The sequence below is a fragment of the Methylobacterium sp. J-072 genome, from assembly GCF_022829425.1.
GTDB lineage: Bacteria > Pseudomonadota > Alphaproteobacteria > Rhizobiales > Beijerinckiaceae > Methylobacterium.
This window is the reverse complement of record NZ_JAKSYK010000223.1, coordinates 1-99271: the sequence shown is the minus strand read 5'-3', so window position 1 is coordinate 99271 and position 99271 is coordinate 1. Positions and strand designations below refer to the sequence as shown.

General features: G+C 68.4%; 95 protein-coding genes, 1 tRNA gene and 3 pseudogenes. 29 read left to right on the top strand and 70 right to left on the bottom strand.

What is annotated here, in order from left to right; translation table 11 throughout:
* Positions 1 to 59: 59 nt before the first annotated feature.
* Positions 60 to 209: a hypothetical protein gene (locus tag MKK67_RS30195; protein WP_243972455.1), complete on the bottom strand. Its 150-nt coding sequence runs from the start codon at positions 207 to 209 to the stop codon at positions 60 to 62.
* Between the two features lie 371 nt (positions 210 to 580).
* On the opposite strand from MKK67_RS30195, the gene mnmG reads away from it, so the two are divergent.
* Genes mnmG through MKK67_RS30175 form a run of 4 tightly spaced genes read left to right on the top strand, consistent with a single transcriptional unit; the run spans position 581 to position 4972 of the window.
* On the top strand, positions 581 to 2470 hold the full coding sequence (gene mnmG, locus MKK67_RS30190) for a tRNA uridine-5-carboxymethylaminomethyl(34) synthesis enzyme MnmG (protein ID WP_243972453.1): 1890 nt from the start codon (positions 581 to 583) through the stop codon (positions 2468 to 2470).
* Positions 2467 to 3102, top strand: coding sequence for a 16S rRNA (guanine(527)-N(7))-methyltransferase RsmG (gene rsmG / locus MKK67_RS30185; protein ID WP_243972451.1), 636 nt, complete (start codon positions 2467 to 2469; stop codon positions 3100 to 3102). The genes mnmG and rsmG overlap by 4 nt, the downstream gene beginning before the upstream one ends.
* Complete coding sequence (locus tag MKK67_RS30180; protein ID WP_243972449.1) at positions 3099 to 3992, top strand: ParA family protein; 894 nt, start codon at positions 3099 to 3101, stop codon at positions 3990 to 3992. The genes rsmG and MKK67_RS30180 overlap by 4 nt, the downstream gene beginning before the upstream one ends.
* A gap of 59 nt (positions 3993 to 4051) precedes the next feature.
* Complete coding sequence (locus tag MKK67_RS30175) at positions 4052 to 4972, top strand: ParB/RepB/Spo0J family partition protein (RefSeq protein WP_243972447.1); 921 nt, start codon at positions 4052 to 4054, stop codon at positions 4970 to 4972.
* A 231-nt stretch (positions 4973 to 5203) separates the two neighbouring features.
* Here the strand turns inward: MKK67_RS30175 and holA are convergent, their stop codons facing one another.
* The 5 genes from holA to MKK67_RS30150 all read right to left on the bottom strand — a co-directional run bounded on the left by holA (position 5204) and on the right by MKK67_RS30150 (position 11219).
* Entirely contained in the window at positions 5204 to 6247 is a 1044-nt protein-coding gene (gene holA, locus MKK67_RS30170) for a DNA polymerase III subunit delta (RefSeq protein WP_243972445.1), read from the bottom strand.
* A 7-nt stretch (positions 6248 to 6254) separates the two neighbouring features.
* Positions 6255 to 6800: an LPS assembly lipoprotein LptE gene (gene lptE / locus MKK67_RS30165; RefSeq protein ID WP_243972460.1), complete on the bottom strand. Its 546-nt coding sequence runs from the start codon at positions 6798 to 6800 to the stop codon at positions 6255 to 6257.
* Between the two features lie 121 nt (positions 6801 to 6921).
* Positions 6922 to 7875 (bottom strand): AEC family transporter, encoded by a 954-nt coding sequence (locus tag MKK67_RS30160; protein WP_243972443.1) that lies wholly within the window; start codon positions 7873 to 7875, stop codon positions 6922 to 6924.
* Between the two features lie 108 nt (positions 7876 to 7983).
* Positions 7984 to 10224, bottom strand: a complete 2241-nt coding sequence (locus MKK67_RS30155; RefSeq protein ID WP_243972441.1) for a TonB-dependent siderophore receptor — start codon at positions 10222 to 10224, stop codon at positions 7984 to 7986.
* A gap of 128 nt (positions 10225 to 10352) precedes the next feature.
* The gene (locus MKK67_RS30150; protein ID WP_243972439.1) at positions 10353 to 11219 is read right to left on the bottom strand and encodes an acid phosphatase; all 867 of its coding nucleotides are present in this window, start codon (positions 11217 to 11219) and stop codon (positions 10353 to 10355) included.
* A 205-nt stretch (positions 11220 to 11424) separates the two neighbouring features.
* Here MKK67_RS30150 and MKK67_RS30145 point away from each other — a divergent pair, with 205 nt between their 5' ends.
* Both MKK67_RS30145 and MKK67_RS30140 read left to right on the top strand, forming a co-directional pair.
* On the top strand, positions 11425 to 11988 hold the full coding sequence (locus MKK67_RS30145; protein ID WP_243972438.1) for a hypothetical protein: 564 nt from the start codon (positions 11425 to 11427) through the stop codon (positions 11986 to 11988).
* Positions 11985 to 12428: a hypothetical protein gene (locus tag MKK67_RS30140; RefSeq protein ID WP_243972437.1), complete on the top strand. Its 444-nt coding sequence runs from the start codon at positions 11985 to 11987 to the stop codon at positions 12426 to 12428. The genes MKK67_RS30145 and MKK67_RS30140 overlap by 4 nt, the downstream gene beginning before the upstream one ends.
* Positions 12429 to 12494: 66 nt before the next feature.
* Here MKK67_RS30140 and MKK67_RS30135 read toward each other — a convergent pair whose 3' ends face one another.
* The 4 genes from MKK67_RS30135 to MKK67_RS30120 all read right to left on the bottom strand — a co-directional run bounded on the left by MKK67_RS30135 (position 12495) and on the right by MKK67_RS30120 (position 15572).
* Entirely contained in the window at positions 12495 to 13352 is an 858-nt protein-coding gene (locus tag MKK67_RS30135; RefSeq protein WP_243972436.1) for an alpha/beta fold hydrolase, read from the bottom strand.
* Positions 13353 to 13377: 25 nt separating this feature from the next.
* Positions 13378 to 14223: a 2,3,4,5-tetrahydropyridine-2,6-dicarboxylate N-succinyltransferase gene (dapD, locus tag MKK67_RS30130; protein ID WP_243972435.1), complete on the bottom strand. Its 846-nt coding sequence runs from the start codon at positions 14221 to 14223 to the stop codon at positions 13378 to 13380.
* An 84-nt stretch (positions 14224 to 14307) separates the two neighbouring features.
* The gene (locus MKK67_RS30125) at positions 14308 to 14757 is read right to left on the bottom strand and encodes a cyclic nucleotide-binding domain-containing protein (RefSeq protein WP_243972434.1); all 450 of its coding nucleotides are present in this window, start codon (positions 14755 to 14757) and stop codon (positions 14308 to 14310) included.
* Positions 14758 to 14885: 128 nt separating this feature from the next.
* The gene (locus MKK67_RS30120; protein ID WP_243972433.1) at positions 14886 to 15572 is read right to left on the bottom strand and encodes a response regulator transcription factor; all 687 of its coding nucleotides are present in this window, start codon (positions 15570 to 15572) and stop codon (positions 14886 to 14888) included.
* Between the two features lie 411 nt (positions 15573 to 15983).
* On the opposite strand from MKK67_RS30120, the gene MKK67_RS30115 reads away from it, so the two are divergent.
* On the top strand, positions 15984 to 16511 hold the full coding sequence (locus MKK67_RS30115; RefSeq protein WP_243972431.1) for a L,D-transpeptidase: 528 nt from the start codon (positions 15984 to 15986) through the stop codon (positions 16509 to 16511).
* Between the two features lie 9 nt (positions 16512 to 16520).
* On the opposite strand, the gene MKK67_RS32820 is transcribed toward MKK67_RS30115, so the two are convergent.
* From MKK67_RS32820 to MKK67_RS30100, 3 genes are all read right to left on the bottom strand, one after another.
* Positions 16521 to 16808 (bottom strand): helix-turn-helix domain-containing protein, encoded by a 288-nt coding sequence (locus MKK67_RS32820; RefSeq protein WP_243972430.1) that lies wholly within the window; start codon positions 16806 to 16808, stop codon positions 16521 to 16523.
* Positions 16805 to 17203, bottom strand: a complete 399-nt coding sequence (locus MKK67_RS30105; RefSeq protein ID WP_243972429.1) for a type II toxin-antitoxin system RelE/ParE family toxin — start codon at positions 17201 to 17203, stop codon at positions 16805 to 16807. The genes MKK67_RS32820 and MKK67_RS30105 overlap by 4 nt, the downstream gene beginning before the upstream one ends.
* Before the next feature lie 108 nt (positions 17204 to 17311).
* Positions 17312 to 18064: a YggS family pyridoxal phosphate-dependent enzyme gene (locus MKK67_RS30100; RefSeq protein WP_243972428.1), complete on the bottom strand. Its 753-nt coding sequence runs from the start codon at positions 18062 to 18064 to the stop codon at positions 17312 to 17314.
* Between the two features lie 422 nt (positions 18065 to 18486).
* On the opposite strand from MKK67_RS30100, the gene leuS reads away from it, so the two are divergent.
* A complete protein-coding gene (gene leuS, locus MKK67_RS30095; protein ID WP_243972427.1) occupies positions 18487 to 21069 on the top strand; it encodes a leucine--tRNA ligase in 2583 nt (860 codons plus the stop codon).
* Positions 21070 to 21261: 192 nt separating this feature from the next.
* Here leuS and MKK67_RS30090 read toward each other — a convergent pair whose 3' ends face one another.
* The 3 genes from MKK67_RS30090 to MKK67_RS30080 are packed head-to-tail and all read right to left on the bottom strand — an operon-like array spanning position 21262 to position 23809.
* Positions 21262 to 22047, bottom strand: coding sequence for an ABC transporter substrate-binding protein (locus MKK67_RS30090; RefSeq protein WP_243972425.1), 786 nt, complete (start codon positions 22045 to 22047; stop codon positions 21262 to 21264).
* Between the two features lie 56 nt (positions 22048 to 22103).
* A complete protein-coding gene (locus tag MKK67_RS30085) occupies positions 22104 to 22859 on the bottom strand; it encodes a TerC family protein (RefSeq protein WP_243972424.1) in 756 nt (251 codons plus the stop codon).
* Positions 22856 to 23809 carry a lipid kinase gene (locus MKK67_RS30080; protein ID WP_243972423.1) on the bottom strand — a complete coding sequence of 318 codons (954 nt, stop codon included), beginning with the start codon at positions 23807 to 23809 and terminating at the stop codon, positions 22856 to 22858. The genes MKK67_RS30085 and MKK67_RS30080 overlap by 4 nt, the downstream gene beginning before the upstream one ends.
* A gap of 278 nt (positions 23810 to 24087) precedes the next feature.
* Between MKK67_RS30080 and MKK67_RS30075 the strand changes: the two genes are divergently transcribed.
* The 3 genes from MKK67_RS30075 (at position 24088) to MKK67_RS30065 (ending at position 27401) form a co-directional block, all read left to right on the top strand.
* Complete coding sequence (locus MKK67_RS30075) at positions 24088 to 24948, top strand: hypothetical protein (RefSeq protein ID WP_243972422.1); 861 nt, start codon at positions 24088 to 24090, stop codon at positions 24946 to 24948.
* A gap of 42 nt (positions 24949 to 24990) precedes the next feature.
* A complete protein-coding gene (locus tag MKK67_RS30070; RefSeq protein ID WP_243972461.1) occupies positions 24991 to 26241 on the top strand; it encodes a thermonuclease family protein in 1251 nt (416 codons plus the stop codon).
* A 119-nt stretch (positions 26242 to 26360) separates the two neighbouring features.
* Positions 26361 to 27401: an aldose epimerase family protein gene (locus MKK67_RS30065; RefSeq protein ID WP_243972421.1), complete on the top strand. Its 1041-nt coding sequence runs from the start codon at positions 26361 to 26363 to the stop codon at positions 27399 to 27401.
* Here MKK67_RS30065 and MKK67_RS30060 read toward each other — a convergent pair.
* Both MKK67_RS30060 and MKK67_RS30055 read right to left on the bottom strand, forming a co-directional pair.
* On the bottom strand, positions 27373 to 28752 hold the full coding sequence (locus MKK67_RS30060) for an MFS transporter (RefSeq protein WP_243972420.1): 1380 nt from the start codon (positions 28750 to 28752) through the stop codon (positions 27373 to 27375). The genes MKK67_RS30065 and MKK67_RS30060 overlap by 29 nt on opposite strands.
* A gap of 83 nt (positions 28753 to 28835) precedes the next feature.
* Positions 28836 to 29267 (bottom strand): nuclear transport factor 2 family protein, encoded by a 432-nt coding sequence (locus MKK67_RS30055; protein WP_243972419.1) that lies wholly within the window; start codon positions 29265 to 29267, stop codon positions 28836 to 28838.
* A gap of 125 nt (positions 29268 to 29392) precedes the next feature.
* Between MKK67_RS30055 and MKK67_RS30050 the strand changes: the two genes are divergently transcribed.
* A complete protein-coding gene (locus MKK67_RS30050; RefSeq protein ID WP_243972418.1) occupies positions 29393 to 30085 on the top strand; it encodes an ArsR/SmtB family transcription factor in 693 nt (230 codons plus the stop codon).
* Positions 30086 to 30097: 12 nt separating this feature from the next.
* Here the strand turns inward: MKK67_RS30050 and MKK67_RS30045 are convergent, their stop codons facing one another.
* From MKK67_RS30045 to MKK67_RS30020, 6 genes are all read right to left on the bottom strand, one after another.
* Positions 30098 to 30856, bottom strand: coding sequence for an NADH dehydrogenase ubiquinone Fe-S protein 4 (locus MKK67_RS30045; RefSeq protein ID WP_243972417.1), 759 nt, complete (start codon positions 30854 to 30856; stop codon positions 30098 to 30100).
* Between the two features lie 70 nt (positions 30857 to 30926).
* On the bottom strand, positions 30927 to 31280 hold the full coding sequence (locus MKK67_RS30040; protein WP_243972415.1) for a hypothetical protein: 354 nt from the start codon (positions 31278 to 31280) through the stop codon (positions 30927 to 30929).
* A gap of 16 nt (positions 31281 to 31296) precedes the next feature.
* Positions 31297 to 31713, bottom strand: a complete 417-nt coding sequence (locus tag MKK67_RS30035; RefSeq protein WP_243972413.1) for a hypothetical protein — start codon at positions 31711 to 31713, stop codon at positions 31297 to 31299.
* A 127-nt stretch (positions 31714 to 31840) separates the two neighbouring features.
* Positions 31841 to 32383: an Hsp20/alpha crystallin family protein gene (locus tag MKK67_RS30030; protein WP_243972411.1), complete on the bottom strand. Its 543-nt coding sequence runs from the start codon at positions 32381 to 32383 to the stop codon at positions 31841 to 31843.
* A 151-nt stretch (positions 32384 to 32534) separates the two neighbouring features.
* Positions 32535 to 33059 carry an Hsp20 family protein gene (locus MKK67_RS30025; protein ID WP_243972409.1) on the bottom strand — a complete coding sequence of 175 codons (525 nt, stop codon included), beginning with the start codon at positions 33057 to 33059 and terminating at the stop codon, positions 32535 to 32537.
* 459 nt (positions 33060 to 33518) lie between these two features.
* A complete protein-coding gene (locus MKK67_RS30020; RefSeq protein ID WP_243972406.1) occupies positions 33519 to 36188 on the bottom strand; it encodes a DNA translocase FtsK in 2670 nt (889 codons plus the stop codon).
* 159 nt (positions 36189 to 36347) lie between these two features.
* Between MKK67_RS30020 and mtnA the strand changes: the two genes are divergently transcribed.
* Genes mtnA through MKK67_RS30000 form a run of 4 tightly spaced genes read left to right on the top strand, consistent with a single transcriptional unit; the run spans position 36348 to position 38264 of the window.
* Positions 36348 to 37448 carry an S-methyl-5-thioribose-1-phosphate isomerase gene (mtnA, locus tag MKK67_RS30015; RefSeq protein ID WP_243972404.1) on the top strand — a complete coding sequence of 367 codons (1101 nt, stop codon included), beginning with the start codon at positions 36348 to 36350 and terminating at the stop codon, positions 37446 to 37448.
* Positions 37449 to 37502: 54 nt separating this feature from the next.
* Positions 37503 to 37730: a hypothetical protein gene (locus tag MKK67_RS30010; protein WP_243972403.1), complete on the top strand. Its 228-nt coding sequence runs from the start codon at positions 37503 to 37505 to the stop codon at positions 37728 to 37730.
* Positions 37727 to 38017: a type II toxin-antitoxin system RelE/ParE family toxin gene (locus MKK67_RS30005; protein ID WP_243972401.1), complete on the top strand. Its 291-nt coding sequence runs from the start codon at positions 37727 to 37729 to the stop codon at positions 38015 to 38017. The genes MKK67_RS30010 and MKK67_RS30005 overlap by 4 nt, the downstream gene beginning before the upstream one ends.
* Positions 38010 to 38264 (top strand): hypothetical protein, encoded by a 255-nt coding sequence (locus tag MKK67_RS30000; protein WP_243972399.1) that lies wholly within the window; start codon positions 38010 to 38012, stop codon positions 38262 to 38264. Before MKK67_RS30005 ends, MKK67_RS30000 begins: the two co-directional genes overlap by 8 nt.
* Before the next feature lie 91 nt (positions 38265 to 38355).
* On the opposite strand, the gene MKK67_RS29995 is transcribed toward MKK67_RS30000, so the two are convergent.
* The 6 genes from MKK67_RS29995 to MKK67_RS29970 all read right to left on the bottom strand — a co-directional run bounded on the left by MKK67_RS29995 (position 38356) and on the right by MKK67_RS29970 (position 43006).
* Entirely contained in the window at positions 38356 to 39345 is a 990-nt protein-coding gene (locus MKK67_RS29995) for a MaoC/PaaZ C-terminal domain-containing protein (protein ID WP_243972397.1), read from the bottom strand.
* Between the two features lie 33 nt (positions 39346 to 39378).
* A complete protein-coding gene (gene ychF, locus MKK67_RS29990) occupies positions 39379 to 40476 on the bottom strand; it encodes a redox-regulated ATPase YchF (protein WP_243972395.1) in 1098 nt (365 codons plus the stop codon).
* Between the two features lie 4 nt (positions 40477 to 40480).
* On the bottom strand, positions 40481 to 40927 hold the full coding sequence (locus tag MKK67_RS29985; RefSeq protein WP_243972386.1) for a PIN domain-containing protein: 447 nt from the start codon (positions 40925 to 40927) through the stop codon (positions 40481 to 40483).
* On the bottom strand, positions 40920 to 41150 hold the full coding sequence (locus tag MKK67_RS29980) for a hypothetical protein (RefSeq protein WP_147907930.1): 231 nt from the start codon (positions 41148 to 41150) through the stop codon (positions 40920 to 40922). Before MKK67_RS29980 ends, MKK67_RS29985 begins: the two co-directional genes overlap by 8 nt.
* Positions 41151 to 41191: 41 nt before the next feature.
* On the bottom strand, positions 41192 to 41800 hold the full coding sequence (pth, locus tag MKK67_RS29975; protein ID WP_243972385.1) for an aminoacyl-tRNA hydrolase: 609 nt from the start codon (positions 41798 to 41800) through the stop codon (positions 41192 to 41194).
* A gap of 156 nt (positions 41801 to 41956) precedes the next feature.
* The gene (locus MKK67_RS29970) at positions 41957 to 43006 is read right to left on the bottom strand and encodes a serine hydrolase domain-containing protein (RefSeq protein ID WP_243972384.1); all 1050 of its coding nucleotides are present in this window, start codon (positions 43004 to 43006) and stop codon (positions 41957 to 41959) included.
* Between the two features lie 359 nt (positions 43007 to 43365).
* On the opposite strand from MKK67_RS29970, the gene MKK67_RS29965 reads away from it, so the two are divergent.
* The gene (locus MKK67_RS29965) at positions 43366 to 43596 is read left to right on the top strand and encodes a hypothetical protein (RefSeq protein WP_243972383.1); all 231 of its coding nucleotides are present in this window, start codon (positions 43366 to 43368) and stop codon (positions 43594 to 43596) included.
* Between the two features lie 42 nt (positions 43597 to 43638).
* Here MKK67_RS29965 and MKK67_RS29960 read toward each other — a convergent pair whose 3' ends face one another.
* On the bottom strand, positions 43639 to 45810 hold the full coding sequence (locus MKK67_RS29960) for an FUSC family protein (RefSeq protein WP_243972382.1): 2172 nt from the start codon (positions 45808 to 45810) through the stop codon (positions 43639 to 43641).
* Positions 45811 to 46004: 194 nt separating this feature from the next.
* On the opposite strand from MKK67_RS29960, the gene MKK67_RS29955 reads away from it, so the two are divergent.
* Positions 46005 to 46081: transfer RNA gene (locus MKK67_RS29955), tRNA-Arg, on the top strand.
* 174 nt (positions 46082 to 46255) lie between these two features.
* On the opposite strand, the gene MKK67_RS29950 is transcribed toward MKK67_RS29955, so the two are convergent.
* The 9 genes and pseudogenes from MKK67_RS29950 to MKK67_RS29910 all read right to left on the bottom strand — a co-directional run bounded on the left by MKK67_RS29950 (position 46256) and on the right by MKK67_RS29910 (position 54845).
* Positions 46256 to 46816, bottom strand: coding sequence for a metallophosphoesterase family protein (locus MKK67_RS29950; RefSeq protein WP_243959399.1), 561 nt, complete (start codon positions 46814 to 46816; stop codon positions 46256 to 46258).
* A 105-nt stretch (positions 46817 to 46921) separates the two neighbouring features.
* Positions 46922 to 47692 (bottom strand): 3'-5' exonuclease, encoded by a 771-nt coding sequence (locus MKK67_RS29945; RefSeq protein WP_243972381.1) that lies wholly within the window; start codon positions 47690 to 47692, stop codon positions 46922 to 46924.
* A 132-nt stretch (positions 47693 to 47824) separates the two neighbouring features.
* Positions 47825 to 48142 carry a DUF6634 family protein gene (locus MKK67_RS29940; protein WP_147910753.1) on the bottom strand — a complete coding sequence of 106 codons (318 nt, stop codon included), beginning with the start codon at positions 48140 to 48142 and terminating at the stop codon, positions 47825 to 47827.
* Between the two features lie 84 nt (positions 48143 to 48226).
* Entirely contained in the window at positions 48227 to 50392 is a 2166-nt protein-coding gene (locus MKK67_RS29935; protein ID WP_147910754.1) for an AAA family ATPase, read from the bottom strand.
* The gene (locus MKK67_RS29930; protein ID WP_243972380.1) at positions 50389 to 51324 is read right to left on the bottom strand and encodes a metallophosphoesterase; all 936 of its coding nucleotides are present in this window, start codon (positions 51322 to 51324) and stop codon (positions 50389 to 50391) included. The genes MKK67_RS29935 and MKK67_RS29930 overlap by 4 nt, the downstream gene beginning before the upstream one ends.
* A gap of 96 nt (positions 51325 to 51420) precedes the next feature.
* A complete protein-coding gene (locus MKK67_RS29925; protein ID WP_147910755.1) occupies positions 51421 to 52521 on the bottom strand; it encodes a hypothetical protein in 1101 nt (366 codons plus the stop codon).
* A gap of 204 nt (positions 52522 to 52725) precedes the next feature.
* Positions 52726 to 53040: a hypothetical protein gene (locus MKK67_RS29920; protein WP_147910756.1), complete on the bottom strand. Its 315-nt coding sequence runs from the start codon at positions 53038 to 53040 to the stop codon at positions 52726 to 52728.
* A 590-nt stretch (positions 53041 to 53630) separates the two neighbouring features.
* A pseudogene (locus MKK67_RS29915) lies at positions 53631 to 53877 on the bottom strand (IS5/IS1182 family transposase); the annotation flags it as partial.
* A 284-nt stretch (positions 53878 to 54161) separates the two neighbouring features.
* On the bottom strand, positions 54162 to 54845 hold the full coding sequence (locus MKK67_RS29910; RefSeq protein WP_243972374.1) for a GntR family transcriptional regulator: 684 nt from the start codon (positions 54843 to 54845) through the stop codon (positions 54162 to 54164).
* Positions 54846 to 54945: 100 nt separating this feature from the next.
* Here MKK67_RS29910 and MKK67_RS29905 point away from each other — a divergent pair, with 100 nt between their 5' ends.
* From MKK67_RS29905 to MKK67_RS29895, 3 genes are read left to right on the top strand one after another with little or no spacing between them, the layout of a single operon-like run.
* Complete coding sequence (locus tag MKK67_RS29905; RefSeq protein ID WP_243972373.1) at positions 54946 to 58320, top strand: molybdopterin-dependent oxidoreductase; 3375 nt, start codon at positions 54946 to 54948, stop codon at positions 58318 to 58320.
* Between the two features lie 16 nt (positions 58321 to 58336).
* On the top strand, positions 58337 to 59797 hold the full coding sequence (locus tag MKK67_RS29900; protein ID WP_147907758.1) for a short-chain fatty acid transporter: 1461 nt from the start codon (positions 58337 to 58339) through the stop codon (positions 59795 to 59797).
* Between the two features lie 49 nt (positions 59798 to 59846).
* Positions 59847 to 60782: an ornithine cyclodeaminase family protein gene (locus tag MKK67_RS29895; protein WP_243959409.1), complete on the top strand. Its 936-nt coding sequence runs from the start codon at positions 59847 to 59849 to the stop codon at positions 60780 to 60782.
* Between the two features lie 3 nt (positions 60783 to 60785).
* Here MKK67_RS29895 and MKK67_RS29890 read toward each other — a convergent pair whose 3' ends face one another.
* Positions 60786 to 61247, bottom strand: a complete 462-nt coding sequence (locus tag MKK67_RS29890; protein WP_243959473.1) for an Lrp/AsnC ligand binding domain-containing protein — start codon at positions 61245 to 61247, stop codon at positions 60786 to 60788.
* On the opposite strand from MKK67_RS29890, the gene putA reads away from it, so the two are divergent.
* Positions 61186 to 65076 (top strand): trifunctional transcriptional regulator/proline dehydrogenase/L-glutamate gamma-semialdehyde dehydrogenase, encoded by a 3891-nt coding sequence (gene putA, locus MKK67_RS29885; protein WP_313899051.1) that lies wholly within the window; start codon positions 61186 to 61188, stop codon positions 65074 to 65076. The genes MKK67_RS29890 and putA overlap by 62 nt on opposite strands.
* Before the next feature lie 511 nt (positions 65077 to 65587).
* Positions 65588 to 65695: pseudogene (locus MKK67_RS33010) on the top strand (IS481 family transposase); the annotation flags it as partial.
* 28 nt (positions 65696 to 65723) lie between these two features.
* On the opposite strand, the gene MKK67_RS29880 reads toward MKK67_RS33010, so the two are convergent.
* From MKK67_RS29880 to MKK67_RS29865, 4 genes are all read right to left on the bottom strand, one after another.
* Positions 65724 to 66815 (bottom strand): G1 family glutamic endopeptidase, encoded by a 1092-nt coding sequence (locus MKK67_RS29880; RefSeq protein WP_243959412.1) that lies wholly within the window; start codon positions 66813 to 66815, stop codon positions 65724 to 65726.
* A complete protein-coding gene (locus MKK67_RS29875) occupies positions 66812 to 67786 on the bottom strand; it encodes a phosphatase PAP2 family protein (RefSeq protein ID WP_147907762.1) in 975 nt (324 codons plus the stop codon). The genes MKK67_RS29880 and MKK67_RS29875 overlap by 4 nt, the downstream gene beginning before the upstream one ends.
* A gap of 22 nt (positions 67787 to 67808) precedes the next feature.
* Complete coding sequence (locus MKK67_RS29870) at positions 67809 to 69626, bottom strand: adenylate/guanylate cyclase domain-containing protein (RefSeq protein ID WP_243959414.1); 1818 nt, start codon at positions 69624 to 69626, stop codon at positions 67809 to 67811.
* A 648-nt stretch (positions 69627 to 70274) separates the two neighbouring features.
* On the bottom strand, positions 70275 to 70979 hold the full coding sequence (locus tag MKK67_RS29865; RefSeq protein ID WP_147907764.1) for a Crp/Fnr family transcriptional regulator: 705 nt from the start codon (positions 70977 to 70979) through the stop codon (positions 70275 to 70277).
* Between the two features lie 493 nt (positions 70980 to 71472).
* On the opposite strand from MKK67_RS29865, the gene MKK67_RS29860 reads away from it, so the two are divergent.
* Positions 71473 to 72183 (top strand): helix-turn-helix transcriptional regulator, encoded by a 711-nt coding sequence (locus MKK67_RS29860; RefSeq protein ID WP_243959416.1) that lies wholly within the window; start codon positions 71473 to 71475, stop codon positions 72181 to 72183.
* 838 nt (positions 72184 to 73021) lie between these two features.
* On the opposite strand, the gene MKK67_RS29855 is transcribed toward MKK67_RS29860, so the two are convergent.
* Complete coding sequence (locus MKK67_RS29855) at positions 73022 to 73456, bottom strand: helix-turn-helix domain-containing protein (RefSeq protein WP_147907765.1); 435 nt, start codon at positions 73454 to 73456, stop codon at positions 73022 to 73024.
* 102 nt (positions 73457 to 73558) lie between these two features.
* On the opposite strand from MKK67_RS29855, the gene MKK67_RS29850 reads away from it, so the two are divergent.
* Positions 73559 to 74329: an SDR family oxidoreductase gene (locus MKK67_RS29850; protein WP_147907766.1), complete on the top strand. Its 771-nt coding sequence runs from the start codon at positions 73559 to 73561 to the stop codon at positions 74327 to 74329.
* A gap of 303 nt (positions 74330 to 74632) precedes the next feature.
* Here MKK67_RS29850 and MKK67_RS29845 read toward each other — a convergent pair whose 3' ends face one another.
* Complete coding sequence (locus MKK67_RS29845) at positions 74633 to 74845, bottom strand: hypothetical protein (protein WP_243959418.1); 213 nt, start codon at positions 74843 to 74845, stop codon at positions 74633 to 74635.
* 133 nt (positions 74846 to 74978) lie between these two features.
* Between MKK67_RS29845 and MKK67_RS29840 the strand changes: the two genes are divergently transcribed.
* Positions 74979 to 75524: a PAS domain-containing protein gene (locus tag MKK67_RS29840; protein ID WP_187193493.1), complete on the top strand. Its 546-nt coding sequence runs from the start codon at positions 74979 to 74981 to the stop codon at positions 75522 to 75524.
* 967 nt (positions 75525 to 76491) lie between these two features.
* On the top strand, positions 76492 to 76797 hold the full coding sequence (locus MKK67_RS29835; RefSeq protein WP_147907769.1) for a hypothetical protein: 306 nt from the start codon (positions 76492 to 76494) through the stop codon (positions 76795 to 76797).
* 12 nt (positions 76798 to 76809) lie between these two features.
* Here MKK67_RS29835 and MKK67_RS29830 read toward each other — a convergent pair whose 3' ends face one another.
* A complete protein-coding gene (locus MKK67_RS29830) occupies positions 76810 to 76968 on the bottom strand; it encodes a DUF3606 domain-containing protein (protein ID WP_147907770.1) in 159 nt (52 codons plus the stop codon).
* A 690-nt stretch (positions 76969 to 77658) separates the two neighbouring features.
* The gene (locus MKK67_RS29825) at positions 77659 to 78717 is read right to left on the bottom strand and encodes a CorA family divalent cation transporter (RefSeq protein ID WP_243972365.1); all 1059 of its coding nucleotides are present in this window, start codon (positions 78715 to 78717) and stop codon (positions 77659 to 77661) included.
* Positions 78718 to 78954: 237 nt separating this feature from the next.
* Between MKK67_RS29825 and MKK67_RS29820 the strand changes: the two genes are divergently transcribed.
* Positions 78955 to 80421 (top strand): carbohydrate porin, encoded by a 1467-nt coding sequence (locus tag MKK67_RS29820; RefSeq protein ID WP_243959475.1) that lies wholly within the window; start codon positions 78955 to 78957, stop codon positions 80419 to 80421.
* Positions 80422 to 80511: 90 nt separating this feature from the next.
* Here MKK67_RS29820 and MKK67_RS29815 read toward each other — a convergent pair whose 3' ends face one another.
* The 21 genes and pseudogenes from MKK67_RS29815 to MKK67_RS29715 all read right to left on the bottom strand — a co-directional run bounded on the left by MKK67_RS29815 (position 80512) and on the right by MKK67_RS29715 (position 98141).
* Positions 80512 to 82326, bottom strand: coding sequence for a cation:proton antiporter (locus tag MKK67_RS29815; protein ID WP_243972363.1), 1815 nt, complete (start codon positions 82324 to 82326; stop codon positions 80512 to 80514).
* A 126-nt stretch (positions 82327 to 82452) separates the two neighbouring features.
* On the bottom strand, positions 82453 to 85116 hold the full coding sequence (locus MKK67_RS29810) for an MHYT domain-containing protein (RefSeq protein ID WP_243972361.1): 2664 nt from the start codon (positions 85114 to 85116) through the stop codon (positions 82453 to 82455).
* Between the two features lie 156 nt (positions 85117 to 85272).
* The gene (locus tag MKK67_RS29805; protein ID WP_147907774.1) at positions 85273 to 85464 is read right to left on the bottom strand and encodes a hypothetical protein; all 192 of its coding nucleotides are present in this window, start codon (positions 85462 to 85464) and stop codon (positions 85273 to 85275) included.
* Positions 85465 to 85557: 93 nt separating this feature from the next.
* Positions 85558 to 86432: pseudogene (locus tag MKK67_RS29800) on the bottom strand (transglutaminase-like domain-containing protein).
* A 94-nt stretch (positions 86433 to 86526) separates the two neighbouring features.
* A complete protein-coding gene (locus MKK67_RS29795; protein ID WP_210249190.1) occupies positions 86527 to 87303 on the bottom strand; it encodes a hypothetical protein in 777 nt (258 codons plus the stop codon).
* Positions 87300 to 88286, bottom strand: a complete 987-nt coding sequence (locus MKK67_RS29790) for a mechanosensitive ion channel family protein (RefSeq protein WP_243924399.1) — start codon at positions 88284 to 88286, stop codon at positions 87300 to 87302. Before MKK67_RS29790 ends, MKK67_RS29795 begins: the two co-directional genes overlap by 4 nt.
* 46 nt (positions 88287 to 88332) lie before the next feature.
* Positions 88333 to 89505, bottom strand: a complete 1173-nt coding sequence (locus tag MKK67_RS29785) for a chromosome partitioning protein ParA (protein WP_147907777.1) — start codon at positions 89503 to 89505, stop codon at positions 88333 to 88335.
* A 31-nt stretch (positions 89506 to 89536) separates the two neighbouring features.
* Positions 89537 to 89848: a hypothetical protein gene (locus tag MKK67_RS29780; RefSeq protein WP_147907778.1), complete on the bottom strand. Its 312-nt coding sequence runs from the start codon at positions 89846 to 89848 to the stop codon at positions 89537 to 89539.
* Positions 89849 to 89872: 24 nt separating this feature from the next.
* Positions 89873 to 90643: an aquaporin Z gene (aqpZ, locus tag MKK67_RS29775; protein ID WP_147907779.1), complete on the bottom strand. Its 771-nt coding sequence runs from the start codon at positions 90641 to 90643 to the stop codon at positions 89873 to 89875.
* Complete coding sequence (locus MKK67_RS29770) at positions 90643 to 90999, bottom strand: DUF3618 domain-containing protein (RefSeq protein ID WP_147907780.1); 357 nt, start codon at positions 90997 to 90999, stop codon at positions 90643 to 90645. Before MKK67_RS29770 ends, aqpZ begins: the two co-directional genes overlap by 1 nt.
* Positions 90989 to 91402, bottom strand: a complete 414-nt coding sequence (locus MKK67_RS29765; protein WP_243959425.1) for a phage holin family protein — start codon at positions 91400 to 91402, stop codon at positions 90989 to 90991. Before MKK67_RS29765 ends, MKK67_RS29770 begins: the two co-directional genes overlap by 11 nt.
* Positions 91399 to 91848 (bottom strand): hypothetical protein, encoded by a 450-nt coding sequence (locus MKK67_RS29760; RefSeq protein ID WP_147907782.1) that lies wholly within the window; start codon positions 91846 to 91848, stop codon positions 91399 to 91401. Before MKK67_RS29760 ends, MKK67_RS29765 begins: the two co-directional genes overlap by 4 nt.
* Positions 91849 to 91893: 45 nt before the next feature.
* Complete coding sequence (locus MKK67_RS29755) at positions 91894 to 92256, bottom strand: CsbD family protein (RefSeq protein WP_147907783.1); 363 nt, start codon at positions 92254 to 92256, stop codon at positions 91894 to 91896.
* Between the two features lie 63 nt (positions 92257 to 92319).
* Positions 92320 to 92511: a hypothetical protein gene (locus tag MKK67_RS29750; RefSeq protein ID WP_147907784.1), complete on the bottom strand. Its 192-nt coding sequence runs from the start codon at positions 92509 to 92511 to the stop codon at positions 92320 to 92322.
* A gap of 114 nt (positions 92512 to 92625) precedes the next feature.
* Positions 92626 to 93072, bottom strand: coding sequence for a YidB family protein (locus MKK67_RS29745; protein WP_243972358.1), 447 nt, complete (start codon positions 93070 to 93072; stop codon positions 92626 to 92628).
* 387 nt (positions 93073 to 93459) lie between these two features.
* A complete protein-coding gene (locus MKK67_RS29740) occupies positions 93460 to 94350 on the bottom strand; it encodes a YsnF/AvaK domain-containing protein (RefSeq protein ID WP_147907787.1) in 891 nt (296 codons plus the stop codon).
* Positions 94347 to 94844 (bottom strand): YsnF/AvaK domain-containing protein, encoded by a 498-nt coding sequence (locus tag MKK67_RS29735; RefSeq protein WP_243972356.1) that lies wholly within the window; start codon positions 94842 to 94844, stop codon positions 94347 to 94349. The genes MKK67_RS29740 and MKK67_RS29735 overlap by 4 nt, the downstream gene beginning before the upstream one ends.
* Before the next feature lie 2 nt (positions 94845 to 94846).
* Positions 94847 to 95803 (bottom strand): PhnA-like protein, encoded by a 957-nt coding sequence (locus MKK67_RS29730; RefSeq protein ID WP_409568461.1) that lies wholly within the window; start codon positions 95801 to 95803, stop codon positions 94847 to 94849.
* Between the two features lie 73 nt (positions 95804 to 95876).
* A complete protein-coding gene (locus MKK67_RS29725; protein ID WP_092045733.1) occupies positions 95877 to 96137 on the bottom strand; it encodes a GlsB/YeaQ/YmgE family stress response membrane protein in 261 nt (86 codons plus the stop codon).
* Between the two features lie 255 nt (positions 96138 to 96392).
* On the bottom strand, positions 96393 to 96590 hold the full coding sequence (locus MKK67_RS29720; protein ID WP_243959428.1) for a hypothetical protein: 198 nt from the start codon (positions 96588 to 96590) through the stop codon (positions 96393 to 96395).
* A gap of 105 nt (positions 96591 to 96695) precedes the next feature.
* Entirely contained in the window at positions 96696 to 98141 is a 1446-nt protein-coding gene (locus MKK67_RS29715) for a helix-turn-helix transcriptional regulator (RefSeq protein ID WP_243972457.1), read from the bottom strand.
* A gap of 303 nt (positions 98142 to 98444) precedes the next feature.
* On the opposite strand from MKK67_RS29715, the gene MKK67_RS29710 reads away from it, so the two are divergent.
* Positions 98445 to 99271, top strand: an 827-nt coding sequence (locus MKK67_RS29710; protein WP_243972354.1) for an AI-2E family transporter, incomplete at its 3' end; no start/stop codon positions are given.

Sequence of the window (99271 nt, the reverse complement as noted above, 5' to 3'; positions counted from 1 at the left end):
GCACCTCAGGATGAGGGCGAGGACGGAATATCTCCTCCGGTCTGAAGCGCCGTGGGCGCCTACGACCGGCTGAGAAACATCCCGGTCAGCAGCAGCCCGAAGGCCGCCAGGCCGAACAAGCCTTCCTTGCGCTGCGTGGGGTCGAAGAAATGGGCGGCGGCGCCCGCCGCGCAGCAGGCGACGCCCAGGCCGATCGTCAACGCGGACATGGCAATCCCTCCTCATCGCGCGTCGCCCTCGACGCTGCGAAACAGTCCCATTCCCGGGGCCTGCCGGACGCCGTTGTCCGTTCAGGATTTCGTTTGTATTCGGATGCTGGCACGACCGGCGAAAACGATCAAGACGCGAATGATGTCTTGAAGTCCCCAGAGAACCGATCGCGATGTCTGCGCCAGTCCTCGAGTCGGGCCGCGATGACTGTCCGATCGAAGGTGAGGACTGTAGTCATTGCGCTGGCGCGCGAGGCGCCCGGTCATCGGCGGTATCAGGCCACGACAGGAAAGCGCCCTCCCCGCCTCGATCTAACGGTCCTGCACCCGGATGCGTTGACCGGCCCGGCCGCGCCCGCGTAATCACCCGCATGCTTACCACCTCATCCGACCGGTTCGACGTCGTGGTCGTCGGCGGCGGCCATGCCGGCGTCGAGGCGGCGGCTGCGGCCGCGCGCTGCGGCGCCCGCACGGCCCTGGTCACCCACGACCCCGCCACGATCGGGGCGATGTCGTGCAATCCCGCCATCGGGGGGCTCGGCAAGGGCCATCTCGTGCGCGAGGTCGATGCCCTGGACGGGTTGATGGGCCGGGTCGCCGACGCGGCCGGCATCCAGTTCCGGCTGCTCAACCGCCGCAAGGGGCCGGCCGTGCGCGGTCCCCGCACCCAGGCCGACCGCAAGCTCTACGCCGCCGCCATGCAGGCGGCCATCGCCGAGACCGACGGGCTCACGGTGATCGCGGGCGCCTGCGAGGATCTGGTCCTCGACTCGGAGGGCCGGCTCTCCGGCCTCGTGCTGGCGGATGGGCGGACGATCGCCTGCGCCGCCGTGGTGCTCACCACCGGCACCTTCCTGCGCGGGCTGATCCATATCGGCGAGCAGCAGATCCCCGCCGGCCGGGTCGGCGAGGCGCCAGCGATCGGGCTGGCCCAGACCCTCGACCGGCTTGGCCTGCGGCTCGGCCGGCTCAAGACCGGCACCCCGCCCCGCCTCGACGGCCGGACCATCGACTGGTCGGGCCTGGAGATGCAGGAGGCCGATGCCGAGCCGGTGCCGTTCTCGACGCTGACCCAGAAAATTACCACGCCGCAGATCCGCTGCGGCATCACCCGGACCACCCAGGCGGTCCACGACCTGATCCGGGCCAACCTGCACCGCTCGCCGATGTATTCCGGCGGCATCGCCAGCCGGGGGCCGCGCTACTGCCCGTCGATCGAGGACAAGGTCGTCCGCTTCGGCGACCGGGAGGGCCACCAGATTTTTCTGGAGCCCGAGGGGCTGGACGACCCGACCATCTACCCGAACGGCATCTCCACGGCCCTGCCCGAGGAGGTCCAGCGCGCGATCATCCGGCTGATCCCGGGGCTGGAGCGGGCCGCGATCCTGCGGCCGGGCTATGCCATCGAGTACGATTACGTCGACCCACGCGAGCTCGATGCCGGGCTTCAGGTGAAGCGCCTGCCTGGCCTGTTCCTGGCTGGCCAGATCAACGGCACCACCGGCTACGAGGAGGCGGCCGGCCAGGGGCTGGTCGCCGGGCTCAACGCCGCCCGCCGCGCCGGTGGGCTCGACGTCGCGACCTTCGACCGGGCCGAATCCTATCTCGGCGTTATGATCGACGACCTCGTGACTCATGGGGTCAGCGAGCCGTACCGGATGTTCACCTCGCGCTCGGAATACCGGCTGTCCCTGCGGGTCGACAATGCCGACGAGCGGCTGACGCCGCGCGGCCTCGCGCTGGGCTGCGTCGGCCGGCACCGGGCCGATCATTTTTCGGCTTCGCAGGCGGAACTCCGAGAAGCGCGCGGCCGGCTCGATTCCGTCAGCCTCACCCCAAGCCAGGCAGCGACGCATGGGATCCTACTGAACCGCGACGGCATCCGCCGCAGCGCGTTCCAGCTGCTGGCCTATCCCGAGATCGCCTGGGGGCAGCTCGCCGCGATCTGGCCGGCGCTGGCCGAGACGTCACCGCGGGTCGCCGACCGGCTCAAGACCGACGCGACCTACGCGGTCTATCTCGATCGCCAGAACGCCGACATCGCCGCCTTCCGACGCGACGAGGCCGTGCGGCTGCCGGCCAGCCTGGATTATGCCGGGATCAGCGGCCTCTCGAACGAGATGCGGGTGAAGCTCGAGACCGTCCGACCGGGCACCCTCGGCCAAGCCGCCCGGATCGAGGGCGTGACTCCCGCCGCCCTCACCCTGTTGGCCGCCCATGCGCGGCGGGCCGCGCCCGATGCCGGGCGTCGCGCCCCGTGAGCGATCCGGACCGCGCTCGAATCCTCGCCGCCTCCGGTGTTTCACGTGAAACAGCGGAGCTGCTCGACCTCTACGTCGCGCAGCTCCGGCGCTGGCAGCCGATCAAGAACCTCGTCGGCCCGGCCACCCTGGCGGAGGTCTGGAACCGCCATATCGACGACGCGCTCCAGCTCCTCGACCTCGCCCCCGAAGCCCGGACCTGGCTGGATCTCGGCTCCGGCGCCGGCATCCCGGGCCTGATCCTCGCCATCGCCGGCCGCGAGCGCGGCATCCAGGTCGATCTAGTCGAGAGTAACGCGCGCAAATGCGCCTTCCTCACTGAGACCGCCCGCCTCACCGGCGCGCCGGCGCGCGTGCGCAACGCCCGGATCAAGGCGGTGATCGGCGATTACCAGGGCGTCGATATCGTCTGCGCCCGGGCGCTCGCGCCTATGACGCAGCTCCTCGCCTGGACGGAGCCGCTGTTGAAAACGGGCACCACCGGGCTGTTTCCGAAGGGCCGGGACGTGCAAGCTGAATTGACCCAGGCGGCCGCGCAGTGGAGAGTCGTTAACGACCTCGTGCCGAGCCGGACTGATTCCGAAGCCCGGATCGTGCGCGTCACTGCCCTCGCCGCCCCGAGCCATCGATGACCGAAGCGATCCTCGGCGATTCCGCCGACCGGTCCGTGGATCCGTCCGCCGATCCCGTCTTGACCCCTGCCGAAAGACCGTCCGTGCGACATCCCCTGCGGATCCTGGCGCTTGCCAACCAGAAGGGCGGCGTCGGCAAGACCACCACGGCGATCAACCTCGGCACGGCGCTGGCGGCGATCGGCGAGGACGTGCTGGTGCTCGATCTCGACCCGCAGGGCAACGCCTCCACGGGGCTGGGCATCGATCGGGCGCGTCGTCACGTCTCGACCTACGACGTCATGACCGGCGAGGCGACGCTGGCCGAGGCGGTGATCCCCACCGCGGTGCCGCGCCTGTCGATCGCGCCTTCGACCATGGATCTCCTCGGTCTGGAGATGGAGCTGGCCACCCTCCCCGACCGCGCCCACCGGCTGCGCGGCGTGCTCAAGGACATCGCCCACGCCAAGGGCCTGGAGCGGATCAGCTACGTGCTGATCGATTGCCCGCCCTCGCTCAACCTGCTGACCATCAACGCGCTGGCCGCCGCCGACGCGGTGCTGGTGCCGCTGCAATGCGAGTTCTTCGCGCTGGAGGGTTTGAGCCAGCTGCTCCGCACCGTCGAGCAGGTCCGCGGTGCGCTGAACCCGAAGCTGACCATCCAGGGCATCGTGCTGACGATGTTCGACCCGCGCAACAACCTCTCCGCCCAGGTGGTGGCGGATGTCCGCGGTTTCATGGGCGACAAGGTCTACGAGACCGTGATCCCCCGCAACGTCCGCATCTCCGAGGCGCCGTCCCACGGCAAGCCGGCTTTGCTCTACGATTTGAAATGCGCCGGCAGCCAAGCGTATCTGCGCCTCGCCTCCGAGGTGATCCAGCGCGAAGGCCGGGTGCCGGCGGCGGCCTGACTTCTTGTGATCCCCTAAAAACCGGGGATCGAGTGCGGAGCGTGACACGGGTGACAAGGATGGCGGAGGAGGGGGCACGACCCCGTCTCGGGCGCGGGCTCGCGGCGCTGATCGGTGATTTCGGCGATGCCGGACAGGCGGCCAAGCTCGACGGGAAGATCGAGCCGCAGCGCAAGGTCCCGGTGGAGTTCCTGCGCCCGAACCCGCGCAACCCCCGCCGCAGCTTCGGCGAGGCGGAACTGGCGGAACTCGCGACCTCGATCACCCAGCGCGGCATCATCCAGCCGATCGTGGTGCGGCCGCTGGCCGATGTGCCGGGGGCCTTCGAGATCGTGGCCGGTGAGCGGCGCTGGCGGGCGGCCCAGAAGGGCGGGCTCGACGAGGTGCCGGTGGTGATCGTCGAGATCGACGACCGCGCCTCCCTGGAATTCGCCATCCTGGAGAACGTCCAGCGGGCCGACCTCAACCCGATCGAGGAGGCGTCGGGCTACGAGCGCCTGATGCAGGACTTCGCCTACACCCAGAAGGAGCTGGCCGAGATCCTCGGCAAGAGCCGCAGCCACCTCGCCAACACCCTGCGGTTGCTCAACCTGCCGCCCGCCGTGCAGGACCGGGTCACTGCCGGGGAACTCACCGCCGGCCATGCCCGCGCGCTCCTGGCGGTGCGCGATCCCGAAGCCCTGGCCCGCCGGGTCGTGGCCGAGGGCCTATCGGTGCGCGAGGTCGAGGCGGTCGCCGCGTCCGAGGCCGCCGAGGCTGCCGCCCCCGACACCCCCCGCCCCGGCCGCCCGCGCCTCTCGGCCGAGCGCCCTGCCCCGGTCCGCGACCTGGAATTGCGGATCCGCCGGGCCCTGGGGGTCGAGGTGATCTACAAGCCCAAGGACGAGGCATCGGGCGAGATCCGCATCCGCTACGAGACCCAGGACGAGCTCGAGGGGTTGCTCAACCGGTTCAAGGTGTCGGAGCCGGAGCAGGGCTGACGGCGGTTGCCGGGGTTCGTCCAGCGCCCGGCCGCACAGCGACGCGCATCCGAATCATCTCCCTCATCCTGAGGTGCCGGAGCGCAGCGGAGGCCTCGAAGGAGGCCTCCAGGGATCGCATGGCTGGCTGGAGGGCTCCTTCGAGGCTTCTCCGCAGCACCTCAGGATGAGGGTGTGGGTGGGATCGATGCAAGCCGTCTCGCTTCCTCGGAAGCGAGGCTGACACGATTCCTAGCGCCGCCGCCGCGCGCCCGCCTCCGCCACCCGCAGCAGCGCCGCGGAGGCCAGGGCGTGCGCCAGCTCGGGCTCGGCCCGCCGGCAGGCCAGGATCGCCTCCTGGAGGGCCTTGACCGCCTGCCGCAGGGTGCCGGCCGGCCAGGTACCGAGCTGGCCCTCGATGCTGGCCTTGCGCTTGAAATGCAGCCCCCGCCAGGAGGCCACCATCAGGGATGGCGTCTTGTCGGGGTTGTCGAGGCGTGTCGCCAGCAGGGTCAGGGCGTGCCGCAGGGCCGAGCCGAGCACCACGCCGGGATCCAGGCCCTCGTGGCGGAACCGCCGGTAATCGCGCTCCACCGCCTCCCGGCGCCCGTCGAAGGCGGCGTCGATCAGGGTGTTGAGCACGCTGGCCGCGACGTCGCTGGTGATGGCCTCGACATGGTCGAGGGTGACGACCTTGTCCCCTTGCCCCTCCCCGCCCGCGTAGAGCGCCAGCTTCTCGATCTCCATCAGGCTGGCCCGGCGGTCGCCGCCGAGGCTGCGGGCCAGGACTTCCCGAGCAGCGCGATCGATGCGCAGCCCGCGCTCCTGCAGGGTGCGGTCGATCAGATCCGAGAGCGTGCGCTCGTCGTCGGCGTAGCAGGGAATCGCCAGCGCCTTGGGCGAGCGCTCGCACAGGACCCGCATCGGGTTGTTCTTGGCGAGGTCGCCGCCCTCCACGACGATGCGGGCATCGGCCACCTCGGCGGCGAGCACCGCCTCGACGGCCGGCGCGTAGTTCCGGCTGCCCGGCCGTACCCAGATCGACCGGCGGCCGCCGAACAGGCCCATGGTCCCGGCCTCGTCGCAGAGCCGGCCCGGATCGGAGGCGAGGGTGTCGCCGTCGATCCGCACCAGCGCGAAGGGATCGCCCGGGTCGGTGACGAAGTCCTCGGCGAGTTTTCGCGCACGCTCGGTCACGAGGCCGGTATCGGGCCCGTAGACCAGGATCACCGGGATGCGCGGATCCGGCCCGCGCCGGATCAGGCCCTCGATCTCGCCCGCCTTGACCGCGGTCAAAGCCGGCTCACGGCTTGGTCGAGAGCACGGCGGCCAGGCGCGTCTTGATCTGGTCCGCCAGGACGCTGGCGAGGCGGATCTCGGCGTCACGCGCCGCCCGTTGGCTGGCGAAGCGCTGGACCGAGCGGTCGTAGGTCGCGGTCGAGGTCGCCACGCCCTCGGAGTAGACCTTAGTGCCGGCCATGTCCTCCAGGCTGTACTTGATGTTGGCCACCAGCGTGCCGGCCTCGGCGCGGCCGGTGGTGGAGGAGACGATCGGGGTCTGCACGATCTCGGAGCCCGAGAGCTTCAGCCGGTAGCGCTTGCTCGCCGGCTGGCCCGACCCGTCGAGCTCGAAGATCAGTTCGCTGCGCAGGTAATGCCCGAGCCGCTCCTGGCCCTGGGCCATTCCGACATCGTCGACCTGCACGGAGGCCAGCAGCGCCTGCACGGTCTCGCCGGAGGCGGTCGGCCCGTAGAGCGGGCGGAAACAGGCCGACAGGTTCAGCGCCAAGCCGGCGACGCAGGCGAGGCGGCCGATCCGGCCCGCAACCGATACTCCCGAACGCACCATCACGTCGCCGTTCCGCCCCGCTTCGTCGCAGTCCCTCTTAGCCCGGACCGGGAGGGCCGCGCCATGAGGCTACGCGGCAACCGTTACGATTCCTCTGCGGCGAGAGCGTGGTCGCTCGGTTTCAGACCGTTGCCAGATAGCCCGAGACCGTGACGATCGACAGGATCGTCGAGACCAGCACCACCGTGGAGGTCAGGTCGGCCTCCCGGCGGTAGAATTCCGCCAGCATGAACGGGCCGGTCCCGGTAGGCAGGGCGGCCATCAGCACCGCGACGTGCAGCAGCAGCGGCGGCAGGTCGAACAGGTAACGGCCGAGCCCGTAGGCGAGGGCCGGCTGCCCGACGAGCTTGAGGCCGACCAGCAGGGCGGCCGCCCGGGGCTGGGCGCTGCCGGGCCGGCGCTTCTGGGCCAGGAACAGGCCGAGCGCCACCAGGGCGCAGGGCGAGGCGGCCCCGCCGAGGAGCTTGAGAAATGTCTCGGCCGATGCCGGTAGCGTGAGGCCGGCACTCGGGACCACGGCGCCGAGCGCCGGCGCGATCAGCAACGGGTTGCGGATCAGCGAGCGGCCGACCGCGCGCCAGACCGGGACGTTCGTACCGGCCTGCCCAGCCCCGTGCGCTTCCCGCCGGAGCCCGGTCTCGATCAGCACGATCGCCACCGCGAACACGCCGCAGACCGTGAGGATCGCCGCCACGGTGGTGGGCGCCAGCGCCTCCGGGCCGAAGGCGACCAGCGCCAGGGGGAAGCCCATGAACCCGGCATTGGGATAGCCGGCATTGAGCCCGTCCACGGCGGCGTCGGAGAGCGGGTGCCCCTCCCCCCGCCGGATCAGCACCGTGAGCGCGAACACCGCCAGGCTGCTCAGCCCGAAGGCGCCGATGAAGCCGGGCTTCCAGATCGCGCTCCAATGGGCGTGCGCGGTCACGTCGAGCAGCAGCGCCGGCAGGGCCAGGAACACCACGAAGCGGTTGAGTTCGGTTGTCGCGGCGGCACCGAGCACGCCGATCCGCCGGGCCAGCCAGCCGGAAAAAATCAGCGCGAAGATCGGCAGCACGACCAGCAGGGTCGAGAGCATGGGCGGCCCGGGTCGGAGGACGAGGCTCCGGCCTTAAGCGGATCCCGCCCCGCCCTCCAGTACCGGGGGCGGGGATCTGCCATGCCGGCCCCTGCCCCCGCGAAGCCGTTACCAGCGATAGATCAGGCTGCCGATCACCGTAGCGGGGGCGCCGCGATAGCAGAAGCCGGCCTGGCAGTTGTAGTAATCCCGGTCGAAGATGTTGAACGCGTTGATCTGCGCCCGGAAGCCTTTGTACTTCGGATCGAGCGCCGCGAAATCGTAGGCGACCAGCGCGTCGAACAGGGTCACGGTCGGGTTGCGGACCGTATTCTCGTCGTCGGCGAAGCTGTTGGCGTTGAACCGGATACCGCCGCCGACGGTCAATCCGCGCAGCGCCGAGGAGGGCGGGAACAGGTAGGTCAGGAACGACGCGAAGGTGTCGCCCGGGATGCCCGAGAGGCGGTTCCCGTCGATCGCCGCACCGGTGACGACCGAGGTCTGCTTGACGAAGCGGAAGTCGAGGTGGGTGTAGGCGACGGTCAGGTTGGTCCCCGGCGCGAAGTTCGCCGTCGCCTCCATCTCGAAGCCGCGCGAATTGACCTCACCGGTCGCCACTTGGTTGGCGAAGTTCGTGGGATCCTGGCGCAGGATGCTGCTCTGGTTGATATCGAAGCCAGCGATGGCCGCGCTGATGTTCGTGCCCGGGATCAGGTACTTCACGCCCGCCTCGATCTGATCGCCGGTGGCGGGCTTGTAGGGACGGCCGGTGACGACGTTGACACCGACCTGTGGGGTGAAGGTCGTGGCGTAGCTGGCGTAAGGGACGAGGCCGGGCGCGAGCTCGTAGTTCAGGCCGGCGCGGTACGTGAAGGCGCTGTCGTTCTGGCTCTGCGGTCCGGCGACGACGCCTCGGGTTATGCTCGCCGTGTCGGAGGCGACCCAGTCTTGCCGTCCGGTCAGCGTCAGGACGAATCTCCCCCACTTCGCCTGTTCCTGGACATAGAGGCCGACCTGATCCTGCGCCTGACGCGACGAGCGGTCGATGCTCGGCCGGGTGATCGGTTGGCGGCCGTAGTTCAGGGTGAGCAGGTTGAGGTCGGGCGCCACGCCGAAACCGGCGATGCTCGAGAAGTCGTAGTGGTAGTAGTCGACGCCGGTCAGCAGCGTGTGGGCGATCGGTCCGGTCTGGAGGTGGCCCTCGAGCTGCGTATCGACCGCGAAGGAGGCCAGCGACTGCTTGAACAGGCCGGTGGACCGCTGCGCGCTGAGGCCCGTCACCGCGTCGACCTGCGTGTACGAGAAGTTGGCGTCGACGCCGGAATAGCGGAAGTTCTGCCGCAGGATCAGGTCCGGCGTGAACACGTGCTCGAAGGCATAGCCGATCCGGTGCTGATCGGTCCGGTAGGTGTTGAGCGCGCCGTCGCCCGAGTAGATCCGCGACACGCGGAACCCCGGGAAGTTGTAGAAACTGGCATTGCCCGGGACGTTCGATTCCTGGAATTCCGTGAGCAGCGTGAAGGTCGTGTCGGCCGAGGGCCGCCACGTGAAGGCGGGGGCGATGGTGAACCGGTCGTCCCGGACGCCGGGGCCTGGCAGGAACGTGTCGGACTGGCGGGCGACGCCGGTGAGCCGGTAGGCCATGGTTCCGTCGGAGCCTTCGACGGGGCCGCCGATGTCGAAGTTGCCCTGGTAGCGATCGAAGCTGCCGCCCTGGAACCAGACCTCGCCGAATTGGGCGAAGACCGGGCGCTTGCTGGTCACGTCGACGATGCCGCCGGGAGAGCCAAGGCCGTAGAGGCCGGAGGCCGGCCCACGCAGGATGGTGAGCGCCTCTGCGCCGTAGGGCTCGATGCGGGGGACAGCGAAGCCGACACCCGTCTGGCGCAGGCCATCGCGGAAGATCCCGTCGTAGGTCTCGGCGAAGCCGCGGATGTAGAACGAGTCCGCGCGCGGGTCGAAGCCGAACACGTTGCTCGACACGCCGGGCGTGTAGGCGAGTGCCTCGTTGAGGCTTTGCACGTTGCGGTCGTTGAGCTGCTCGCGGGTGACCACGGAGACCGATTGCGGGGTCTCGATCAGCGGCGTGTTGGTCTTGGTGGCGGTCGGGCTCACGCGTGCGACGTAGCCGGTGACCCCGGAAGGACCGCCGCCGCCGCCGCTGGTGGCCGCACTGTTGCCGTCGCCGCCACTGACATTGGCGCCCCCAAAGCCGGTCCCAGCCGCGGGCGCGGAAGCCGGGCGGGTGGCCTCCACGGAGATCTCGTTGAGCTGCACGGCGCCCTGCGCGGCAGCCTGGGACGTGACGGCGGCGGTGGCCAGGGCCGTGGAGGTGACAAGCAACCCGAGGCGGGTGGAACGCATGGACATTGAACCCTGAGATGCGCCGCTCGCCGGCACTTCAATCTCAGGATCAACCGTTCACGGGTGGTTGATCAACCCGAAAACGTGTTATCAATCACACACTTAGAAGAGTTCAAATCTGAAATTGTTCGCATTCAAAACTCCAGCGGCGGCTCCCGCAACGCCTCGGCCTCGCGGATGCAGACGGCCTGGTCGGGGGCCGTCCCACCGCCGGACAAAACACCCCGGAGTTCGGTTCGCGCCTTGTCCAGGTCGGCCCGGAACCCCGGATCGCCCATCAGCGTGGCGAGGACCGAGGAGCCGGTGATCCGCCCGGCCGCCACGTCGCTGAGCCAGTGCACCCCGCACACGACGCGGCTCTCGCCGTAGGCCCGGCCGCGCGCCAGGATCGCGGTCGCCTTCTCGGGCACCAGGGAGGCCAGGATCAGCGCGTAGGCCCAACCCTGGGTGGCATGGCCGGAGGGGTAGCTGAAGCTGTCGGTGAGCGCCTGGGTCCGCTGGACGCAGATCGGCGCCTCGTTGCCCACGAAGGGGCGCAGCCGGCGGTAATGCACCTTCGGGCCCCGGGTCGCCCGGGCGAGGTCGAGCCGGGTGCGTTCCAAGAGGTTGAGCACCGCCGGCACCCGGGCCTGGTCGATCCGGGTGCCGAGCACGCAGGCGAAATTGTCGAGGACCGCGGACGCGCCCTCGGACACGTCGTTGGCGGCGATCTCCCAGCGGGGGCTGCCCTTCAGGGCGCGGGTGCCGTTGAAGGCCGCCCGGTCGGCCTTGTCGAGGGGTGCGTCGTGGGCCGGCGGCGGCGGCAGGATCTGGGTCGCATCGGGGCCCGCCGTCTCGGCGAGATAGGGCTTCACCGCCGGCTTGCCGGGCTTGAGCGTGTCGGCTCCCAGCGACGGCGCCGCCGGCGGGTTCGACGGGGCAGGGCGGGGCGGCTCCTCGGCGCGCACCGGGGTCGCGGCGATCAGGACGGCGAGGGCCGGCAGGGCGAGAATGCGCAGCATCGGATCCGTGGCGGTGTCGGGCGAAGGGACGAGACAGGAGGCGGACCGCTCCCGCAGACAAACGAACGGCTCGGCCAGACGGTTCAGTCCGTGCACAGGCCTCTGATCCTGTCCAGGGGCTGCCATGACGGATGGGAGGCGGCGGTTGACCCGGGCTGCCGGCCGCGCAAACCCTGCGGTGTCCTCCTCCAGAAGTTCCGACCGCATGGCTCAGCCCCTCGACCGCGCCCGCCTCCTGGAGGCCTTCGAGGTGCTCGGCACCGACCTCGCCGAGCACGGGCAGTTCGTCGAACTCGCCGTCTATGGCGGCGGTGCGCTGATGCTACAATTCGCGTGGCGGCGCGCCACCGAGGATGTCGATGCCGTCGTGCGGGCCGGCTACGACGAGGCGGCTCTTGCGCCCTCGGTGATCCGGGTCGCTAAGCGGCTGGGACTGGAGCCGGACTGGCTCAACGATGCCGTCGGCATGTTCACCCCGCTCGACGAGGACGAGACCCTGTTCGCCCTGTCCGGCACTTATCCCACCGGTGGGACACCAGGACTTCGGACCGTCCTGGCCAGCCCTGCCTACCTCCTGGCGATGAAGTTGCACGCCTTGCAGAGCCTCGACCGCGGCGACCGGGATTTGAACGACGCGCGCGCCCTCTCGGCTCACCTGGGCTTGGGCGATGTGGAGGCGCTGGAACGCCTCTATCGCTCGATCTACGGGGAGGACCCGTCGCCGGAGGTGCGGGCGCGGTTTCCCGCTGTGATCGCTGTGGCGCCATGAGACCGCATTCCCTGGCGGAGGTGGTCGAGCGCGCGCGCGGCGACGGGGATTGGGAGCACCACCTGCGCGAGTTCCTCGACGCCTTCTACGCGGCTGACGGGGACGTCGCGCGGCAGGCGGCGTTCATCGCCGACGAACCGGGCCTGCTCGGGCGGCCGGAGGCCGATGCGTTCCTGGGCGGGGCCGGGGAGCATCTGGCCCGGCGCTGGGGCCTGCCGATCCCGGGCTGGGTCCGAGCCGAGAGCCGGTATCTGACGACCGCCCTGTTCGTGCCAGACGAGAAGCCCCTGCGGGGCTATCTGATGTGCGTCAGCCCGGTCTCGTTTCGGGCGCGCCTGATCTTCACCGGGCCGGACCCGCTCCAGCGCGCCCGCTTCCCCTACCATCGCGGCGTGATCACGATGCCGCCGGAACATGGGTTTCCAAAGGGCGAGCCCTGATGATGCCAGGGCTCTGCCCTGAACCCGCAAAAGGTCCTGGACCTTTTGAAACCATTACTTTGCCGGCTAAACCGCTCGGATCGCTGTCGCGACCGCGGCGGGGAATTCCTCGTGCGGGCTCAATGCCCCGGGGATCGTGGCACCCGTAACCCGGCCCTGGGCGATCAGTGCGTCCATCTCGGCGCCGGAGCGGCGGGGGGCTTTCTCCGGCCGCAGCACCAGGGTCGGCGGCAGGTTGTCCTCGAACAGGTCCAGGAAGGCGGCGCGGTCGGTCACGGGGTCGAGGCCGCCGGTGACGAAGGCGGCAGTGCCGAAGCGGCCGTTGCGCTGGCGGGTGACCGCGTGCTTGGCCCGGACCAGGGCCGGAGTGACGTGGGTCGGGTCGGCGTAGACATGGGCGCGCATCATCCGGCCGATGATCGGCGGGCTGATGTTGAGCCGGTAGAGCGCGTCGCCGAGGATCGGCGCCTCCACGGCCCGGCGGATCCGGGGAAACCAGTGCGCGCGGCTCGGCATCGCGGTGGGCAGCGGCCCACGCCAGGTCGGCGCCACCAGCACCAGCCGCTCGAAGGCCTGGGGGTGTCTGCGCGCCGCCGCGACCAGATAGCCGGCGGCGTGTCCAGCGGCGATCCCGATCGCGTAGGGGCCGGGAGCGGCGGCGAGCAGCGCGTCCAGGAAGGCGTGGAGGGTGTCCGGACCGAGGGGCAGGCGGGTCCGCGGCCGGGCGCCGAAGCCCGGCCAGTCCGGCACCAGACAGCAATATTCCGAGCCAAGGGCGCGAGCGAGGTCACGCATCTCGGCCCGGTCCGAGATCGTCGACAGGGCCGGCAGCAGCAGCGCGTCGCGCCCCGTGCCGATCACGTCGCACGGGGTCGGCACCGGACGGCCCGCCACGGTCAGGTCCAGGTTCCGCGTAGTCTCCACCAGGCTGCCCCCAAGTCCCAAAAAATCAGGTGCGCAGCAGCTCGTTGATGGCGGTCTTGGAGCGGGTGCCGGCATCGACGCGCTTGACGATCACGGCGCAGTACAGGCCGGGGCCGGGGGTGCCGTCCGGCAGCGCCTTGCCCGGCATCGTGCCCGACACCACCACGGAGTAGGGCGGCACGCGGCCGTACATCACCTCGCCGGTGGTGCGGTCGACGATCTTGGTCGAGGCGCCGATATAGACGCCCATGGACAGCACGCTGCCCTGGCCGACGATCACGCCCTCGGCCACTTCGGCGCGGGCGCCGATGAAGCAATCGTCTTCGATGATCACCGGGTTGGCCTGGAGCGGCTCGAGCACGCCCGCGATGCCGGCGCCCCCGGAGATGTGACAGTTCTTGCCCACCTGCGCGCAGGAGCCGATCGTCACCCAGGTGTCGACCATCGTGCCCTCGCCGACATAGGCGCCGAGGTTGACGAAGCTCGGCATCAGCACCGCGCCCGGGGCGATGTAGGAGCCGCGGCGGACGAAGCAGCCCGGCACGGCGCGCAGGCCCGCGGCGCGGAACTCGGCCTCGCCCCAGCCGGCGAACTTGGAGGCGACCTTGTCCCACCAGGGCGCGCCGCCGGGGCCGCCCTCGATCGCCGCCATGTCGTTGAGGCGGAAGGACAGCAGCACCGCCTTCTTCAGCCACTGGTTGACGACCCAATCGTGGTTGCCGCTCTTCTCGGCGACCCGGGCCTTGCCGGAATCGAGCAGGTTCAGCGCCTCCTCGACCGCCTCGCGTACGGCGCCCTGGGTCGTGGTCGAGATGCCGGCGCGCTCCTCCCAGGCCGTCTCGATGGTCTTGGCGAGGTCGGAGGTGGGCATGGGTGCTCGATGCTCTTGTGACGGGAGCCCGTGCTTACTCGCGGGCACCGGGGCTGTCACCCGGGCAGCCTCAATCCACCCCGCTCAATCCTCCAGCAGAACCCGCACCCGGTCGAGATCGGTCACGAGATCGACGAGGTCGATCGCCAGGGTGTCGTAGACGGATTGCGCGGCCGCGGGGAACTCCTCCAGCACCCGCCGCATCAGCGTCGGGGTGATCCGCATGACCTCAGTAGCGCCCTCGGCCCGGGCCTCGGTCGGCCGGGTGCCGCGCACGAACAGGGCGAGCTGTCCGATCAGCGCCGAGCGCCCGGCGCGCACCGGCTCGGCGTCCGCCACCCGGGGCGCGAGCCGGATCGTGCCCGACATCACCACGAAGCCGCCATCGGCCGGATCGCCCCGGGCGAACAGCAGGTCGCCATCGGCCAGCTCGCGCCGCTCGGCCGCGAAGGTCAGCAGGCGCAGGGCGTCCCGGTCGAGGAAGCCGAACAGCGGCGCGTCTGCGAGGATCGCGATGTCGTCGTCGAGCCCCAAGGAACCGCCCTACCACCTGCGCGCAAACGAGCCTGAGCCTCGCTTACTCGCAAATCCCTAAAGCCGTTTCCGATCGCGTTGCAATCGCGCTTGGCTCTGGGTCCGGGCCGTCACGCGTCATCAGCCGATCAGGGCAGCAGCTTGTAGCCGCCGCCTTCGGTGACGAGGATCGCCGCAGTGGCGGGGTTCGGCTCGATCTTCTGGCGCAGCCGGTAGATATGCGTCTCCAGCGTGTGCGTGGTGACGTGGGCGTTGTAGCCCCAGACCTCGGCGAGCAGCGTGTCGCGGTTCACCACGGCCCGGCCGGCCCGGTACAGGAAGCGCAGGATCGCGGTCTCCTTCTCGGTGAGCTTGAGCTTCGAGCCGCGCTCCCCGACCAGCAGCTTGGCGCCGGGCCGGAACGTGTAGGGGCCGATCTGGAACACCGCGTCCTCGGACGCCTCGTGGCTGCGCAGATGCGCGCGGATCCGGGCGAGCAGGATGCCGAACTTGAACGGCTTGGTGACGTAGTCGTTGGCGCCCGCCTCCAGCCCCTCGACGTGGTCCGCTTCCGAGTCCTGCGCGGTGAGCATGATCACCGGGCCGCGAAACCCCCCGGTCCGCATCCGCCGCACGGCTTCGCGCCCGTCGAGATCGGGCAGGCCGACATCCATCACCGCCAGGTCGATGCGCTCGGCCCCGACCCGCCGGACCGCGTCCGCGGCATTGGCCTCGGTGACCACGGTGAAGTCCTCGCAGAGGTCGAGCTGCTCGGTGAGCGTGTCGCGCAGGATCGCGTCGTCGTCACAGATCAGCAGGCGATAGGCATTCGACATCGTCCGGGGCCCTGGAGCAGGCTGCGGGACCGGGAAAACCCGGCCTCCGGGAACAGCGTGCGATGGCAAGGATCTGGAGCACGCCGTCCATCGTGAGACAACACGGCCGGCTCCAGGGAAGCGCAGGGCGCGCCGCACCGGAATCCAAGGGCGTTCGGTCCCCCCGGCGCTGGGGTGGGCTGGTTCGCTCCCGAATCCCGGCTTCGGCGGCCTGGGTTCCGCGGCAAGAATAGGGCTGCGTTTGTGGCCGGAAATTGCCTTGTGCGCAATTTTTCACGGTTTCGGTATTGGATACCGGGCATAACGCCCTCCGATCCGCCCCGGGACCCGCGGCCGGGTGGGGCGCGTGCGGCAGGCAGGGGAGGGGCTTTGGTGCGGGGATATCGGCATGCGCGGCTCGGACCTGTCCGCGTGACTCTGGACGAGATCCGGGTCCGCGCGACGGTCGGCGACCGCCGCCGGGGCCAGCTCCTGATCGGCCCGGCCGTGATCCCTTGCGCCCTCGGGGCGGGCGGCATCGTCTGCGACAAGCGCGAGGGCGACGGCGGCTCGCCGCGCGGGCGCTTCCGCCTGCGGGGGGGCGCGTACCGGCCCGACCATCTCGGCCTGCGCCCGCGCACAGCCTTGCCGCTCCGGGCGACCCGGCCCGGCGACGGCTGGTGCGACGATCGCCGGGACCGCCGCTACAACCGGCCGATCCGCCTGCCGGCCCCCGGCATCAGCGCGGAATCGCTGTGGCGCGACGACGGGCTCTACGACCTGGTGATCGACCTCGATTACAACCGCGCGCCGATCCGGAAGGGGCGTGGCTCGGCGATCTTCCTGCACATCGCCCGGGACGGCTACCGGCCCACCGAGGGCTGCGTGGCGCTGGCCCGGGCGGATCTGCTGCGGCTCCTCAAGCGCCTCGGGCCCCGCACGCATCTGCGGATCGGGTGAGGGCGGCCGTCAGGCTTCCTTCGCCTCGAGTTGGATCCGGAGGCGCGCGCCGACGGCCTCGGCGTAGCGGCGCAGCGAAGCCGTCGACGGCATGACCTGCCCGCGTTCCCACCGGGCGATCTGCCCCTGGGACGTCTGCATCCGCTGGGCGACCTCTTCCTGGGTCAGCTTGGCCCGCGCCCGGGCCTCGGCCATGGAGAAGCCGAGTTCCATCTCCGGCCCGATGGCCCCATGCGCCTCGCGATAGGCGGGATCCGCGTTCCACCGTTCCCGGACGGTCTTGAAGGGGATCGTCACGTCGTTTCTCCTGTGTCGATGGTCCGCGCTCGCGTCTCAGCCAAATCGATCCATCGCTTCGGCGTAGTCTGCGTCTTCTTGATCGCGCAGAGGACAATGATCACCCTCTTGCCGGTCACGGTGACGTAGAGGGCCCGGCCCGTCATGCCGTCGGTCCGGGGTCTCAGTTCCCAGATCCGACCGCGGATGTGTTTGGCATGCTCCTCGGTAAGACTTAGCAGGCCCCGGGTTTCGATCCGAGCGACGATGCGGTCCAGGGCGGCGCGAAGCTTGACAGGCCATGCCTCGACTTCAGCGACGACGGTCTCGTCGAGAAACGAAACCGACCAAGCTTCTGGCGGCGCATCCGCAATACTCGATGCCGTGCCCCGGGGCGGCTTCGTGCTTGAGCCCATCAGTCCGCAACCGAGACTCGAAATATGCGTGAAAAAGCATATCACGGATCACGGTGTTTGATAGCCCTTTCAGCACCAGGGCCGCCTATCGTTCAGATGGGGTGACCCTCACACCTTCCGGGTCCGCGCCCCAAAAATCGCCGTCCCGACTCGGACATGGGTGGCGCCCTGCTGGATCGCCGCGGGAAAATCCGCACTCATGCCCATCGAGAGGATCGGCAGGTTGTGCGTCTGCGCCAGCCGGGCGAGCAGGGCAAAATGGGCCGAGGGCGGATCGTCCGCCGGCGGGATGCACATCAGGCCCTGGATCGCGAGGCCGTGGGTGTCGCGGCACTCGGCCAGCAGGGTCGCGAGCTGGTCCGGCAGGACGCCGCCCTTCTGCGGCTCCGCACCGGTATTGACCTGGATCAGCAGCTTCGGCGCTCGTCCGGACCGATTGATCTCCTTGGCGAGCGCCGCCGCGAGCGACAGCCGGTCGAGGGAATGGATCACGTCGAACAGGGCCACCGCCTCGCGGGCCTTGTTGGATTGCAGCGGCCCGACGAGGTGCAATTCGACATCCGGGTAGCGGGCGCGCAGGTCCGGCCATTTCGCGGCTGATTCCTGGACGTAGTTCTCGCCGAACACCCGCTGCCCCGCCTCCAGGGCCGGGACGATGCCCTCCGCCGGCACGGTCTTGGAGACCGCCACGAGTTGGACCTCCGCCGGGTCGCGCTCCGAATCCTCGGCCGCCTGGGCGATGGCGGCCCGGACCTCGGCGAGCCCGGCGGCGACATCAGCCTCCCCGACCGGCGGCTTGGCGGTCGGCTGCCCCATCCCGTCGGTGGGGGGAGCGTTCGAGTCGGTGATCGCGTCGTCCATCGCGTGTCTGTCCTATCGCTGCCGGGTGCCGGTCTATGCTGTCCGCGGTACACGTCCCGATGACGATGCTTGATCGTCCCGGGAGGAGGGCGATCCAACCCACCCCCTCATCCTGAGGTGCCGAAGCGAAGCGGAGGCCTCGAAGGAGCCTCCAGGGATCGCGTGGCTGGCTGGAAGCCTCCTTCGAGGCGGCTGCGCCGCACCTCAGGATGAGGGGGTGGGTGGGACCGCCCTGGTGCTGCCGCCCCTCGCGTACCGTGTCTGCTGCCCGCCGACCTATGCCGTTGCGTGGCGGGCGCAAGCCCGAAGCCAAGCCCGAAGCCATGCATCCGTTGACCGGCTCCGGCGCAGATATGCTACTGGGCCGCAACGTGCCGCGGCCATCCCCGATCAGCCGCCGAGCCCCTGACCCAGCCGGACCCATGACCAGCACCGCCCCCTCCGCCGTCGAGCGCTACAACGCCAAGGATGCCGAGCCGCGCTGGCAGGCCGCCTGGGCCGAGCAGCGGCTGTTCGAGACCGACAACGCCGACGGGCGCCCGAAATACTACGTGCTGGAGATGTTCCCGTACCCGTCGGGGCGGATCCATATGGGCCACGTGCGCAACTACGCGATGGGCGACGTGGTCGCCCGCTACAAGCGCGCCCGGGGTTTCAACGTGCTCCACCCGATGGGCTGGGACGCGTTCGGGCTGCCGGCCGAGAACGCCGCCATGGAGCGCAAGGTCAACCCGCGGGACTGGACCTACGCCAACATCGCGTCGATGCGCGACCAGCTGAAGGCCATGGGCCTGTCGCTCGACTGGAGCCGGGAGATCGCGACCTGCGACCCCGACTATTACAAGCACCAGCAGCGCATGTTTCTCGACTTCCTGGACAAGGGTCTGGTGACCCGCCGCACCGCCAAGGTGAACTGGGACCCGGTCGACCACACCGTGCTTGCCAACGAGCAGGTGATCGACGGGCGCGGCTGGCGCTCCGGCGCCCTGGTCGAGCAGCGCGAGCTGACCCAGTGGTTCTTCAAGATCACCGATTTCGCCGAGGATCTGCTCACCGCGCTGGACGGTCTGGATCGCTGGCCGGAAAAAGTCCGGCTGATGCAGAAGAACTGGATCGGCCGCTCCGAGGGGCTGGAAGTCCGGTTCGCCCTGGCCCGGCCGCCGGCCGGTGCAGCCGAGTCCGTGACGGTCTACACCACAAGGCCCGACACCCTGTTCGGCGCCCGGTTCCTGGCGATTGCCGCGGACCATCCCCTTGCGGCGACCTTGGCCGCCAATAACCCCGATCTTCAGACCTTCATCGAGGAATGCCGGCGCACCGGCACCGCCCAGGCAGCGATCGACACCGCGGAAAAGCTCGGCTTCGATACCGGGCTGACCGTGCGCCACCCGCTCGACCCGGCCTGGGAGCTGCCGGTCTACGTCGCGAATTTCGTGCTGATGGACTACGGCACCGGCGCGGTGTTCGGCTGCCCGGCGCACGACCAGCGCGATCTGGATTTCTCGAACAAGTATGGGCTTGGCAACGTCCCGGTGGTCTGTCCCGAGGGGCAGGACCCGGAGGCCTTCCTGATCACCACCACCGCCTATGTCGAGGACGGGCGGATGATCAATTCGCGCTTCCTCGACGGCATGACCACCGATGAGGCCTTCGAGGCCGTGGCGCGCCGGCTGGAGGCGGAGGGGGTTGCCAAGCGCAAGGTCCAGTTCCGCCTGCGCGACTGGGGCGTCTCACGCCAGCGTTACTGGGGCTGCCCGATCCCGATCATCCATTGCGAGACCTGCGGCCCGCAGCCGGTGCCGGTCTCCGACCTGCCGGTGAAGCTGCCGGAGGAGGTATCCTTCGACCAGCCCGGCAACCCGCTGGAGCGGGACCAAGCCTGGCGCAACGTGCCGTGCCCCACATGCGGCGCGCCGGCCCGGCGCGAGACCGACACGATGGACACGTTCGTCGATTCGTCCTGGTACTACGCCCGATTCACCGCGCCCTGGCTCACCGACGCCCCCACCGACCGGGCCACGGTCGACCATTGGCTGGCGGTGGACCAGTATATCGGCGGCATCGAGCACGCGATCCTGCACCTGCTCTACGCCCGGTTCTTCATGCGGGCGATGCGCGAGACCGGCTGGGCCGGCGTCTCGGAGCCGTTCGCGGGCCTGTTCACGCAGGGCATGGTCGTCCACGAGACCTACAAGGACGCGACCGGCGCCTGGGTGCCCCCGGCCGAGATCCGCTTCTCCACCGAGGAGGGCGAGCGCCGCGCGTTTCACGTGAAAACTCAGGCGCCGATCGCGATCGGTTCCATCGAGAAGATGTCGAAGTCCAAGAAGAACGTGGTCGATCCGGACGACATCATCGCGAGCTACGGGGCCGACACGGCGCGCTGGTTCGTGCTCTCCGATTCGCCCCCCGAGCGCGACGTGATCTGGAGCGAGGAGGGCGTGCAGGGCGCGGCCCGGTTCGTCCAGAAGGTCTGGCGCCTGGTCAACGCCGCTCAGGCAGCCACCGGCGACGGCGCCGCCGACCTCGCCCTGCGCAAGGCCGCCCACCGGGCTCTGGCCGCGGTGCAGGACGATATCGAGCGCCTGCGCTTCAACCGCTGCGTCGCCCATATCTACACCCTGGCCAACGCCCTCGAAGACGGACTCCGGGGGGCGGTCTCGCGCGCCGCGGCGACGGAAGCGGCCGGCATCCTGGTGCAGCTGATCGCCCCGATGATGCCGCACCTCGCCGAGGAATGCTGGACGGCGCTGGGCCGCCCTGGGCTGGCCGCCCAGGCGCCCTGGCCCGAGGCGGAAGCCGGGCTCCTGGTCGAGGACGAGATCACCCTGCCGGTCCAGATCAACGGCAAGAAGCGCGCGGACGTGACGGTGCCGCGTGACGCCGACGCCAAGGCGGTGGAAGCCGCCACCCTAGCCCTGGAGACAGTCCAGAAGATTCTGGAGGGCAAGCCGCCGCGCAAGGTGATCGTCGTCTCGGGGCGGATCGTGAATTTGGTGGTGTGAGCGTGCGCGCGGGTGCGCGCCTGTCTATCCCACTCACCCCCTCATCCTGAGGTGCCCGGCGATCGAAGATCGCCGGGCCTCGAAGGAGGGCTCCAGGAATCGCGCGACTGGCTGGAGGGCTCCTTCGAGGCCTTCGCTCCGCTTCGGCACCTCAGGATGAGGTGACGGGTTGGACTTGCCGCAGACCCAGCTCTACGGCGCCGCCAGCCCCGAATCCTGCCCGTTGGCCTCCAGGCTCCGCGCGATGAACCCATCCGCCTTCGCCTGCGCCAGGAAACCCGCCAGAAAGGCCGCCCCCGCGTCCCGCCCCACCGGCAGGCCCATCGCCTGGGGAATCTCCATGAAATGTCCCGGCAGCAACCGCACTTCCGGGTGGGCGGCCGCGTAGGCGGCGAGCGGCTGGTGGACCCCGGCGGCGACATCGAGCCCGTCCCGGGCGAAGGCCGTGACCGCCTCCGCGGAAGTCGGCGCCCGCACCAGGGTGGCGTGGCGCAGCGCACGGGTCAGGAACAGGTCGTAGGCGCTGCCGCGTCCCACCGAGACGCGCACCCCGTCGCGGTCCACCGCCTTCAGGGTCCGGATCGGCGAGGCGGCCGGGACGAGATAGCTGCCGGCGATCAGCACGTAGGGCGCCGTGAAGGCGATGCCCTCGGCGCGCTGCGGGTCGATCGCCAGGAAGCAGATGTCCCAGGTCCCGGACCCGGCCGAGCCCGAGACGGCGCCCGCCCCGGGAAACGTCACGAACGCCACCGGCACGCCGAGTGTCTGCGCCAGCGCCCGGGCGAGATCGACCGACACGCCCGCCGGGCCGTCCGCCCCCGATCGGGCCAACACCGGATTGCCGAGGTTGATCGCAGCCCGCAGCGTGCCGGTGGGGGCGAGGTCGTGCAGGATCGAGGGAGAGGGCGTCATCGGGATCGTCTCCGCGCCGGCGGGAGCGGAGACCAGCAGGGCGCACAGCATGGCCGCGATTCGCATGGGCGTCTCCAACACGGTGCAGGTGCCTGCGCCGGAGGCCGGCGGAACGGGGCCGATTAACGCTGCCCCTGCTCCGGGCTTCCACTCGCCGCGCGTCGGCGCCCCCGGGCCAGCATGTTGAGGCCCTCCACGCCGGCCGAGAACGCCATGGCGGTGTAGATGTAGCCCTTCGGCACGTGCGCCCCAAAGCCTTCCGCGATCAGCGTCATGCCGATCATGATCAGGAAGCCCAGCGCCAGCATCACCACGGTCGGGTTGCGGGCGATGAAGGCCGAGAGCGGCTCGGCCGCGACCAGCATGACGATCACCGCCACCACCACGGCTACCATCATCACCGGCACGTGCTCGGTCATGCCAACGGCGGTGATGATCGAGTCGATCGAGAACACGAGGTCGAGGAGCAGGATCTGGCCGATCGCCGCGCCGAACCCGATCGTGCCGCCGGTCGTCGTCCCATCGGTCTCGTCGGGATCGACGCTGTGGTGGATCTCCTTGGTGGCCTTCCACAGCAGGAACAGGCCGCCGCCGATTAGGATCAGGTCGCGCCAGGAGAAATCCTGGCCCAGCACCGAGAAGACCGGCTCGGTCAGGTGCACGATGAACGCGACGGTGCCCAGCAGCCCCAGCCGCAGGACCAGGGCCAGCCCGATCCCGATCCGCCGCGCCCGGGTCTGCTGGTCGGCCGGCAGCTTGTTGGTCAGGATCGAGATGAAGATCAGGTTGTCGACGCCAAGCACGACCTCCATCACCACGAGGGTCGCGAGCGCGACCCAGACGGCCGGCTGGCTGGCAAGCTGGATCAGGTCAGTCACGGGTCGGGCGTCTCGCTGGTCGGGAACAGGCGGCTGCCGAGGGCGGTGAGGTCGAACGGGCCGGGGCGGCTTGCCGGGTCGGGGGCGAAGACCTGGAGGATCTTCGGGAACACCTTGAAATGCGCTGGCGTATGCGTGGTCAGCTCGCCATCGGTGTTCACCGGCCGGGGCTTGCGCGTCGCGATTGTGATCTCCTGGGTCTGGAAGGCCCGCACGTCGGCGGCGCGGCCATGCGTGCCCCGGCGCAGGGCCGGCAGGAGCGCGATCAGCCGCCACCAATGGGTGACCTCCAGGCTGTAGAAATCGAGCTTGCCGTCATCGACCGTGGCGGTCTCCTCGACGGTCATGCCGCCGCCGTAGTGCCGGCCGTTGCCGACCGAGACCTGGATGGTCGTCACCTTCTCGACCGTGCCGTCATGCTCGATCGTCACGGTGAACGGCCGCACCCGGCGCAGCACCCGGATCGCCGCGACCGCGTAGCCCAGCACCCCCCAGGTCTTCTTCGACTCGGCCGTGAGCTCGCCCGCCAGTTCCGCCGAGAAGCCGATGCTGGCGACGTTGAAATAATAGTGGCCGTTGACCCAGCCGAGATCGACCGGCCGCGCCTCGGCCATCGGGATGAACCGGGCGGCGGCCAGGGGATCCAGCGGCAGGCCGAGCGAGCGGGCGAGGTCGTTGGCGGTGCCCAGCGGCAGGATCGCCAGCGGAAGCCCGCTCTCCACCAGGGCGGGCGCGGCCATGTTCATGGTGCCGTCGCCGCCGCCGAGGATCACCAGGTCGACGTCCTTGGCGCGTGCGCGAATCTCCTCGCGGCAATCGGCGTCCGGGGGCGGCTCCACCGGCTCGATGCCGCCGGCCCGCAGGATCCCCCGCACCTCGTCGAGGTCGAGGCCGCCGTTGCGGGCCTTCGCGTTGCAGATCAGCAGCGCCCGGCGCTGGGCAGTGCTCATCGCGGGCTCCGATGCAGCTGTGGGGTCGCCTCGGTCTCGGGTCGGGCCACGGGAACCTCGATGCGCGGGGCGAAAGATCGCTTGAAACGGCCGACGGCCAAGATTGTCCCCACTTGGTAGCAGAACGGACGAACGCAACCCCGTCATCCACGCAATCCCCGGCTGGTGCGAACCCCACAGATCGGCAGAATCGTGGGTGCGCCCGGAACACCCGTGGAACCGCTTCGGCATGCGGGCGCGTTCTCGTCACGTCCGCCCCGGCCGCCAGGAAGGCACCGATGCCCGCCACCACTCTCACCCGACCACGTGCCCTCGCGCTCGGCGTGATCCTGCCCCTGGCCTTCGTCGGCGCCGCCTCGGCCCAGCAGCAGGGGGCAGGATCCCAAAAAAGTTCCTGGGTCGATCCGCCGGTCCGGAGCGCGCCGGCCGCCGCGGCCAAGGCGCAGCCGAAAGATCCGGCCGGCGATCAGGCGAAGCGGGCGGTCCCGGAGAAGGAGCCGGTCCGGCAGGCCGCCAAGCCCGAGCCCGCGGACGACGCCTTGCCCAACGACGCCTTGCCCAAAGGCGCCACGACCCGGGCCGCCGGTCCGAAGCGGGCGGCCGCCCTGGAGCGTCCGCGGGCCCGCGAAGCCCTGCGGCGCCCGGCCCCGCATCCGCGCCGGCTCGCCGACACGCCAGCCGCCGTCGCACCGGCGCCGGTCTCGGCCGCCTCCGGCGAGCGGGCCGCCGTGGCCCGGGCGCTGGCGGCGAACTACCTCGCCACCGTCTCCAGCTCGGGCGACACGATGGTCGGCACGGCGCCGCATTTCTACGGGACGCGGGTGCGCTTCTACGGGCACCCGATCACCCTGGCGGGGCTGGTGGCCGAGAAGCGCAGCTTCGTGCAGCGCTGGCCCGAGCGCCGCTACGAGCCGCGGACGATCCGCACCGCCTGCGATTCCGAGACCTGCACGATCCGCACGATCGTGGATTTCCGCACCGCGAACCCGGATCGCGGCGCCATCTCCACCGGGGCGGCCGAGCTGATCCTGGAAGTGAGTTTCTCCGGCAACCGCCCGGTGATCGTCGGCGAGACCGGACGGGTCCTGCACCGGAGCGTCCAGGCCGGCACCCTGGCCCCCTCGCCCGGCAAGGCGTAAAGCGGCGTCCGTGCGGCGCACGGTGAGGCCGGGATCGGGTTTATGACGTCTTCAACGGTGGCGGCGGAACAGGAAGCGGCGCCGGCGCGTCCGGCGCTCGACGATCCAGAGCGCGCCGCCCTCCGCGAGGCGATCCGGGCGGCGGTCGCTCGGGCGCGGCCGCGCCCGGTGGCTGTGCGGACCCTCGAACTGATGGCCGAGGCCGCGATCGTGCCCGGGGCGTACGGCTACCGGGTGCTCGATCGCCACGGCGTCCCGCGCCTGCGCCCGGGGACCTCCGAGCCGATGACGCTCGCTGACTTCGTGGCGGAGCTACAGGCGCGGCATCCGGCCCTGTTCCTGCCGCCGGAACCCCAGCCTGCCGCCGCCCCCGAGGAGCCCAAGGATTCCCCGATCCTGACCGGCGCCTACGAGATGAAGGCCGCCACCGCCCGCTTCGTCGAGACCCAGTCCGAGCGGGCCCGGTCGCTCGCCGAGCGTTCCTCCATGCAGGGGCGGGCGCTCGCCCAGAACGCGGCCGGCCGGTTCGCCACCCTGCGGACCGGCTTGCGGAGCCGGTTCGGTCGCCGGCCCGAAGCCGCGGCGCCCGGCCCGGATCCGGTCTCGGCGTGGAACGACGGTCCGGGGCGGCTCGGCGAGGCGGTGCGCGACAGCCTACCCCATCTGCGCGACCGGCTTGGCCTCGGCGGCGGCGACGAGGGCGGCCGCAGGCATCGGCGTTGGCTCCTGGGCGCGAGCGCGGCCGCCCTGGTGGCGGTGGTCGCGGCCGGGCTGGTCCTGGCCGGCCGCGAGCCCGAATCCACGCGTCCCGCGACCACCCAGCCGGCGCCGCCCCAGGTCGCCAATGCACCGACCACGGCTCCGGCGAACCCTCCGGCGGCCCCATCCGCGGCGACTCAGGCCACAGCCCCCGACACGGTGACGCCCCCGCCCGAGACCGGCGGCGATCCGGAGCCCGACACGCCGCCGCCCGCGGCCAATGCCATCACCGGGCAGGCCCAGGTGATCGACACCGCAACCCTGAAGGTCGCCGGCAAGGTCGTGCGCCTGTTCGGCGTCGAGTGGGTGCGCGGCGGCCAGGCCGAGGAACTGACCCGCTATATCGGCGGTCGCCCGGTGACCTGCCAGCCGGCGCCGGGCAGCGAGACCGTGAACTGCCTGGTGAACGGGCGCGACCTCTCCGAGGTCGTACTGTTCAACGGCGGCGGCCGGGCCTCCCCCGAGGCAAGCCCCGAACTCGTGGCCGCCGAGGATCACGCCCGCAGCGAGCGGCTCGGCGTCTGGAAGCGCTAGGGCGCTTGCCATCGAAGGGGCTGGCGTTTGGCGACGCGCTTTCCCAGGGCTCTGCCCTGTACCCGCAAAAGGTCGACAACCTTTTGAAACCGGGACTTTGCCGAGAGCGGGGAGGGGACATGCCGGCTGAGATCTTCGGGCGCACCGCGGACGGTCAGGTGGTCACCCGGCACCTCCTCGCCCGGGGAAGCTTGCGCGTCCACGTCATCGATTTCGGCGCGGTGATCACGGCGATCGAGGTGCCCGACCGGGCCGGCCGCAGCGCCAACGTCGTCCTCGGGCTCGATAGCCTCGCGGGCTACGAGACTGTGAGCCCGAGCTTCGGCGCCATAGTCGGGCGCTACGCCAACCGCATCGCGGGCGGGCGCTTCAGCCTCGACGGCCAGACCTACCAGCTGCCGGTGAACGAGGCCCCCAACACCCTGCATGGCGGCGACCGGAATTTCGGAAAACATCTGTGGCACGTGGAGGCGGCCGACGACACGAGCCTCGCTCTGGGCCGCCGCTCCCTCGACGGCGAGGAAGGGTTTCCCGGCAACCTCGACGTCCGCGTGCGCTACAGCCTGCCCGAGGACGGGCTGCTGCGCCTCGATTACGAGGCGGTGACCGACCGGCCGACGATCCTGAACCTCACCAACCACAGCTACTTCAACCTAGCGGGGGAGGGGACCGGCAGCGTGCTCGACCACGCGGTCCAGATCGAGGCCGACGCCTTCACCCCCACCGACGCGACCCAAATCCCCACCGGCGAGATCCGGCCGGTCACCGGCACCCCGTTCGATTTCCGCACCCCGCACGCGCTGGGCGACCGCATCCGGGTCGGCGACCCGCAGCTCGCCTTCGCCAAGGGCTACGACCACACCTTCGTGCTGCGCGGCGCGGCCGGGACCCTGCGCCCGGCCGCGACCTGCATCGATCCGGGCAGCGGAAGGCGGCTCGATGTGGCGACCACGCAGCCAGCGCTACAGCTCTACACCGGCAACAACCTGGACGGCACGCTGATCGGCCCCTCCGGCCGGATCTACCGCTCCGGCGACGGCGTCTGCTTCGAGACGCAAGGATTCCCGGACGCCCCGAACCAGCCGGGATTTCCCTCCGCGGTTCTGCGGCCGGGCGAGGTATTTCGGGCGGTCACGACGTTCCGGTTCTCGGTGGCGTAAGAGCCGCGGCGTGCGCGGGCTTGGTCTCCAAAGCGGGGAAGCGTCCTGCGGACAGCCGCCAGATCAGCGCGGCGGCCAGGGACACGGCCACCATGATCCAGAGCGAGACCGGCATCGCGCGGTCGAAGCCATCAGTTGCTGCAAGCAAGGCGCCGAAGATGGCAACGCCCAGAGCCGCGCCCGTCTGACGGGCCGCGTGGAGGGCTGCGGCCGCGACGCCGGTATATTGCGGCACGACGGCGCTCAAGGCTGGGGCCGTCGCGGCCGGCGAGATGAAGCCTGAGGCGAGCCCGATCGCCAGCATCGGAGGAACCGTCAGCCAGGATGACGAGCTTCCGGTACAAAGCAGACCGAGGGCACCGAAGGCATAGAGGCCGAAGGCGATGCTTACAGGACGCCGCGTCCCATAGCTCCGCGCGACACGATCGGAGACGAAGCTCCCGCAAGCGACCATGACGGTGACGGGCAGGAGCGCCAAGCCGGTCTGAACAGCCGAAAGCCGCTGATGCTGCTGGTCATACAAGCTGATGAGGAACAGGAAGCCGTAGAAGACGAAGGCGGACGCGAAAGACACGGCGACCGATCCAGCGAAGACGCTATCTCTGAACAGCGACAGCGGCAGCATCGGATGCGCAACTCGCGCCTCGATCCGGAGAAACAGCACCCCGGCGGCGAGCGCGATGGCGAGGCCCGCCAACGTCGGCATCGAGAACCATCCGAGGCCGTCGCCCTCGATTAGAACGCCGATGAGCGTGCCGATGGCGATGATCGCCGTCATCTGCCCGGCGAGGTCGAACGGTCGGGCCTGCCGCGGCCCCGGCTCGGACGTCAGGCGGCCCGTCATGGCGAGGCCCAGCAGCCCGATGGGTAGGTTGACGAAGAAGATGCTGCGCCAGCCGAAGAGATCGATCAGGATCCCGCCGATCAGGGGACCGGTCGCCATGGCGAGACCGCCGCAGCCGATCCACAGCCCGATGGCGCGCGCCCGGCGCTCGGGATCGGGAAAGGCCTGGTTGATCAGCTTCAGCGAACACGGGACCAGCAGGGCGGCTCCGACACCCTGGACGGCGCGGGCCGCCATCAGGCCCGGGAGGCTTGCGGCCGCCCCGCACAGGGTCGAGGCAAGGGTGAACAGCGCCAAGCCGGCAAAGTAGCCATTGCGCGCGGCCCAGCGATCCCCCAGCGCCCCCCCGGTCAGGAGCAGGCTGGCGAAGGCGAGGGTATAGGCGTTCATCAACCATTGCAGGCCGGCCACGTCGGTCGCGATCGAGCTGGAGATGCCGCCTAGGGCGACGTTGACGATCGAGGTATCGAGCAGGACGACGACATAGCTGACGCTGGTCGCCGCCATGACGAAAGCCGCATCGCGAGATGCGCCGTCTCGCCGATTTGCCCGGCGCGGCCCGGCCGCGAGTCCTCCAGGGTCCGGCACGATCACAACCGTGACGCGGCGAGGCTCGGAGCGAGCGCCCGGAAGCCGACCCAGCCCCAATAGACCCGGTGATGAGCGATGAGCCCGGCCGCGAGGTCCATCACTTCGACCAGGTCGACCTGGTCGCCCTCCGGCGTGGCGCGCGGATATTCCCAGGTGAGCTGGCGGCCGTCGGAGAAGAAAGTGCCGGTCCGGTACCAGCGGCCGAGCGCGCTGCCGGGCTTGCGCAGCGATGCGGCGAAGAAGCGCCGGATCGCGGGTTTGCCGGTCAGGATTCCGGACGCATCGATCCCCGATTCGGCCAGGACCAGCGGGCTCTCCAGGATGGAATCCTCGGCATAGAGCGCCATCAGGCCATCGATGTCGCGGTTGAGCACCGTCTCGTGCCAGCGTTCGTAGATGCGGCGGATGTCGGCCTCGGGCGTCTTGGTCATGGCAACCTCGGATCGGATGCGAGACCGGGACCCTAGCGGTGGGGAGAGGCCGGATGCTTCGATACGTGTCGAAGCATCTGTACCGCTTCGATGGCATGGTGGGCCGGCTGCGCAGGAGATCGCCCATGAATCCGCAACCAAGCCTCGCCACGGCGGCGTTCCTGATCGCGGATCCGGCGCGGTCCGTGATGCTGATGCAGCTGCTCGATGGAAAGGCGCGGCCCGCCGGCGAGCTGGCGTTTGCCGCCGGCGTGACCGCGCAGACCGCGAGCTCGCATCTCGGCAAGCTGCTCGCGGGCGGCCTCCTGGCGGTCGAGACCGAGGGGCGCCACCGCTATTATCGCCTGGCCGGCCCCCAGGTCGCCCTGGCGCTGGAGACGCTCGCGGCGATCGGCCCGGCAGCGCCCGTCCGGTCGAAACCCCTGAGCCGGGAGGCACGCGAGCTGCGGTTCGCGCGCTGCTGCTACGATCACCTGGCCGGCCACCTGGGTGTGGCCGTCACGGGCGCCTTGCAGGCGCGCGGCTATCTCGTGCCGGCCGAGGGCAAGCGCTTCGCGGTGCCCCCGGCCGGCATCGCGTGGTTCGCCGGCCTCGGCCTGGAGGTCGACCGGCTGAAGCCGGGCCGGCATGGGCTGGCCCGGCAATGCCTCGATTGGACCGAGCGGGAGCATCACCTCGCCGGCCCGCTGGGCGTCCAGCTGATGAGCCTGTTCTGCGCGAAAGGCTGGCTGCGCCGCTCCGGGACGACGCGCGCCGTGCAGGTCACGCCGCCGGGCTGGATTGCCCTGAAACGGGAACTCGGCCTCGATCCGGTCTGAGGCGCGCCCGGCTCAGGCCGCGAGAACCAGCTCCTCATCCGCCTCCCGCTTGACCGGAACGGCGACCGCCGGGGCGGAGGGTTTCGGGCGCCAGGTCTCGCCGAGCGCCAGGAGCGCGGCCTTGACCGCTTCGAGCTGCGAGGGCTCGCCCTCGGCCATGCCCTCGGCGGCGGCCACCTCCTTCAGGTACTCGTCCCAGGCCCAGCGCCGGAGGATCTCGCGCTTGCCCTCGCGGAGCAACCGCGGGTGGTCCAGCACGGCGGCCGGCGTGGCGAACACCGCGGCCGGATTGATGAGGGCCCGTTCCAGCTCCGGCCCGTCCGGGAAGCCCGGCGGCGCGGCCGGCGCCTGTTTCCGGCCGAGCACCACACGGAGCGGCGCGCGTCCGGGTTGCCGCCGCTCATCCGAGGGCGCCGCGCCGACAGGAGGCGTGCGGGGCACCGCGGCGGGCTCCGGTTCGGCGCTGTAGTCGAGGCCCTGCCGCTCGGCATAGGCGATGGCCTGCGCCCGGGTCGGGAAGGTGAGCCGCACATCCGTGGCGAGCGGATCGCCGCCGCCGGTCCAGCCCATCAGGGGCTCGATCTCGGGGGGCGTCTCGCGCGCGAAGGTGAGGACCCACGTGCCTTCCCGGCCGCGGCCTGCGGTGTCCACGGGCCGCGTCTGGCGCCGGATCAGGGCTTTTCGGCCGGCGAGCCACGGGGCGGCCGCGACGAAGGCGGGGGGATTGTTGTGTCCGATGCCGATGGTGCGATCCTGGATGGTCGTCTGCATGGTTGCCTCCTCGGAGCTTGGCCCGACGGCGTAACCGTCGAGCCGGCTCGACAGGGGTGATGCGCCGCGCTCAGGCGTTCAGCAGCCCGAGGCGTGCGGCGGACTGGACGCCGAAGCTCGCCGCGAAGGCGAGGAGGGCGGCGTCCCAGGCGGTGAGGTGCGTGGCGTTGGCCGGCGGCCCGGCCCGGGTGATCGCGGCGCCGAGCCAGACGAAGCCCGACAGGCTCAGCAGCCCCGCCAGCACCCAGGGCACGGCCGGGGCCGGGCTCAAGGCCGCCAAGGCGAGGCAGAGGGCGGCGGACGCGATCCAGCCCGTGAGGGTGGACCAGCTCTCCCGCTCCACCGCCTCGGCCGGCGGCCCGGTCCGGCTGCGCCTGAGCCGGCTCGACCACCGATAGCGGTCCTTTAGGTCGAAGGTCGTCATCGTTTCCCTCCCGGCTTCAGTTCAGGACGGGATCCGGCGCCGCCGCGTCACGCCGTCCACGGCGGCCGAGCACGACCGGGATCCGCGGCTTGCGCGTCGCGGGGGCGCTCGGGGCGGGGGCGCCGTCCAGGGCCTGGAGCGCGGCCAGGACGTCGTCGATCGGCACCGGTTCGGACCGGCAGCCGGGCAGGCAGCGCAAAGTCGGGCAGGACTCCACGGCGCGGGCGTCCGAGGCCCAGGAGGCCAGGATCGCCCGCTTCTCGGCGCGCGACAGGCCGGGATAGGCCAAAACCTCCCGGGGATGCCGGAACACGTCGCCCGGCGCCACGAAGGCCTCGAACGGGTCGACCGCCGTCGCCCTCAGATTGGCCGCGGCCATCGGGCCGAGGCGCTCGATAGGTGTGTCGATCGGGGTGGTATCGATGGGCTGCATGCGACCCTCCTGTGCGTGTCAGCAAAGGTTGGGGCGGCCGGCAGGTCCGTGCTCGGTGGTCCGCGCTCGGTGGCCCATGCCGGCCGCCGCGTCATGCGTCGTGATCCCGCCGGATCGGCGGGCGGCCTCAATGGGCCGTCTTCTGGGCACCGTCCTTCTGAGCGCCGTCGCCGCCGTTCTTGATGGCGATGCGGCGCCCCCGCTCCGGCACCTTCTCCGAGCGCGGCAGGGTCACGGTGAGCACGCCGTTCCGGAACGACGCCTCGACCTTGTCCTCCTCGACCGGGAACGGCAGGGCGATCACCCGCTCGAACCGGCCGTAGCTGCGCTCCGAGTAGCCGCGCGCCTGGTCGGTGGTCTCGGCGCGCTTCTCGCCCCGCAGGGTCAGCACGCCGTCCTCGACCAGGAGTTCGACGTCCTTCTCGTCGAGGCCGGGCAGCTCGGCCGAGAGCCGCAGCCCGCCATCCGCCTCGACCAGCTCGACATTGGGCCAGCCGAAGCTGCGCCCGGCCACGCTCGGGACCGAGCCGAACCCGGTGAACACGTCGTCGAACAGGCGGTTCACCTCGCGGTGGAGCGTCAGGAAGGGATTGGCCGGCTCGTTCGACAGGGCGGTCGGCGCCGGGGTGCCGGTGCTGCGGTTCCACGGAATCAGATCTCTCACGCTCATGGCTGTCTCCTTCAGGTTGATGTCATGGGCTTCTCATTCGGATAGCCGTCGGTGGCCCGCGGGCCTGAGGGCCCACACGGGATATCGTTCGTCCGACGGGGGAGCCCGGGCGGCCCGCGGATCGGGCGGCCCGGACCCGGACCGCCCGCGATCAGGCAGCCTTGGCCTCGGCGACCCCGGCTTCCGCGATCTTGGGCTGGGCGACCTTGCCCTCGGCGATCTGCGTGGGGGCGTTGTCCTGGCCGGAGGTGGCCGTGACGCCGCCGATGGCGATGCGACGGGGCTTCAGGGCCTCCGGCACCTCGCGCTTGAGCGCGACGGTCAGGAGCCCGTTCTCCAGGTTCGCGCCCACGACTTTCACGTGGTCGGCCAGGTTGAAGGTCTGGCGGAAGGTGCGGGCCGCGATGCCACGGTGCAGGTACTGCCGCTCGGTCTCCGGGGCCGCCTTCTGGCCCGACACGAGGAGCACCGTATCCTGCTGGGTCAGCTCGATCTCGTCGGGGGTGAAGCCCGCCACCGCCATGGTGATGCGGTACTGATCGTCCGCGACCTTCTCGATGTTGTAGGGCGGCCAGGCGGCCGTGGGCTCGACGCGTTCGGCCTGGTTCAGCAGCTCGAACAAGCGGTCGAACCCGATGGACGACCGGAACAGGGGCGCAACGTCGTAAGTCCTCATAACCACATCCTCCGTTGAGCAACGTGACTACAAGAGACGCCGGACACCAGGACCGGCGCCCAATCGGCGAACTCGTTTCCGAGCCTCGCACGCGCGTAACGTTTGCTTTGCGGGGTGGTTCCGCGAGAGGGGCGATTCTTTTTTGGGTGTTTTGAGATTCGGTCCGTGGGTGAGCCTTCCCTCGCCCCGCTTGCGGGGAGAGGGCCGCGACGACTTCGTCGTCGGCGCGGCGAGGCGTCAGCCGAGGGTGAGGGGGCGGCTCAGGACGCGCGCTCCGTTCTGAGCCGCCCCCCTCACCGCCACTCCGGCTTCGCCTGCGCTTCCCGCACGGACGACGAGGTCCGTGCGGGCCTCTCCCCGCAAGCGGGGAGAGGGGGAGCCCGCGCCTCGTCCGGAATTGTGTGAAGACCGTAGGCCGGCGGGATCTGGGCTACCACCGCGGGCCGAGCCAAGAGACCCTCAGCCCGCGGCATCCTCCAGAAGAATCTCGCGCTTGCCGGCATGGTTGGCCGGGCCGACGATGCCTTCGGTCTCCATCCGCTCCATCAGCGAGGCGGCGCGGTTGTAGCCGATCTGGAGGCGGCGCTGGATGTAGCTGGTCGAGGCCTTCTGGTCGCGCAGAACCACCTGCACGGCCTGGTCGTAGAGGTCGCCGCCGGCCTCGCCGAAGGAACCCTGGTCGAACACGGCGCCGTCGAGTTCGAGCTCTGCCGCCCCGGCCTTACCGCCCTTGCCGTTCCCTTGGGCGCCCTTCTCGGGCGCGCCCTCCTCGTCGTCGGCGGTGACGGCGTCGAGGTAGCTCGGGCGGCCCTGGCGCTTCAGGTGGGCGACCACGCTCTCGACCTCGCTGTCCGAGCAGAACGGCCCGTGCACGCGCGTCGTGCGGCCGCCGCCGGCCATGAACAGCATGTCGCCCTGGCCCAGAAGCTGCTCCGCGCCCATCTCGCCGAGAATGGTCCGCGAGTCGATCTTGCTCGTAACTTGGAAAGAAATCCGGGTCGGGAAGTTCGCCTTGATCGTGCCGGTGATCACGTCCACGGACGGGCGCTGCGTGGCCATGATCAGGTGGATGCCGGCCGCGCGGGCCATCTGGGCGAGCCGCTGGATCGCGCCCTCGATGTCTTTGCCGGCCACCATCATCAGGTCGGCCATCTCGTCGACCACGATCACGATGTAGGGGAGGGGGGCGAGGTCCATGGCCTCGTCCTCGTAGATCGCCTCGCCGGTCTGCCGGTCGAAGCCGGTCTGCACGGTCCGGGTCAGCACCTCGCCGCGGGCGGCGGCCTCCGCCACACGGGCGTTGTAGCCGTCGATGTTGCGCACCGCGATCTTGGACATCTTCTTGTAGCGCTCCTCCATCTCGCGCACCGCCCATTTGAGGGCGATCACCGCCTTCTTCGGGTCGGTCACGACCGGGGAGAGCAGGTGCGGGATGCCGTCATAGACCGACAGCTCCAGCATCTTGGGATCGACCATGATCAGCCGGCACTCTTCCGGCTTCAGCCGGTAGAGCAGCGACAGGATCATCGTATTGATCGCCACCGACTTGCCCGAGCCGGTGGTGCCGGCGACCAGCAGGTGCGGCATCCGGGCGAGGTCGGCGATGATCGGCTCGCCGCCGATGTTTTTTCCTAAGCACAAGGCCAGCTTGTGCTTGCTCTCGGCAAAGTCCGTGGAGGCCAGGAGCTCGCGCAAGAACACCGTCTCGCGCTTGGCGTTCGGCAATTCGATGCCGATGGCGTTGCGGCCGGGGACCACCGCCACGCGGGCCGAGACCGCCGACATCGAGCGGGCGATGTCGTCGGCGAGCGCGATCACGCGGCTGGACTTGGTGCCCGGCGCCGGCTCCAGCTCGTAGAGGGTCACGACCGGGCCCGGGCGCACGGCCAGGATGTCTCCGCGCACGCCGAAATCGCCGAGCGTCGCCTCGAGCAAGGTCGCGTTCTGCTCTAGGGCGTCGGCCGAGACCTGGCTCGCCGGCGAGGGGCCGCGCGGGGCGGCCAGCAGGTCGAGGGCCGGCAGGGCGTAATCCTCCGGCCGCATCTGCGGCGCGGGCGCCCGGCGGGCCGGAACCGGTGCGGCGGCCGGCGCCGCGACTCGTGAGGCGGTCGGCTCCGGGGCGCGCGGCGGCGCCGGCCGGGGCGGGGCCTCGCGGGAAGAGGTCTCGAACGCGTCCGGCTCGTCGTCCTCCGGGGGCAGGGCAACCCGGCGGGCAGGCGCTGCGACCGGCTCATCGAGGGACTCGAACACCGGCTCGCGCCGCTCCGCGCTCGGATGGTGGGGGTTTTCGGGCAGGTGCTCGGCCCAGGGCAGGTCGGCATCCGTGAAGGCGCGCCGTGCCGCCAGCGCCGGCGAGGCGCTGTCGAACGGCTCGACCCGGCCGGTCCGCCAAGTCTCGATCCGCCGCGCCAGGGCGACGCGCATCCGCATCAGGCCCTGGGCGAGGGCGCCGATGCCGACGAGGCCGAGGCTCGGCTCGTCCGCATCCTCGCGCTCGTCGCGGCCCCGCACGGGCTGCTGCCGGGCGGGATAGGGCTCGTCGTGGAAGGAATCCTCCTCGACGGTCCCGAATCGGCAGGCGCCGGTGAGGCTGAGGATCGCCACCGCGGCGTAGACGAAGCCGACGAGATGGGCCGCCGCCGAGGACACCGCCCCGACGATCACCCGGGCCATCGACAGCAGGCCGTCCCCGGCGACGCCGCCGAGCCCGGTGGGGAGCGGCCAGCGGGCGGTGGGGGGCAGGGCACTCGCCACCGCGCTCGCGGCGCAGAAGCCAATGATCCAGAGCGCCAGGCGCATGCCCCCCTGGGGCAGGTCGCGCTCCCGCATCAGCCGCACGCCCCAGAGCACGGGCGGCAGCACGAAGGCGAGGGCGCCGAGCCCGAGGATCTGCATGGCGAGGTCGGCCACGACGGCGCCCGGCTGGCCGAGCACGTTGTGGGCCGGATGGTCGGTGGCGTGGTTCAGGCTCGGGTCGTCGATCGACCACGTGGCAAGCGCCACGGTCAGCGCGACCGCGCCGGTGAACAGGACGAGCCCTCCGAGCTCCGTCAGGCGCTTGCCCAGGAAGGGGCGAACGCTGTCGACGTAGGTGTCGTAGGGCGACGCGGGACGGCGAAGCGAGCGCATGCGGGACCGGACGCGAACGGGGACTCTCGCCCGAGGCTAGTCATGCCGGCCTTAACGACCTGCTAAGGTTGAGGAAGCCTGACCCGATGCCCACCGGGATCGCGCGGGACCCAGTGCGGGGTGGTGCAAAAACCGCCCCACTATGGCACAGAAACCGCCATGAATATCGACGGCACACCCTATCGCACGATCTTCCCGGACCCGGACGGCGTCAGCGTCCAGGTGATCGACCAGACACGCCTGCCCTTCGCGTTCGAGCTGAAGCGGCTTGCCACCCTCGACGACGCCGCCCTGGCGATCCGCACCATGATCGTGCGCGGCGCGCCGCTGATCGGCGTCACCGCGGCCTACGGGCTCGCGCTCGCGATGCGGGCCGATCCCTCGATGGAGGGGATCGACCGGGCGGTGGCGGTGCTCGCCGCGACCCGCCCGACGGCGATCAACCTGCGCTGGGCGCTGGACCGGGTCGCCGGCAACCTGCGGCAGATCCAGCCGGCCGAGCGCTTCGTGCGCGCCTTCGCGGAGGCCGGCCGCATCGCCGAGGAGGATGTGGCGAGCTGCCGCTCGATCGGCGCCCATGGCGGCCAGATCATCGCCGACCTGCACAAGGCCAATGGCGGGCGCCCGGTCACGGTGCTGACCCATTGCAACGCCGGCTGGCTTGCCACGGTGGATTGGGGCACCGCGCTGGCGCCGATCTACGCCGCCCACGAGCGCGGCGTGCCGGTGCACGTGCTGGTGGACGAGACCCGGCCGCGCAGCCAGGGCGCGGCGCTCACCGCCTTCGAGCTCCACGGCCACGGCGTGCCGCACACGGTGATCGCCGACAATGCCGGCGGCCACCTGATGCAGCATGGCGGTGTCGACCTGTGCATCGTCGGCTCGGACCGGACCACGGCGAGCGGAGACGTCTGCAACAAGATCGGCACCTACCTGAAGGCGCTGGCCGCCCACGACAACCGCGTGCCGTTCTACGCGGCCCTGCCGTTCTCGACGATCGACTGGACGCTCCACGACGGCGTGAGAGAGATCCCGATCGAGGAGCGCGACGGCCGCGAGGTCACCCACATGACCGGCCGCCTGGAAGATGGCGGCTTCGCCACGATCGAGGTGGTCTCGCCGGGCAGCCCGGTGGCGAACCCGGCCTTCGACGTGACGCCGGCTCGGCTGGTGACCGGAATCATCACCGAGCGCGGCATCTGCGCGGCCAACGAAGAGGGGCTTTACGGGCTGTATCCGGAGCGGCGGAAGGCGGCGTGAGGGGGGCTTCGGAGGCGACATGGTGTGTGTGGCAATCATGGGCATGATGAGCGCATGACTGAGCTTCTCGATCAGGCCATCGCGCGCGTCCGCGCGCTTCCCCCGGAGACGCAAGATGCGTTCGCGCGCATGCTGTTGAATCTCGCCAGCGATGAGGTCGAGCCCGTCATCTTGACGCGGGAAGAACGGGATGCCATCGCCGCATCGAAGTCGGCGGCAGCGCGGGGCGAGTTCGCGACGGACGAGGAAGTGAGGGCGATCTGGACGAAGCACGGCCTGTGAAACTTCGCTTCACCCGTCCTGCTTTGACCGACCTTGCCGCGCTGACCGAATATATCGAGGCTCGATCGCCGGAAGGTGCCCGGCATGTCCGGCGACGGATCAAGGACGCATTGGAGCGGCTCGCAGATTACCCGATGCTCGGACAGCAAACCGACGATCCGACCATTCGCCGCCTGACCACGATCCCTTATCCTTACCTGATCTTCTACGAAGTCACGGACGCGGCCATCATCGTTCATGCCGTTCGCTACAGCGCCCGCGATCCCGGTTCGATGCCGGATGCGTGATAAACGCGGATATCGATGGCTGAGCAGACGCAACGCGGGCGAAGGCCCGAGCGATGATCGTGCTGGCCTCGCCCTCCACGAACGCACCGCGCTCGGACTGTTCCAGCCCGGCCATAACAGCGGCCACGTGCTCGTGCTCGATAGCAAGCGGGTCCGCGATCTTGGCCATGCTGAGCATGGCTTGGGCGATGGCATCCTGATCGTCGGCCGGCATCTGCCGCACGGCCGCAACCGCTTTCTCAAGTAGATCCGTCATCGGCCGACCTCCACCTGATCCTCGAACCACGGCCCATCGCGTTGCAATCGGAGGCGGACGTCGAGAACCGCGAGGCTGCGCCTCACGGCTCCCAGCGATGGAACACCGCACTGTCGAACGAAAAGACCGGCTCGCCGCGCTGGTTCACACCGGTGTTGCGGGCAAACGCCAGGCCCCAGCCGGGGCGGGAGGCGGAGGCGCGCTTGTCGGTGAGGCGGGTGCTGAACCGGACCGTATCGCCAGCGTAAACGGGTTTGAGCCAGCGCAAATTCTTGAAGCCCGGGGAGGGGCCGGCTTCCGGGACGGGGCCGCGGGTGGCCGTGTAGGCGGCGTCGCGCGCGCGGGTGGTGAGCAGCCGGTTCATGTAGGCGGCGGCGGTGTGCCAGCCGGAGGCGCACAGGCCGCCGAAATGGCTGCGCCTGGCCGCGGCCTGGTCGAGATGGAACGCCTGCGGGTCGTAGGCCTCGGCGAAGGCCACGATCGCCGCGGCGCTGAACGGGTAGGCCCCGAGGTCGCGGACCCAGCCGATCTCGGCGTCGCGTAGGAACGGCAGGATTTCGACATCCTCCGGCTCCGCCACCGGCTCCGGCTCGCTGATCTCGACGGGGCGCGGGGGCAGGGGATCGGTGCCGCGGCGGGCCAGCATGAATGTGAAGCGCTGGGTCAGCACCGTCTCGCCGCGCGGGTTGCCGAGGGCGACCTCGGCCGTCACGAAGCCGAGCCCCGGCTTCGAGGCCGAATCCCGCATCCCCACGACCCGGAAGGTCAGCGTCAGGGCATCCCCGGGCAGGACCGGCGCCAGCCAGCGCAGCTCGTCGATCCCGGGCGCGCCGAGCGATGAGCCGCCTTGGAACGGCCCCCGCTGCAGCAGCCGCATCCCCAGCGCCGCCGTGTGCCAGCCCGACGCGATCAGCCGTCCCGCGAAGGTCGCCTCCGCGGCCGCCTCGTCGAGGTGGAACGGCTGGAAGTCGAAGGCCCGCGCGAAGCCGACGATGGCGTCGCGGCCGACCGTCAGGGGCTCGCCGACGATGACGTCGCCGACGGAAAAATCCTCGACCGCGGGGTCCGGCATGGCAGCCTCGTCCAGTGCGTCAGGGGGAGGGGCTCAGTTGGCGAAGCGGAAATGCAGCACGTCGCCGTCCTGCACCACGTAGTCCTTGCCCTCGAGCCGCAGCTTGCCGGCATCACGGGCACCGGATTCACCGCCGAGCGTGGTGTAGTCCTGGAACGCGATGGTCTCGGCGCGGATGAAGCCCTTCTCGAAATCCGAGTGGATCACCCCGGCGGCCCCTGGGGCGCGGGTGCCTTTGGTGATCGTCCAGGCCCGGGCCTCCTTGGGGCCGACCGTGAAGTAGGTCACGAGGCCCAGCAGATCGTAGCCGGCGCGGATCACCCGGTTGAGGCCGGGCTCGGTCAGCCCCACCGCCTCCAGGAACTCGGCCTGGTCGCCCTCCGGCATCACGGCGATCTCGCTCTCGATCTTGGCCGAGACCACCACGGCGATGGCACCCTCGGCCTTGGCCCGGGCGAACACCGCATCCGAGTAGGCGTTGCCCTTGTCGGCATCCGTCTCGTCGACATTGCAGACGTAGAGCACCGGCTTGGCGGTCATCAGCCCGAGGGACTGGAACAGTTTTTCCTCGTCCGGCTTGCGCTCGACCAGCCGCGCCGGCTTGCCCTCGCGCAGCAGCGGCAGGGCGCGGTTGACGAGGTCGAGGCTTTCCTTGGCCTCCTTGTCGGCGCCCTTGGCCTTCTTCTCCAGGGCGACGGCCCGGCGCTCCAGGCTGTCGAGATCGGCCAGCATCAGCTCGGTCTCGATGGTCTCGATATCGGCCGCCGGATCGACCTTGCCCTCGACATGGGTGACGTCGCCATCGGTGAAGCAGCGGACCACGTGGGCGATCGCGTCGACCTCACGGATGTTGGCCAGGAACTGGTTGCCCAGGCCCTCGCCCTTGGAGGCGCCGCGCACCAGCCCGGCAATGTCCACGAAGGTCAGCCGCGTCGGGATTTTTTCCTTCGAGCTCGCGATCCGGACGAGGTCGTCCAGGCGCGGATCCGGCACCGCCACCTCGCCGACATTCGGCTCGATGGTGCAGAACGGGTAGTTCGCCGCCTGCGCGGCCGCCGTCTGCGTCAGAGCGTTGAACAGGGTCGACTTGCCGACGTTCGGCAGGCCGACGATGCCGCATTTGAAGCCCATGGACTCAGTTCCGTTGAAGCACGTCGCCGGGCGACGCGCGGAAAGGGTTGATGAGGGTCAGGCCCTCGAACACGGCGCCGTGTGCCATATCCTCGGTCAGGAAGTATCGGCATCCGGCGAGCTGGGCCGCGGCTACCAGGAGGCAATCGAACCACTGATAGCCCAGCTTGTCCCGCACCGCCCAGGCGACCTCGAGTTCCTCCTCGTCCAGGGGCTTGTCGCCCCAGACCTTAAGCGCCTCGATCTCCTGCTGGATGTCGGCGAGTGGACGCCTCGGCTCGTTCCTCAGGATCCAACGTGTCAACTCGTTGAGGACCTGCATGTTGATGCGCGCGGCGCCCTGTGCGCCGAGGCTTCGCACCCATTCCTGGGCGGTCGCCTTTTTGTCGCTCTGCTTGGCGTCGCGCCCATAAATCAGCACGTTGGTATCTACGAAGACCTGGTCAGTCATCGTAGAGCTGGTCGCGTGTCGGGGCGCGTCCGTTCTCGTCGGTCAGGTTCATTGGGGGGCCGGCCAGGAACCGCTCGATCGCTTCGAGCTGCGTCAGCGGCCGGCCGACGCGCTGCTCGACGGCTTCGGCGACGAACCGCGACAGGCTCTTGCCGTCGCGCGCGGCGGCGACACGCGCCCGCTGCAGCAGGGCCTCGCTCATCGTCACGGTGACGTTCTTCATGGCAGCCTCCGCCGTCTATATCGTGTCCTCGTGTTTTCGTGTCAATTTTTGGAACCCAGCGTCTTCACTGCGTCCCAGCCCCGGCCGGCCATGGCGAGGTGGACCTTGTTCTGGAAGCTCGCATCCTCGCCCGCCGCCAGCAGCGCGGCGTGGTCGGCCACCGCGTGGCAGAGATCCTCGACCCAGGGCAGCTCGGCCTTGCCGAAATCGTTGAGCACGTAAGAATGCACCAGCGCCTTGTCGCCGGGATGGCCGATGCCGAGCCGCACCCGGCGATACTCGTTGCCGCATTGGGCGGTGATCGAGCGCAGGCCGTTATGGCCGGCATTGCCGCCGCCGAGCTTCACCCGGAGCTTGGCCGGGGCGAGATCGAGCTCGTCGTGCAGCACGATCACGTCGCTCAAGGGGATCTTGTAGAAGCGCTGCGCCTCCGCGACCGAGCGCCCGGACTCGTTCATGAAGGTCGAGGGCTTCAGCAGAATCGCCCGCTCGGTGCCCAGCACAACCTCGGCGGCCTCGCCCTGGAACCGGTGCCGGAACGGGCTCGCCCGGTGCTGCCGGGCGATCGCGTCGACGGCCAGGAAGCCGATATTGTGCCGGTTGTTCGCGTAGCGCGAACCCGGGTTTCCGAGGCCGACGATCAACCGCATGGCGGAGTTCCTGACGCGATCCCGTTCATGGTCCATCCCTTTCGGGGCGGTCTGTGGCACGCTTCCTCGCGCGACGCATCCTCGATCGCTCGGGGGCCCGAGACGGAGCGCGGTGGCGGCCTGTCAGGTCGCGGGCGCGCTCCCGCGTGCGGTCCCTCATGGAGCTGCCGCCATCAGACGGCTCAACCGGTCGAGGAAATCACCGGTCCGATCGCGGTGAGGACCGTCCCGCTTCTCGATCAGCTGCACCACGACGAGATGTTTGGCCGGCACGATCGCGAGCTTCTGGCCGCCATAACCGGATGCCAGCGCCGCGCCCGGGCCGAAGCGGTCCACCGGGAGGATCCACCACAGATAGCCGTAGCCCAGCGCATGATGATCGGTGTCCGAATGGAGACTCGTCGAATCCTCGATCCATGACGCGGAGATGATGGGCCTGTCGTTCCATCGGCCGCCGTCGAGGATGAGCTGGCCGAAGCGCGCCAAGTCTCGGGCGGTGAGATCGAACCGGTAGGCCGGGTGCCGGGACATCGGCGCACCGACATAGCGCCCGTCCGAGGCGGAAAAATCCTCCATCCCGATGGGAATGGCGATGCGCTTGGCGAAGCCGTCGAAGATGGTCTCGCCCGCGGCCTCGCGATAGATCGTGCCGAGCGCGTTGAAGTCCCAGTTGTTGTAGTACCAGAACGTCCCCGGATCGTGGCTGCCGCGCACGGGACGTTTGCGGCGCATGTCGCCGGTTTCGTAGGCGGCCGCATGATAAATGCCGGATCGCGACATCAAGAGATCCCGGAGGGTCGCGCGTTTTTCTGCAGGATTCAGCGCCGGTTCGTCGTCGTCGATGCCGAGTTCGGCGAGCGTGCGCGTCAGGCTCAACTTTCCGTCGGTGATAAGTCTTCCGTATAGCGCGCTCAGCAGGCTTTTGCGGATCGATGCGACGTTGACCTTGCGCGCCGTGTCGCCCCAAGCCGCGACGATGCTGCCGTCTTGAATGACCAGGAACGCCGTGACGGCTTCATCATGAAGTTCGGTGCTAAGTGCGCTCAGCGTGTCGGCCCTCCACCCGGAGGCTTTCGGCTCCTTGAACGTCCAGGCTTGCGCAGCCGCCTCATGTGGCGCCGTCAGCGCCACCAGCAGGCCGATGAGGATTGGGATTGTCCGCATATCAATTTTCATCACATAAATTGAATCGATATTAAATTTCACACCATGATCTGTAATAATGTCGAAATCATAACAGAAAATAGCGCCGTTATCGACTTACATGCAGCGTAAATAATTAAACGAAATCCAGAGATGCACCGTGATGTCAATGATTGCTTCGCCATGGAAGGTCGGTGGCACCCTGCCCAGCCTAATCCCGGCATTCCGAACGTATCTGGTCTCTTGCGTGCGCCAGCGCACAGCATCGGTCGAACCACGGGCAGACGATCCCCGTTGAGAGGTCACATTCGGCCAAGCAGAGCCCGAGCGATCAAGACCGCCGCATCGACGATCTTCCTCACCCGACACGGTTGACCGGATGACTTCCCGTCGAAGTCGGACGCAGACACTAGGAGATCATCATGACCATGCGCATGCTCGCCGCCGCCGCCTTGTTGGCTGCCGCTGCCTCGCCGGCCCTCGCACAGGGAATAGACTCGAGGCATTCGCCCTACCCGGCTTCGGCCTATTCGGGCTGGATCGGCCATGCCGGATTCCTGCAGCAGGGTCGGCCCGAGTCCGCATCGGCTCCCGCCTACCGCTATGCCGGCCCACATGCCGGCGGCCCGGCCAACGCCCTGCCGCGGTACTGAGACCAGACGCGGCCCGCGGATCGTCCGCGGGCCGGCCTCTCGTCAGGTCGCCGGGACGGCCCGGCCGTCGCACGCGACGGCCTCCGCCTCCGGTCCCGCGCCAGCGATCGCGCGGAGCTCTCCCGGGCGCAGCGTCCCGCTCAGCAGGTCGACCTGGCTCACCAATCGGGCAAGCGACTGGCCCCGGTCGAGATCGGGACGAGCGGGCAACGGACGGTCTTCCCCGAGCGCCGCCAGGGTGGCGGCGATCCAGGTCCGCCAGCCTTGCGCCTCCGGGGCGGCGGCCTCGGGGGCGTGGCGCAACACCGTGAGCCGGGCGCTGATCCGGCGCAGGGTCGCGTCCGCCACCATGGCGGCCTCCACCTCCGGGTGGCCGCCGGCCCGGGGCTGCTGTAGGGCGCGCGACAGGGCCGCTTCCAGGTCGTTGAGGGCGAGGCCCGCCGCCCGGGCCCGAGCCAGCACCGCAGCCTCGCGCGCCTCCCCGGGGGGGCTGAGCAGCACGGCCTCGGCGAAGCCGGCATGGGCCTTGAGCGCCCGCCGCAATTCCTGGCGGACCTGATCCGGCTCCCAGATCGGCCAGAGCACTAGGCAGCTCGCCACCGCGATCAACCCGCCCAGCACCGTGAAACCGGCGCGCATGCCGACGATCTCCCAGGAGCTGTGGCCCGGCTCCAGCAATTCGACCAGCAGCACCACCAGCGGGGTCAGGCAGGTGATGAAGAAGCCGTAGGAGATCTGGCGCGCCGCGAAGCCGACCACGCTGAGCACGAGGATCAGCCCGGCCTCCACCAGCGGGGTCGTGGCGTAATAGGCCAGCACCGCGCCCGCGAGGCCGCCCAGCACCGTGCCGCCGATCCGCTCCAGCGCCCGCTGCCAGGTCGCGGCGTAGAACGGCTGCATGGTCAGCACCACGGTCATCACCAGCCAGTGGGTGAACGCCCCGGCATAGGTCAGGGTGGCGGCGAGCGCCGGCGCCGCGACCGCGGTGGCCCGCAGGGCGTGCCGGAGGTTCGGCGAGGCGAGGGTGAAGTTCTGCCGGAGCGGCTCGGCATAGCGGGTCCAGCGGTCGAGGCTGCGGCCATCCGTGAGGGTGCCGCCGGGCCGGTAGCCCTCGGGCGTCGAGAGCTTGGCGCCGATCCGCACGCGCCCGACGATTCCATCGGCCAGCCGCGCCAGGGTCGCGTCCTCCGACAAGCCCTCCGCCGCCCGGGCGATGGCGTGCTCCAGCCGGCCGAGATCGAGGCTGGCATCGTCGCGGATCGCCCGGGCGATGGTGACGAGCAGCGGTCGCAGGCGCCGCAGGAACGTTTTGGCCAGGGCCCGGCGGCGGGCATCGGGCCGGCTCTCGATCAGCTCCGAAACGGCGATCAGGGCGGAAAAAATCTGCTCGGCGCTCTCCAGGCGCAACAGGGCCTGGGCGGTGCGCTCGGAGACGCGTTCGCGGGAGCGGGCCATGTCGAGGATCATGGTCCGGGCGGTCTCGATGCTCGCGCGCACGCCGCGCCGATGGCCCCGCGCATGCCCGTCGAACGCGTCCGCGTCGGGATCGGTCAGGGCGACGAGCCGCTCGAGGTCGCCGCAGAGCCGCGCCAGGCCGTGCCAGACCTCGGCCACCGCCCGGTGCGCCGGGCGGTACGGGTGCAGGCGCCAGATCACCAGGGCGAGCAGCGTCGCCCAGAGCCCGCCGGCTGCGAACATCAGCGCCACGATCCCGGCCTGCTCCAGGGTGAGCGGCCGGTCGAGGGCGATGCACAGCACGACCACCAGCACGTTCCCGGCCGCTTGCGCCTGCACGCTCCAGACCCGGACGTAGGAGCAGGCGAAGATCACCGCGCAGGCGACCGGCACCACCACCGGCAGCCCCAGAGGCTGCAGCAGTCCGAGCCCGGCCCAGAGCAGGCCGCCGAGCAGCGAGAAGGCGGTGAGCACCCGCAGGCGCACCCGCATCGGCCCGCCCGTGTCGCAGAAGCAGGCGAGGTTGGCGGCCAGCGCCATGGTCAGCAGGGGCGGCCATTGCACCCAGATATTGATCAGGATGACGACGCCGAACGCGAAGGCCGCGCGCACGCCCTCGACCAGCCGGATGTTGCGCAGGTCGAGACCCGTGGGCAGGCGCCGCAGATCCGCCCCGGGCCGTGCGAGGCTGCCCCGACCGGCGGCCCGGCGGCGCCGGGTACGCTCGGGGGACGATGCGGAGGGATTCGGGCCAGGCAACCTCGGACTCCTGTGCGGGCGCGGCGCCCCCGCATGAACCACGCCCGGCCTGTCCGGATCCACCCCGCGCCGCAACCCCGCCATGCCGGCCTCGGGAGACGGACGGCGGCGCCTGCTACCCGGCGACCGTCGTCCGTGGCGCAGACGCTTGACCGTCAGCCGAGCCCGTGGCTTTTGGGCGCGCTGGCACCCGAGACTCCGTAGCTCAGCTGGATAGAGCAGCCGCCTTCTAAGCGGCAGGTCGTTGGTTCGAGCCCAACCGGGGTCGCCAGTGAAATCAATGATTTAGGAGCTTACGCTTATTGCTGCTTCATAGAAAGGACGACCTGAGGACGACGTCTAATTTGCTAGAGATATTCCTGGTGCGGTTGGTCGCGCCTTTCATGAAGGTTGGCTCTGCTGCGTTTCGCCAATGAATCGGCAGCTCGTCTGCTGCTGATTCGGCCTAACTTCCTGTCTTGAACCCTACCGCTGCGCCCTCGAGCTCGTCCTCCAGCTTGCTGTTGCACGCCATGCGGTCGAGCAGGTCGGGCAACCGGGTGGGTGCGTAGTCCCAGGCATCGACGCCCGCATCTTCAGAATGTCGCGTTCCGGTGATGGTCGCATGGGTGTGGCCGTAGAGGTGCACGGCCCCCCTGTGGATTCGTCGCCACGAGCGCATCGCGTAGTGGCACAGTACCACCCGGCGGTCCTCAACGACGATCTCGCGCATCTGCCTCGGCGGTGAGGACCACGGCAGACGCAGCACCGCCCTCGCGTCGTGGTTCCCTACGATCAGGTGCTTGCGCCCGTGAAGACGCCGGAAGACCCGCGCGAGGGCGGTAGCGTCCAGGCCGAGCGCGAAGTCACCGAGGTGCCAGATCTCATCGGAGCTGGCGACCCGAGCGTTCCAGGCGGCGATCAACGCCTCGTCGTGCTCTCGGATGTCTAGGAAGGGCCGGTCGCTGTACGCGATGACGTTTGTGTGCCCGAAATGCGTGTCGCTGGTGAACCAGGTCTGGGGCATGCGAACCTCGACGGCGTCTGCCCACACTCCGGCACGCGACGCGAGCGCGGTACGGATAGCGGGCGATGTGGGGTTTGGCGGGAGCCAAATGCGAATTCGCATCGGTCAGGCTGGGCAGCAGGTCGGCGCACCCTCTGATCTGCTGCGGGGCGCGATCGCCGTATCGATGTGCTCGACGGCGGACGCTGCGACGAAGCGTTCGAGGTCGGCGCTACTGCGGGTATGCCCGTCTGGATCCAGGGCACCGCGCAACTTCTCGTAGGCGAGGAACAGGCGGTAGGTCGAGCACACGTCCGAGACACAGTAGGCGGCGACCTCCGCCAGGCGTCCGGCCGCGACGAAGTCGGCGACGCGGCCACCGTCGATGCTCTCCGGCTTGCCCGGCAGGTTGAGGGCGCGACACAGGACGTCGAGACCTACCTTAGCGCGGGCGTCGAAATTGCCGAGAAGATCGCAAAGATCGAGAGCAGATTCATCGTAGCGGCGGTAATATGGGCGGCAGGTCAGGCCCGGTGCGGCGACGCCGTTGATCATCGCGCGGTAGCGCAACGTCGGCAGGTCAAAGCCGTGGCCGTTGAAGGACACGAGCTGCGGCCGCAGCTGATCGAGCTTGGCCGCGAAGTCGGCGATGAGCCTGCCCTCTGATCGTTCGCCGACATGCGGAGCGCCCAGTGCCCGCACCCGGTAGGCGCCATCCTCGCGAGTGGCGATCAGCGCGCCGATGCAAACGATGGAATGATAGATCAGCTTCGGGAAGCCGGTGCCGAGCTTGTCGCGAGCCGCGTCCGCGTCCCCGCGATCGAGGCCGTGCACCCGCGCGACAGCGGCGAGATCGGGCGCCGTTTCCAAATCGAACACCACGACGGTTGTAGACATGAACATCTCCTTCATTGGCCATGGATCGCGATGCTATGAGATGCGCGCCGGACGGAATTGGATGATCGTGATGGCTCGCCGGCGACCGTGCAGCACGGGAGCGGCAGAACGGTCGGGCTGGCGAGGAAAGGCTCAGTCTGCCGGATGCCCGAGCCGGTAAGTCCGGGTCAGCGTCCGGGCCCAGCCGGCGGTCTGATCGAGCAACAGCAATCGCGAGGTCACCGCATACCGTTCACCGGCAAGCTTCGGGTGATCGCTCACCCGCCCGATCAGCGCCGGCTCGATCGCTGGGACCATCGTGCGCCGCCACTGGGTGAGCAGTGGCGCGGCAGCGAGCGCATGTCGGTCGGGGGCCTCGCCGGCGGTGAGGCGTTCGAAGTCGACCAGCGCGTTCTCGATGCACACGGCATCCTCCAGCGTCAGGTAAAGTTCGAGGTCAGTTCTCGGCATTGCAGGGTTCCTCATCGGGTCGATGACGCGGCACGGTCGGCCGGGTAATTCACGGCGCAGTGGTGACGGATTCGGTGCGGCAGGTCAGGATCCGATGCCGTCGTGATGCTGAGACTTCACTACGATGCGATGGCCGGCGCGGACCCGGATGCGCGGCTTGTGCGCGGCGGCGATCTCTGCGATCTCGGCGCCGGTCATCACCCGGCGGGCGAGCAGAACCTCGACGAGGGCCAGCACCGCCACACGATCAGCTCGGACGAGGTCTTCTGCCGCGAGTTGAAGCCGGTGCAAGTCGGCCTCAACCCGCGCCGCCATCGCGGGATCCTCGCGCAACAGCAGGGCCGCGTCCTGCTGGCCGACCACAGCGCGCAGGGTCTCACCGAGGCCGAAACTTCCATGCAGGGCCGAGAGCTGCCGGGTCGCATCGCGAAGGTCGAAGGCGGCCCCTGCATCGACACCGTCGCCGATGATTCCATCAGCGGCACGCCCGGCGAGTAGGCCGACCACTTGTCGCTCGATCGCGGCGCGATCTGGCGAGCGATCCGCAATGCTGACGACGGTCGAGCCGCCGTGCCGCCCCCCGGCCTCGATCGAGACCTGGATCACCGAAAAGCCCAGCCTGATCGCGACGACGGCGTGACCGGCCTCATGAAGCGCCACGGCGCGAAGCTGTTCCGCCGAGCGAGGATCGGCCGGGGCGATCTCGGCCATCAAGTCGTCCCGGTTCATAGCGCGCCCGGCCACCTGCGCCCGGCGCCGGGCGGCCCGCACTGCGCCGGCCAGGATCGCGCCGGTCATCCCATGGCTCAGGCGCGCGACGGGCGAGAGATCGGCATCCAACAGGTCGGTTTCGAGATGAACGCGTAGGATACCGAGGCGGCCGGCCTCATCCGGTGGACCGATCAGGAACGACCGATCGAATCGTCCCGGTCTGAGTAGGGCGGGATCGATGCGCGTGATGTCATTTGTGGCCGCGACCAGCACCACGCCCGCCCGGCGCAGTTGCTCGAATCTGAGCAGACAGAAGGTGATCGCGGGTAACCACCATGACGATCCGCGATCATCCAGGCGTGATCTATTTGGTAGTGCATCAAGTTCGTCGATGAAACCGACCGCACATCCCTGTTGCCTGGCCGCGATCTCGAGTCGATCGCAGAAAGTAGAGATCTGCTTGATCACGCTGTCCAGAAAGCCGGAGCCATTGGCGAACCATTCGCCAACACTCGTCTCTCCAAAGATGACCCCCGCTTCCTGGGCGAGGGAGCGCGCAAGCGTCGACTTGCCCGTCCCAGGCGGCCCGTGAAGTACTGCCCCTTCCAGCAGCTGGGCCTTCATCTCGCCGCGGCGCACCCGGGCGATGTCAACCGCAGTCCGCATCGCCCAGACGTGGGCTTCGCCGTAGCCAGTCAGACGGTCGAGCGGCGTCACCGCCTCGCCGTCAGTCAGGCCAACGCGCGCGTCGCTCGCCCTGCGAATGCGTGCGACGCAATCGGCCGGAGCCGCGCCCGGCCGTAGGGCGGCGGCGACGTCGGGTAGGTCGAGGCCGGCGAGATCCTTGGGCTCGAGCGCCCGGCGCGGTCGCCGCCCACACCACATGCCGATGGCTCGGTTGACGAGGTCGGCATCGAGCGGCGGCACGTCGATGTGAGCGTCGGCCGCGGCAAGTAGCACCGGGGCGACCCATTCGCGATCCGGCGTGATCGCTACGACGGGTCGGCCTCCGGCGATACGCTCAGCGGCATCGACGTCGGGGTCCGGCGTGGGGGAGGCGCGCGGCCGGTTCACCTTGGCGATGCAGGTGGCCTTATGGCCGCTGACCCGGGCGATCACCGCCTCGACCGGTCCGACCCAGCTGCTGCTCGGCACCGCAACCACCACCACCACGGGCTTAGCTTCGCGCAAAGACCGGAAGACGCGCAGCGGCAAGACGGTGTTGACGGCCATCTGAGCCAAGAGGCTGGTCGGGTCGACTAGGCCCTCGAACCTGCGGACACCTCGCCTGTCCGGGCGTCGGCCGCCCACGCCGCCGTCACCCGCGCCGGATTCGTCCGCCTCAGCATCGGCCTCCTTGGCTTCGACGTCAGTTTCGTCCGGGAGATCGCGGACGAGCATGTCGATTGTCATCGCGACAACTTCGCGTTCGGCCGCTGTCGAGCTCCGGGTTGTGGCCTCGATCTCGTCGACGTCACCCGAGGCCGGGATCGTCGCCGCTACACACGCGTGCGTCGCCATGTCAGAATGCATGCTCATGGCCGGTTCTCCTTGCTGCGGGTGATCGGGATCTCGATGACGAGGGCGGGGTCGAAGGCCTTGCACTCGTCTCCGTACCCGTGTGGATTCGAGACGAGGCGGGTGCGCCCGATCATCAGATTGATGGGGTGATGGGTATGGCCGCTGAGCCAAAGCTCGGGGCCCCCCGCGGCGATGAGGTCCGAGAGGTCGCTGGCGAAGGCAGCGCTGACCGGATCGCGTCCGAAGCGCGGTGCGATGCCTTCTGGATGCGGAGCGTGGTGCGTCACGACGATGCTTGGGCCATCGTGCGGCATGGCGAGGGTATCGGCGATGAACCGGACCGAGCCCGCGTGCAGGTCGGCGGCATCGGCGGGCAGGAAGGGCTGCCATGCCGGCAGGTGTGCGCCGGCGATCCGGCGATGATCGTTCATCACCCTGCGCGCGGCCGCCATGGCGACTGGGCGATGCCCTGCGCCGAACAAGCGGTAGTTCGTCCAGAGCGTGCACTCGAGAATACGCACGCCGCCGATCACGACGGCGTCGTTCTCCAAGAGGGTGATATCGAAACTCTGGGCGGCAGCGCGGGCGCGGGCAAGCTCGTCTTGCAGGACCGCGCCGTAGTACTCGTGATTGCCCATCACCATGACGATCGGGATCGGCGCCGGGATGTGCTGGCGGAGGTAGGCGAAGGCGGCGACCGCCCCCTGGCACGTGTCGCCGGCCACTACGACGAGGTCGGCGCCGGGTACAAGCTGCAGCCGGCCGGTGTCAGCGAGGTCGACATGCAGGTCGGATAAGAGCTGAAGCCGCATGACCGGCACCGCTGCGGTCGCAGTCGAGGGATCCGAGTCATCGGCTGCGAGGCCGCCGATCGCCGCGAGCTGCGACGGTCGATGGTCCGGTCCGCGCGGTGGAGACGTCGAAATGAGTCGGGTCATGGCGCGATCCAACGGCCACCGACGCGAGGGTGCGGTGCCGAAAAGGGGCTGACTGAAGAGGTGATGGAAAACCCGCGTCCCGTGGGGCCTTGGTCGTGATCCTGCGCGCTACCGGGCGGACCACACGCGACCGGGTACGTTGGTGGCGGTGGCGAGCCGACCGCCATTGGTCAGCGACGGGATCACCACCGGCACCCTGAGATGCAGGAGACCATCCTCCCCGAGGTAGGCTGCCCCCGCCGCCACGAGCTGCCTGCGCTTGTTGGCGACCCCCGGCTGAATACTTGAGCCATCCTCGGCGGCGAGCGTCGACCCGGCTTCCAGGATCGTACAGCCCGGAACGCTCACCGCGGTCGCCCGGACCTCGCGCCACGCGAGCGTATAGCGCCGCACTTCGGGCAGACCGAACACTGGCAGTGGGACATCGAGCCGGTAGCCTCGCTTCAGTCCCGTCAACGGCGGTACCGCGATGGGGGTATCCGGGTCGGAACCCGCTCGCTCACGCGGAGCGATCTGGATCGCAGGCCGTAGCCAGGTCCCGCGAGGTTCGAGAGCGAGGCAGCCTGCGCCGACAAGGAGCTGGCGCGCATCTGCCAGCCAGCGGGCGCCGAGACCGGGGTCGGTCTGCTCCAGCATCGCTTCCTGCGGAGATGCCCCGACCACGCTGCAGTGCCCGGCCCTCTGGATCTGCCGGGTGAGCAAGGCCTGCAAGGCGAGGATCGCATCCTTGCCGATGCGGGCTTTGTGCGTCGATCCGATGATGAAGAGCCGCTCGATCCGCAGCGGCGGCAGGCGCAGGTGCTCTTGCCAGCGACGGGGTACCTTGATGGTCTCGCCGACCTTGGCTTCGCCGGACGCGCAATCGCCGTCGCCCGCGACCACATGCTCCGCTTCGGCATCCGGCTCGTGGACCGCGATGCAATAGCCATCCTGCGCTCGGGACAGGGCGATGTACGCGGCGTAGGACGTCAAGGCCGTTTCCTGGAACAGAATGTGGACCTCATCGATCGGGGCAACGCCGACCACGAGGTCGGAACCGAGCATCGTGATCAGGCGGGCGCCGTCGAAGCGCCTGGACAGGCGCTGCGCAAATGTGAAGGCCGATCCGAGCGGGATCAGCTCGTCGGCGGCTTGAGGTTGAGCAGCCGGAATGCCCCGACTTGATGCGGTGTCTTTCTTGGCGCTGTGAGTCATCGCGAAGTTCATCATGCGAAACCTCCACCGAGATCGGCCTGCCGACGACTAGGCGTCTGGCGACGATCGCGGGCTTTTGGGGGACGGCTGCCGCCCACGGGGCTGGGCGGCGTGAATGTCTGGCTCGGACCGGCGACAGCGCGCGCATGACCCAGCGGTCCACCGCAGCGGACCACTGACGGGCCGATGGCGGTCAGAAACCGTGCACCGGCGCGAGGTTCAGAGTTGGGGGGAGGAGAGGCGCCAGACGCGGCAAGAGGCGTCGAAGACGCTTGCCAAGTCGATGCCCAGAATGCCAGCGTCGACGAGCGCGAGCACTGCCGAGATCGGCTGCGGGTGATCCGGGATGGCGAAGGCGAGGTCGCTGAGCGCGGCATCGCCGGTCTCGTCCACGGCGGCGAGCAAACGCACCTGCACGTCTGGGGTGATCAAGGGGTGATCGACGAAGTCGGGATGGGGGCGCGCACGGCCGGCACGTGTGGGCCGGCCAAGGTTGCACACAGACGCAGCTGCGCCGTAGATGGTCTCAGCCATGTGGCTGTCTCCTGTTACAGCAGGGTGACGCTGATGGTCAGGTCGCTGGCGCGGCGGGAACCGCGCCGGCGGCCGTCCTCGGGAAAGGATGGCTGCCGGGACTAGATATCGACGTCGAGGGGCAGTGCACCACCTCTATGGCATCATCTAACAAGCACTCGCTCGTCTACAAGCCCTCGACAGCTCGAAAACCGAGTTACTCATATAAAAAACGAAAGCGTGGATATTAACCTTAAAATCTTTAGCGGCTGTCGAGTCCTAACGCATGATCTATTAATAAAAATAAATTTTATATTAGGCAGATTAATTCAGATAAATTGTCGGAATCGATCGTGATTCAAGCGCAAGTTTATCAGTTTATTCAGATTTTATAATATTCCGGCCAGGTTATGGACTTCGTAGAGGTGCGCTAATAAGGCTTTTGTCCGGCGGTCGTTGGCTTCGGGCGGGATAATGACAATTTGACTGCCGCCATCATGGCATAGACAAATCGCTCGTCGATTTTGATGAATTAAGTCGTGGGCGCATAAGATTCGCAGTTAGGCCCCGACGGCTGCGGGTGTGTTGCTGGTGCGCAGGTCGTATGAATACTTTGCGTAGCACGTGGTGACGGCGCGGAAGTCATTAGTCCTGCTGAAAAACGCTAAACCAGATTGCGGTATCTATGCTGGAACGGGCGGATCGCCAGTACTTGCTTGCGGTTGGCTATCGGCTTCACGTTGGTCCATGCCCCATGCTCGGCCATCTGGACCCGCAGAGCGTCACTGTCGTAGGCGCGATCGCTCACCAGGACCTAACCCGCGCCCAACCCGCCCGCATGTTGACCGCTGAGCGCCCTGTTTGGAGGTGAGGCCTCGCCTTAAAGCCGACATTCAGCTTTGCGCCCATCTCGGCCGCTCAGCGCCATCTCGCGGACTCTCCGAAGCGGACGCTGTGACAGCACAGCTTGTGGGTCTCAGTCGCGGCCATCTCAGTCATTCGAGGGGCCTGCTCACATCCCCCCAAGCGGACGCCCTTCGACACTGAAACGCCTACAAATTGAGTAGTGAGAAGAGGATTGGGCCAATACATTCCGGAAAGAATGGTCTCTACAATAGAAAACGATCAGCAATAGGCCGAATTCAGTTGATTCTCCGCATCAGTACTGCTTCCGTAAAGACCGGCTCCCAGGCCATGATGTGGTCCGTCATTAGGGTCATCGCATCGTCCTTGACCCGCCCTGTAACGAGGTCGACGATGCGGTAGTGCTCTGCCACAGACGCGTCTTGTCTCGTCCGCCCAGCCTTCGAGCGTATGCCGTAAAGCCGCATCTTGTCGCGCAGCTTCATGACGATGCCGGTAAGGATCGGGTTGCCCGCACGGGACAAGAGCGCTTCGTGAAAAGACCGGTCCGCCACGAGATAGGCCGGCACATCACGATCCCGCACAGCCCTCGCAATCTCGTCAGCCCATTTCATCAAATCGTTCACGTCAACAGCTCCGGCCCGCACGACTTTCGCGAAGGCCTGAGCTTCGAGCTGCACGCGAACCTCGAACAGGTTGCGCAACTCGTCGAGCGTCGGATCGACAACTCGGAAACCGCGATTGCGGATCGGCTGCAGCAAATCATCGGCGGCAAGCTGGAGAAGCGCCTCCCTAACAGGCGTCGTCGAGATCCCGAGAGAACGGGAGAGCGAGGGGACTGAGAATACCGTGCCCGGCTCGATCGTACCGGCGAGTATGTCGAGGCGTAACTGCCGCTCGACTCGCTCCCGCAGGTTCTCTTCCGTCGCGAGCGGATTGGTTCGATCTTTGCGATCCAGCACGGCACGCCTTCTCCCGGCAGGACCAATAGCGTGTTTTGGCCCTCGCTTGAACTACCACCAACCCAATGGTAATGCGTGACGCGCTACTGAGGCTGCTTCCATGTCTGCTGACATCAAGGAAGGCTATTGCACCCTGTGCCGATCGCGTTGCGGATCGCTCAACAGGATCGAGGGCGGACGGCTCGTTTCCGTCGCACCGAATCCCGCGCATCCGACCGGCGCAGCGCTCTGCGCCAAGGGACGGGCTGCACCGGAACTTCTTGGTAGCCCCCGCCGCTTGACGACGCCCCTTCGTCGCACCCGGGAGCGCGGCAGTGCGGATCCGGGCTGGGTCGAGATCGGCTGGGACGAGGCAATGACAGACATTGCCGCCCGTCTCGGGGATCTGCGTGCACGGCACGGCGCTGAGACAGTCGCCTTCGCGGTCACCACGCCGAGCGGCACGCCGATGGTCGACAGCTTCGAATGGGTGGAGCGGTTCGTCCGGGTCTTCGGCAGCCCCAATCTGATCTACGCCGTCGAGATCTGCGGCTGGCACAAGGATTTCGCCCACGCCCTGACCTTCGGCCGCGGGATCGGCACCCCCGATTACGAGACGGCCGATACCATCGTGCTGTGGGGCCACAACCCGACCCGCACGTGGCTCGCCCAAGCGACACGCATCGCGGACGCCCGCAGGCGCGGAGCGACCGTCGTGGTGGTCGATCCCAAGCGCGGCGGCTCCGGCGAGACGGCCGACCTCTGGCTACCGATCCGCCCGGGGGCGGACGGAGCCCTGGCGATGGGGGCGATCCGCCACCTCCTGCGGGAGGGAAGCTACGACAGGGCCTTCGTCCACGACTGGACGGACGCGGCGTTCCTCGTCGATCGTGCCAATGAACGTCTTCTGAAGGCCGCCGAGTTGTGGCCCGGCGCCAGCGGCTTTGTCGTGCTCGACGAAGCGGGGCGGCCGCAGCCGCGCGACCCACGCGACCCGACTGCCGGTGCTGCCGCGCAACTCGACACACAGGTCCGCCTGATGGACGCCGCGGGCAACAGGCGCACGTGTGCCAGTGTCCTGCGCCTGCTGACCGAAGAGGCCGACATTTACGATCCGGCCCATGTCGCCACGGTCACCCAACTCGATCCTGCGGCGATCGCGCGCTTCAACGCGCTCTTCGCGGGCGCGCCACGGCTCGCCTATCATTCCTGGACGGGGGTGGGGCAACACACCAACGCCACCACCACCGAGCGTGCGATCGCGACGCTCTACGCCCTTACGGGAGCCGTTGACCGCGACGGCGGCAACCTCTGGACGACCGCCCCTCCGACCCGATCGGTGAATGCCTACGATCTGCTGGCCCCGGCGCAGCGGGCAAAGGCCCTCGGCTTGGCCGAATTGCCCCTCGGGCCGCCGAGCCGGGGATGGATCACCGCTCGCGATTTCACCCGCGCCGTGCTCGAGAGCGAGCCCTACCGCGTGCGCGGCTTGATGAGCTTCGGCACGAACTTCGTGGTCTCGCAGGGGGATACGGGCCGCAACCAAGCCGCTCTGGAAGCGCTGGACTTCCACGTCCACGTCGACATGTTCCTGAATCCGACCGCCGCGAATGCCGACATCGTGCTGCCGGCGAGTCTGCCCTGGGAGCGCGAGGCGCTGAAGGTCGGGTTCGAGATCACGCAGGAAGCGGTGGAACTGGTGCAGCTGCGCCAAGCCATGGTGCCGCCCCTGGGCGGCACCCGCTCCGACTACGCCATCGCCTTCGATCTCGCCTGTCGCCTCGGGCATGGCGAACAGTTCTTCGGCGGCTCGATCGAAGCCGGCTGGAATTACCAGCTCGCGCCCGTCGGGCTGACGGTAGACGACCTACGGGCATGCCCCGGGGGCATCCGCTTGCCTCAGCCGACGGCCCGGCGCAAATACGAAGCCCTCCGCCAGGACGGGTCGGTCGTCGGTTTTCCCACGGCGACGGGGCGGATCACGCTCTACTCCGAGGATCTGCTCGCGCATGGGCAGCCCCCTCTCGCCCACCATGTCGAGCCCGCAGGACTCGACGAGCCCGGCCTGCCGCTGGTGATGTCGACCGCCAAGACCGGTTGGTATGTGCACAGTGCCTACCGCCACATCGCCTCTCTGCGGAAGCGCGCGGCAGCGCCGACCGTCGAGGTGGCGCCCGACGACGCCCGCCTCCGCGGGATCGCCGAGGGCGATGCCGTCATCGTGCGGACCGCTCACGGCGAGGCCCACCTGCGGGCGCGCATCGACGCGACGCTGCCGAGCGGGACGGTGATCACGGAGTTTGGCTGGTGGGAGGATTGCCCGCCCCTGGGGCGTGAGGGCTCGCCGGTTGCCGGGTCGACGAGCGCGAACGTCAATGCCGCCCTGTCCGACGCGGCCCGAGATCCGGTAAGTGGTTCCGTGCCCCTGCGGGCGGTGGCTTGCGAGCTTGTCCGCGCCGTCGGGGCCAATCGCGGACGTTGGCAAGGCCGGCGCTCGTTCCGCGTCGCGTCGCTGCGGCGCGAGGGGGCGGACATCGCCGCGTTCACTCTCGCGCCTGCGGATGATGGTCCAGTTCCCGCCTACCTTCCCGGCCAATACGCCATCCTCCACGCCACAGTCCCGGGCCTTAGCCGCGCCTATTCCCTGACGGGTGACGCCCTGACGCCGGAGACCTACGAGATCGGCGTCAAGCACCACGCCGCGCAGGAAGGCTGGCCGGCCGGACGAATGTCGAGCCTCGTCCACGGGCTGAAGTCCGGCGATCCGGTCGAGCTCGAAATGCCGGCAGGCACGTTCACTCCGCCGCTTGGGGGGGATCGCCCCATCGTCCTGCTCGCGGCCGGGATCGGCATCACCCCGTTCGTAGGCTACCTCGCCGCGCTTGCCGCGCGCCCGGACTCCGCGCCCGAGGTGCATCTGGTCGCGATCTCCCGCAACGGAGCGGAGGAGGCCTTCGGGGTCCGCCTCCGCGAGGCCGCGGCGGCCCTCCCACGCCTGCGGATCACCCGCGTGTTCACGCGCCCGCGCCCGGAGGATCGGCTCGGGGTCGATTACGAGCGGGCCGGTCGGCCGGCCATGTCCGAGCTGGCCCTGCCGGATCCGGCGTGCCGCCCCCTCGTGTACCTGTGCGGGCCGGATGCCTTCCTCCGCGACGGGAGGGCGGCCCTGACAAGACTCGGCGTCCCGCGCTTCGACGTGTTCAGCGAGAGCTTTGCGTCGGCCATGGCCGTGCCTTCTGACCTTGCACCGCGAACCGTGCGCCTTGCCCGCAGCGGAACGGGCTTCACCTGGACGCCCTCCGCCGGAACCCTGCTCGACGCGGCCGACGCGGCGGGGCTCGGGCTGCCGAGCGGCTGTCGGGCGGGCCAGTGCGAAAGCTGCAGCGTGCCCGTCGCGTCCGGGTCGGTCGCCCACCTCGGCCCCTACGACGGCGAGCCCGACCATTGCCTGACCTGCCGCGCTGTGCCGGTCAGTGACCTCGTCCTCGACGCCTGAAAGGAAGACACGACCGATGAGCGATACGGCTACCTTGACGCCCATCGCCCCGCCCAGCCCGGATCTAGCCCGGGAGGGTCGTCTCGTGCGCGTCTCGCAGGCGATCGTGGCCTTCGCCGAGCGTTGGTTCCCCGACAGCTACGTCTTCGTTCTCATTGCAGCTTGCATCGTCGCCCTGGGAGTATTCGCCCACGGGAGCGAACCGCTTGCGATCAGCAAGGCGTTCGGCGACGGCTTCTGGAGCCTGATCCCCTTCACCATGCAGATGGCGCTGGTGGCGGTCGGCGGCTACGTCGTTGCCGTCTCGCCCCCCGTGGCCGGGTTGATGCGCAGGGCCGCCGCCCTGCCGCGCACCGGGCGCGGGGCCGTGGTGTTCGTTGGCATCACCAGCATCTTGCTGTCTCTGCTCAATTGGGGCGTCAGCCTGATTTTCTCCGGCCTGCTGGTGCGCGAAATCGCCCGCCGGCAGGATCTGCGCCTCGATTACCGGGCCGCCGGCGCGGCGGGCTATCTCGGCCTCGGCTTCGGCTTCACCCTCGGCATCAGCTCGGGGCCGGCACAGCTGCAAGCCAATGCCGCCAGCATTCCGGCCTCGCTCCTGCCGATCACGGGCGTGATCGGCTTCGAGCAGACCATCCTGACGTGGCAGAACCTCGTCGTCGTCGCCTTCGGCACGCTGCTCTCGGCCGCGATCTGCTACCTGACCACCCCCTCTGATGCGAATGCCCGAACGGCCGCAGATCTTGGGATCGACCTCGTCGACGCCCAGCCCAAGGTGATCCGCGCGAGTCGTCCGGGCGAATGGCTGGAGCACAGCCCGCTTCTGACGATCCTCGTCCTCGTCCTCGCATCCGGGTGGCTCTACGATGCCTTCAAGGCGGGCAACCCGCTGATCACGATGTCGGGCCTCAACAGCTACAATTTCGTGTTCCTGCTGCTCGGCGCCCTGCTGCACTGGCGGCCGCGGGGCTTCATCGCGTCCTTCGCCAAGGCGATGCCGAGCGTCTCCGGCGTGCTGCTCCAGTTCCCCTTCTACGGCGGCATCGCCTACATGCTGACCAAGGTGAAGGCGGCGGACGGCTCGACCCTGTCGGACGCCATCGCCCACGGGTTCGTCAGCCTCGCCCACGGATCAGGGGCCTTCTCGGTCCTCGTCGGGATCTACTCGGCGGTGCTCGGCTTCTTCATCCCCTCGGCCGGCGGCAAGTGGGTGATTGAGGCTCCCTACGTGATGAAGGCGGCCAATGAGGTCGGCGCCCATCTCGGCTGGACGGTGATGGTCTACAACATCGCCGAGACGCTGCCGAACTTCATCAATCCGTTCTGGATGCTCCCGCTGCTCGGCGTGCTCGGGCTGAAATCCCGCGATCTCATCGGCTACACGGCGGTGCAGTTCATGATCCACCTGCCGATCATGCTGGTGCTGGCGGCGGTCCTGATGACGACCTTCACCTATCATCCCCCGATCGTGCCGTGACGGCCGCGCCCGGCGCCGCCGCGCTCGGACTGCGCTCAAAGGTGATCCCTTGATTCCGTTCTTCGATCACGATGCGGTTCATGCCGCCCTTGACCATCCGCGCTTGATCGAAGCTCTGCGCGGCGCCTTCGCCGCCGCCGATATCGAGGCCCCCGTCCGGACGGCCCACGAGGTCGGCGCAGCGGAGGCGCCCGGTCGCCTCCTGGCCATGCCGGCCTGGCGCCGGGGTGACCTGGTCGGCGTCAAGCTGGTGAACGTGTTCCCCCGCAATGCCGAGCGCGGCCTCGGCGCCGTCCACGCGGTGTACGTCCTGTTCGATGGAAAGACGGGAGCGCCCCGCGCGATGATCGACGGCGAGGCGCTGACGAACCGCCGCACCGCCGCCGCCTCGGCGCTCGCCTCGACGTACCTCTCTCGTCCGGACAGCGCGGTGCTCGCCCTTGTCGGGACCGGTCACCTCTCGCCAGCGCTCGCCCACGCGCACGTCGCCATCCGGCCGATCCGGCGCGTGCTGGTCTGGGGTCGTTCGGCAGCGAAGGCCGAGGCCCTGGCGGCGCGGCTGCGGGAGGAGGGGCTTCCCGCCGAGCCGGCGGCCGATCTTCCGGCGGCGGTCTCGGCCGCCGACATCGTCAGCTGCGCCACGACCTCGACGCAGCCGCTGGTGCTTGGCCGTCACGTCCACCCCGGTACCCATGTCGACCTCGTGGGCGCCTTTACGCCCGCGATGCGCGAGAGCGACGACGCGCTGATTCGCGTCGCCCGTGTCTATGTCGACACCTATGCCGGGGCCCTGCGCGAGGCCGGCGACCTGACGCAGCCGATCGCGGACGGCACGTGGTCAGAGGACCGGCTCGCGGGCGACCTGCACGACCTATGCAGCGGGGCGGAGGCTGGCCGCAGGGACGCCGAAGAGATCACCGTGTTCAAGTCCGTCGGCGCGTCCCTGGAAGATCTCGTCGCTGCCTCGCTCGTCGTCGAAGGGTAAGGTTCACACGGGCAGCGGGCTGTCCGTCTTCACCTCCTCCATCACAGCGTAGGTGCGTGTCTCCTTCACGCCGGGCAGATCGACCATGACCTGCCCCAGAAAGCGGCGGTAGGCGGCCATGTCCTTCACCCGGGCCTTGAGCAGGTAGTCGAAGCCTCCGGCCACCATGTGGCATTCCAAGATCTCGGGCACGCGGCGGACCTCCGCTGAGAAGCGGTCGAACACCGTGCCGGTGGTCTTGTCGAGCAACACTTCGATGAACACCAGCAATCCCAGATCGAGCATCACCGGATCGAGGCGAGCACCGTAGCCAGTGATGTATCCCTCGCGGGTCAGCCGCTTCAGGCGTTCGGCCGTGGCGGTGGGCGAGAGCCTCAGCCGCTCGGCGAGGTCGACGGTTGATATGCGCCCGTCCTGCTGCAGGATGCGCAGGATAGCAGCATCAGTCGAATCCGTGCTTTTCACTACCAGATGGCTATTCCATTGGGAAATCCGCCGACTTTCGGCGCGATTGTTGGATGTTATCACCGCCCTAGCGCCCCTACAACATCCCAAGAGGCGGGCCAAGAGCCGGCGGAGGGAGACGGGTTCTGCCATGTCGATCGTGTCTTCAGCCAGGCGCGTTGCACACGTTCACGCGTCGTTTGCGGACTTCCAGGAAGACCTGCCTGCACTGTCGCCGCTGCGCATGGCGATCGTTGCGGCTCACCGGCGCCCTGAGGCGGAGTGCCTGGCGCCGCTCCTCGATCTCGCGCAGCTTCCTTCAGAGGCGGCGGCCCGTGTCGCCGCGACGGCACGCAGCCTCGTCGCGGGCCTGCGGCGGACCACACCGCGGGGCGGCGTCGAAGGCCTGATTCACGAGTACGACCTGTCGAGCCAGGAGGGCGTGGCCTTGATGTGCCTTGCCGAGGCCTTGCTGCGCATCCCGGACGCCGCAACCCGCGACGCGCTGATCCGCGATAAGATCGCCTCCGGTGATTGGCGGGCCCATCTCGGCCACAGTCCCTCGCCGTTCGTCAACGCGGCCACCTGGGGCCTTCTGGTGACCGGCAAGCTCACCGCGACGACGAACGAGGGCGGATTGTCCTCGGCCCTGACGCGCCTGATCGGGCGGGGTGGGGAGCCGTTGATCCGGCGAGGCGTGGACCTTGCCATGCGGCTGATGGGCGAGCAGTTCGTGATGGGTGAGACCATCGCCGAGGCGCTGCGCCGGGCACGCCGCCGTGAGGCGAAGGGCTTCACCTATTCCTACGATATGCTCGGCGAGGCCGCGGTCACGGCCGAGGATGCCGGCCGCTACCAAGCCTCTTACGAGGCGGCGATCCATGCCATCGGGCAGGCGTCCGCCGGTCGGGGCATCACCGGGGGGCCGGGCATCTCGATCAAGCTCTCGGCGCTGCACCCGCGCTACACCCGGATGAAGCGCGCCCGCGTGCTCGATGAGCTGATCCCCCAGGTGAAGGCGCTGGCCCTGCTAGCCAGGGGGTACGACATCGGCTTGAACATCGACGCCGAGGAAGCCGATCGGCTCGACCTGTCCCTCGACATCCTCGAGGCCCTCGCCACCGATCCGGAGCTCGGGGCATGGAACGGACTTGGGTTCGTCATCCAGGCCTACGGGCGGCGTTGCCCCTTCGTCATCGACTGGCTTGTCGATCTCGCCCGCCGGAGCGACCGCCGCCTGATGGTACGGCTGGTGAAGGGCGCCTACTGGGACAGCGAGATCAAACGGGCGCAGGTCGAGGGGCTTTCCGACTTCCCGGTCTTCACCCGCAAGGCCCACACTGACGTGTCCTACCTCGCCTGCGCTCGGAAGCTGCTGGCCGCGCCGGACGCGGTGTTTCCGCAATTCGCCACGCACAACGCGCAGACCCTGGCCAGCATCGTGGAGATGGCCGGCCCGGATTTCCGGCCCGGCGACTACGAGTTCCAGTGCCTGCACGGGATGGGCGAAGCGCTCTACGAGGCCGTGGTCAGCGCCGGCGTCATCGGCCGCCCGTGCCGGATCTACGCCCCTGTGGGCACCCACAAGACCCTGCTCGCCTATCTCGTCCGGCGACTCTTGGAGAACGGCGCGAACTCCTCCTTCATCAACCGCATCGCCGACGCGTCCGTATCAATCGACGACCTCATCGCCGATCCAGTCTCCACAGTGCGGGCGATGCGCGAGCCGGGGGCGGCACACGAGCGGATCGCGGCCCCGCGCGACCTGTTCGGCGCTGGGCGGCCAAACTCGGCCGGCCTAGATCTGAACGACGAGGCCGTGCTCGCCCAGCTCGCCACCGACCTAGCTAAGGGAGCCACCAGGGCCTGGACTGCCGTTCCATCCGGACGCTCCGCTGCGGAGGCCTGCGAACCGGTCCTCAACCCTGCCGATTGCGGCGACGTGGTGGGCCATGCGCGCACCGCGGAGCCCGCCGACATCGCCCAGGCCCTGGCGACCGCATCGGCGGCTGTGCCGAATTGGGTCGCGACGCCACCAGCCCTCCGGGCCGAGCTGCTCCGCGCCGCCGCGGACGCTTTCGAGATGCGGATGCCGGTTCTGCTTAGCCTGATCGTGCGGGAGGCGGGCAAGTCCCTGTCGAATGCCGTCGCCGAGGTGCGGGAAGCAGTGGACTTCCTGCGCTACTATGCCGGCGAGGCCGAACGGGTCTGCAGCCCCGACCACGGACGGTCCCTTGGCCCGGTCGCCTGCATCTCGCCCTGGAATTTCCCCCTCGCGATCTTCACCGGGCAGGTGGCGGCCGCCCTCGCGGCTGGCAACACCGTGCTCGCCAAGCCGGCGGAGGAGACCCCGCTCGTCGCGGCTGAGGCCGTGCGGCTCTTGAGCGAAGCCGGGATCCCCGTGGATGTGCTGCATCTCCTCCCCGGTGCGGGCGACGTCGGCGCCGCGCTCGTCGGCGATGCGCGGGTTCAAGGCGTGATGTTCACCGGCTCGACCGCCGTCGCCCGTCTGATCCAGCGGACCCTCGCAGATCGCCTTACCACGGACGGACGCCCGGTGCCGTTCATCGCCGAGACCGGGGGGCAGAACGCGATGATCGTGGATACCTCCGCACTGCCCGAGCAGGTTGTGACGGACGTCCTCGCCTCCGCTTTTGATTCGGCCGGTCAACGCTGCTCGGCCCTGCGCATCCTGTGTCTGCAGGAGGAGATCGCCGAAAAGACGCTGGCCGTGCTGCACGGCGCCCTGTGCGAGTTGGAAGTGGGCGACCCCCGGCGCCTGTCCGTCGATATCGGTCCGGTGATTACCTCCGGGGCGGCCGAAGGGATCACCCGCCACATCGAGACGATGCGGATGCGCGGCCATAAGATTACGCAATTGGGCAAGACCCCGGCCACGGATGCGGGCACCTTTGTCCCTCCCACGGTGATCGAGATTGCCAAAATCTCGGATGTGGAGGCCGAAGTGTTCGGCCCAGTGCTCCACGTGCTGCGCTATCGGCGGGATGATCTCGACGCGCTCATCGACGCCATCAATGCCACCGGCTACGGGCTGACCTTCGGCCTGCACACCCGAATTGAGGAGACGGTTACGCGCGTTCTTGACCGGATCGAGGCGGGCAACATCTATGTGAATCGCAACACCATCGGCGCTGTGGTCGGCGTGCAGCCATTCGGCGGCTCGGGCCTGTCCGGGACAGGGCCGAAGGCCGGCGGTCCGCGCTACCTCCGCCGCCTGCTGCCTCGCCTGGCTCCGTCCGCAGCCGGTGCGACCGCAGCTCCGTCCTCCGCCGATACAGTCGCTCAGGATTACATCAGATGGCTCCGGCAGCGGGGCCACGCCGACGTCGCAACCCGAGTCGAAAATTATTTCGCCCGGGCACCTGCCGGCACCGAATGCGTGTTGCCGGGCCCGGTCGGTGAACGCAACATCTACAGCCTCCGTCCTCGCGGCCCAATCGCGGCCTTGGCCTCGGGCGAGGAGGGAACATTGCTCCAGGTCGGCGCGATCCTGGCGACCGGCCAGAGCGCCGTGATCACGGCTGCGAGGGCGTTATCGGGCCTGTTCGACGGCTTGCCTGCGGGGGTCCTGCGGAAGATCGTCCCCGCAGAGGATCCCGCGATCGCCCCCGGACTTGGCGGCGTGCTCCACGAAGGCGAACGGGCCGACCTCGCGGGGCTGACCCGCCGGATTGCCGGACGGAGCGGTCCAATCTTGACGATCCAGTCGATCCTCACGGCGTCCAATCTGGAGGATTACGAGCCCTCGGATCTCTTCGAAGAACGGTCGGTGTCGATCAACACGGCGGCGGCAGGTGGCAATGCGAGCCTGATGGCCCTCGACGCCTGATCCCATGCGATCTTGCAGCGCCTCATAGCACTTATCGAGAGGAAGGGATGGCAACGCCCATCCCGTACGACCGCGAAACGGATGGTAGGCGGAATGTTCTCTACGACCTGCAGATGAGGTGTAGTCAGCGAGGTCGAACGATGTGCCCGTCTTGTAGTTGGCGCTGAAGCGAGAGGCTTGACCGTTTTGATAGGTTCCGTTGTTGCGCCCATGATGAGTTGATTTCGGAATGGCTGCTTCGACGCCATGGACTCTCCAGAGCAGCTATTCCGCTATCAGCCATAAGACGTGACGCCGGATCGCCGAAGCTCGCAAGATCAGACATTCGGCTTTGCGCCCAATCCGGTCATTCAGCTTGTTATGCCGACATCGCGTAAGCGGACACTACTGGCTACCACCCGATCTTTTGCTTGGGAGTGGCTTACAGAACGAAGCCCGCTTTGTTCTACGCCGGCGAATTTTTCGATTGGGCATCGGGGCGACACGTTAGGAAGCGACTACGGATCAGTTCCTGGACGACGAGGCGGTCATCGTTGCCTTCCGGCGGCATACCCTGCTGCCGCTCGACGACTGCCTCTACGCGCTGCACCCTACACACCCGTGGCGGGGATCCACCCATCACAGTGATCGATCAGGAAGGGCTGGAGTCAGCGCAGTCCTCCATACGTCACCTTCAGCGAAGTCGGGCTGCAACGCTTGGCGAGGGACAGGACGGCGATGCGCGCCGGGTCGCGCTTGCGTTCGAGCATCCTGATGTAGCGCGTCCCGTGCAGCACCTGCGGAACGCCGGAGGAGAGGGCCGGGAAATCCTCGGCCGGGCTTTCGACAGCGACGCACAGGTCGAACGCGGCAGTGCCGTAGTTTGGAAAGTTGTAGATATCCGAACTTCCGACGACGCTCGGTCGCTCGACGATCCATTCCGCGGTGGCGCCTGTGATCTTGGGACTGATCATTTGGCCGTCGATGTCGACGGTCTGAGGAACGTATTGGACGGCTATGCCGACCGGCGGTGAGGTCGAGAGATTAACGACGACGGCAACCACGCGCCGCGCATCGATTGCCGTCAGCACGCAGAGCACCTCGTTGCCCGGGGCGAGCGGAAGCGGGAGATAGGTTGGTGCGTTGTGCGCAGCGTCCAGCGTCCACCATTGCGTCCACGCCTCCGCCGTCACCGCTCCGTCCGCCTTCAACAGAGAGACGGTGCCGACCTGCGGCAGCGAGGCGTCGAGATAGCGGCGCTGACCGTCGAGCCCGATCCAGTGGGAGCACACGTAGGGAAAGCCGGGCGTCCCTGGGTTCGGCGGGTCCGGGACGCGTAGCGTTTCGGGCGTCTTCCAGACCCCCCAGACTTGAGCGAATTGTTGGCCACCATTGGCCGTCAGATAAGCGCCGGCCCAGTTCCGGCTGGTGTCGAGTGGGCTTGCAGCCGGACTCAATCGGTTGGCGCGCTTCGCGCTGATCCGATACGCGGTTGTCTTGATCCTCTCACGGACCATGGGGTCAAGGGCGAATGACTTGAGGGCCAGCGACCTTCCGAATCCGCGCTCCCACACTTGGTGCAGAATCCTGGGCGCGGCGGATCCCGGGCGCGGCGGCAGGCCGAATTCCCGAAGCCGCGAGGCATCGATATCGGCTGGTATGATCGGCTGGGCGGGCGCCTCGAAGCCAGTGAAACGTCGCTGCAGATCGTCGAGCACACGCTCGTCGACGCCGCCTCGATCGGACGATGGATCTCTCATGCCCATTCCTCCCGCGCTGCATCGACGGCGATCTGATACTTGCTGGTGCCTGGCGCGGTGCCGGACTGCTGCAGCAGCGGTAAGGTGCTGATGGCGAGCGCGAGGCCGCCGTCCGTGTCGCTTTTGTAGTGAAGACCGGCGATCTCCCTGTTTCGCGCGATTCGGTTCGCCAAGGTCCACAGGACGACCGAGGCGGTTTTCTCGACCGGCAACCCCGCGAGCACGTCGCGCATGCACAGCGCCATGAGATGCGCTTGGGTCGCGTGGCCGCTCGGGAAGGACGCGTGGCCCGGGACCTGAAGCGGCGGCATCAACGCGGGGCACAGGTGCGTGGGGCGTGGCCGAACATATTGGCCTTTGTAGTACATGGCGACGAATGTGCCGATAAGACTTGCAATCGTCAGGACCTTGTTCGTGTTCGGATAAGAACCGGGCTGGGACGTTAGAGCGTTCAAGAAGTAGCTGATGAATTCGTCCGACTGGGACAGAATCTCGCCCAGCGCGTCCGCCCGCTCCTCCTCTGCCGCGATGACGAGATCGTCGATCTCTTGTTTCACGTTCAAGGCGCCGGTGCCGACGATCCAGTCCACTGGCGGGGTGGCGGGAAACGCCGGAGGTTGTGCGGTGGCCGACGGAAGCTGCGGTATGCTGGACGGCCATGCGGGCGTCATGGCGCGCCAGTTCGTGGTCGAGAATTCCACCAGGCATTGCCACGCGTACCAATCCGCCGACCAATTGCGATCGGGAAACTTCGGTTGCGCGATGATGGCGAGCGCCCCGATCGTCTCGCCGGGAGGCACCGCGCCCCCCCCCGGCGGCGTGTCCGCAGGCGCAAAGACGAACGGCAGAGCGACCCGATCGGGAAAGAACCAACCCGCGGAATTGCCCGAGGCGTTGCCTCCGCCCCCGGCGTTGCCGGAGTTGCCGTTATTTCCGTTGTTGCCGTTATTTCCGTTGAAGCTTGCGGGCATACTAGCCTCCTTTCAGTTCGATTCAGTCGGGAATTCCAGCCTCAAGGAGTTGAGTGGCAAAAATATCGCGGACTTGGCCGCACAACGGCGTTCGGCTGCGGAACAGACGGACGCGGTATTCTGGAATGAGTTTTAGGAGCTGACGGGCGACTAGGTCGGCTTCTGCGCGCTGCCCTGCCGCAACGAGGCTCGCAATCAGGCACCGCAAATTGGAGGCGTTGCTGGCACCCTTCGCCGCGGATGCGCGGCCCCACGCGATTGCATCCTCGTGACGCCCGGCGAGGTAATAGGCCTGCGATAGATAATGCTCCAGCCAAAAGGCATCGCTGCCCAATGGTGATAGTCGCACCGCGTGTTCAGCATGCTCGACAGCGCGCGCCGTTTCGCCGGCGTAACCTAGAGTTAACCCGCTATAAGCCCAGGCTGACGCACAGCTGGGGCCTGCCGCAAGTGCGCGTTTAAAATATTCTTGGGCGCTGTAATAGTCGTGAAGCAAATAAGACTGAAGATGACCGTAGATTGACAGGCCGACCGCATCGTTCGGATCGCGCTCGATAGCCATCCGCGCGGCATGGGAAGCCGCAAGGCAGTCGGCATTATCGTCATTGGACCAGCCCTGGCCGATCCATTGCATGCCGAGCGATGCCAGGTGGGAATAGGCCGGCGCGTAGGCTGCATCGCAGGCCGCAGCCTGTTCGAGCAATCTCCTGGCCTCGATGAACGACGTCCGCTCCAATTTGTGAATGAGACTAAGTGCCTGGAGCGTCAGGTCATAGGCCGTGAGGCTCTCGGGCCGTTTACGGTCCGCACGCGCCAGTTCATGGGATCGCAGGTGCGGCGCGACGATCGACGCGACCCGCATCGCGATCGCGTCCTGCATTTCGAAGATACTGCCGAGCGTTCCGTCGAAACGATCCGCCCAGATCACGCCGCCGTGGTTTGCTAGTTCCACTGTGAGGCGCAAGGCATCTCCCTGGCGTCGCAGGCTGCCGTGCAGGACGTAGTCCGCGTCGAGTTCACGAAAAGCGCGGTGCAGGTCGACCGGGAAGAGCTTAAAACCCGCGGTGGAGCTGCGGGATATGACCAGCAGATCCTTGAGGCCGCTCAAGGCGCGGATAATGTCGTCGATCATGCCTTCCGCGAAGTACGTGTCCACTTCGCTCCTGTGGAGCGCTCGGAACGGAAGCACAGCCAGCACCGGCCTGTAATCGCGGCGCTCTTCCCCCGACACGCGGTCCCAGCTACGCGGCGGCGTCGGCACATCCGATTCTGTCAGAACAGTCTTGGCGTGAGTGGCATAAAGCATGACGGGCGCGCGAATGTTTTTCAGCCGCCGCTCGCCGACGCACGCGAAGGCCGACGGCACTCGCTGTCTGACTTGATCGTATACAGCTGCCGAGATTAGTATTCCGCCGGGATCCGCGAGTGGTTCGAGACGTGCTGCAATGTTGACCGCTGTTCCCCCGATCTGGTCGCCCTGAACCATGATTTCGCCGGCATGGATGCCGATCCTAAACAGGAGCCGCCGCTCGGGCGATACCGCGCCCGTGCGGCGCCGGGCGTTGGTCTGGAAGCGCAACGCGCAGGTTACGGCGTCGACGGCGCTGGGGAACTCCGCGATCAATCCGTCGCCCGCGACGCCGAAGACCTGACCGCCGGATCGCGCGATAGCGCGGCCAAGCTTGCTGATCTCCGCGCAGACGCGGCGGTGGGTGTCCTCTTCCGCGCTCCCCATCAGGGCGCTGTACCCCACGATGTCCGCCGTAAGGATCGCCGCCAGCCGGCGCTGGATCTTTTCCTTGCCGAACGGAGCGGCGTTAATCGCAGGGAGAGGCGACAATGTCTTGCCCTCGCGATAACCAGGCTAGATACAAGACCACGAGCATGAGTTGGCGTTCCGATCACCTGATAGTTGTCTAAAAAATAACCGAGCGGGAAGAGATGAAAGCGCTGGTATATGAGCCGAATTGACGATATCATTTGCGCAGTTCAAAGTGTTTTGCGTGCCGTTTTATCGATAAGATTCTACGCGCGCCTGTTAGATTTTGAACGGCAGTCATCATGCTGGCATCTGCGCGTCGGAAATTATATCGGGGCGTGTGATTCGAGCAACGTATTTTTTGAATGCTCGGCGCGGTTCTAGCCACGTCCTCCGCGGTCCCGTCGAGCACTCCCCGATCGCTGGCCGGTGTCGGCGTGCCGAGGGTTCAGGCCGCTTCATGGTTTCGGGTTGCAGTTCGCGCCGTAAACCTGTCGAGCCGCACACCTGACTCTCGTCGGGCATTCGAAGTCCGATCGGCTCAGGATGCCTGCGATCCTGCAAAGGGCAGAGCCTTTCAGCACACAGGTGCGCGCGGCATCACAACCGAATGTGCTTTAAATATTGATGTATTTCTTGACGCTAAAATAACAACGTAAAATCCGTCAAATCGCTTCGATGCAGAGATACTGTAACCCATTATAATGCAATTCGCCACAATTTAGAAAATTAAGTATGGCTAAAGGCGATTTTTTGCAAGGCCGTCCGATTGAACACGGTGCAGGCGCCAGGCGCTATAGTGATATATCCTTTGCGCTGCCACGCTGAGAGATGCCGGTTGGTCCCCTCGCGGGAAAGGCCGACCATGTTGCCGAGTTCGCGTTGCGTGGTCAGCACGCGGTTGCCGTTGCGGTCCGGGGCGCCGGCCAGCATGAGCAGGGTTTTGGCCAGGCGCTGCTCGGCGCAGACGAAGGCGTGATCCGATAATTGCTGGCTGGTCCGCCGCAGCCGTCCGCTCAGGATCGCCAGGAGCCGGACGGCCAGCATCGGGAAGTCGTTGACCAGGGGCAGCAGGTCGCGCCGCTCCATTAGCAGGAGGCAGCAGCGCGTCGCTGCGATCGCGTCGGCCGTGCGTGGCCCATCATCGAGAAGCGCGATTTCGCCGAAGACCTCGTTCGGCCCGATCAGGTTCAAGATGAGCTCGGACCGGCCCTCCGGACACGGCGTCGAGATCCGAACGTGCCCGCTCACGACGGCGAGCAGTCCGTGGCTCTCGTCGCCGCGGCGAAAGATGCGTTGCCCGCAGCGAAACGTGAGGCGCTGCGCGCGCATGGCGAGGCGCTCGATGACAGTTTGCGGCGCGTCCGTAAACAGCTCGTGCTGCGACAGCATGCATCGCTTGTCGAGCGCCGCGGCGGCTCTGTCGGACAGCACGGGTCAGGCTCCCGGCCCGGGTCGGAACACCCGTGGCACGCTTCCGCCGATGATCCTGAAGACCGATGGCGTAGCCCATAAAGACCTGTTGTCTCGCCCAAACCCAAGCATATCGGACTGTATCCACTGCATGCCGATGGCGGATGGCATCTCCGGTGTCTCGCCGACGCGCGGCAGCATACTACTGTCGGACACGAAACCGGGACAAGGCCCTCCCGCTTCAACATCGGGCGTAGCCGGCTGTGTCGATCGTCAACGGAGATTGAATCCCGTGGCGATCAGAGACAGTCATGACCGGCCGGAGGGGCGCGTTGCGGTCTTGCTAATCGCGCCGCCGCCCGCCACCAGACTCCGGCGCCAGCAGGAGCGCCGCGGTCGCACTGTTCTTCTGCGCGGTGCAAGAGTGACGAACCTCACACCCGTTTGGATGCGACGAACTACACTTTGTCGGCGCTCAGGAGACGTTTGACCTCGAGCGGAGGAGGGATCGCTCATGTTGGCTGCCAAAGACCCAACCCCGATGATGCCGGGCGCCTCGCTGGCGCCTAGTGGTGACCTGAGCGGGGCCGGCTCAGACCGGGCGGTTGACGCCGACGGACCGCAACACGCCCGGGTCGATCCGACGCGCGTCGCCGCCGCGCTTGAGGCTTTCATCGAGCATCTCGAGGAAGGGGTGGCGGTCATAGCGACCTGCGGACGCGTGCTGTTCCTGAATTGCGCCGCCCGAGCTATGGTGCGCGGTGTTCCGTTGCGGCTCGTGAACGGTCATCTCCGCGCCAGCGTGCCGAACGACACGGCGGCCCTTCGCAAGATGGTCTCGGGTTGCACGCTCAATGGCGGCGACTCGATCCGTCTTGTGAGCGAGGACAGGACCTTGCTGATCGCCGCGAGCGCGCTGGCCCCGATAGCCTTCGCGTCGGCCGAGTCGGCGGTGCTCCTGCGCCTGATCGATCCCGCTGCCATCCGGCTGCCCCGGCAGGAAATGCTGCAGGTGCAATTCGGTCTTACGCCCGCCGAGGCCGCGTTTGCCCTCGAGATGCTGGCTGGGAACGATCTGGTGGCGAGCGCGACCCGCCGCGGGATCACGCTGAACACCGCACGCGTGCACCTGCGCCGCATCTTCGATAAGACGGAGACACGTCGGCAAGCGGCGTTGATACGTCTGCTCCTGCTCTGCCCCCAACCGGTCACGCGGCAGGTATGAAGCGGAAGTCGATCCAACGGTTGAAGCAGGTCTCAATCGAGGCAGCCCTCGTCCGGCCGTCTACGTCGAGGCCTTCGAAATCGGTACCTGGAAGCCGCGCGGTTTCAGGGCCGTACGCGGGGCACGAGATCTACCGAACGGCGATCGATGGCGATGTATGGAACAGAGTTTCGCCTGCAATGCTACGGTAGGGGCTCCCATTCGGAGATAAGTGACTGCCGTGCTCTGGAAAGATGCGCCGAGCGAGAGCCGGTGGATATGAGCGAGAACTGCGCAACTGGTCTCCGCCCTCGACAGGAAGCGTAGCGAGTGCCGAATCACTACTTTGCGAACCTAGGCACTCACGGGACGGAAGGCCGGATTAGCGTAAAAAATTACTGGGCCGGGCGTATCAAGCCCTTGGAGGCTCAGGCAGACGGTCAATATCCTGTAAAGCGGACTGGCGCCAGCTGAAACCCTGACTTCGCTGATCACTTGCGGCTGACCATGAGGGAACGTTCTTCCGCGACCTTCTCACTCACCAGAGCTTATGTCTGCTATGGAGCAGCGCTTGCAGCAGCTTTTGCTGGCGGATTGGGTTGGTGAAGGTCTGTCCGCTTTCGCGGCTTACCTCCTTGGGCAACTCATCGGCTTTCGGCCAAATGCGGTCCGGTCGGCGCGCACTTCTGAATGGCTGGGTTGGGTGGTTTTCTGCCGGTCTGCTTACAAGCAGTAACCGATGGAAGCGGACATCACCGCCGTTCCCGCTCACGACCCCTTCACAGACCTTCGGAAGGTCCGCTTGCAGGCGCCCTAATTAGACCCGGGGAGCTGCGGTCAGCCTCTGGGTAAGACCAAGTTACGCCTGAACGGGTCGTCGGCACGCTCGCGACGCAAAAGCCTCGCGTGCCCGCTTGATCTCGGCATGGTGCGTCTCCGCCCAGATCCACACACCGCAGAATGCGGCACCCAGGCTCTCACCAAGCGGCGTGAGCGCGTAGTCCACGTGGGGCGGGATCACCGGGTGCACCGTCCGACGCACCAAGCCGTCCTGTTCCATCTGGCGAACTGTCTGGGTCAGCATCTTTTGGCTGATGCGGCCGACCGCCTTGCCGAGTTGGGTGAAACGCAGCGTGCCGCGCTCGTGCAGGGCTTCGAGGATCAGCATGGTCCACTTGTCGGCTACCTTGCCGATAATGTCTTGGACCAACGCCTCGATGGCCGGGTCGGTCTCGGTCGGGACCTGTTCCTTCCGACGCTCCTCGATCCGTGGATCGGCCTCTGCCCTACGCATCCGACACTCTCCGTTTGGTGCGTATAAATCTTTTCGGTGCCTACTTCGGTTCGGAGAGCATGATCCATAACCTCATGGGCGACAACAACGAAGGTCGCTCACATGAAGACGTCAGGGAACACCATCCTCATCACCGGCGGCGGCTCCGGCATCGGCCAAGCCCTCGCCCAACGCTTTCACGACCTCGGCAACACCGTCATCGTCGCCGGCAGGCGGACGGAGGCGTTGCAGCGGACGATTGCCGGACGTCCGAACATGCATGCCATGGCGTTCGATGCTGACAGCGCTGAGGGCGTGGCCGACTTCGCACGACGCGTGACGGCCGAGCATCCGGCCCTCAACGTGGTCATCAACAACGCCGGGATCATGCGCTCCGAGGCGCTGGACCAGCCTCGCGACCTCTCGGACGCGGAGGCAACGGTCATCACCAATCTGCTCGGCCCCATCCGGCTGACCGACGGCCTGATCGATCATCTCGGCCGGCAGCCCGATGCTGCCTTGGTGAACGTCACCTCCGGTCTAGCCTTCGTGCCTCTCGTGTCGGCCCCGACCTACTCGGCGACCAAGGCCGCCCTGCACAGCTACACGGTCGCGCTGCGCGAGGCGCTTAAGGGCAAGGTCGAGGTCATCGAGCTGGTGCCGCCGGCAGTGCAGACCGACCTCACCCCGGGACAGGCGACACGCCAAGGATACCTGTCACTGGCCGACTTCATCGACGAGGTCATGTCGCTCTTCCAAGAGCGGCCCACCCCGCGTGAGATCCTGGTGCAGCGGGTCCGCTTCCAGCGTCAAGCCGAGGCGGAACAACGCTTCGACGAAGCGGTGACGACCCTCAACGAGATGGCTCGCAAGGCCCGCGAGGCGCAGCAGTAAGAACGAAGGGCGCGGTCGACGATCCATGCTCCGCCGTTTGTCCCGGCGAAGCGAGGTCTTCTTTCGGTCGCGCCAGCGAGGACTGTTTCCCACCCGAAGCAGGCCTTGGGAATGTCTGCTTCCAAGCACTTCGTAAGATAAAGCCGCGCGACCAATCAAGACAGGGGGACGGCACGCTGGCCGCCTTCTATGATCAACATCGATCCCACGTGCCCAGGAGCACTTCGAACGAGTAGCAGACAGCAGCCGCGAACCGAACGCCGCCCCAAAATAGCGAGTACTCGCGCCCGTAACAGTATCTTGCTATGTTTTGTGCTGAATGAGGCCCTGGATGGCATCCAACGCATCTTCACGCAATCTGTCAGTAGTAAGATGCTCCCACAATTGCAGCATTCGATCGGTTTGCTCAAATTTTATAAAATCTTCGCCAAAGCCATACAAGTCATCTACGGATATGCGAAGCGTATCTGCAATCCGCTTCAAACTCTCATGACGAGCGTCTTTCTCGTTGAGCATATTGCCCTCCAAAGATTGTCGGTCGTGTGCGGTCGTAGGGGGTACCATCCCGCTTGGTTGTAACGCGAACGACTTGTGCGTTCAAAGGTTGTGTCAGCATGTTGGCCCGACCGAACTGAGGCGGGAGGTGCTGGTGATTTTCACGACCGACGCTCAGGGCGAAGTCACGTACATCTGCCTCGAATGGTTCTCCTACGCCGGGCAGACACGTGAGGCCGCGTACCGGGACGGCTGGACCACGTCAGTCCTGGAGAGCGACCAGGGTGCTGTCAGGGCCATCCTCGCGGAGGCCGCCCAAGCCCAAGCCGAGTTCAGCGTCCGGTTCCGCATTCGGTGCGCAGACGGGTCGGTGCGGTGGCTGGCGGCTGGAGGCGTTCCCTCATTTGGACCGCCGGGGCGCTCGTTCCTCGGCTATCTCGGGTCCATGATCGAGTTTGCTCCGACCGAGGCGACTGAGATCGCAGCGTATGGTGGTATCGAGAGGTTCGTTCCACCGCCAACACACGTGGCCACACAGGCCGTGGCACCGCTCGACACCATCGCGGATCACCTCATCATCGTGCATGCGCTGATGGAGCAGCACGACGTGATGTCAGGTCTGAAGGAGGTCAAAGGCGCATTGTTTAGGGTCGGTCAAGCGTTGGCCCGTGGGGATGGATCGCGGTCGCAGGTCAACTGAGTGACTGCAACCTCGTGCCCCGCTGCAGGCGCACCTTGCTAACTACTTCGTTGGCTTTGACGGCGGTCGAGGCAGGACGCGGATCTGGACGAGTTTTCCGGTCCGAGGGTCGAGCACTACCACCATGTCATGCCCCCTACGATCAGATGCTTTACTTCAACACCACGCGGAACACAGCCTTGATCCTCCGGGCGGTCGCTCACGATCATCGTCGCCTGGCAGTGCGTGCTACGATACTATGCAACTTATGGTTGTAAAGTGCGTAGGCGCTCAACTGACGTAATAAGGCAAGGCTTGGCCCTCCAGGAAGTTCGGTTGGGGTGTAAGCCTCGCAGCCGTGCGTGCCATGGATCGGAAACCGAACGTCCGCTTCGGGGCGAAGGGCTAAGGTCTGATTGCCACCCCGAGCAGAAGTTGCCGGAGGGCTGACAAACGTCCGCTTCGGGGGAACGCCGACAGCGCTTCCGGCGGCTGGGTTGGGTCGATAGGAGGCCGTCCGCTTATCCAGCCGATCATCTCCGAAGCGGCCGTTCCGCTTACGGCCAGACTACGCCATGCCTGATCGTTATCGCGCGCAAAACCGGCCGTTCGGCTCTGCGCCCATCTCGGTCATTTAGGCAAGCTCGGCAACGCCCGCATAGCAGACATTCATAGACACACTGGCATGCTGCGAATTTGCAGAGGGGCAGAATTGATATTATTTAACCGAGAGTCGGCGAAGTAAAGGGTTATTGAGGTCCAGCCCGCGACTAGTCGTTGAAGAAAGCACATCCCGTCGATGTCGACGGCCACTACATTGGAATTGCGTTGGGCCGACGAGCGCCCCGCGACTGCGAGAACACCATCATACAGCCGGGCCACGAGCAATCTGTCGCTGAACACTTGTAAGAGGATGGTCGAGGTGGTTTCTATGAGGCAGAAATTTAGGTGTTGCACGCCAAGCTGAATTACTGACGAGTGGATCGACGTGCGGTTCACCCACAACGCGACCGGGCTCAACCTGACGATGAGTTGGCCGAAGTGGAAGCTTGGGCGTGGCTTGAACTATCTGGTGGAGTTGGCAGCCGGCTCGTCGGTACTGCAGTTAAAGGACGTGCGGTTCGTAGAGGCGCTTAGACTGACTGACGCGCTCGACGTGAAGGGCGAGGGCACGATCATCAAGGTTGCGCTGGCCAAGAGCACGGCCGGCCTGGACCGTCTGGAGGTGTGCTACTGCAGGAACGGCTCGGCCACCAAGACCAACCCGTTCGTCGCCCCCACCCGCAAGCTGTGAGCGGCCCCGGCCTCAACGCCGGAGGTGGCCGCGCAGTGTGGTGACGCGGCTGCCTACGAGGCGCACGGCCTTGCGGAGTTGCTCCTCACTGACCCCGAACAGCTTGGCGTAGGACTCGCGGCTGGACCGGTCGTGGATGTCGAGGTGAGTGCGTTCGGTCTCGGTAGCCATCGGTGTTCGCTCCCTGACACGCCTCTCGAAGGAGCGCCGTCGACTGTGGGATCAACGCGACCTCACCCTCCGTGTTGCGACCCAAACAGACGCGTTCCGCCGGTCATGCACAGGTTCCGCGGACGATCCAACGAATGGAAGCGTCTCGCCGTTATGCAGGTCGACCTCGAGATCGACCTTGAAGAACCGGAGAGATGCCACGACCGGAGCCTGCCCAGTCCAGGTGACCTCGCTTTCATATCGGGTGTGAAACTCATCCGAAATGGCGCCCAGGAAGGAATGCAACCAAAGACGCTTGGCGCTCTTCTTCTCGTATCCACCACATCGAACATTTCGTCGGCCGCGCCCCTCGGATGATCCGCGTTCGCGAAGGCCGCAGCCATGATCCATTGCAATCATTATCAAGGTGGCGAAGCCCGACCGGCCCTCACCTAAGTCGCTCGGGTACTGTCGAGGCGAATGGTACCTCCCGAGAACGCGGACCTCCCGTCGCGCCTGGCCGAACTCGTCGCCGTGCTGCTCGCACGCGATGGCGAGCGCGGCGACCGTCGTCCGGACGACGCTTGAGAAGTCACAGTTCCAAATGGCGAGCCTTCGGACAGCCACTTCGTTCCCAACGAGATGCGCGGCATCGGAACACGGCCAACGGAAGTGATCCGCTCACGGTCAGAACGGTCGCGAAGGGTATGCTCACCCCCTGGGTGGACGAATGCCGAGCAATCGTATGACGGCAAAGGCTAGGACGGCCGATGCCAAGCTGAGGCCGCACACGAAAAGGAAACCGTGCGGATCGTCGCCCAAGGGCAGCCCCTTCACGTTCATCCCGAACAAGCCGGTGACGAAGGTCGGCGGAAGGAACAGCGCCGACAGCACCGACAGGACGTAGAGCTGCCGGTTCGTCGCCTCGGCGATGCGTTCGGACACCTCTTCTTGCAGCAGCCGAGCCCGCTCCGCCTGCAGGGTCATATCGCGGTCTAGCGCATCGAGGCGCTGCGCGAGCCGGGCCGCCGCCGCGACCGCCGGCCCGTGGACGTTGTCCGTCGCCCCGTCCGTCTCCAGCCGGTGGAACACGGCGGCGAGGCCGGCGATCTGCCGATGCAGGCGCACCGCGTTGCGGCGGACGGGCCCGAGCCGGCGGCGGTCGTCGCGGGGCCGTCCGTCGAGGATGTGGTCCTCGATCCCGTCGAGTGCGTCCGAGAGCCTCTGCCCGGTGGTGGCCATCGCCGACACGACGTGCCCGACAAGGGTCTCAAGGAGCAAGGTCGGCGAGGCGACGGTGTGGCCCCCCTCGACCGCCGCGCGGGTCGCGTCCGGGCTTTCCGCCGGTCCGCGGCGGCCGCTGACGAGGCTGCGTGGTCCCAAGACGAAGTGGAGCCTGCCCGCCGGGACGGGCTTGGCTCCCGGGCGGGCGAGGTCGGCGACGACGCCCCCGATGTGGTCGGCCTCGACAGTGATGCGCTGGTGCTCGTCGGGCGCGAACACGGCGGTGGCGAGCCGGGTGGGACCGAACCTACCTTCGCTCGCCCGACCGACCAGATCCGCCGCATCCAGGTCGTAGTGCAACCACAGGAACCCGCCGCCGAACGCGTCAAGGTCGCTCGCCGCCTGCGCCGGCGGGACGGACCGTCCCCGCCCATCCGCGTCGAACGCCATGGCCCATAGCGGCTCGCCCGGCCGGGTCGGCCCCGCGATGCCCGTCGTGGTCGAGGGCGCGGCGCTGGCGTCGACCGGCGGATCCGACGGCTTCATGGGTGATCCAATCGATGAACGGCCCGGTGACGGCGGGCCGATGAGACCATAAAAACTTTGAGTGGTGGCGCCGCACCCGTATGGTGCCCCCCGTATCCAAGTCGAGGGCGACCGACGAGCCGCATGGGCGCCGCACCGGACATTCGAGCGGCTCGTCGGTTCCCAGGGTTCTGCATCCTGCCAGACATCTCCACCGAACGCGCGTGGCGGCCGTCCGTCCATGGGCGCTCCGGGCACGTGCGAGCCTTGCGCGATACGCTCGCCGTCGCGCTGATCGTCAGCCTCGCACCCATCGCCGCAGTCGCCCAGTCCGCGAATACCGGCGCCGGCGGCGATCCGCGCACCTCGGTCGCCCAGCCCGAGGTGTCAGGCAAGCCGTCGGCGGTGGCGACGACCTCGATCCAGTCCGTGCTCGGTGACGCAGCCGATCCTACGGGTCTGCGTCGCTTCCTGTCTGACCGAGGGATTGTCCTCAGCTTCAACGCCATTGCCGACATCCTCGGCGACACTAGCGGCGGCACGCGTCGCACGGCCACCGTCCTCGGGCGGCTCGACATGCAGCTCGACGCCGACCTCGACCGCCTCGCCGGCTGGCACGGCGCCGCGTTCCGGGTCGAGGCCTACCAGATCAACGGCGCCGGGCTGTCCCGGGCCGCCGTCAACGACCTTGCCGTGATCAGCGAACTGGAAGCGCTGCCGTCCACCCGCCTCTACGAGCTCTGGATTGAGCAGCAGTTCCTCGACGGGCAACTGGCGGTCAAGCTCGGACAGGTGGCGGCCGACACCGAGTTCCTCGTGAGCCAGACCGCGACGCTGTTCATCAACTCGACGTTCGGCTGGCCGACCATCGCCGGCACCAACCTGCCGAGCGGTGGTCCGGCCTACCCGTTCGGCGCGCCCGCGATCCGGGCCAAGTACCTCACGACCTCGAACCTCTCATTCCAGGTCGGTCTGTTCGACGGCGACCCGGCCGGTCCGGCGCGGCAGTGGAACGACCCGGACCCGCAACGGCGCGACCGCACCGGCACAAACTTCAGGCTGTCCGATCCAGCGTTCCTGATCGCGGAAGCGGCCTACGCGTACAACTTCGAGGAACGGGCCGGCACGGGTCAGGTTCTAGTCGAGCCCGGGACGGTGACGCTCGGGGGCTGGCACCATTTCGGCCGGTTCGATTCTCTCCGGGTCGATGACACCGGTCGCTCGCTCGCCGACCCTTCGACAACCGGGGTCGCCCGCAGGTTCCGGGGCAACGACGGCCTGTACGGGATCATCGACCAGACCGTGTACCGCGAGCCGGACGACGCCGGGCAGGGCGCAAGCGCGTTCGTGCGGGCGGTGACGTCGCCGGGCGACCGCAACCTGATCGACCTCTACCTCGACGCTGGCATCGGCTACCGCGGGCTGCTGCCGGGTCGGTCGAACGACACGGCGGGCGTGGCAGTGTCGTACGCGCGCATCTCGCCGTCGGCCCGGGGTGCAGATCGCGACACCATCCTGGAGACGGGCACCGCGATGCCCCGGCGGCGGTTCGAGGCGCTGATCGAGGCCACGTACCAGGCGGTCCTCGGCCCGGGCGTGACGGTGCAGCCGAACCTGCAGTACGTTTTCCATCCGGGGGGCAACATCCCCGACCCGCGCGACGCGCTCGGGCGGCGGATCAAGAACGCCACGGTCGTCGGCTTGCGGGCGACGCTGACCTACTGAGCGAGGTTTGACTCCTTGCGGAACCTCGGCAATGGCCATCCGACCCGAGAGTGAACCGGTCGAGCCCGGACGCCGTTCGGATACCGTTCGTCAGGCGTGCACCGGAGATGACTCTTCCGCTAAATCGAGGCGAGGAATGTCCGGCGCGGCGAAGGCAAGCATGCGATCCCCCTCGTTGGGGGCGGCACGCTCGTTGTCGACCGAGAGGAGTTTCACCGCCCCGTCCGTCTCGATGATCAGCAGGGCGACCGCGTCGGTCTGCGCCCACGCATTCGCGAGGACGACTTCGAACCGCCAGCCGGCCTCGTGCCGCCCGGCCAGGGCATCGAAGTCGACCGTGCCGTCGCCGAGAACCTTGCCGCGGGTATCCCGGCTGACACCCGTGTCCGCGTGCAGGAGGTGGTCCGCCGACGGCGCGAGTTGGTAGACGCGCTCGCGGCCGATCTCGGGGGCCAACCGAGTGCACACCAGCGCGTTGTAGAGCTCGTCCCGGGTCGCAGCGAGCAGATGGTCCGGGGGGTGGTCGGCGAGACCTTCCTCGGCATGCCGCGACAGGAGCTCGGCCTGCAGCGTTGGCACCCCCGCTTCACGAGCAGCCTGAAGCGCGCCAGGGTAGGTGTCGATTAGCACCACCGGCACGCCCGCGCGATGCAGGGCGACGACCATGTCGCTCGCCCATGGCGACGCCCCGACGACGGCGAGCCGCTGGGTCTCGGCCGCGGTGGACAGACCCAGTCGCCGAGCCAGCGGTCCCAGTGAAAAGCCATGAAGGATGACCGTGGCCACGATGACCGCGAACACGGTGGGCTGGATCAGGTCGCCGCCGGCGTAGCCCGCCTCGCTCAGACGGGGACCGGCCAAACCGGCGACGGCAGCCGCGACGATACCGCGAGGGCCGATCCAGCCCACGAACAGCCGCTCCCGCCGCGACAGGTCGCTGCCCAGCGTCGCGAGCCAGATGGCGGCCGGGCGGACCGCGAACAGGACAGCGGCGGTGAGAGCGAGGATGGGCAGGGACAGCTTGCCGAGGACGCCGAGGTCGAGGTCGGCGGTCAGTACGACGAACAGGCACGACACCAGGAGCACGACAAGCGCCTCCTTGAACCGACGCAACTCGCCCAAGCCCGGCACGTGGCGGTTCGCCAGCGCGATGCCGAACACGGTCGCGCCGATCAGCCCGGCCTCGTGCATGAGAAGGTTCGGGACGACGTAGGCGACAAGCGCGAGCGCGAGCAGCACCGGCGTTTTGAGCGTCTCTGAGACGAGATCCCGCCGGAATGCCCAGGCCACCAAGAGGGCAAAGCCAACGCCGAGACCGCCCGCCACCAGCACGCCCTCGGCGAGGTGGATCGCCAGGGCGACTGCCGGGGTCTCGCCGGCGTCGTGCGGCACGCCCACCAGGATCTCGATGACGACCGCCGTGAGGATGGCCCCGACCGGGTCGTTGACGATGGCCTCCCACTTCAGGAAGGCGGCAGACCGCCGCTCCAGGCGGGCGTGGCGCAGCAGCGGCAGGATCACGGTCGGTCCGGTTACGACGAGGATGGCGCCGAAGACCGACGCGGGGCCCCACATCATCCCGCCGATGAGGTGGGCGGCGAGGGTACCCAGGACGAAGTTGACCGGCAGCGCGAAGGCGGTGAGCCGGAGAACGCCCTCGCCCGAGGCCCTGAGTTCGCGGAAATCGAGCGCGAGACCACCCTCAAACACCACGATGGCCACCGCCAAGCCGATCAAGGGTCGCAGGTTCTCCCCGAAGTCGCGGGACGGGTGCAGCAGGCCGAACACGGGTCCGACAAGGAACCCGAGCGCGAGCAGCAGCACGATGGCGGGGATGCGCAGGCGCGCGGCGAGCAACTGGGCGGCGATGCCACCGCCCACGATGCAGAGGACGGCCGTCGCCAAACCTTGTTCCATCCATTTCCTTCCGGGCAAACCTGTCGTCGAGACCGTCCGACGCCTCACCGGCGGAGGGATCAGCACTTCCGCCGTCGTAAGGGTCGGATCACATGCCCTACAACGGGTTGGAGCCTATGGGATTCCCGACCAGGTCCTCGTCGGGGTCGCACCCCCGGCATCGGTTTGGCGATTGTCGAGCTTGCGCAGCTCGGTGGCGATGTCCTGCAGGCTGGCGTCGCCCTTGCGCAGGACCCGGTCGGCCTCGGACAGCCGGTCGCGCTCCGCCGCCGTGATGTCCCGGGCGCTCAGCACCACCACGGGGAGCTCGGCGCAACCGGGCAGTCCCCGAAGCCGGTCCAGGAAAGAGAACCCGTCCATCACGGGCATGGTCAGGTCGAGCAGCACGAGGCGCGGCACGCCGTGCCGGACTTGGTCTAGCGCCTCGCAGCCGTTCCCGGCCTCACGGACAGTCCAGCCGTTGCGCTCCAGCACGGTCCGGAGGCGGTGACGCATGTCGGCATCGTCATCGACCACGAGCACGTCGCCGTCGGCTTCCCGGAACTGTTCCAGGATCGTGCGCAGCCGCGTCCAGTCCACCGGCTTGGGCAGCGCCTCCACCGCGCCGAGCGAGGCGCTCAAGGCCGCGTCGGCGACGAAGCTGACCATCACCACCGGGATACCGGCGGTCCCCGGCTCCGCCTTCAGGGCGGCGAGCACCGACCAGCCGTCCATCTCCGGCATCATCACGTCGAGCAGGATGGCGCGGGGCTTCAGCGACCGGGCGAGGTCGAGCCCGGTACGCCCGTCCCCCGCGGTGCGGACGGCGAAGCGCTGGCGTTCCAGGAACCGGGTCATCAGTTCGCGCTGGTTGGCCTCGTCGTCGATGACCAGCACGAGGTCGCCGACCGTCACCTGGTTTTCTGGAGCCACCGGTGCCGCCTCGACGGCCTGCTCGGGAGCCACCGCCGGGACGCGCAGGGTGAAGCTGGTTCCCTGGCCCTCGACGCTCTCGACGGTGATGTCGCCGCCGAGCAACTGGGCGAAGGCACGGCTCAGCGCCAGCCCGAGGCCGGTCCCCCCGTAGGTGCGCGTCGTGCTCTCGTCGGCTTGCGTGAACCGCTCGAATAGCCGCCCGACCTGCTCGGGGCTCATGCCGATGCCGGTGTCCCGCACGGTGAACCGGAGCCAGTCGCCGGCCGCGGCGACCTCGCGGGCGGCCCGCAGCGTGATGGTGCCGCCCTCGGTAAACTTGGCCGCGTTCGACAGCAGGTTGAACACACACTGGCGCAGCTTGGTCGCGTCCGTGCGCGCCCGGCCGACATCCCCGGCGACGTCCAGCGCCAAGACGTTCCCCTTCTTGGCCACCAGAGCCTCCACGGTGCCGGCGGCGTCCGTGACGAAGTCGGCGACGTCGATGTCCTCGGAGTAGAGTTCCATCTTCTCGGCCTCGACCTTCGACAGGTCGAGCACATCGTTGATCAGCCCGAGCAGGTGCTGGGCGTTCGACTTGATCTTGCCGAGGTCCTTCAGCAGGCTCTCCTGGCCGAGCTCCTCCGCCTCCTCCTCCAGCATCTCCGAGTAGCCGATCACCGCGGACAGCGGCGTACGCAGCTCGTGGCTCATGTTGGCGAGGAAACGGCTCTTGGCCCGGCTGTGCTCCTCGGCGGCGTCCCGGGCCTCCTTCAGGGCGACCTCGGACGCGTGGCGCTCGGTGATGTCCTCGTGGACGCCGACCCATTCCCGGATCGTACCGTCGGCGTCGCGCACCGGCACCGCGCGGGCCACGTACCGCCGCCATTCGCCGTGGGCGGTGCGCACGCGATGCTCGGCAGTGTACGGGTATCCGGCGCGAAGGGCGTCGGTCCAGGTGGCAACCGTCGCCGGAAGGTCCTCGGGATGGATCGCCTTCGCCCAGCCGGCGCCCATGTACTGCTCCGGGGCGTGCCCGGTAATGCCGGCCCACCCCGCCTGCTCCTCGACGAAATGTCCGGCGGCGTCGGTGGTCCACATGATGCCGTTGACGGCCCGGACGGCGGATCGGAAGCGCGCCTCGCTGACGTGCAGGCGCCGCTGCACCCGGCGTTGGTCGAGCGAGGAGGCCATCATCGCGAGGAACAGGATCAGGAAGGTCACGCCGGCCACCGCCAGGGCGACGTCCCGCTGACCGGTCGCCAGTGTGGTCGCGTGCGCGGCGTGGGCGCCGGCCTCCTGCGCCGTGAACGTCGCCGCCGCCATGCCGGTGTAGTGCATGCCGGCGACCGCAAGGCCCATCACGCAGGCGGCGGCGAGCTTCTGCCATGGCCGGTTGCGGCGGAAGGTCAGCCACAAGGCGGCGGTCGCGGCGGTGACCGCGATGGCGACCGACACCGCCACGACGGCAGGGTCGTAGGCGAAGTTGCCGGGCACGCGCATCGCCGCCATGCCGGTGTAGTGCATCGCCGCCACGCCGACTCCCATGAGCGGGCCCGCGACCAGCAGGGACCGCGTGCCGGTGCCCCGGCGCGCCACCCAGGCGAAGGCGGCGGCGGTGACGCCGACGGCGATCAGCAGCGACAGCAGCGTCAGGCCGAGGTCGTAGGCGGCGGGCAGTCCCATCTCGAAGGCGAGCATGCCGACGAAGTGCATCGACCAGATGCCCCCGCCCATCGCCACCGCCGCGCCCGCACCCCAGGCCCAGCGCGGACCGACGTCCGGCCGGCGCACCCGCGCGCCGAGGTCGAGGGCGGCGTAGGACGCGAAGACCGCGATGACGATGGAGAGCGCGACGAGGAGTGGGTTGTATCCGGTATGGACCATGGGAATTCCGGTGTGTGTACGCGGTCCGTACCACCGAAAGGCAACGACCTTGGGGCACTCGCCCATTCGTGAACGGGCCGGGCGATCCGGTTTCCGGCGCTCGGTGGCTCTATTCGAGCCGTCCGTACGTAGATCCGCACCGGTGTATGCGGATGCCTAGAGCAGGAAGCGGACGCAGGCAGCCAAGGCGGCCGTCGAGGCGAGCGGGACGCCGAGCGCCGCACCCAAGGCGAGGCCTCGCCCCGTCATCGGCATGTTGTCGTTGCCGGCTTGCATGGCCAACCTCAGATGCCACAGCGCGATGGCCTCGCCGGGCGTGACGGTGCGGGACGTGGTGCCGGGGATCAAGGGCCGTCCCTCCATCGATTGCGAGTGCCCCCACCGGCGGTTCGCATGCGACGCCGGACCGGCCGTGGGATGAGGTTCCGGCGTCACCGCGGTTCAGGCCTCCGAGGATGCCGGCGACCTAGCACCCGAATGGGGCTCCGTCGTGGCCTCGTCGGCAACCTCCACCGTGTGCACGTCGAACTGCGCCAGCAGCGCCGTGCCGAAGCTCGTCGAGATCGCGACGTCGGTGGCGTCCCGACCGCGGGCGATCACGATGCGTCCGATCCGGCGGGCGTTATGGCGGGCGTCGAAGGTATACCATCGCGGCCCCTCGGGACCGTCGAGGAACACCTCGAACCACGCAGAGAAGTCCATCGGGTTCGGATCGACCGGAACGCCGATGTCACCCAGGTAGCCGGTGCAGTAGCGCGCCGGGAAGTTCATGCATCGGCACAGGGTCACAGCGAGGTGGGCGAAGTCGCGGCAGACGCCGACGCGTTGGTTGAACCCGTCGAACGCGGACCGCGTCGCATCGGCGAGCTGGTAGTCGAACCGGATGCGCTCGTGCGCCCACGTCACGATGGCCGCGACCCGCGCCCACCCCTCGGGCGCCCCGCCGAAGAGCGACCACGCGGTACCGGCGAGCTTGTCGGTGTCGCAGTAGCGCGAGCCGAGGAGATAGATCAACACCTCGTCCGGCAAGTCCTGGACCGGGATCTGCCGCGCGTCGGGGGCGTAGGCGTCGGGCTCGCCGCTGTCGTGGATCAGGAAGTCGGCCGAGACGGTGACCCGCCCGCCGGGCGAGAGCAGCCTCACGCAGGTGTTGCCGAACGCGTCGGTGTACTTCCGCACGGAACCGGCGGGTCGACCCGCATCGCATCCGAGGACAGCAGGTCGTGGGCCCGCGACGGATGGACGTCGAGTTGGTAGATGATCGGCGTCGGCCCGAACGTGTCGTAGCCGATGGTGTACCCCGTCCTGATCCTCATGCTCATCCCCGTGAATCGAGTCCCGTCGTCCCGTCCCGCTCGGCGGCGACCATCGAGGTCTGCATGAGCCGTGCCCGTGTTCCGAGAGGACGGCTCAAAGCGTCAGAAGCAACGCGGAATACCCGGCCGCTCCCAGCGCGAAGGCCCAGAACCGGCTCTGCCGCTCGCTCGGCACCTCGTTCTTCAAGACGTTGAGGATCACGCCGCCGCCGAGGAAGGCGGTCAGCGCGGCGATTGCGGCACCGGACACGGTCGTCAGGGCGCCGAGCGCGAACCCCGCGAGCACGGCGGCGGCCAGGACCCAGCGGCCGATCCTGCGGTAGGCCGCCTTGTGGTCCTCGTTCAGGCCGTAGTCGGTGACCACGAAATGCAGCGACATGGCCACCGTGAAGAAGGCCAGGAAGGCGAAGGTCATGACCTCGCGGTGCAGGAGGAGGTACCCGACGAGGCCGTTGTAGAGGCCGAAGGATGCCATTTGGATACAGAACACGCCGACCCCGGTGCCGACGTCGGACGCCGCGGTGGAACTCCGGGCATCGGTGACCGCGAGGCCGGCGCGGCGTGATCGGTCGACCTTCGCCAACCGGTCCAATCCGTAGAAGGCCATCAGGCCGGCAAGCGCGATCAGGTAGACATGCCGCTCCGAAAAGCCCCCGAAGGTGCCGCCGGCCATCCGGCCGACGCTGGCCTCGCCATCGGCTAATTCCGGCAGGAAGTGGACGAAGACGTAGGCCACCGCGACCCCGCCGGCGGCCGACAGCCAGATGCTTCGGGGCGAACCGTCGAGGAAACGCAAGGTAGGCGTCACGACGTGGACGAGCGCCAGCACTACCGCCGCCAGGGCAGCCAGGAACGGAATCGTGGTCGTCACTCGGCAGTTTCCGAAGAGGCGGCGGCACGCCCCATGCGGCGCCGACCGGCGAGCTCGACCGGCGGTAGCCCGACGATGTCGTAGGTCGCCGACGCGATGCCGATGCCGGCGTCGTCCAGGCCGGCCAGGATCTCGCGGCTCATCGCGTCCTTGGCCCCACGAATTTGGTGTGTGCCGAGGATGAAGCGGACGGTGAGCTCCAGCCAGTTGTCGGTGATGCGGAAGAACACCCGCGGCTCCAGATCGACCGGCTCGACCCCGAAACGGTCCTGTAGCCGCGCCTTGGCCTCCCCGGCCATCGCGGTGGCGTCGAGGGCGTGCCGGCGCGCGGCGGCGAGCATGATCGCCTCGACCTTCAGGCGGTCGGACTCGTAGGTGATGGGGATAGCCATCTCCTCCCAGATAAAGGGGAAGTCGCGGGTGTAGTTGAACACCGGTTCCGAGAAGATCTGCGCGTTGCTCACGGTGACGATGCGGCCGGTGAACTGGCGGCTCCTGACCCACATCGCCGGGCTGCTGCCCTGGACCGCCGGGGGCTGGCCCATCTCCATGATGGTGGTCTGGATGAAGCCGAGGCGCAGCACGTCTCCACGCACGCCGCCCATGGTGATGCGGTCGCCCACCGTAAAGGTCGAGCCGCGCAGGATCACAAAGTAGCCGGCGAGCGACGTGATCACCTGCTGCAGGGCGAAGGCGAGGCCGGCCGAGAGCAGTCCGAAGGCGGTGGCAAGCCGGGCCGGGTCGTTGAACCAGATCGAGAGCAGCCCGAGGACCAGCAGCACCGCCGCGAGCAGGCTGATGCCCTGGCGCGTCCAGAACTTGGTCTGGAGCGTGGAATGGTCGGTGCGGGTCAGGACTAGCCCGACCAGCGCCCGAAGGCCCATGCCACCGCCGACGACCACCGCGATGAACACGAGCGAAAGGACGAGTTTCCGCCCGTTCTCGGCGTTGACGCCGACCCAGTCGATTCCGAGGAAATGCAAGTCTTCGCCCTTCGGGTAGGTCGAGGTGTATCGACGATGTGCCGGTTCAGTCCGCCTTCGGTACGGTGGTGGGCGCCGGAGACTGGGACGGAACGGGCTGCACCGTCATGGCCGGGGGCTGGTCCGAGAGCCCCTGCCGGGCTTCCGCGAGCTTAGCCTGGGCTGCCGCGAGTTCCTGGCGGGTCATCCCGAGCCGGTCTTCGAGGGTGGCCATCTCCTTGTTGCGCGTGGCCAGCGTCTCGGTCAGGGAGGCGAGTTGCGCCTGGGCGTCGGCCTGTTGCTTCCTTAGCGCTTCCACCGCTGCGGTCGCCCCGTCACGGTCGGCCGTCAGCTTCTGGATGGCCTGCTCGGCCTGACCGCGCTCGGAGATGACCCGGTCCCGCTCGGCCTGGGTCGTGGCGAGATCCTTCCGGGTCGACGCCAATCCGTCCTTGGCCTGCTGCAGTTGCTGGCCGGCCTGGGTGATCTCGGCGGTCAGCTTGTCCTTGTTGGCGTCGAGGCCGGCGATGGCCTGCTCCAGCTCGCCCCGCTGCCTCGTCGACTGCTCCGTGGCGGTACGGGCGTCCGCAAGTTCCTTCTGCGCCGCGGCCGAGCCCTCGCGGGCCTTCTGCTGGCTCTCCTCGGCCTTGGCCAAGTCAGCGGTCTTGGCGGTCGCCTCCTGGGACATGGCGGCGATGTCGGCACGCAGCTTGGCCTCCTGCTGGCGCGTATCCTCAAGGCGGCGCCCGACGTCGGCGAGCTCCTTCGTCCGGGCGGACGCCGCCTGCTCGGCCGCGGTGATGGCCTCCTTCATCGGCGCGAGCTTCTGCTCGGCCTGGCCGACCTGCGCCTGAAGGTCGGCCAGCTTCCTGGCCTCGGCCTCGGATGCGGACTTCGCCTCGGTCGCCTTCCCCTCCGCCGCCTGTCGCTCCGAGGCGAGGTTCGCCGCCTTCGCCTTGGCCTGCTCGCCGGCCTGGGTCGCGTCCCGGTCCTGCTGCTGGGCTGAGGCGATCCTGGCCTGGAGCGCGGCCAAAGTGCCGGCGGTCGACCGCTGCTGGTCGAGGTCACCCTGGAGCGCCGTCTGCCGGGCTTCCAGATCACCGATGCGGTGGTCCCTCGTCGTCCGCTGCCTGGCGCCGGCGATGGACGCCACGACGAGCCAGACCAGGAGAACCGCCGCCACGACGGCGAGGCTGAACGGGAGGGGTCGGCGCAATTCCGGGAGATAGTCGATGGTCATGGCGGTCTCGCGGGCTTGGAGGGGTTTGGGGTCAGATCGAGGAGGCGGCCTCGCCCGGGGTCGGTTCGGCACCTGCGGCTCCGGGCTCGGGTCCACGTACGGGCGGGGCCGAGCCCGCATGTGCCGCCTCGACCAGGGAGCCGATCATCGTCAGGAGCGCGCGGTGCTCGGGCGATCCGTTCCCGGAAGCCAGGAAGCTCGTAAGCTCGATCCGGGACGGCGCCCCCCCGGACGGTCCGTTCGGCTCGTGGAAGACGAACACGTCGGCCTGGTCGTCGCCGTGGCAGAGGAACCAGCGGTCGTCGTTGCTCCCCGCGTGGATCAGCGTCCGTATGGTGGTCATCGACGGGTCCCTCGGGAGGTGGTGCTAGAACTCGGTCGGCTTGATGCCCGCCTTCTCCAGTCGCTGTTCGAGCTCGGCCGGAAGGGCCTGCACCGCCTGGCGCACCGGCATCTGCAGCACCGGATCGAGGGCACGCATCGTCGAGTACAATCCCGCCGCGGCGGCTCCGCCGAGGAGCGGAGCGAGAACGAATAGCCAGAGCTGCCCCACGGCGTCCCAGCCGGCGAACAGGGCCGGGCCGATGCTCCGGGCCGGATTGACCGAGGTGTTGGTCACCGGGATCGAGACGAGGTGGATCACCACCAGGACGACGCCGATGGCGAGGCCGGCGAAACCCACCGGCGCCTTCAGGTCGGTCGCCCCGAGTATGGTGAGGACGAGGAGCGCCGTCATCACGAACTCGACGATGAACGCGGCACTCGCTTTGTAGTGGCCCGGCGAGCGCACGTCGTAGCCGTTCGATGCGAAGCCCGAGGAGACGTCGAAGCCGGGATGGCCCTGCGCCACCACGTAGAGGACGTAGGCCGCCACGATGCCGCCGAGGACCTGCGCGGCGACGTAGCCAGGCAGACGGGCGGCGTCGAACTTGCGGCTGAGCGTCAGCCCCAGGGTCACCGCAGGATTGAGGTGGCAGCCGGAGATCGGTCCGAGCGCGTAGACCATCGCCATCAGGACGAAACCGAAGGAGAGGGCGACGCCGGCATAGCCGATGTGGTCGGCGGCCGGGACCGCGCTGCCGCAACCGCAGAACACCAGGACGAAGGTGCCGACGAACTCGGCGACGTACGGGCGCATCAGCGGGATTCCTTCGGGATGGTGGCCCCGGGGTTCGGGTTGGAGGTGACGGCCGCCGCGGCGTACCGGTCGGGATCGCACACGGCGCGGTAGGTCGCAGCCGGTCGCCGCCCGCCACCCTTCAGCAGCATCGCCACGCCGAGGCACATCAGCAGGACAGGCACCGGGTTGCGGCGGACCGCTTCGAGGGCGCCCTCGTAGAGGTCGGCCCCGGTCCCGTCGCGGCGGACGGTGCCGAGCATGTCCTCGACGATGCCGGTGGGGGTGAGGCGCTGCGTAAGCCTGTCGAGCGTCCGGTCCAGGCGGCCACGGCTCTCCTCGATCTCGCGTTCCAAGGCATCTGCGTCACTCGTCATGCGTCACGCGCTCCTTGATGACGGTGGCGTCGTGCCGAAGCTGTCGGCCCGTCCGGGTCGGGACGAGCCCGTCGACCGAGAACCGGCGTCTGGCGAAGAACGCCAGAACAACGCCGATGACGAGGAAGGCGACGCCGACGATCAGGGCGGCGAGCGCCTCCGAGCCGACGACGGTGGCGAGCCACTTCACCAAGGCGTCGACCAACTCCAGGAAGCCGACGACTGCGAACACGGCCGCGCCGGCCATCGCAGCGAGGCCGACGATCAGACGTCGCAAGTTGTCGGCCATCTCCTGGCGGAACAGGGCGATCTCGCCCCCTAGGACATCGCCGGCACCCCGGAGTGCTTCGGCGAGTAGGCCCTGGAGCCCGCCGGACGGCGGGGGGTGGGGAACGGCGCTCACGGATACCCGCCCCATGCCTGCTTGTGCTCAGGAACCTGCGACTTGCGGGCATCGCCTTCGCCGGACCGGAGGACGTGGAAGGCACCGTACCCGAGCGCTCCCACCACCAGGGCCGTCGCCAGCGGATTGCTACGCGCGGCTACCTCGGCATCACGATAGAGCTCTCGCCAGCCGCGGCGAGCGACATGACCCGAGAGCGCATCGAGGTTGTCGGCGACCGTGTGGACGAACGGCTTCGCCTGCGTCTGTCCGTCAAGCTCTTTGCCGCCCGAACGCAGTGCCCGGGCGAGTTCGGACAGGAAGCTGGCCGCCTCGCTCTTGCGCCGGTCTGCATAGCCACCGGCTTGGTCGCGCACGGCATCGGCCAAGCCGGCCGGCGAGCGTGCCGCCTGCATAGGGCCATCGGCGGCTGGGGCCGGCCCCGCAGGTCGGGTGGGATCGTTCACGGCGATGCTCCGGACCTGCGAGAGGACTTTGATGGGCTCCCGGGCCTAGCGGCGGCCGTGGACGACCATGGCGAGGAGGTAGCCGAGCGCGCCGGCCATCGCCGCCATCATCAGCGGGGACTCCTTGGCGTAGCTCGTCACCGTGTCGGCGCCCTGGCGGTAGGCGCGCTCGGCGTCGGGGAAAGCATCGCGACCCTGCTTGAGCGCGCCCTGGGCGAGGTCGCCGGCCTGGTCGGCCACGTCGCGCACGGCGTCCTTGGCCTGCCCGTACAAGTTCTCGACGTTGCCCTTGGCCTCGTTGGCCGCGCCCTTGGCCTGGGTCTCGCGGTCGCTGGTGAGGTCGCCGACGGCGCCCTGGACCTTGCCGCCGAACTCCTTCGCGGCGCCGGTGATGCGGTTCTCGTCCATGGTTCTTCTCCTGGTTTGGTCCCGGACGCGCGGGATGCGCGTCCGGGGATTGGGTCGGGTCGATTACTTTCCGGCGCTCTTGCCGTGGGCCTTGGTCGAGCTTTCGTGCGCCTTCTCGGAGTGGCCGTGGGCCTCCTTCGAGTGCTTGGCAGCGGCGGTCTCGTCGCCCTTCTCGTGATGCTCGGCCGCGGTCTTGTGCGACTTGGCGGCGGCCTCGTGGTGCTTGGCAGCCTCGGCGTGCGCGGTCTTGGCCATGGTGGTGTTCCTCGAATGGCACCGTCACGGTGCTCGTTGCGGTCGCGTCGACCGGCGCGTGCGGTCGGAAAAGGACCCGACCGGCGTGCGGGATGTCCTCAGGCGCGAGGCGCGTCAGTGCGCCGGCAACCTGCCGTCGGGGGTGTAGCGGTCGACCGCCGACGGAAGCTCCCGTGAGAGCCTGGAAAGGAGTTCGTCGCTCGAAAGGCCGGTCTGCTTTGTCAGGGTCGCGAGCAGGTCGGAGCCGAGGGCGGAATGCATGTGCTCAGCCGGAATCTCGGTGTTCCGGCCCTGCCGGACCCATGAGTCCGCAGCCTCGCCGTGACCGTTGCCGCGGAAATGCTCGATCAGCTGGCCGAGGCCCCCGCCGAGCAGTCCACCGGCACCGGCACCACCGAGGTTGCCCAGGATGCCGTCGAGCCCTGGTTGGCCAGGCGTGGCACCGGACGGGTTGGCTTCGGAGGCGCCCTTCAGCATCTCGGCGATCTTGTCCTTGTTCTGGTAGCCCGCCACGGCGAGCAGCCCGAGCAGGGCGGTCATGGAGGGGAAGCCGTCACTCATGTTCATTCTCCCGTTCGGGTGTTCGACGTACGGGTTCGGGGCGGCTCAGGACCTCGAACCGGTTCCCTTGGATGCCTTGTATTCGTCGATGGCGGTCCGGCAGCCGGGCGAGAGCTTGCCCATGTTCCTGCCGAAGCACGCGACCACCTCCGGGCCCTTCGGGTCCATGCCGTTGCAAAGGCTGGAGATAGTCCCCAGAGCAGGACGTCCGGAGATGGCCCGTGGCGGCATCGTCGCCCTGGGCGCCGGCGGATCCGGCCGCCATGACGAAGGAGAGGACAAGGAATCGGGTGATGCGGATCATGGGGCGGCGGCCGTGCCTGTTGCTTGCCCGAGGGTTCGCGCGTCAGAAGGGAGAGGTCCGCGGGACCCCTCCCGACCAGGCGCTCAGACCGGCTTGCGCGGGGCGGTCCCGGCGGTGCCGGCCGTACCGGTACGCTCGACGTTACCCCGCTCGTCGGTGACCTCGACCTCGGTGTGGCGTACCTTGTCGGTCACGGTCTCGACCCGCTGGGTCGCGTCCTTGCGGATGCCGACCTCGCCGACGACGCGGGCCTCCTTCGAGACCACCGCCTGCTCGCGCATTTCGGTCGCCTCGATGACCTTGTCCTCGAACAGGGCCATGTCCCCCGGCGTCACCGCCCGGTCGACCACGCGGCGGTCGACGCGTACGGTCTCGTCGTGCAGGGTGACATTCTCGCTGACGTCCTTCTCGACCGCGTAGGAGCGCACCCGCACCCGGCCGCTGTCGACCATGCGCTTGCCGACGTTGAGGCGCTCCTCGACCACCGGGATGTAGTCGGTGCGCTGCGCGGTCTCCTGAGCCGCGACGGTCTCGGTGGAACCCGCCGCACGCAGCCCCGTCGTGGCAGTCGTCGATGCGGGAGCAACGGCCGCGACCGGCGCGCCCGCAGCCTGCCCGTTCCAGCCCTCCTTGCGCCAGGACGCCTCGCGCTCGTCCATGTCGACCGAGCCGTGCTCCTCCAGGATGTCGTAGGTACGCTCGGCGTACCCGTCCTCTACGGTCGCGGTCAGCATGGTGCCGCCGCGGTTCAGTCCCTCGGCGTGGAGGTGGCGGTCCTCCTCCGGCATGAAGAACTCCTTCAGCGAGCCCCACATGCCGCCCTCGTGGGTCGTGGCGGCGCCGGTCGTCGTGCCCGCCTCGCTGCCGGATAGGATCCGGACGCCAACCTCAGGGATGCCGATGGCCACAAGCTTGGCCTTCGCGGCCGTCGCCTCGGGGTAGGTGTCGTACATGGCGGTGATGGTCTGGGTCATGGTTCGACCTCCGATGGGGGTGCAGGGGACAGGGCCGTGACGTGCCCCTCGGGGGACACGCGTTCGATCACGGCGTGCTGTCTGCGCAGCGTCACCGGCATCTCGACGTCCTCGCCCGCCGTGGTCTGGCGGACGTGCACCTCCTCCCGCAGGACGAGGCGCTTCTCGACGACGAGGATCTCTTCCAGGATGGGGATGATCGTCACCCCGTTCGCCTCGCGGACCACCGGGGGCGCTTCGCCCTCGGCCAGAGTCCGGTTGATGGCCACCCGGGTGACCCCGACCATGTCGCTGCGCAGGGTCTCGCGCAGGACCTCCTCGACCGTCTCGGTGCGCGTCGTGACCCGCACCCGCCCGGTCTCCACCGCCCGCTTTTCGATGCCGGCGGTCTCGGCGATCAGCGGGAGGACCGCCTCCTCGCCGACGGCAACCTCCGCCGCCGGCTCGTTCTGCGCCCCGGAGCGATACGGCTCGGTGGCGGCGGGGGCGTTCACGATCAGACTCGACGCTGTGTGGTGGCGGCGACGGCGGTGCGGGTGAGCACCGGGTCGACCGCTGCACCGCGTCCGGCGAAGAAGGCGGCAAGCGCACCGAGGATCAGCGCCAGGGCGCCGTAGAGCGCCCCCTGCGAGCCGACGCGGGCGGCGGTGTCGGCCGCCTGCTTGGCCTGCTCCTTGGTCTTGGCGACCGTGTCGTTGAACTGCTGCACGTACTGGGCAACCTGGGTCCGAGCTTGGTCGACCGGGATGTTCTGGGCCTTGGCCAGCGCCTGGGCCGCTTTCTCCTGCGCGTCCTTCTGCTGGGCGGCGTCACCGGTCACGGCGGCGCGCATGGCGCTGACGGCAGCGTTCTTCAGGGCCTCGGGGTCATTGCCGGTCGTGCCGCGGACTTGATTCTCGATATTCGAGAACGGGTTGTCCATGCCCGGCAGCGACGGGCCCGCGGCCTGCGCGGCGGTCTTCACCGAGCCGCCGATCAAGTTGCCGGCGCCGCCGAGAGTGCTCGACACCGCGCTCGACGCGCCGCTGACGATGCCGCCGACCGCCGATGACAGCAGGTACACGACGACCAGGGTCGAGACCGCCCAGGCGATCAGCCCGTGGTAGGCGGTGGTGGTCCGGGCCGGCTTGCCGGAAAGGCGCCCGGCGAGCCAGCCGCCGGCGGTGGAAGCAAGGATGCCGGAGATCACGAACCAGATCCCGGCGCCGGACGAGAGCGACCCGGCGGTCGGGGTGCCGCTGCCAGCCGGGTCGACGGTCGAGAGACCGATGCCGAGCCCGATCATGTTCAGGATGACCTGGGCGACCAGCGCGATCACGGCGCCGGCGATGACGGCACCCCAAGAGATGGAGTGCAGCGCCATCGTGCGCATATCCTCGGCCGGGGTGGCCGGGCTGGTGGTCGGCAGGTCGCGGTCATAGGCAGAACGGGTGGTATCGGGGGATAACGCCATCGTAGTAACTCTCTCGTCGGGGGTGGTCGGGTCGGGCTTCGGCCGAGGATCGGCGGAAGTGGGTTCGGCCGGGTCAAAGAACCCGGCGGCGGCCCATCAGGGCGTGGTAGAGCCACAGCACCACCACGGCGCCGACGACGGCTACGAGCAGGCTGTAGAGGTTCACCCCGGACACCCCGGGCTGGCCGAACTGGTTGAATAGGAAGCCACCGACGACGGCGCCGACGACCCCGAGCAGGATGTCGACGACGAGCCCTTGGCCAGTGTTGTTGACGATCTTGCTGCCGATGAAACCGGCGATCAGGCCGAGCACGATCCAGGCGAGGAGGGACATGGGCGGTCTCCGGGCATGCGCGCTCGGTCGGTGCCAAGGCCGCGCGGGACGGGATGGGGTGTGGGCTACTCTCTGGCACGGCGGTCGCAGTGAGGCGGCTGCCTGCCGCCGAACCCCCCTGTGGTCGTTCGCTCGACGACCGGACCCGATACGCGACAAGCGCCCCGGGTCCGCGATGTTCCGCCGATTAACATCTAATCAAACCGCAATATTTCCACTTTGGTTCGTGGCGAATATTCGCGGTTTAGGTTTTCGTCAGTCGACGTCTGGTTCCGGCTTCAGTTCCGGGCGTCGTTTCCCCCTGGGGTTCGACGGCGTGATCCCGGGTTCGGGGCCGGGATCCCCGGTGAGCTTCTCCAGGGCGTCCCGTACCGAAGCCCTGACCTGTTCCAGGGTCGGCTTGAGCTCGTCCGTCCGCTTAAGCTCGTCCGTCGGCTTGGGTTCGTCGGCCATTCGCTTTCCGGTCGATGCCCAGCCTTGCGTCGTGGTTGAAGATGGCCCTGGTCCCGCCGCGTGCAAATCGTCGGAACGTACCGGTTCGAATGTTTTATGTACCGGTCAGGTCACCGGGAAGCCGTGGTCCCGGCCCCAGACCACGGCCTGGGTGCGCCGGTTGACGCCGATCTTACGGTAGAGCGCGGCGGCGTGGTTGCGCACGGTGCTTCCTGATAGCACCAGGGCCTGGCCGATGGCCTTGTCACTCTGTCCCCGGCAGATCAGGTCGAGCACCTGCCGCTCGCGGGCGGTGAGGTCGGGCGTCGCGGGCCGCGCACCCTCGCCGGGGTTCCGCAGAACCGAAAGCTTCTCGACCAGGCCGCGGCTGAACCAGGAGGCGTCGGTCATCACCGTCTCGATGGCCGAGTACAGCTCGCGCTCGGAACGCTTGCGCTCTGTGATGTCCTGCAGCACGGCCAGCACCGCATCCTCGCCGTTGATGACCACGCGCTCGGCCGAGACCAGGCAATCGAGCGCCGTCCCGCCCCCGTCGCGCACGCAGGTCTCGACGCCGAGGGCGGACCCTTCGTGAGCCAGGGTCGCCTCGAACCGTTCGCGGGCGGCGTCGTCGACCCAGAGGCCGGTCTCGGCGACCGTCCGCCCGAGGGTATCCCCCTCGGCACGGCCGAACACCCGGACGAACGCCTCGTTGACGCCTGTCACGATGTGGTCGCTCGCACGGGTCAGCACGGTCGGGACCGGGGTAAGCCGGAACGCCTTGGCGAAGCGCTCCTCGCTCTGGCGCAGGCCGGTCTCCGCCTTTCGGCGCGGTTCCAGGTCCGCGAAAGTGAACAGCATGCAGGCGACGTCGCCCATCTCGATGGGTTGGCCGGCGACGATCACGGCGTGTGTGCCACCGCCCGGGCGCTTCAGGAACGCCTCGCGATGGGGGATCGGCTCTCCGGCGTTCAGGTGCTCCAACGCCCTCTCGCGCCCGTGGGCGTCGGCAAGGAGGTCGACCTCGTACACGCTGCGCCCGAGGACCTTGTCGCGCGCGTAGCCCGTGATCTCCAGGAACCCCGTGTTCACGCGGACCAGCCGCAGGTCGGTCAGGCGGACGATCACGGCGGGGGCGGGGTTAGCAGCGAACGCGCTCTCGAAGCGCTCCTCGGCCTCGAATTGTGCCGAGATGTCCTTGATGATCAATGCCAGGAAGGTCGGGCGGCCGCCCGCGTCGGTGACCACGAGGCTGCGCAGGGAATGCACGAAGTCGATGCCGGGCCGGTCGGCGTGCCTGACCTCGACGACGACGTCGCGGAAGGTCTCGCCGTCCGTGACGCGCTCGATGGGGTAGCGGCCGGGCGCACGGTTGTTGCGGTAACGCAGGCTGAAGCGCGCGCGGTAGGCGTCGACCGTCGCGCCGAGGTCGGACAGGGCCGCCACGCCGTGCATCGCCAGCGCCGCGTCGTTGGCCCAGGAGATGCGCTGGTCCGGCTCGACCAGGATCACCCCCTCGCTCAGGCCGGCGACGAGCTGGCGGAGTTCCGAGCGGTTGGCATCGGTCGCGATGGGTCCACGTCCGGGGCCATGGCCGCCAGCGCCCCGTGCGCCCGGTGGTTCGATCTCGCGCCCGGGGGTGCGTCGGCTTCCGACCGAAGCATTTTTCGGGTTGACCTTTGGATTCATGGTCGCCCCCGTAGGCTTGGCTCAGCGTCGCGGCAGGGCGGCAGGGCCGGATCGTGTTAGGCAACACTAGCATGCCGGGCCGTGGGCGTCCCCGTCCGCAACGCCACGAGGTCCTCCGGGACAAATCGAAGCTTTCGGCGTTGAGGTGCGATGCGCCGCGGAACGTGGCGTGACCGGGAATCCCGCATGCCGATGGACGACGCCGTAGCCGCGAAGCCGCCCGCCCAGGTGCCGCCCTCGCTGGTGCCTGGCCTGCGCGGCCTGCTGACCCTCGCGGTCGGCGTCGTGCTGATCGCGGCGCTGTACTTCGGGCGCGAGGTGTTCATCCCCCTCGTGCTGGCGGTGCTCCTCAGCTTCGTCCTGGCCCCGGTGGTCAACCTGCTGCGTCGGATCAAGCTCGGGCGCGTGCCCTCGGTCATCGTCGCCGTGCTGCTGGCGCTCGGCGTGATCGGCGGCATCGGCGCGGTCATCGGCACACAGGTGGCCGGGCTCGCCGGCAACCTGCCGCAGTACCAAGCCACGGTCTCGAAGAAGTTCGCCGGTCTGCAACAGGGTTGGCTGGGCGAGGCCAATCGGGTCATCGCCAAGTTCAGCCATCAGGTCCACGATGCCACTCAGAAGGCTGACGCCGCCGGCACCACCGCGGCCACCGGTCCCGGCGGCGACACCCCGAAGGCGCAGCTCGTCCGCGTGCAGGAACCCGAGATCTCGCCGCTCGCGCTCGCCGAGAAGGTATTGGGCCCGATCTTCGAGCCGCTGACCACGGTGGGCATCGTCCTGGTCGTGGTCGTGTTCCTGCTCCTACAGCGCGAGGACCTGCGCAACCGCATGATTCGCCTGTTCGGATCGAGCGATTTGCACCGCACCACTGTGGCGATGGACGACGCGGCCGGACGGCTCGGGACCTACTTCCTGGCTCAGCTCGGCATGAACGCCGCGTTCGGCGTCATTGTTGGCGTCGGCCTGTGGTTCATCGGCGTGCCCAACCCGCTGCTCTGGGGCGTATTCTCCGC

Coding starts and splice junctions, on each gene's coding strand:
- MKK67_RS29925 (WP_147910755.1), bottom strand. CDS start 52,521: ATGATGAACTTCGCGATGACTCACAGCGCCAAGAAAGACACCGCATCA.
- MKK67_RS29755 (WP_147907783.1), bottom strand. CDS start 92,256: ATGGACGAGAACCGCATCACCGGCGCCGCGAAGGAGTTCGGCGGCAAG.
- MKK67_RS30035 (WP_243972413.1), bottom strand. CDS start 31,713: ATGCAGCCCATCGATACCACCCCGATCGACACACCTATCGAGCGCCTC.
- MKK67_RS29900 (WP_147907758.1), top strand. CDS start 58,337: ATGAGCGATACGGCTACCTTGACGCCCATCGCCCCGCCCAGCCCGGAT.
- MKK67_RS29830 (WP_147907770.1), bottom strand. CDS start 76,968: ATGGCTACCGAGACCGAACGCACTCACCTCGACATCCACGACCGGTCC.
- MKK67_RS30040 (WP_243972415.1), bottom strand. CDS start 31,280: ATGACGACCTTCGACCTAAAGGACCGCTATCGGTGGTCGAGCCGGCTC.
- MKK67_RS29845 (WP_243959418.1), bottom strand. CDS start 74,845: ATGCTCAACGAGAAAGACGCTCGTCATGAGAGTTTGAAGCGGATTGCA.
- MKK67_RS30180 (WP_243972449.1), top strand. CDS start 3,099: ATGACCGAAGCGATCCTCGGCGATTCCGCCGACCGGTCCGTGGATCCG.
- ychF (WP_243972395.1), bottom strand. CDS start 40,476: ATGGGCTTCAAATGCGGCATCGTCGGCCTGCCGAACGTCGGCAAGTCG.
- MKK67_RS30000 (WP_243972399.1), top strand. CDS start 38,010: ATGCGTGATAAACGCGGATATCGATGGCTGAGCAGACGCAACGCGGGC.
- MKK67_RS29810 (WP_243972361.1), bottom strand. CDS start 85,116: ATGGTCCATACCGGATACAACCCACTCCTCGTCGCGCTCTCCATCGTC.
- MKK67_RS29940 (WP_147910753.1), bottom strand. CDS start 48,142: ATGCCGAGAACTGACCTCGAACTTTACCTGACGCTGGAGGATGCCGTG.
- MKK67_RS29850 (WP_147907766.1), top strand. CDS start 73,559: ATGAAGACGTCAGGGAACACCATCCTCATCACCGGCGGCGGCTCCGGC.
- MKK67_RS29995 (WP_243972397.1), bottom strand. CDS start 39,345: ATGCCGGACCCCGCGGTCGAGGATTTTTCCGTCGGCGACGTCATCGTC.
- MKK67_RS30105 (WP_243972429.1), bottom strand. CDS start 17,203: ATGGGCTCAAGCACGAAGCCGCCCCGGGGCACGGCATCGAGTATTGCG.
- MKK67_RS30010 (WP_243972403.1), top strand. CDS start 37,503: ATGACTGAGCTTCTCGATCAGGCCATCGCGCGCGTCCGCGCGCTTCCC.
- MKK67_RS29920 (WP_147910756.1), bottom strand. CDS start 53,040: ATGGCTGAGACCATCTACGGCGCAGCTGCGTCTGTGTGCAACCTTGGC.
- MKK67_RS29750 (WP_147907784.1), bottom strand. CDS start 92,511: ATGGCCAAGACCGCGCACGCCGAGGCTGCCAAGCACCACGAGGCCGCC.
- MKK67_RS30055 (WP_243972419.1), bottom strand. CDS start 29,267: ATGACCAAGACGCCCGAGGCCGACATCCGCCGCATCTACGAACGCTGG.
- MKK67_RS30160 (WP_243972443.1), bottom strand. CDS start 7,875: ATGCTCTCGACCCTGCTGGTCGTGCTGCCGATCTTCGCGCTGATTTTT.
- mnmG (WP_243972453.1), top strand. CDS start 581: ATGCTTACCACCTCATCCGACCGGTTCGACGTCGTGGTCGTCGGCGGC.
- MKK67_RS30090 (WP_243972425.1), bottom strand. CDS start 22,047: ATGCGAATCGCGGCCATGCTGTGCGCCCTGCTGGTCTCCGCTCCCGCC.
- MKK67_RS29985 (WP_243972386.1), bottom strand. CDS start 40,927: ATGACTGACCAGGTCTTCGTAGATACCAACGTGCTGATTTATGGGCGC.
- MKK67_RS30155 (WP_243972441.1), bottom strand. CDS start 10,224: ATGTCCATGCGTTCCACCCGCCTCGGGTTGCTTGTCACCTCCACGGCC.
- lptE (WP_243972460.1), bottom strand. CDS start 6,800: ATGGTGCGTTCGGGAGTATCGGTTGCGGGCCGGATCGGCCGCCTCGCC.
- MKK67_RS30045 (WP_243972417.1), bottom strand. CDS start 30,856: ATGCAGACGACCATCCAGGATCGCACCATCGGCATCGGACACAACAAT.
- MKK67_RS29720 (WP_243959428.1), bottom strand. CDS start 96,590: ATGGCCGACGAACCCAAGCCGACGGACGAGCTTAAGCGGACGGACGAG.
- MKK67_RS29825 (WP_243972365.1), bottom strand. CDS start 78,717: ATGAAGCCGTCGGATCCGCCGGTCGACGCCAGCGCCGCGCCCTCGACC.
- MKK67_RS29780 (WP_147907778.1), bottom strand. CDS start 89,848: ATGACCACCATACGGACGCTGATCCACGCGGGGAGCAACGACGACCGC.
- MKK67_RS29965 (WP_243972383.1), top strand. CDS start 43,366: ATGACCATGCGCATGCTCGCCGCCGCCGCCTTGTTGGCTGCCGCTGCC.
- leuS (WP_243972427.1), top strand. CDS start 18,487: ATGACCAGCACCGCCCCCTCCGCCGTCGAGCGCTACAACGCCAAGGAT.
- MKK67_RS30100 (WP_243972428.1), bottom strand. CDS start 18,064: ATGGACGACGCGATCACCGACTCGAACGCTCCCCCCACCGACGGGATG.
- MKK67_RS29935 (WP_147910754.1), bottom strand. CDS start 50,392: ATGAGCATGCATTCTGACATGGCGACGCACGCGTGTGTAGCGGCGACG.
- MKK67_RS29860 (WP_243959416.1), top strand. CDS start 71,473: ATGTTGGCTGCCAAAGACCCAACCCCGATGATGCCGGGCGCCTCGCTG.
- aqpZ (WP_147907779.1), bottom strand. CDS start 90,643: ATGCGCCCGTACGTCGCCGAGTTCGTCGGCACCTTCGTCCTGGTGTTC.
- MKK67_RS30075 (WP_243972422.1), top strand. CDS start 24,088: ATGCCCGCCACCACTCTCACCCGACCACGTGCCCTCGCGCTCGGCGTG.
- MKK67_RS29980 (WP_147907930.1), bottom strand. CDS start 41,150: ATGAAGAACGTCACCGTGACGATGAGCGAGGCCCTGCTGCAGCGGGCG.
- MKK67_RS30140 (WP_243972437.1), top strand. CDS start 11,985: ATGAGACCGCATTCCCTGGCGGAGGTGGTCGAGCGCGCGCGCGGCGAC.
- MKK67_RS30070 (WP_243972461.1), top strand. CDS start 24,991: ATGACGTCTTCAACGGTGGCGGCGGAACAGGAAGCGGCGCCGGCGCGT.
- MKK67_RS30030 (WP_243972411.1), bottom strand. CDS start 32,383: ATGAGCGTGAGAGATCTGATTCCGTGGAACCGCAGCACCGGCACCCCG.
- MKK67_RS29740 (WP_147907787.1), bottom strand. CDS start 94,350: ATGACCCAGACCATCACCGCCATGTACGACACCTACCCCGAGGCGACG.
- MKK67_RS29855 (WP_147907765.1), bottom strand. CDS start 73,456: ATGCGTAGGGCAGAGGCCGATCCACGGATCGAGGAGCGTCGGAAGGAA.
- MKK67_RS30050 (WP_243972418.1), top strand. CDS start 29,393: ATGAATCCGCAACCAAGCCTCGCCACGGCGGCGTTCCTGATCGCGGAT.
- MKK67_RS29905 (WP_243972373.1), top strand. CDS start 54,946: ATGTCTGCTGACATCAAGGAAGGCTATTGCACCCTGTGCCGATCGCGT.
- MKK67_RS29725 (WP_092045733.1), bottom strand. CDS start 96,137: ATGTCCCTCCTCGCCTGGATCGTGCTCGGCCTGATCGCCGGTTTCATC.
- MKK67_RS30175 (WP_243972447.1), top strand. CDS start 4,052: ATGGCGGAGGAGGGGGCACGACCCCGTCTCGGGCGCGGGCTCGCGGCG.
- mtnA (WP_243972404.1), top strand. CDS start 36,348: ATGAATATCGACGGCACACCCTATCGCACGATCTTCCCGGACCCGGAC.
- MKK67_RS30080 (WP_243972423.1), bottom strand. CDS start 23,809: ATGAGCACTGCCCAGCGCCGGGCGCTGCTGATCTGCAACGCGAAGGCC.
- dapD (WP_243972435.1), bottom strand. CDS start 14,223: ATGCCCACCTCCGACCTCGCCAAGACCATCGAGACGGCCTGGGAGGAG.
- MKK67_RS30025 (WP_243972409.1), bottom strand. CDS start 33,059: ATGAGGACTTACGACGTTGCGCCCCTGTTCCGGTCGTCCATCGGGTTC.
- MKK67_RS30195 (WP_243972455.1), bottom strand. CDS start 209: ATGTCCGCGTTGACGATCGGCCTGGGCGTCGCCTGCTGCGCGGCGGGC.
- MKK67_RS29950 (WP_243959399.1), bottom strand. CDS start 46,816: ATGCCCCAGACCTGGTTCACCAGCGACACGCATTTCGGGCACACAAAC.
- MKK67_RS30150 (WP_243972439.1), bottom strand. CDS start 11,219: ATGCTGCGCATTCTCGCCCTGCCGGCCCTCGCCGTCCTGATCGCCGCG.
- MKK67_RS30060 (WP_243972420.1), bottom strand. CDS start 28,752: ATGGCGGCGACCAGCGTCAGCTATGTCGTCGTCCTGCTCGATACCTCG.
- MKK67_RS30065 (WP_243972421.1), top strand. CDS start 26,361: ATGCCGGCTGAGATCTTCGGGCGCACCGCGGACGGTCAGGTGGTCACC.
- MKK67_RS30145 (WP_243972438.1), top strand. CDS start 11,425: ATGGCTCAGCCCCTCGACCGCGCCCGCCTCCTGGAGGCCTTCGAGGTG.
- MKK67_RS29875 (WP_147907762.1), bottom strand. CDS start 67,786: ATGCCCGCAAGCTTCAACGGAAATAACGGCAACAACGGAAATAACGGC.
- MKK67_RS29880 (WP_243959412.1), bottom strand. CDS start 66,815: ATGAGAGATCCATCGTCCGATCGAGGCGGCGTCGACGAGCGTGTGCTC.
- MKK67_RS30120 (WP_243972433.1), bottom strand. CDS start 15,572: ATGTCGAATGCCTATCGCCTGCTGATCTGTGACGACGACGCGATCCTG.
- MKK67_RS30020 (WP_243972406.1), bottom strand. CDS start 36,188: ATGCGCTCGCTTCGCCGTCCCGCGTCGCCCTACGACACCTACGTCGAC.
- MKK67_RS29730 (WP_409568461.1), bottom strand. CDS start 95,803: ATGGCGTTATCCCCCGATACCACCCGTTCTGCCTATGACCGCGACCTG.
- MKK67_RS29745 (WP_243972358.1), bottom strand. CDS start 93,072: ATGAGTGACGGCTTCCCCTCCATGACCGCCCTGCTCGGGCTGCTCGCC.
- MKK67_RS29785 (WP_147907777.1), bottom strand. CDS start 89,505: ATGACCATCGACTATCTCCCGGAATTGCGCCGACCCCTCCCGTTCAGC.
- MKK67_RS29770 (WP_147907780.1), bottom strand. CDS start 90,999: ATGACGAGTGACGCAGATGCCTTGGAACGCGAGATCGAGGAGAGCCGT.
- putA (WP_313899051.1), top strand. CDS start 61,186: ATGCGCCCGTCCTGCTGCAGGATGCGCAGGATAGCAGCATCAGTCGAA.
- MKK67_RS29945 (WP_243972381.1), bottom strand. CDS start 47,692: ATGTCTACAACCGTCGTGGTGTTCGATTTGGAAACGGCGCCCGATCTC.
- pth (WP_243972385.1), bottom strand. CDS start 41,800: ATGCGGTTGATCGTCGGCCTCGGAAACCCGGGTTCGCGCTACGCGAAC.